The following is an 81,109-nucleotide window of genomic DNA, read 5'->3' on the forward strand; positions in this document are numbered from 1 at the left end:
AAAATGACTCCGGCAGCATACCGAAGTCATTTAATCGCTGTTTAATGTAGCAAATGGTCTTTTATTAAACTGTCTACTTTATAGGGTTCAGTTCACAGTTTAGAGAAATTGGGCTTTTCATTACTTCATTAAAGCTCTTGATTATGGAAGGGCCTATTAAATAGGAACTCTTGTTTAAAAGTTAAGGTTTGTAGTCCATTCCCAAACCTTTCACCATAAATCAAGAAAGAAATCATACATAGTTATTATTGTGTTGCAAACATATGAACCCAGTAAGGTTTGCCGTTCGCATCGACCGCATAACCTGCACCGATATTCCTGAATTCCGTATGCTTAATATTAGCATAGTGACCTGGTGATTTAATCCATGCATCAACAGCCCCTTTAGCTGTTTGTGAGCCCCAGTGAAGGTTTTCACCCTGGAGTGACCAGAAATAGCCGAAGTGCGTCAACATATCTCCTGGACTGCCGTATGTCGGCGAATTATGTTCGAAATACCCATTATCAACCACATCTTGAGCTTTAATTTGCGCAATACGAGATAACTCAGGATCATGGACGTATACGTATACGTATAAGCCAAGTCTTGCGCGCTCTTCGGTAACGAGTTTAATCGATTCTTCTGCAAAGATTGGAGCAACGTGGCCTATTAACAAGTTCACTTCTTTAACAAATGCCTTTTGTAGGCTCTCTGATGAGATGTTGATAATACAATCTGCCTAACAAGTATTTTCATCACTATATGCAGAGTCAAATCAACATTATGGAAATGAAGAAGGAGCTAATCTCATAAATTACGAGTGAACATTTTTCTTCTGACTACAAAAAAAATTATGCATACTAATTCAATGTATGCAATTCATATTTTAGATTGTTTATTACATCATGAGGGAAATCTAACTGTAGAAGAACATTTACTGACACTGTCGGTTATACGGGGCAAATTACGAGTTACCTTTATTTACAATAGATGAAGCAAATAAGTATCCAAAACTAGAAGTTATTTGATGTGGGCAAATAAATACAGAGGTCATCGAAGAAAAATATGAGGATGTTTTGCGAGTAGCCCATGGGGGAAATCAAATTATTATTCAAGATAAGTAACTTAGCAATAGCCTTACTTAAGAGAGGGTGAATAAAACAGATAATCTTGATTCTTAAAATCTAGAGATTTGGAGAACACCATTTTAACTTAGTGAAAATGAGCTCATTAGAATCTCAAAAATCACTGAAATTTTATTAACGTTGCAAATCCTAAGGTAGGACGCAAAAAGGGAAGTACAATTTATTTTTGTAAAAAAGTAAAGTAAGGAGAAAGAGAATGAAAATTATGAAAATAGAAGTTCTACACAAAAAAATATAAAGTGACATATTTTTCAGAAAACTTATCCACAATTTACACAAGGAAAATCCTAAGATAAAACTACGAACATCCGTACTTATGCACAAACTGTGGATAAGTTGTGGGTAAGTTGTGATTATTCTATATATTGTGGTGAGTTTTACACAATAAATGGGGCATTAAAGATTTTAGAACTGTGGACAATGTGGAAAAGTCTGTTGATATGTTGGTATTACTAGATTCGTAGTGTGTATAAAATTGTGGGCATTTTTTGTCGAAAAATAGCACTTGACCAATATATACGAAAGAATAGTGGAAGTAAAGGAAAAACCATGTGACAATGCACATGGTTTTAAGGAGTTTTATACAATAATATTTTCAAGTTCTTCGTTGAGTTCAAGCCATTCCATTTCTAGTAGCTCATGCTTTTCTTTTACGGCGTCTAATTCACCCTGTAATTTCGAAATTTTTTCATGATCTGTAAAAATCTCTGGATCGCAAAGTGCTTCTTCTAGACGAGCAATTTCTACATCCGCGGCTTGCATATTACCTTCTAATTCTTCAATAGAGCGACGTATCTGACGTTCGCGTTTTTTTGCCTCTTTGTCGATTTTAGAGGTAGATGTCTTATCGGATGTTGTTGTCTGTGTTTGTGGTTGAGCTGCAGCTTTCATTTGTGCAATCTCTAAAAGCTCCTGTTTTTTTTCAAGATAATAATCATAATCCCCTAAGTACTCAAATGAACCTTCACCAGATAGTTCAATGACTTTTGTTGCAATACGATTAATGAAGTAACGGTCATGTGAAACGAATAATAACGTACCAGGATAATCGATAAGTGCATTTTCTAGCACTTCTTTGCTGTCTAAGTCTAGATGGTTGGTCGGCTCATCAAGAATGAGAAAGTTTGCCTTTTGCATCATTAACTTCGCAAGTGCAAGGCGTGCTTTCTCACCACCAGATAAAGAATTCACCGTTTTATCAACATCTTCACCACTAAATAGGAAGCGGCCAAGAGTGGTACGAATATCTTTTTCATTCATTAATGGCCATTCATCCCATAACTCTTTTAAAATACTCTTATTGCTAGAAAGCTTTGCTTGTTCCTGATCGTAGTAACCGATTTGTACATTTGTACCATAGCGGATATCCCCAGCAAGTGCAGGTAAGTCTTTCACTATTGTTTTAAGGAGTGTTGATTTGCCGACACCATTTGGACCAACGAGCGCGATACGATCTTCACGAAATGTACGAAGTGTAATGCCAGTAGAAATTTGCTTGTCACCATAACCAACAGCTAGTCCATCGATAGATAGTACATCGTTGCCACTTTGACGATCAATTGAAAAACCAAAACTTGCTGACTTCTCATCACCATCAGGAGAGTCCATCCATTCTGTACGCTCGAGCATTTTACGACGGCTTTGCGCCATCTTTGTTGTTGAAGCACGTGCTATATTTTTTTGAATGAATTCCTCCAGTTTTACTTTTTCATCTTGCTGGCGTTCGAACATTTTTATATCACGTTCATAGTTTTTCGCTTTTTCATCTAAATAGGCACTATAGTTGCCAGTGTATTTTGTAACACGATGGCGAGATACCTCATAGACAATCGATACGACTTGATCTAAGAAGTAGCGGTCATGCGAAACAATTAAAATCGCGCCTTCATAGCTCTTTAAATAAGTTTCTAACCAAGATAAAGTTTCAATATCTAAGTGGTTAGTCGGCTCATCGAGTATGAGTAAATCTGGCTTACTTAATAGAAGCTTCGCTAACGCAAGGCGCGTTCGTTGCCCACCGGAAAGGGAGCTGATCGCTTTTTCATAGTCATTAGGGAAGAACTGCATTCCATGAAGGACCGAGCGTGTATCTGATTCATATTGATAACCACCGGCCTCTTTAAAATCATGCTGTAGTTGATCATATTCAGACATTACTTTCGCATACAGGTCTCCATCTTCGTAAACAGCTGGATCAGCCATTCGTTGTTCTAATGATCGTAGTAATTTTTCCTGCGCACGAAGAGGTTCGAAAATTGTCATCATTTCGTCCCAAATCGTTAATGTCGAATTTAGCCCAGCATGCTGTTCTAAATAACCAATTCGTACACCCTTTGGAATGATAATATCGCCAGAATCATATGACATTTGACCGGCGATAATTTTTAGTAAAGTGGACTTACCAGCACCGTTGCGTCCAACTAATGCCACGCGATCACGGTGTTGAACTTCTAATTTCACGCCACTTAAAATTTCATCTGCAATGAAGGATTTATATAGTTGATTGACTTGTAATACAATCATTCGTGACACCTCAATTCTTTATTAGTGTACTGGATGATAGATTTGCTTGCAATGTCAGTGCTTTACTTATTCCAAGCTGTCATGTAAGATTGAAACGATTTACCTTTAGCTAGCGGCGTATGTCACCAATTTTGTTATTCAGAGAAGTGACTGAAAAAACGCCAAGGCGAATTTGATGTTTTTTTGAGGAGGAGCAAGTTTGAAACAAGAAGTAAAAATTCCACAAGCCACAACAAAAAGACTTCCTCTTTACTATCGATTTATTCAAAACTTCGCACAAGAAGGCAAGGAACGTATTTCGTCGAAAGAATTGAGTGAAGCGATGAAAATTGATTCTGCAACAATTCGAAGAGATTTTTCTTACTTTGGTGCGCTTGGCAAAAAAGGTTACGGTTATGATGTCCAGCACTTACTGACATTTTTCAGTCAGACACTTGATCAGCATGAAACGACAAAAGTTGCATTAATCGGTGTCGGGAACTTAGGAAATGCTTTACTAAAATACAATTTTCAAAAAAACCACAATACACATATCGTTGTTGCATTTGATTCTAAAGCACCTAAAGAAGGTAAGATGATCAGCAATATTCCTGTGTATCATCCAGATTTACTAGAGGAAAAATATGCAGAATACGGCGCAGAGCTTGCTATTTTAACGGTGTCATCTCGTTCAGCACAAAAGACAGCAGATCGACTTGCGGCGATGAAGGCTAAGGGTATATTGAATTTTACGCCAGAGCGTATTACGGTCCCAGATTCGATGCAGCTATTAACAATTGATTTGTCGGTAGAATTGCAAGCGTTAATTTATTTGATTCGTAATCAAGAAAATTGAGTAAATTACATAGCGTGTTGGAAGTTTTGTCAAATAACCATGCTATATTTTTTGAAATTAACTGACAACTAGACGAAAAACATTCACATATAATTAGTTAGCCAAATGATAGAAATTAAGTTAAAATGATGGATATAAAGAGGAGGTGGCTGTAATGGGTATTGGTCCTATGAGCCTAATCATCATCGGAATTGTGGCGATTTTAATTTTTGGACCTAAGAAGTTACCAGAGCTAGGTAAAGCTATGGGTTCTACACTTCGCGAGTTTAAAAATGCTACTAAAGGTTTAGCTGACGATGATGATGATGATAAAAAGAAAGTCATCGATGTAAAAAACGATGATAAGTAATTGAAGGATGTCTCTATAACATGAATTCAAACAACCAAACTGTCATTGAACATATAGAAGAATTAAGGAAACGACTTTACTTCGTAGTCGTTTTCTTTGTTATTGCGATTGTAGGTGGGTTTTTCTTGGCAGAACCACTTATACACTTCTTACAAAGAAGCGATAGTGCACAAAGCTTAGAATTAAACGCATTCAAAGTCACAGATTCTATAAAAATCTATTTCCAAATGATTTTTTATATTGCTTTGTTACTGACGTCGCCTATTATTTTGTATCAGCTGTGGGCATTTGTAACGCCAGGGTTGTATGAAAAGGAACGTAAAGTGACGTTAAGCTATATCCCGTTTGCGTTTATATTATTTGTAACTGGGATTGTTTTTTCTTATGCAGTGCTATTTCCATACATAATAAACTTTATGATGGATTTAAATGTACGTCTTGCAATTGAGCCGACAATTGGCATTGATTATTATTTTTCTTTTTTATTCCAAATAACGTTACCTTTCGGATTTATATTCCAGTTACCGATTATTCTATTATTCTTTGCACGTTTAGGTATATTAAATCCTCAGATAATGGTGAAGTATAGAAAATATGCTTACTTTGGTCTTTTCGTGTTAGCAGCGATGATTACACCACCAGATTTAATGAGTCATTTAATCGTAACAGTGCCAATGTTCGTACTCTATGAATTTAGTGTTTGGATTGCGAAAATAGGCTACCGTAAATATCTAAAATCAGAAGAGATGCGTTTAAAAGAGGAACAAGTGGCGGAACAAGAACGTTTGGTGGAAGAAGCGCTTGAACAACAGCGCAAACAAATTGAAGAATTAAATAGTAAATAATCATGAAAACTCGTTGCATCTAATGTGCAACGATTTTTTTTATATTTTGTGGGGGTAAACTGTTGTTGGCTGAGTGAATGATCCGAAGAGAGAAGAAGTGACCTGTTTTTACGAGGGATAATCCACTGAGGCATAAAAAAACGGTATTGATATAGAACTATGTAAATTTCTATTAAAGCCACCCCGATAACGATACCCGGAGCGGCTTTAATGAAAAGTTATTGCATTTTTTGAGCTTCTTCTAGAAACTTTTGCAATGGTTCTGCATAGAATTGTACGAATGTCACAAAACCATTTAGCATAATGTGCGCGATGATGGACGCCCAGATTCGCTTCGTCTGATGATATAAAAAAGCGAAAATTAAACCACAAATTGTATATAGTAATATGTGTGTGAAATCAAAGTGAATTAACGCAAAGAAAATTGCACTCACAATGGCTGCAACCCAGAAATTTGTTGTCTGTACGAGTGAGCCGAAAATGACACGACGGAAAACAAACTCTTCTAGGATAGGACCAAATACAACGATGGCTAGAATGGCAATAGGTGCACCTTTAGCAATTGAAACGATATCGGCGGTATTTTGTGAACCACCTTCAATACCAAATACTGTCATTTCAATAGCTGCTCCAATCATTTGCCCAAAGAACACAAGGAAGAAGCCGACGACGCCCCATACGATCGTAACTGGTATAGAAGCTTTTTCACCAGGATAGACATCCCAGAATGCTTTGTCACGTGACGTTAAAACCAAACTTAGAATTAGCGCAATTGCAAAGCTAACAGCTATATACCACCCTGGTGTAATAAATACTGCCTGTTCGTGAGGAAGACCGGTCGTACTCATGACCACGCTGTGAAACGGCTTCAATAGATACTTGCCAGATAGCTGCATTACGATGTAAATAAGTAGAACGTATAGTGCTGTTTTTTTATACTTAATTGATTGATGAGAAATATTCACCTGCAAAATCCTTTCCTTACATAAGCTTATTTTCTATTGTAGAGGAATATGGAAAGAAAACAAATTTTTTTGAGGTTCTCACTTGCAAAAGAAGAAGTGATTTATTATCATAATAAGAGTATTAGCACTCGGTATGCTAGAGTGCTAATAAATTTAAAGAAATATTTAATTAATAGGAGGTTGTTTCACTTGTTAAGACCACTAGGAGATCGTATCGTAATCGAACTAATCGAGGTAGAAGAAAAATCTGCATTCGGTATTGTACTACCGGACTCTGCGAAAGAGAAGCCACAAGAAGGTAAAGTAGTAGCAGTTGGAACAGGTCGTATATTAGAAAACGGACAACGTGTAGAACTTGACGTAAAAGTTGACGACCGCATTATTTTCTCTAAATATTCAGGCACAGAAGTTAAATACGAAGGCAATGAATACTTAATTTTACGTGAAAGCGACGTTCTTGCGATTATTCAATAATATTTATATATTAATCAGGCTTAACGAATATTCCATTTCAGGAGGGTAATTCAATATGGCAAAAGATATTAAATTCTCAGAAGACGCTCGTGCATTAATGCTTCAAGGTGTCGATAAATTAGCAAATACAGTGAAAGTGACATTAGGGCCAAAAGGTCGTAACGTCGTTCTAGAAAAAAAATTCGGTTCTCCACTTATCACAAACGATGGTGTGACAATCGCAAAAGAAATCGAACTTGAAGATCCATATGAAAACATGGGTGCAAAATTAGTAGCAGAGGTTGCTTCTAAAACAAATGAAATCGCTGGTGACGGTACAACTACTGCAACAGTTCTTGCACAAGCAATTATCCGTGAAGGTCTTAAAAATGTAACAGCTGGCGCAAATCCTGTAGGAATCCGTAAAGGAATCGACAAAGCGGTTGCAGCTGCTCTTACAGAACTTAATGCCATTTCACGTCCTGTAAGCAACAAAGAGGAAATTGCACAAGTAGCGGCAATTTCAGCAGCTGATGAAGAAGTTGGTCAATTAATCGCTGAAGCTATGGAACGTGTTGGTAACGACGGTGTTATCACAATCGAAGAATCTAAAGGATTCACAACTGAGCTTGACGTAGTAGAAGGTATGCAATTCGACCGTGGCTACGCATCTCACTACATGGTAACAGATACAGATAAAATGGAAGCGGTACTTGAAAACCCGTACATTTTAATTACAGATAAAAAAATCACGAATATCCAGGAAGTACTTCCTTTACTTGAACAAGTTGTACAACAAGGTCGTCCACTATTAATAATCGCTGAAGATGTTGAAGGTGAAGCACTTGCTACGCTTGTAGTAAACAAACTCCGTGGTACTTTCAATGCTGTAGCAGTAAAAGCTCCTGGCTTCGGTGATCGCCGTAAAGCAATGCTTGAGGATATCGCAATTCTAACTGGTGGACAAGTAATTACAGAAGAATTAGGCTTAGATCTAAAATCTGCTGACATTACTTCACTAGGTCGTGCAGCGAAAGTGGTTGTTACAAAGGACAACACAACAATCGTTGAGGGTGTTGGCGGTGCTGATGCAATCGAAGGCCGTGTGGGTCAAATCCGTGCGCAACTTGCTGAAACAACATCTGAATTCGATAAAGAAAAATTACAAGAACGTCTTGCAAAACTTGCTGGCGGTGTAGCAGTCATCAAAGTTGGTGCTGCAACTGAAACAGAATTAAAAGAACGTAAACTACGTATTGAAGATGCTTTAAACTCAACACGTGCTGCAGTTGAAGAAGGTATCGTATCAGGTGGTGGTACTGCACTTCTAAACGTATACGGTGCAGTTTCTGCAGTTGCAGAAAAAGAAGAAGGCGATGTAGCAACAGGTCTAAAAATCGTTCTTCGTGCACTTGAAGAACCAGTTCGCCAAATCGCTAACAACGCAGGTCTTGAAGGTTCAATCATTGTAGACCGCCTAAAACGCGAAGAAATCGGCGTAGGCTTCAACGCAGCAACAGGCGAATGGGTAAACATGATTGAAGCAGGTGTAGTAGATCCAGCGAAAGTAACTCGCTCTGCTCTACAAAACGCAGCTTCTGTAGCAGCACTATTCTTAACAACTGAAGCGGTTGTAGCAGACATTCCAGAACCAGCAAGCGCAGGTATGGGTATGCCTGATATGGGTGGAATGGGCGGCATGATGTAGGCCAACAGGAAGTCGCAACATCCGAGTTCCGCTATTTCTGAACCCTTGATATGACTGGGTTTTATGTAAGATGAAAGTGAAATGCTAACATAAAGGGTTTTTAACGGAGGCTTCTCATAAGTTCACTGAACTTTTGGGAGGCTTCTTTTTTCATTTCTTTTCTTTTGTTATGTTGAGATAGATATTTTGGATGTTATAATCACCTGAATGGTTAAGTCTATCGAGAGTGTGAATGGATACTAACAAATAGTGCATCAATATTAATAATCGTCTTTAAAAGTGTGTGTATTTTCATATGCCGGATACGACGGGGAACACTGATAGGCGTGTATTTACTGCGATATCACGGCAGGTGGTCGGCTAGATTGTTAAATTCATGCATAATAAACTTGAAAAAACACAATCTAACATGATTCCATGAAGAAGTATCGTGTATGATGGTGCTTTTCATTTATCAAATTGCCCATTTGTAATAAGGGGTTAGGAAATCATTCGAATTTGCGCTAGCTGGCTTCGAGATTTATAACTAGCTTTATGTTAATTTCAGAATATTTCGTAAATGAAAATCTGGGTTTTTAATTGAGAATTTAAAGCTGTGACAAAAATAGTTACTTACTTTTAAAGGTATAAAAGTAGAATGTGAATATATAAAGAAGCACTATAATAGTTATTGTTATTAAGCAAGAAAGCTAGGTATTATGATAAATACGAGTGATAATATTGACAAAAAATAAAACTTATATAATAATCAATATGGAATTAGAATTATTATAGTTAGTAATTATAATTATTACTGAGGTTTAGGTTTTAAAAATATGACTTAAACTAACCATGTAAACAACACATCTAGGAGGAATTTTTTATGTCATTAATCGGAAAAGAAATTTTACCATTCAAAGCATCAGCTTACAATAGCGGTTCAGGAGAGTTCATCAACGTTTCTGAAGCGAACTTAAAAGGTCAGTGGAGCATCGTTTGCTTCTATCCAGCAGACTTCACATTCGTTTGCCCGACTGAGCTTGGCGATTTACAAGACCAATATGCAGCATTAAAACAACTAGGCGTTGAAGTATACTCAGTTTCAACAGATACTCATTTCACACATAAAGCATGGCACGATCATTCAGAAGCAATTAGCAAGCTTGAATACATTATGGTTGGAGACCCTTCTCAAACAATTTCACGCAATTTTGATGTATTGGATGAAGAGGCTGGTCTTGCACAACGTGGCACATTCATTATCGACCCAGATGGTGTTGTACAAGTAGCTGAAATTAACGCTGATGGTATCGGTCGCGATGCAAGCGTTCTTGTTGATAAAATTAAAGCAGCACAATATGTTCGCAACAACCCAGGAGAGGTTTGCCCTGCAAAATGGAAAGAAGGGGAAGCAACACTTAAACCAAGCCTTGATCTTGTTGGGAAAATATAAGGAGTAGATTTAATAATGCTTGATGCAAATATTAAAGCGCAATTAGCTCAATATCTTGAAATGATGGAGGGCGATGTGTTACTAAAAGTTAGTGTGGGAGAAGATAAAGTTTCGCATGAAATGATGGAACTGGTGAACGAATTAGCCACGATGTCTTCTCGCATTACAGTAGAAAAAGTGAATTTAGAAAGAACACCAAGCTTTAGTGTCAATCGAGTTGGTGAAGATACTGGTATCACTTTCGCTGGTATTCCACTGGGACACGAATTCACTTCACTTGTTCTTGCTATATTGCAAGTGAGCGGCAGAGCTCCTAAAGTGGACGAGAAAGTAATTGAGCAAGTGAAAAAAATTGAGGGCAAGTACCACTTTGAATCGTATATAAGTTTAAGCTGTCAAAACTGTCCAGAAGTTGTACAAGCATTAAACGTAATGAGTGTGCTTAACTCAGGTATTACGCATACAATGATTGACGGCGCTGCTTTTAAAGATGAGGTAGAACGTAAAAACATTTTGGCTGTGCCGACAGTATACATGAATGGAGAACCATTCTCTAGCGGCCGTAAGACACTTGAAGAAATTCTAGCTGAACTGGGAAGCGGTCCAGATGCATCGGAATTCGCAGAAAAAGAGCCGTTTGATGTACTAGTTGTCGGCGGCGGACCAGCGGGTGCAAGTGCGGCAATATATGCGGCACGTAAAGGTATTCGTACAGGTATTGTTGCTGAGCGTTTCGGTGGCCAGATTTTAGATACAACTTCGATCGAAAACTTTATTAGTGTAAAACGTACTGAAGGTCCTAAACTTGCTGCGAGTCTTGAGGAACACGTAAAAGAGTATGACGTCGATGTTATGAACATCCAACGTGCAAAACGTTTGGAAAAGAAAGACCTCATCGAAATTGAATTGGAGAACGGTGCTGTGTTAAAAAGCAAGTCTGTTATCCTTTCAACAGGGGCACGCTGGCGTAATATTGGCGTACCCGGTGAGGCTGAATTCAGAAACAAAGGGGTTGCTTACTGCCCACATTGTGACGGCCCATTATTTGCAGGTAAAGATGTTGCTGTCATTGGCGGTGGTAATTCCGGAGTTGAGGCGGCAATCGATCTTGCAGGAATTGTTAATCATGTAACCGTTCTTGAATATGGAGATCAGTTGAGAGCCGATTCCGTTCTACAAGAGCGTCTGTATAGCTTGCCGAATGTTACTGTACTGAAAAATGCCCAAACAAAGGAAATAACTGGTACAGATAGTGTAAATGGAATCACTTACATTGAGCGTGAAACAGGTGATGAAAAGCACGTTCAACTAGCTGGCGTATTTATTCAAATCGGTCTTGTACCGAATACGGATTGGCTAGGTGAAGCAGTTGAACGCAATAAAGCTGGTGAGATAGTTGTCGATAAACGTGGCGCAACGAATGTACCTGGCGTATTTGCTGCGGGGGACTGCACGGATAGTGCGTTTAAACAAATCATTATTTCAATGGGATCAGGTGCAAGTGCCGCTTTAGGTGCATTCGATTATTTAATTCGAAAGTAAGCTAAGGTTTGCTTGATAATGATTTACTACTTCTCTATTCTTTTCTAAAACTTGTGGTCACATTCCTGATCATTATTTTAGTATTGAGATAGTGTAAAAACTATTCGTTAATATCGTAATTCAATTCAAATATTACATGTGATCAATTTTTAATTTTAAAAGCAATCCAATCTGTTCTATACAGGTAGGATTGCTTTTTTTGTAAAAGGAGAAAAGTATCTCAGTTTATTGTTTTACAATATTGAAATTTAACCTCTGAATTTTATAGTCTGTAAAATTGACAAATTTATAAACGCCCATACTCTTTGCTTTCGCAGTATAGAATCTCAAGATCCCCCTGTAGTGTGTACTCTATATAGAGCACATATTTTGGTGATGCTCCTTAATTTTGGCCGTCTCGATTTGGGCAAAGCAGTTTTCACTTGACTTCACGCCAAGAAGGGATATAAAAAAAGAGATTCTCTAAGATACTTACAGAAATGAATGGCTATGAATAATTTAGGTTTATATTTTTGAACAGAAAAAAGCCTGCTATCAAAAGTCAGTAAAATGATTTTGATAGCAGGTTTTAATATTATGTTATTGTGGTAATGTAAAATCACCTTTGATAATTAGTTTTTTATTTTTTAAGAATATTGTAATGAAGTATGAAATGATTATAGGAATAATAATATAGCAAACTAACATTTCAAGAATAGTCATTATTTTATTATCACTATTTGTAAGTAAGTTTAATGGGGCCACAAGTGAACTTAATCCCATACCTGCAATTTCTTTTGTTGCTTCTAAATGGAACAGTAAAGTTGCGATTGGTCCAACTATTGCACTTGAGACAACTGTCGGTATGATTATAAATGGATTCTTCGTAATGTTTGGTAATTGTACTTTTGGCGTACAAATAGCCTGTGCCAAAAATCCACCTAAGTCATTTTCTTTTCTAGAAATAAACGCCATTCCTGCAAAGTGTGCTGCACATCCAGCGAGTGCTGCACCTGCCGCAATTCCATCTAAGTTTAGCGCCACTGCAAGTGCTACGGATGAAGCTGGGGAAAGTAATAATAGCCCCCAAACAATTGCGATCACAATTGATGTTACAAATGGATTCACACTAGCAGCATCCGTAATAAATCCTCCAACTGTAGTTAAGATAGGGCTCATTATTTTAAAAATCCCTATACCAAAGAATCCACTTAAGCTAATAGATAGAATAGGTACAGCCATCATATCTAATGGTGTTTTACCAGTAACTCTTTTACCGATAAACGTGGCCAAAGTCGCTGTAAGTAATGCACCAATTGGCTCTCCACCAATAATTGTAATACCGGTTTCTGTCATTTGAATAGAACCAGCGCCTATTGCTGAAGCAGCCATTGCTGAAAAAATCGTTAACCCATTAGCACCAAGCATAAATGCAATGCCGGCACCAATTGCTGGAGCCATCAGAACTTTACAGACAGTCCCTATTAATATTAACGATTGAAAATCTAGCATTTTACCAATGTTCTCGAGTAGTAATCCAATTCCTAGTGTTACAAAGATTGCTTGTGCAATACCAGTAGATGCTTTAAACACACGGGGCATAATATATTCTTTCATGATGTTCTCCTTAGAAGTGAATTAGTAACCAATTGTAGCCATGTATTTTCTTAAAACTTCGTTAGACTGATCAAATTTTACTTTTTCGTCATCAGTTAAATTAAGTTCAACAACTTCTTTTACTCCTTGACGTGTTAAGATAACCGGAACACCAGTCGCGATATTTTTATATCCATATTCGCCATCTAGAATTGATGAAACAGCTAGGATTTTGTGGTCATCGTTAAAAATTGAGTGAACGATTGAGGCTAAGGCACAACCAATTCCATAATATGTTGTGCCTTTTCTATGTAAAATTTCAAAGCCAGCCTTTCGAACTTGATCGATAATTTCATCTAAATCGATATTGCCTAATGTTTCTTTTTGTTCTTCTAATATTTGCATGAAAGGTTTTCCGCCAATTGTTAAGTGTGACCAAGCAGCAAACTGTGAGTCACCATGTTCACCAAGAGTGTAACCATGAATACTTCTTGGATCGACATCGATGTACTGAGATAAAATTGATTTAAGTCGAGATGAATCTAATGATGTACCGGTACCTAGCACTTGGTTACGAGGGAGACCAGATTCTTTCCAAACCTGATATGTAATAATGTCTACAGGATTAGAGGCTACTAAGAAAATTCCGTTAAATCCGCTTTTCATGACTTCTTGTACGACTGATTTAGCGATTTTTGCGCTTAATTCTAGCGTATCTAGACGTGTTTGACCTGGTTTTGGCGGACCGCCAGCAGTAATAATGACAATATCCATATCAGTACAATCTTCAAATGAACCTACAGCTACTTTCGTACGAGATGTTGTGAAATCTATACAGTGTTGCAAGTCCATTGCTTCTCCAACTGCTCGCTCATGATTAATGTCAATGAGTAATAGTTCATCACAAATATTTTGGTTAATTAATGAGTAACCTGCACTTGCACCTACTAAACCTGTACCTACGATTGCTACTTTTCTTGTTGAAAATTTCATTTGAAACATCTCCTAAATTTGTATTTATAATTTGTCTAAAAGGGACAAATTATATTTAAGAAATCAATTGGATTGAAATCATGAAATACATACTGTTCAAGATTTCAAACCCAGTATATTAACAGGTTTTAAAAATGTAAATGAATAAAATGATATTTTTTTGATATTACTAATCATTTTGAAATTTTTGTGCATGTAAACTGATAAATGAGAAATGTTTTTATTTTGCAAAAAACTGTTCTATAACAGTTATTCATAACCTATCGGCTGTTGTAATTACTTATTATTACAGTTAATTAATCGATAAAAAGAAGCCGCTTCACAGTTCAAATGAGCTGTGAAGCGGCTTCCTTTTATCGTGGTTATTCAATTAGCTGATTCCTGTTCAACGTTGTGAGTTGAACGACCGGATGCTCTACATTGTAACAAAGTGAAACAGGATGATTATGATCGATGTAGAATCGCTGTGTATAAATATCTTTACAATTACTCAACAATTGGATTGTATCAAGCGACTTTGGTGTTGTGTTTGGGAATAGTCCGGTTTTATAAATAGCTTCTTTCATTGTCCATAGTTCATAAAATAAAACTAATCGATCTTGTTTAGGTTTTAGGTTAACTAACTGTAACTCTGCTACAGATAAGGCATAGGCCATAACATCTTCGTCTACGTAATGAATTTTTTCTACGTCAACTCCCACATAACCTTTGTTGGTGAGTGCAGCGATAATCCAATCACCTGAATGAGAAAGATTAAAATCACCACTCCAATGCTCATCATTAACAAGGTAGGGACGACCAGTTTCATTCCGGTCAATTTGTATGTGGTTTACAAAAGTTAACTTTCGAATCACCCATCTAATTAGTACCTTTGCTAACAATGCTCTTTGTCGGTCTGACCAATGCTTATACCTTGAAATAATATATTGGTCTTCGAAGGGAAGTTTTAGCAAGAAAGCATCCGACTCCCATTTTAATAATCGTGGACCAATATTTAGAGCAAATAGATGTATGCCATTTTTTCTGGAGTCTATTTCTTCCATCATCTAGTTCCGACAAGCTTTGGTTCAGGGAAATACCCCGTTTGTATTCCGTACTTAATCATTGAGCGTATAAAGGATGAATCTGGCGCTGTACATACAACATCTGTCGTGGCTAGGAAATCTTGTGTTTTGTCACTATTAAAGATAAATGGTGAATCACTTGCTCCTTCACCTTCTAGTTGGGCAATTGCTAATGATAAATATTCATGTAATTCGTTTGGATGATCTCCATTCAGTAGCCAATCTTCATATTCAGTAGATGTCGTAATTTCCAATTCATAGCCAAGAACTTTCAGAACTTCAATGAAATCGAGATATGCTAGAGGAACAGGATTGCACAAGTGGAAAATGTGTCCGCTCGCTTTTGGCTGATGAGCTATTGCAACAAGTGCCTGACTAGCATAATTTATTGGTGTAAAATCTATATGCCAAATTGCTTTTGGTGTTTTTCCTAAATAAAGCATAGATTTAATCATACGATAAAAAGCATTTTCATCCATATTACGTTGGAATTTACCTGTTTCAGAATGACAAGTTAAATTGCCTACTCTGTAGATAGAGACTGGTACTTGGTCATTCACTGCACTTCTTACTAGATTTTCAGCGTCTAATTTACTTTGGTTATATACATTTTCAAGCGAAACATTATAGTCAAAATCGTTATGTTCCTTATAATACTCCCATTGACTTGCAGCAAGCTCTTCTGGAATTCCGATGGTTGAAACATGGTGGAAGTGAACTCCTGCTTTACGTTTCGCAATTTCAAGTAGGTACTTTGTACCTTCAACGTTGACATCATTGAAATGGGTAGCCTCTCCGAAATGTCGAACATCAGCACCACAATGTATAATGGCATCTATTTTTTCAGACAGAGTCCGTTCGTCTTCAGCTGATAAATTAAGTGCGGGCTTCCCTAAATCTCCTTGTATAACTGTTACACGATTTTCTATGTGGTGAACGAAAGCATCCCCAAAATAATATTGCATACTTTCTATTAGTTTTTCGATAAGCGGTGCCTGTGTATTTTGTCTAATTAGACAAAATATATGTACATTTGTTTTAACTAAAAGGTCATATAAAACATGACTTCCTAAATAGCCTGTCGCGCCAGTTAACAGAACAGTATTCATAGGTAAAGGATTTACAGTTTGTTTGACCGGAAGAGTGCTAGGTTCCATCAGCTCTTTAATAACAAAGTCATCCGATTTTTCAACTATATCGTCAGACCCAGCTTGGAAGTTTGAGATGTAGTGTTCTTGTTCTGCGATTGTTTGATGCTGGAAAAAATCCTGGATTTTCAAAAATGGTACATGTTTTTTAACTTGAACAAGTATTTCTAGAATTTTCAGTGAGTGGCCGCCAATATGAAAGAAATTATCATGGATTCCAACTCGCGTAACGCCAAGTGTATGCTCCCATGCTTGTGCTAACATTTGCTGTATTTCGTTTTCTGGTGCGTCGTAATGACTCGTTAGCGGTGTTGCTATATCAATCTTAGCTAATTGTTTTCGATCGATTTTCCCAGTAGGGGACAATGGCATTTTAGGTACCTCTATCAAGCGCTCAGGTAACATATATTCTGGTAAATTACTTGCCAAATACTCTCTGATATCAGTTTGTTCTATATTACTTCCATGAATGACTGTATAGAAAGCAAACAAGCTATTATTGCCATCTGACATTTTTTTTGCGAGAATTACTGCCTCTTGGATTTTCGAATGTGTACCTAAAATGGCTTCAATTTCTCCAAGTTCAATTCGAAAGCCTCTTACTTTTATTTGTGAATCCTTACGACCAACAAATTCAATTACACCACTTGGTAATAAGCGCACTAAATCTCCTGTACGATACATTAATTTTCCTGGTGTATCAGAAAATAAATGTGGTACAAATACTTCAACAGTTTTTTCAGGTTGATGTAAGTAACCATCAGCTAATCCTGTTCCAGCGATACATAATTCACCAGGTACATTGATTGGGCAAAGTTGATCGTCCTTGTCTACAACATACATTTCATAATTAGCGACTGGTTTTCCAATAGGGATACTTGAGTAGCTGTCTTTTACTTCTCCTTGCACTTTAAAATAAGAAGACATAACAGTACATTCTGTAGGCCCATATACATTAACAACTTCCGTATTTATCCCGAATTTATCTTGCCACTTTTGCAAGACAGCAGGCATCAGTGCTTCACCCCCTACTGAAAGGTATTTAAGAGTTGCAAAAGCACCTTGTTGGTTTGCAGGTAGGTGAGTGGCTAGCTGAGTAAAGAAAGCATTGGGTACAGTAGCAACTGTAATTTTTTCACGTTTGATCATATCAGCAAATGCCTCAATAGATACCCGTTCTATACTTGTTAACATATGTAATCTAGCACCGGAGAATAGTGCGGTGAATGTTTCTGTAACGGATGGATCAAAGCTGTAGGAGATAAACTGAGAAAAGACATCTTGTTCAGTGGAATTATAGATTCTTTGATTATCAGTAATTAGGTTTATTACTGAATTATGTCTAAGCATTACTCCTTTAGGTTTACCTGTGGAGCCAGATGTATAAATAATATAGGCTAAATTGTCAGGTTGGATAGGGATATCAATATTTTCTTTTGAATAGTTTTTTTCAATTTTGTCTAGTGTAAATACTTTACGGGAAAAAGAATCGTTATGTAATAAATCTGTAATTAATTGCTTATGTTCGTCTTTTGTTAATATGAATGGAGCACCTGTATCATTCAATAAATATTGGCAGCGCTCAGTTGGGTAACTTGGATCAATAGGGACATAAACGGCTCCGGCCTTTAAAACGCCGAGCAGACTAATTACGGTGTCCTTGCTACGGTTCATGACGATGGCTACGTAATCACCCTTTCGTAGACCATGTGCTATCAGCATATGTGCAATTTGATTTGATTGTTCGTTTAACTGTTGATATGTTAGCGTTCCTCCATCAAAAGATAATGCGATCCTTTTTGAAAACAATGTAGCTGCTTCATAAAATGCTTTAGGGATTGTTTGGTCTTTTGGATAAAAGGCGCTCGTTTGATTTAATGCTTGATATAATGACTTTTCTTCATCTGTTAACAATTCCGTACGATTTGCAGGCAGTAGCTGTTGTTTGGTACTTTGTTTTTTCGCGGCATACGTTGATAAATCGAAATCTTTAATTAATTTCACTTATTCCAACTCCTATTTTTTAAAAGTGTTCAATGGAAAGTACTTTCCATTGAACACTTTTTCGTTATGACTTTCCTACAAATGCATTAATAACATTTGATAATTCATTTGAAAGATTGGTTAATACTTGAGCCTCGTCAGAAACCTTATGTATAGCTTCTAACTGTGCAACTGAAGATTGTGCTACTGCCCTTGTATTATCCCTAGAGTTTTTGGAGAATTCTTCAGTTTCTTGGACGGATGTTGTTACTTCTTCCATTCCAGCAGCCATTTCTTCAATAGTTGCCGATAGTTCTTGTATTTGACCAGAAACCTGATGTATCGAAGTTAAAATTTTACTAAAGGACTTTTCTGAATCACTAATAATTAATAATCCATTATCTACTTCTTCTACCGCACGCACCATCACTTTCACGGATTCATTTGTATCATCCTGAATATGAGATATAAGGGTAGAAATTTCCCTTGCCGATGCCTCTGATTGTTCAGCCAGTTTACGTACTTCATCAGCAACGACAGCAAAACCATTTCCTGCTTCGCCTGCACGGGCTGCTTCAATGGCCGCATTTAATGCCAGTAAATTAGTTTGCGAAGCAATGCCCGTGATAATGCCGACGATTTCTTCAATCTTATCAGAATGTGAGCCTAGCATTTTTACAGAGGATGCTGATTGATTTACTGCTTTACTAATTGCATTCATTTGCATTACAGATCTGTTAGTAGAATCATTTCCTTTCTCTGCTTCTTCAGATGCGAGTAAAGAAGATTCTGCAATTTGGTTTGAGGTCATCGCAATACGCTGGATACCGATGCTCATTTCCTCGATAGTTACAGAACTTTCTCGTGTTTTCTGAACTTGTAAATCAGCACTGCCAGCAACTTCTTGCATAGATGCAGCAACGCTATTGTACGAATCTGTGGCCCCTTGCATGTTTGTTGATAGTGTATACGCTGAATTTGAAACATGTGTAGAGACATCTGTAGCACTTTTAATGACGGTTCTTAGAGCCTCAATCATTAAATTGAAATTTTTTGTAAGTAGGCCAATTTCATCGTTGGACTGAATAAGTAAAGGTTCGAGTTCTAAATTACCTTCCGCTACTTTTTTAGATTGTTTGGAAAGATGTTGAATAGGAGTTAGCTTCTTTTTTAATAGCGAATAAACAACGATCGAAGAGCCGATTAAGAAAAGAGCTGTAATCAATAATATCCATGAAGCTTCTGACATTGCTTTAGCGGTTACCATCGATACATCATAGTCTATAGCGTAAGCAGCTATGATTGATCCATCTTCATCAAGTATGGGAGTTAAACCTGTTTTATAGCTACCGAACTCATCACTATAAATATCCGTAGCAGTTGCCTGTTTCTTTTCAAATACTTCTTCAATTCTTGCAAGGAAGTCAGCGGAGATACCCATCTCATGCATGTCTTGATTGTATTCTGCGCCTAATTCTAAAACACTAGATGAAAGAACAGGAGCATTGATTTTTTCGTTATTCATGGTAATCAAAAATAGATTGGTAATAATTTCTGATTCGTCATTGATGGTATCCATTTCTTTTGTCAAACGTAGTACTTTCTGATTATCGGCACTAGGTTGTTGTAATATAGAATTCAATGTCTCTAAATCGATTGTTCGAGATAAAATTATACCTTTGTCATAGAGAGATTGGTTCATATCTTTTAAATTACTATTCTTTAAAATATAATAAGAAAACCCCATAGTTACGAGGCCAAACAACAGTAAAATGCTGACCATGATAACGGTCAGTTTTTTACTGACGGACATATTCTGCTTCTTACTTTTTTCCATCCCTTTTCTCTTCCTCCTATAAATGCATACAAAACATGAATCAAGTGAAGAATGGACAACTATGATGTGATTAGCGAATGTAGATAAAATAGTACAAAATATTGAAGCTAAGTCAGAATGATGTAAATAATTACAACAACACTCTTTTATTACTATAAAAGAGTTTTTTTGACTCGCGGATTTTTATTTGCAAACTATTCCATTCATTTCCTGACACTAAATAACTATACTTCCTTAATATATGATTCACAACCCAAAAACTAACTATTTATGATATTAATTTCCACTACTTGACAAAAAAAGTGGTATTTAAGTCGAGTCATTTTCCTTTGTCTATACATATTATTGTCAAAAAAATGTAATTTATTGTTGTGAAAGTAAAGTGAAGATTATTCATTGTTATGAAGAGCTTACTTAATTATGCGGATTATTTATTTGTAGAGACATGTTTCTTTCAATGCATTCATAAAATTAAAGGGTGCTGTTAATGATCATTTCAAGAGGAGGCAGTCACATTCAAATACACGTTGTACGGGCTGGGGAGTCCTTATGGGGAATTGCACATATGTATGGTACAACTGTCCAAATTATTGTAGACGCCAATCAGATACCAGAACCAAATCGTTTGGTCATTGGGCAAGCGTTGGTGATCCCAATCGTGGGGAATTTTTATTTTGTACAGCAAGGGGATAGCTTATGGTCAATAGGACAACGCTTTGGCATAAATTATTTAACACTTGCACAAGTAAATGGCATTAATGCTAATCAACCTTTGAGGGTTGGCTTACGCCTCTATATTCCACCGATGCAAAAGACGAAGGCAGAAATATTAGCGTACTTAGAGCCAAGAGGGACAATGGTCAGTGATATGTTGTTAGATCAGGCAAGGGAAGCGGGTCCGTACTTAACATATCTTGCATTATTTAGTTATCAGGCGAGACGAGATGGTTCTCTACAAGTACCGCCATCTCAAGGTGTTCCTGAAGTAGCAGGCGAGTTCGGGGCAGCACTCGCGATGGTGGTTACAAACCAAGAAAATTCTCAATTTAGCGAAGAGTTGGCAAGTGATATTTTTCAAAGTACAGCAGTACAAAATTTACTGTTAGACAACATCATTAAGGAAGCTAAGCGTATAGGTAGCTTCAAAGATATTCATTTTGATTTTGAGAATCTAGGAAGCGATCAACGGGTACCTTATAACAATTTTTTAAGAAGAGCTGTTGAAAAACTCCATGCAGCTGGTTTTACAGTATCGACAGCACTAGCCCCTAAAACGAGAGCAGATCAGCCAGGACCATGGTATGAGTCACATGATTACAAGGCACACGGAGAAATAGTAGATTTTGTTTTGTTAATGACCTATGAATGGGGTTATTCTGGAGGGCCCCCTATGGCGGTTTCACCAATTAGGGAAGTCGAAGCGGTCGTAAAATATGCATTGACCGAAATACCTTCCAATAAAATTTTATTAGGGCAGAATTTATATGGCTATGATTGGACGCTTCCATTCGTACAAGGTGGGCCATATGCAGTGGCACTAAGTCCACAAAGAGCGATTGAAATAGCAAAAAAATATAATGCATCCATTCAGTACGATGTGAGAGCCCAAGCACCGTTCTTTGAATATTATGATGAGCAGGGGAGAGCACATATTGTTTGGTTTGAAGATGCAAGGTCTATCCAAGCTAAATTCAATCTTGTAAAACAATATAAACTACGAGGTGTAGGTTACTGGAAGCTCGGATTACCATTCCCACAAAACTGGCTGTTAGTCGGTTCAAATTTCAATGTAGTGAAAAAATAAAGAGTGGGGGGTCATGATAATGACTTCCCCTTATTCTTTTGTAGATAGAGAAAGAGAATCTTCGAAGTGAAGAAAAAGAAGTTAAATATTAATAACTATTCACTAATTTAGGAGTTTACTATACAATAATGGTAAATAGTATTTTAGGAGGGATATTTTGGTTAAGTTTAAAAAGTTAGGTATTGTATTAACATCTACAGCATTTTCGATTGGGGTGCTTTCACCGGTTGCACAGGCTTCAGTGCCTGTAAATGAGGCATCAGAGAAAATTGAAATTCAAGTGGCAGCAACTGATACAAAAGTGTCCAAAAATGAATTGATTAAAAAATTCCGTACATTGTTTCCGACTGAGTTTAATTTTTTAACAGATAAGGATTTTCAGTTAGAAAGGAATCATTTTTATCGAGATGACGAGACGATTCGCCATGGGTTGAGCTTTGATAAAGTTGTTGATGGTAAAAATATTTATGGAAGTATTAGTTTTAAAGGAGATACATTAGAGTTAGAATCTTTCTACTATCAGCCTGCAAACAGTACCGACGCACTATTCCCGGCAAAATATTCAGAGGAAGAAGCACAAAAAATTGCTAATAACTTTTTGAAGAAATTGCCGAATTCTGCGAACTATCAATTACAAGAGGATAGCAATGGGTATGACTATTATATGAGTGGTCCTTTATCAAGACCAATTAGCTATTCATTTACTTATCTGCCAGTAAAAAATGGTGTGCCGATTAGTGATCACGGCATTTCGATTAGCGTGCTAGGTAATGGTGTCATTGAAAATGTGTATAGTAGCTCGTCTATAGCGAATAAGGCAACGTTTGATAGCCAAGAACAAAAGAAAAGTGAAACGGATATACTGAAGCAAATGCGTGATAATTTATCAGTTGAGTTGCGTTATAACATTGGTTATGATTTTGCAACGGACGAGCGTGAAGTAAAGCTTGTGTACGTGCCGATTCCAAGTTTTTATGGTGTACATGCCTTAACAGGCCAGTGGCAAACGGTAAATGGCTTTACAACACAAGCGCCAAAGGCACAAGCGCTTGAAAAGCTATCAGCTCAGCCACTTGCACCAAAAAGGAAAGGTATCACAGCTGAGGAGGCAGAAGCGTTAGGAAAATCCTTAATAAAGGTTGATTTAGACAAAGGGAAACTTACTTTTGATAGTGCCAATGAAAGAGAAAATGAAGCCGGTGAAACGGTTTATTCTTTACATTATATGTACTGGGTTGGTAGTAGTGGCTCAGGCATAACAATAGAACTTAATAAGAATACAGGTGAAATTACACAATTCTATAATTATAGTAATGATCTAATAGAAACTGAAGAGACAGCATCAGGAATTACACAAGAGGTAGCTCTATCAAAGGCTATGGATTACTTAAAAGAATGGGCTCCATCTTATTTACACCATTATGCAAAATCAGCTGACAGTTATTCATTTAATGAGTACAATAAATCTCATAATTTCACATTCCCGCGTGTCGTGAATGGCATTGCTGTTACAGGTGATGAAATTAATATAGATATCGGTACAGATGGATCACTTCAAGGATTAAATATTAATCATCAAGACATTCAAAACTGGCCATCTACAAATAAGGTCATTGCACCAGATGTAGCGAAGACATCGTTTAGTGAAGCATTAAAACCAAAGCTACAATATGTGAAACAAGATAGTGAAGACAAAGACAAGCAACACTATAATTTAGTGTATGCGCCAACGTATGACGGTGTATTAGATAATCAAATAGACGTAAAGACTGGTGAATTTATAAATAGTAGCAAGCCAGATTCGGATACGCCAAAAATTGCTCACCCAACAGCAGCAGATGAGCTTAACTATCTTCTGACTCAAAAAGTTTTAGAGGTAAAGGATCCAGCTAATTTTAACGCCGATAAAGCGGTATCGAAAGGCGAAGCGTTGAAAATTATGATGAAATCACTGACATATGTATACTCAGGTAGATATATGGGAGATGCGGAAGCACAGCAATCATTCTCGAATATCGATTCGAAGCACCCGCTATACGCTATAGTTGAACAGGCTGTACGTATGGGTGTAATAGAGCCATCAGATAACTTTAATGATGAAGGTCTGTTAACTCGTCAGGAGTTCGCAGAGTGGTCTATTCGTGCATTGAATCTTGAAAAAGCTGTGCAGAATAGTGATATTTACAAGTTGAATTTTGCAGATGCTAGTTCGATTCAACCCACTTATGCGGGGTATGTAGCTCTAGCGAATGGGTTGGGGCTACTAGATGCAAAAGACAATAAAATTAATGCAACTGGAAATGTCACGTATGCAGATTTAGCTGTTTCAGCAATTCGTTTAGCACACAAAGTTAACGAAAATAGCGGTAATCGCTATTACTGGTAATCACACATAATTGAAGAGGTGTTTTAGAATTTTTTCTGAGGCACCTCTTTTTTGTATGTTTTGACCTCACTATAGTGCAATTCATTATACTAGTGATTCTGATTTTGTAGATGGAAGAAAGGAACGTTAAAGCAAAGGGTATAAGTTAAATATTTATAACTATTCTCTAATTTGGATATTTACATTACAATAATGGTTAATTTTAATTTAGGAGGGATATTTTGGTTAAGTTCAAAAAGTTAGGTATTGCATTAACGTCTACGGCATTTTCGATTGGGATGCTTGCCCCAGTTGCACAGGCCTCAGTTTCTACCAATGAGCCAGTAGGGAAAATTGAAATTCAAGTGGCATCTACGGAGACGAAGGTAGCGAAAAGTGAACTTATTAAGAAACTGCGTACACTGTTCCCAGAGGAGTTTAACTTTTTAACAGATAATGATTTTCAGGTAGGCGGAACGCATTATTTCTTAAATGACGAGACAATTCGCCATGAACTAAGATTTGATAAAATTGTTGACGGTAAAAATATTTACGGCTATTTCACTTTCAAAGGTGAAAATTTAGAGCTAGAGTCTTTCCACTATCAACCTTCGGATAAGACAGGTGCACTTTTCCCAGCAAAATATTCAAAGGAAGAAGCGCAAAAAATTGCTCAAACCTATTTGAAGAAATTCTCAGGTGCAACGAACTATCAATTACAAGATGATGCTTTAGGATATGAATACTATATAAGTCGTCCGTTATCAGAACCAATTAGCTATTCATTTTCTTATATGCCAACACAGAATGGTGTGCCAATCAGCAGTCAAAGTGTCGGTATTAGTGTGTTAGGTAACGGTGTTGTTACAGGTATGTATCGTGAATTACCCGCAACCAATAAGGCAACATTTGATAGTTTAGAGCAAAAGAAAAGCGAGGCAGATATAGCGAAGCAAATACGTGATCACTTGGCAGTAGAATTGCAATACGCTATTAATTACGATTATGAGACGGACGAGCGTAAAGTAAAGCTTGTTTACGTGCCAATCTCTAATATTTATGGTGTTCATGCACTAACAGGTCAGTGGCAAACAGTAAACGGCTTCACAACGCAGGCACCAAGAACACAAACTCTGGAAAGGCTTGTAGCACAGCCGCTTGCACCAAAAAAGAAGGATTTAACAGTTGAGGAAGCCGAAACGTTAGTAAAATCTTTCTTGAAATTTGATTCGGACAAGGCTAAGTTAACGGTCGAAATGATTGAAGAAAGAGAAAATGATGCGGGCGAAACGATTTATTCCGTATATTATACGTATGATTACGGCAATAGGAGTTCTGGCTCAAGCATGGAAATTAATAAGGCGACAGGTGAAGTTATACAATTCTATGAATACGATAATGAGTCTCCAGATAAAAATGAGTCAGCGTCAGGGATTACAAGTGAGGTTGCTTTATCCAAAGCAATTGAGTATTTAAAGGAATGGGCTCCATCTTATATTCATGATTATGCAAAATCAAAGGATAGCTATTCGTTTGATGAGTATAGTAAATATCATACCTTCACATTCCCACGTGTTGTAAATGGTATTACGGTATCAGGTGATGACATTAATGTTGCTATTGGTGAGGATGGCTCTTTACGCATGTTAAATATTTACCGTCAGAATATCCAAGATTGGCCATCTGTGAGTAAGGGTATTACGCCAGAGGTAGCGAAGGAGCGGTTTAGTGAAGCATTAAAGCCGAAGTTACAATATGTAAAACAGGATAATAAAGACAAGGAACATTATGATTTAGTATATGGGGCAACCTATGATGGTGTCGCATTGAATCAGCTGGATGCAAAGACTGGTGAATGGCTGAATAGCATTAAGGAAGATGCGAATACACCGCTTATTACACATCCAACTGCAGCTGATGAGCTAAATTATTTACTGCACCAAAAAGTTTTAGAAGTAAAGGATCCAGCGACCTTTAATGCCGACAAAGCGATTACAAAGGGTGAAGCATTGAAAATCATCATGAAGTCAATGACATATGGTTATTACAGTCGCTATACGGTAGAAGATGATGGGAAGCAAACCTTCTCAGCTATTGATTCGAAACATCCACTGTACAGTACGGTTGAGCAGGCTGTAGGTATGGGCGTTTTAGAGTCAACAGACAACTTTAAAGTTGAAGATCCATTAACACGTCAAGAACTTGCAGAATGGTATATTCGTGCATTAGACTTGGAATCAGCTGCACAATACAGCGGTATTTATAAGTTAGATTTTGCGGATGTAAGTACAATTCAACCTGCATATGCGGGCTCTGTAGCTCTTGCAAATGCGATGGGTCTATTAGAGGCGCAAGACAATAAATTTAATGCTACTGGTAAAGTGACATATGCTGAGTTAGCGGTATCAACAATTCGTTTAGGGCATAAGATTTACGAAAAAGATGGCAACCGTTATTACTAGTATGAAAAATTAATAGAAGAGGTGTTTCAGAATTTTTTCTGAGACACCTCTCTTTTTATGAAAAGCTATAAATTAAAAGAGTTAAGAATAAATCATTCCAATTTGGGTAAATTGAATTAATATGTAATGTTTATGAATTTTAATAATCGAAATGTTATAATTTATGAATTTTTTATTATAATATAAGAAAATCGCTAAAGGATGTCGAGTTATGGATGTTGTTAAAATTAAAAAAGTAACTGTGCATAATTTAAAAAATGTACGAAACGGTGAGATAACATTATCGGCAGATTTTGATTCGTTTTTAAAATCGAATGTTGTTGGTTTATATGGACAAAATGGATCAGGGAAAACAACAATGGTGGATGCATTTAATTTACTGAAAACATTGATTTCTGGTTGGATTAGTCATGAAAAGCTACAATTACAAAAAAAACGTTTGATTACGGCTAAGGAAGAAACCGCTAGCTTAGATTTTGATTTTCTTGTACAAAATGAATTTGGGGAGTTTTATGTGAATTATTTTGTAGCTTTCCAAGAGGACGATGAGCGCATTTATACAACAATTGAAAAGTTAAGCTACCGAGAAAATGAGAAAGGGAAACGCTCGAAAACGCTTATCTATAAAGATGAAGATGTTGTGCAAATCCGGACGACTTCACTGAAAGAAATGAATGAGAAATTGCGTGTGAAGGTGATGGTTGTGCGAGCAATGGCACAAAAAGAGCATGTTTCATTCGCTTTCCATAAGGATCTTAAGCCTGTATTACAAGAAATGCTTAATGAGACAGAATGGCATCTGTTAAATAATATTGCAATAGATTTTAACAGAGATTTACATGTCATCACCAACCAAAGTATTGGCCTGTTGATGATGAAATATATCATGCCGTTTAGTGTACATTTGGATAAATCGAGAGGGTTTATTCCATATGATTTAGAGGGTACTTCTTTACTTCAGAAAGATCGTTTTGAAGTGTTGTGCAAAGTAATTGATCAAACGAATAAAGTACTTTCAACAATTATTCCAGAGTTGACGATTAAAATCCATTTTATTACAGAACAAATTTTAGATAACGGAGAACTAGGTGTTCGCTTCGAGTTTTTATCGAAGCGGGGCGAATATGAACTACCATTACGCACGGAATCTGAAGGAATCTTGAAGATTATTTCGGTACTGAGTGCATTGATTGCAGTTTACAATAATGCCAATGCCTGTGTTGTGATAGATGAGTTAGATTCGGGTGTGTTTGAGTATTTGTTAGGTGAATTATTAACAGTTATTGATGAAGCTGGCAAGGGACAGCTCATCTTCACCTCGCATAATTTACGTGTATTAGAGGTACTGCCGGTTAAAAATCTTTGGTTTACAACAGCTAATGAACACAATCGATATGTTCAGTTAAAGGGCATTAAAGAAGTAAATAATACGCGTGATGTTTATTTACGTGCTATTCAGCTAGGTGGTCAAGCAGAAGAAATTTATAAAGAAACGAAGACATTCCATATTAAGCGTGCTTTTAGAAAAGCGGGTGTTAACAATGACTAAAAAGGTAATTCTTGTTGTTGTTGAGGGCGAGACAGAGCAAATCGTTTTGAATGATTACTTAGATACGTTCTTTGCAGAGACGGAGGTCCGATTTGACGTACAACGCGGTGATATTTTAACGAAATGGGAAGGCACAAAAAGGACTACGAATGTCAAAAATGCTGTTGGACAAGTCATTAGTCGTTATTTAGAAAAAAATAAATTTTTACCAAAGGATTTACTAGCAATTGTGCATATAACGGATGCGGATGGCTGCTTTATCCCACATGAACATGTGAAAGTAAGTCCGGATGTAAAGGGTTCGATCTTTTATGACGAGACTGAAATTCTTGTTGGAACGACGAAGAAGAAAGAAGCGATTGAGGCGAGAAATACGCTGAAGGCGCAAAATATAAAAATACTTGCAACGAGCCAATCCTTTACTTTGAAAAAGAATCCTGTGCCGTATCAATTATTTTATTTTTCGACGAATTTAGAGCATGTATTGTGGGGAGAACGTAATGAGGACGCTATTGGAAAAGTCCATAAAGCGGATGAATTTATCGAAACTTTATCTTGTTCTATTGAAGAATACTTGCGCCCATTTTTACATGTAGATAAAGGTGGCTCTTATGAAGAAAAGATTGAGGAAAGCTGGGCACATATAATGCAGGATTGTAATTCACTACAGCGAAGTACAAATGTGCCATTGGTAGTTGAAATGGTAGAAAAGGTTCAGCAGGATGTCCAATAATGTATGAATGCTCTTTTTAAAGTTACCGATTAGTTCATAAAAAATTCGGGAATAATAAGTACTAACGAAAGGAGTGTAACTAATGAAAAAATTAAAAGTTCTATTAGCAGTACCTATAGTAGCTGGAGCACTTTATGGTTGTAATAAGGATGAGGTTAAGGATGTGCCAGAAAAAGCACCTGTGGAGACAAATACTAAAGAGGAAGCAAATAAACATACAAATGAATCCGCATTATTTAACTTTACAAACTTTTCATTAGACGTGGATTATTCTGAAACTGAATCTTACGATGTGGATTATGATAATGAAAGAAACGGCATGGAGGCAGAGTTAGAAGATAATCGAAAGAATGAAAAACTACATGGTGATGAGGCGTTTACGAAGCTAGAGCCATTATTTAAACAATTGACATTTGATTCGACTACTCCGAATGATGAAGTAATCGACCAAGTCATTTCTGTTTTCAATATTGCAGATGACTATCAATCCATAGAGGTTGAAGTGAAATTTACAGATGGAACGAAAAAGAAGTTCGAGCGAATTAAATAACTATAACAAGGCTTCTTTTGCAGGTGTAAAACTTGTAGGGGAAGCTTTTCTTTGTGTGAAAATATGTCACGAAATGCATATACATAAATGAAACCCGAAGCTCTATCGTAAGGCGGATGGATACTTCAGGTTTTCAATTATAAATACACTAGTTACCACAAAAAATGGAAATCTGCAAATCTATTATTTTTTATTGAAAAGCTTTGCATCTAATGAATAGTCTGATGCCCCCGAAAGTGCGAAGTATAATGCGATTGCGCCTAAAGCTAAATCAAATTCATAACCAGCTAAGCCGTCTGCGCCGATAAAGCCCACGCTAAGTTTCGCTGTGAAAATTGCAACGACCATCACGATAGTTAATAATGCACCAACAAGTCTTGTAGCAAATCCTAAAATAATTGCAATCCCGCCGATTAATTCAATTATCGCAACAAGATAGGCCATGAATCCTGGAATGCCAATGCTATCAAAATAACCTGCTATGTTGCTAATCCCACCTTGAAACTTTTGTAAACCGTGTGCCGCAAATATTAAGCCAAGCACGACACGTAAAATTGTTGAACCGATGTTTTGCATAGTTGTAAAAACTCCTTATGTTTTATTGATTACTTTTCGTAACTTAGTTTATTTTTAAAAACAACTTTTGTCAAGTAACTAATTTTTAGTTTTGTAGGCTATTTACGAAAAAATGCTATACTAAAATATAGGAAAAGAACATAATGGAGGCAGGCAAATTGGAGAAAAAAAAAATTTGTCCACGATTTGAAAAGGCACTGAAACTCCTGAATCATAGCTGGAACACGTTGCTTATTTATCAGTTATTAGTTGGACCACAACGATTTTCAACCATTAAAAATGAGTTAAATATTAGTAGCCGTGTGTTAGCAGAACGTTTAAAGGAATTAGAGGTTGAGCAAATTGTAAGACGTACAGTTTTCCCTACAACACCTGTGGTAATTGAATATGAGCTGACTAAAAAAGGACATGCACTTGCACCAGTCCTCAAGGAAATTGAACAATGGTCTGCTATGTGGGTGAAGATGGAAGAATAGCACCGTGGATATCCAAGCGAGGGGGCTTGGATATCCTTTTATATTTTTTTATGAAGCAAAAGTCTTGAAAGACTATTTTTTACGTGTTATTATTATCTCGAATTAAAGATATATATATTCGAGGTAAATTGAGGAGAGGTAATTGTATGAAGGAAAATAATCGTAATTTAAAAGCTTTTACGGTCATATTCCGCGCGAATCAAGCGATACAAGATGCAACGAAAAATGATTTAATGCAGTATGGTTTAAATCAAACTGAGTTTAGCGTTTTGGAGTATCTTTATCATAGAGGCGAACAGCCAATTCAAGTACTTGGGAAAAAGATTTTAATCGCTAGTAGTAGCATCACATATGTAGTTGATAAGTTAGAGGAAAAAGGATTTGTCTGTCGCCGTTCGTGCCCAAATGATCGCCGTGTTACTTACGCAGTATTGACTTCAGAAGGGCAACTGTTAATGAATAGAATTTTCCCAGCACATGAACAAAAAATTAACGAGATTTTTGAGGTTTTAACAGAACATGAAGTGGAAACAATGATGGAAGCACTAAAAAAAGTTGGCATCAACGCCACTAAAAAATAAAAAATTTTACACATATATCTCGAAATCGAGATAATTAGGAGGAAATAAATCATGAATCATTTAAAAGGTATTCACCATGTAACAGCAATTACTAGTAGCGCGGAAGAAAACTATAAATTTTTCACGTATGTATTAGGGATGCGTTTAGTGAAAAAGACAGTAAATCAAGATGATATTCAAACCTATCACCTATTCTTCGCAGATGACAAAGGTAGCGCTGGTACAGATATGACATTCTTTGATTTCCCGAACATCCCGAAAGGTGTACACGGTACAAATGAAATTTCAAAAACATCATTCCGTGTCCCAACTGATGAAGCTTTAACTTATTGGGTAAAACGTTTTGATCGTTTAGAAGTTAAACATACAGGCATCAAAGAACAATTCGGCAAAAAGACACTTTCATTTGTGGATTTTGATGACCAGCAATATCAACTTATTTCAGATGAAAAAAATGTAGGTGTTGCATCAGGTACACCTTGGCAGGATGGTCCTATTCCGCTTGAATATGCAATTACAGGGCTAGGCCCAGTATTTATTCGAATAGCAGATTTAAAATACTTTAAAACAGTTCTTGAAAAAGTAATGTTGTTTACTGAAATCACAGAAGAAGGTGATTTCCACTTATTCGAAGTAGCGGAAGGTGGGAACGGTGCACAAATCGTGGTAGAACATAAAGCAGACTTACCTGCTGCTCGTCAAGGCTTCGGTACAGTCCACCATGTCGCATTCCGTGTAGCAGATCGTGTTGTATTAGATGAATGGACAGAGCGTTTGGAAGGCTTTGGCTTCCATACATCGGGTTATGTAGACCGTCATTTCTTTGAATCATTATATGCACGAGTAGCGCCACAAATTTTATTTGAGTGGGCAACTGACGGTCCTGGCTTCATGGGTGACGAGCCATATGAGACTTTAGGTGAAAAATTATCATTACCACCATTCCTTGAAGCGAAACGTGACAAAATTGAGCAATTAGTACGTCCAATTGATACTGTAAGAAGTGCGATTTCGTTCGAAAAAGAATATGAGTAAACATTTAAAGTTGGGGGTAATATAAGTGGAATTTACGAAATTAATTGATAAGCGTCGCTCTGCAAGTAATTTCATCAAAGATGTCAAAATGACTGTAGATGATATTCGTCCAATTTTAGAAGATGTGAAGTTAACGCCTTCTGCATTTAATTTACAACATACTGAATACATCGTTGTGATGGATGAGGATATGAAGGAGAGGGTACGTGAGGCTGCTTATGGTCAATATAAAGTACATGCAGCATCAGCTGTTGTTTTAGTATTAGGTGATAAAGAAGCCTATAAACAAACAGAACGAATTAGTCAGGGTATGGTAGATTTAGGGATCATTACTGATTTCGAACTTCAAGGTCTTGTAGATGAAAATGCGAAGTTTTATGTGGGGCGTGGCGATGAATTTATGAAAGAGGATGCAATTCGTAATGCATCACTTTCAGGTATGATGTTTATGCTTGCTGCAAAAAATCGTGGCTGGGACACATGTCCGATGATTGGTTTTGATCAAGAAAAAATGCGTGCATTATTTAACGTGCCAGCCACACATGAAATTGCATTAATGATCACGATTGGTAAGGAAAAGGAAAGTAGCCGTCGTTTACGTGGCTATCGCAAGCCAGTCGAGGAATTTGTTACTTATTATTAAGAATATAAATCATACAACCAATACTTTTAATATTGGTGAATATCTGGAGGGAATATATATGAAAGTAGTAGCTATTGTAGGTAGTATCCGTAAAGAATCTTATAATATGCAATTAGCAAAATATATTCAAAAACGTTTTGCGGAGAAATTTGAACTTGAAATATTAAGCTTACGTGATTTACCGATGTATGATCAAGATATCGAAAATGATGCACCACAGGTTGTAATAGATTTCAAAGCAAAAGTAAAGGCAGCGAATGCGGTACTTTGGGTAACGCCAGAATATAACGGTACCGTACCAGGTGTTATGGTGAATGCGATTGACTGGTTATCTCGTGTAGATAAAGTCATGATTGGCAAACCATCATTTATTATGGGTGCGTCAATGGGTAACTTAGGTACTGTCAAAGCACAACTACATTTGCGTGATATTTTATTCTCGCCAGGCATTAACTCACCTGTACTAGGTGGAAATGAAGTCTATGTCGGCGCGGTACACACGAAATTTGATGCAGCTGGTAATTTAATTGATGAAGGCACAGAGAAATTCTTAGACCAAGTCATTGAAAACTTCTTAAACTGGATGCGCAACTACGTTTAAAATATTGTGGGATGATTTCTATAAGATTTAGAAATCATCCTTTTTTTATGTACATGAAGATAACGTTCTACTTCTGCATGAAATCTTCATATTTTAACGTTATAATTTTAGAAAACTCAATAAAATGGCGGTATTTAGATGCGGAAACTTTCATTGAAGCTTGGTATTATCTTTTTTGTTACATTATTTAGCATCGAGACGTTTATGATGTTCTTTTTACATGCCTCACTTGCTAATTCAAGGGTTGAAGAAGAGCTTATAAGCTTACAAGCAAGAGGAAATTCACATAGAACGATTTTAGAACGTAATTTTGATAAGGAAACACTTTCCCATGTAGTGTTAATGGAATCAGAAGCGAGTACTGATGTTGTTATTATCAATAATGAAGGAGATGTATTAGCAAGTTCTCAATCGCAGCTCAATATAGATGCTTATATTAAAAGTTTAAACACACCAGTTCCATACATGGGGCGAACGCTAGAAGGAAATTGGGAGGAAGAAGCGTTTATTGCAACGATTAGCCCAATTAATAAAGGGCAAACAACAATTGGGTATGTCCTAATGTTGCAAAATACAGATTCCATCCACATGTTAATGGAACGTTTGAATAGGCACTTTTTTATGGTTGGAATGATTTCGTGCTTGGTGACAATGTTCATCATTATCATTTTGTCTAGGAAGTTGGCTAAGCCACTCATTCAAATGAAGGTAGCCACACTGAAAATGAGTAAAGGCGATTTCACTGTAACCCTTGCTCCGAGTAGTAATGACGAACTTGGTGATTTGTCGAAAGCCATACAGCTATTAGCAGATGACTTGCAGCATGTGAAACAAGATAGAAAGGAATTTTTATCGAGTATTGCGCATGAATTAAGAACACCATTAACATTCATCAAAGGCTATACAGACATCCTGTATAAGCGTAATTTAACAGAAGCGGATAAAAAGAAATACTTAGGCATTATTATTGAGGAAACAAATCGACTTTCACGTTTAATTAAGGACTTATTCGACTTAGCTAAATTAGATGAAAACTCATTTGTTATAGAAAAAGAACGACTTGATATGAAAGAATTTTTTACAAACATCGAAGCAAAGCTAAGCCCTGCTTTTCAAGAGAAACAAATAAACCTCTCTATTCAATGTGAAGAACGTTTTACGTTAATGGCGGATTCATTAAGGCTTGATCAAGTTATTATCAATTTACTTGATAACGCATTAAAGTATTGTACTGCTGGAGATTCAGTTGTAGTGTCTGTCCGGTGCATTAATAAGGCAATTCAAATCACAATTGAAGACACAGGGAAAGGGATATCTAAGAAAGACCTGCCTTATATTTTTGACCGTTTGTATAGGGTAGATAAATCACGTTCTCGAGCATTAGGGGGTTCTGGGTTAGGACTTGCTATTGTGAAAGAACTTGTCCATGCACATGGCGGAGAAATAGCAGTACGTAGTGAAGAAAATAATGGAACTACTTTTGAATTAACGTTTAGAGGAGTCGAAAATGATGAGAACATTGTTACTAATCGATGATGAGCCGAGAATGTTAGATTTACTTTCTCTTTATTTAGAGCCAAGATTTCATTGCATCACACAGTCCTCTGTACTAGAAGCATTTTCGTATTTAGAGATACATCATGTAGATTTAGTGTTACTGGATATTATGATGCCGGAAATGGATGGGTGGCAAGCGTGTCAGGAAATAAAGAAACATTGGGATGTACCAGTAATTATGCTGACGGCTAAAGGGGAGCGCGCAGATATTGTGAAAGGCTTGAATCTTGGTGCCGATGATTATATTCAAAAACCATTCGATGAAGATGAAATGATTGCACGAATACATGCAGTGTTAAGGCGAACTAAGACAGGGGAATCTGTCATTACTTTTCAAGGGCTACGATTGATGAAAGAATCTTTTGAGGTACATTTTCAGCAGGAAGAAATTCCATTAACGCCAAAAGAGTTTGCTATGATGGTACTATTCCTTGAATATCAAAATAAAGTATTTTCTAGGGAACATCTGATCAGTGCGGTATGGAATTTTGATGTTTCAATCGAAGATCGAACTGTAGATTCACATGTGCGTAATTTGCGAGACAAATTACGTAAAGTCGGATTTCCAGTAGATGATTATTTGCAAACTGTATGGGGGATTGGCTATAAATGGTATAAATATTCAAATGCAAAATCCATAAAATAAAGAAAGGTGTACTCGGTAGCGTTAAAGAAAGCAAACGATTATTAACTTTAACGGACTATTTCCATAGAAGAAGTATTAGCGAATTGATTGATCGCGGTTGAACAGTATGTTGTGAAAAAAGTGTGCAAAAGAAATTGAATTATAAAAATAAAAAAGAACGTATATTTTCAATTAGCCATATACGTTCTTTCGATATTAATTTGGTAAACTCACCTTATTTAAATATCCTTCATTTCGCAGGGGAATCATTATTCATTTTCATTAATAATTCCATAGTATACTAAATCCTTATAGTTACCGTCTTTAATGGTATGCTCTTTTAGAGTCCCTTCTTTTTTCATACCAATCTTCTCCATAACTTTTCCTGAAGCAGGATTAGTTGAAAAATATCGTGCAAACACTTTGTGCAGTTTCTTTTCTTTAAAAGCAAACTGTAGGATTGACTGTGCTGCCTCAGTTGCATAGCCATTTCCCCAATATGGCTCACCAATCCAATAGGCTATTTCACCTTGGTTAGAATGTTTATTGTTCGATAATGCAATTGCTCCAAAAACTTCGCCGGTTTCCTTATCTGTTACTGCAAACTCATACGAACGATCTTCGATAAAATTTTCGTAATGGTGTTCTATCCACGATAATGCGTCATTTAAACTATACGGGTAAGGTAGGAACAGTGTATTTTTATAAATATTATAGTTATTGCAAAGTGTCGCAACCGTCGCTGCATCTGATGGTTGAAATAATCTAAGAACAAGCCGTTCTGTCTTAATTAATAATTTTTCACGAACATCTCCCATTTGCTCATCTCCCTTTATCTACAATATATAAATCCTACCTTTATTAAAAAAATAAGTGTTTAGAAATATTGTATAACAAACTGAAAATTCAAACTACTGAAAGGGTAATATAACTAATAAGGGGCATTCATAAAATTAAATCGGCTTGCGAAGAGGACCTATTTTTACCGTATAGAAAGCCAGTTATTTTGCTTAAAGAGAATTATTGGATATCTCCAAAAGATTTACCTAAAGCTTCTATATTATTTTGCAGTTGCTAGTTCACTCTCTGTGACCCATTTATGATTTTTAACCGCTTCACCATCAGTAGTAGATTCAAAATCAATCATGTAGACGGTCGTTTGTATTGCTTCATCAATAACAACTTTTGCATTTTCCATACCTTCCATATGAGATGCATCAGTTTTCACCTCTGTACCAGGCGGTAATGGTGTATCACCTGGATTGATTAATTCTTCGTGAATAACCCATTTATGCTTCTCAACGCGTTCAACACCAGTAGTAGGATCATAAGAGATCATGTATGCAGTTGTATCATAAGCACCGACGATTGTTGCCTCTGCACCTTTCATGCCCTCCATATGACCATCCGTAATGATAGCGGGACTTCCTACTGGGAACAGTGGACTTTCTGCATTTTTCAATCCGACAGGCACATCACCTGAACTAGAATGATTCATCGCTGAGTGGTCCAGTGTTGTATTTAGTTTTTCAATATTTTCTTTTTTTGTTTCAGATGGATCTTCTGAACATGCTGATAATGCCAAAGCTGCCACCATTGTTAGTAAACCTACATACCACTTACTTTGTAACTTCATATCATTTTCCTCCCAACTCTTTGTTTTAATCTAACAAAGAAATGTGCAGAAATTATGCATGAGGTCATTGGTGGGTAGGGTATATGCTAGCTAATTTCTTGAAAAGTAATGGGCTTATATCAGAAGGTTATTTTATTTAATCGGAATAATTTTTAATATTTTTTGCATACGATAAGCGAAAAATCCTGCAAATATAGCTAAAATGATATCTTTTGGTAATGGTGGCATCATCCAAAGCCATGCAAGTTTGTACGTAAATCCATCTGGTGCACTTGCCCATAACTTGTAAGCAAAGTACATCCAGTTTGTGCCCAATAAATAATTAATCGCTGTTGCGACAAGTGCAGCAATAACATAACTTTTCTTGGTACCACTGCGCTCTACGATAAGGCCGGCAACGTATGCGGCTAAAATGAAGGTCACGATGAAACCGAATGTAGGACTTAAAATATGTCCGAAGCCACCGCCAAAGCGAGCAAAAACTGGTGCACCAGCTAAACCGATGAGCATATAGATTGTACAAGCAAGTGCACCTTTGCGACTACCGAGAATAAGTCCAGCTAAAATAGCAAAAAAAGTTTGTAACGTAATTGGTACTCCACCTACAACCATGAAAGGTGCAAAAGATGTAATATTAGCACCAATCATCATCAATGTTGAAAATAACCCAATATAAGCAATATCGACTGTTTTTAATTTGTGATGCGAATGTTCAGCGACGGTTGACATAAATTCACTCCTATAACGTTAGTTGATAAGGTTATTTTAGGAAAAAACAATATTTGTGTCAACTTAATATTTTTTTTAGTTAACACAAATTGAAGATTGATATATTAAAGATATTTTTTAGGGTTATTTATAAAATATAATCGTGCCTTACTGGATATTTTATTCATTTTCTAAAATGTGAATAAACCGATAATTATTACACACTCTATTTCAGAGAGGATGTGTAATAATTATGGAAGAATCAAAATTTGCGCAGTTAAATCAGGAGCAAATTGAAAAAATTAATGACCTAGAACAAAAAATTGGCGTGACTTTACTTGCTTATGATCATCAAGTAATACAGCGAAATAATGAAAGTAGTACTAGGACAACTGATCTTTATGAAGATGTATAACGGCCTTGCAGAAATGCAAGGTGTTTTATTTTTGAAGGAAAAAGATAATAGTTGAAGTAGTAAGGTGGAGAGTTAAAGGAGCTGTTTTAAATGCTGAAACACTATTATGCAGATTTACATATTCATATTGGTCGTACATCAAGCGGGCGTGCTGTGAAAATTACTGGCAGTAAGACACTTACGCTATCAAATATTTTAGAAACGGCAAGTATTCGAAAAGGTCTTGATATTATTGGTATTATCGACTGTCATTCACCAGAAGTAATAGAGGACCTAGAACATATGATGATGGATGGAGAGCTTCATCAATTGGATGAAGGAGGTTTGCGTTTTCGAGAGACCACACTTATTTTAGGTTCAGAAATTGAAGTATACGATACAAACTGTCATGGACCAATTCATGTACTTGCTTATTTTTCAACATTGCTTCACATGAAAGAATTTTCAAACTGGATGTGTGAACATATGAAAAATATTCATCTGAGCTCGCAACGAATTTATTGCGACGGCCAATCATTGCAACAAAAAGTGCGAGAATTAGAGGGTTTATTTATTCCTGCACATGTTTTTACACCATTTAAAAGTTTGTATGGTAAAGGTGTCGTACAAAGTTTAACAGAAGTATTTGACCCTCATCTAATTGATGCAATTGAACTTGGATTAAGCTCTGACACAACGATGGTGAGTGGTATTAGGGAACTGCAGCCTTACTCATTCGTGACAAATTCGGATGCACACTCACTCGGAAAAATGGCACGAGAATATCAAAAATTACAATTAGGGGCTGCGAATTTTAACGAATTAAAAAAAGCGCTTCATGAACAAGAAGGGCGAATGATTTTATGTAATTATGGTTTAAATCCGTTACTTGGAAAGTATCATCAAACAGTATGTGCAAAATGCTGCGAACGAGTAGAGGATGGAGCAGTCCAATGCTTGGTTTGTGGTAGCAAGCAGATCATTAAAGGTGTTTCATTGCGCATTAAAGAACTATCGGAGACGATAGAGAATATGCGAGTGCGACCGCCTTATATTCATCAAGTACCTTTAGATTTTATTCCAGGATTAGGACCGAAGATGATGGACCGTTTATTACAAGACTTTGATACAGAGATGGCTATTTTGCATACTGTAACAGTGGAGCAACTAGAACAAGTGGTACCACATAAAATTGCGAAAATGATTGATTTAGCGAGAATCGGTCAATTAGCAATTGCTGTAGGTGGGGGTGGTATTTACGGTAAAGTTCAATATGAGTAGAAGAAGGGGAGTATTCTTGAAAATAGAGTACTGCCTTTTTTGTTTCTATTTAATGCAAGAAAAAGGGCTCTTCATAAAAAGGAGGAGTTGACATTATAACCAGCGTTTGTTGATGGGAGTGGTGCCGTCGCGCATCTTTGTGGATTAGCCAATAGCTTGAAACCCCGCAGGAGCGCATTGAAAACTCTAGACTAGGATTATTTTATGGTATTTTTTTGCTTATAAGAAAACACTTCTTCAGTGCCCTCAGCGTAAGCGACGAGGAGGCTCAAGGTTCGCCCACAGGAACGCACGCTGGCGTAACGGAAATCAACATTAGTTATGGTGATAATCTAAAAAAGTATGTACTTGAAAATTATAAATGCTATTTAACCCAATTTTAACCTTTATCTAGTAAACTGTTAATTATTAGATAGTTAGGAGGAATGGGCGAATGCAATTTTCAAAGAAATTCCGCTTTTTAGCGGCAAGTGTATTGGCATTACAATTAACAGTGCCAACATTAGCAGGTGCGGAAGAAAATAAAATAGATGAGGTTCCACCAAGTTGGGTACAACATGTAGATTATGTGGCATTGGGTGATTCATTGGCACATGGCATGAATGAAGTAGGTGCAATTGGTTTAGGTTATACCGATTTTATCGCACAATCGTTGCAAAAAGAAGGACTCATTACATCTTACAATAAGGGCTTTGCATACTCAGGCTATACAACAAAAAATGTATTGAATGATTTACAAGCAGATGTAGAGAAAGCAGTTACAGGTTTCGGTTATAAGAATGAACAAGCGAATCTTCGTGCATCCATTAAAGATGCGGAGTTCGTAACGCTAACAGTAGGTGCAAATGATTTATTGCCACTATTAGAAGAAGCAACAGCAACAGGTATTAATATGGAAACAATATTGAAAGCATCCACTGAGGCAATGGCTAATTATGCAAATATATTAACAGAGATTAAGAAACTAAATCCGCAAGTAGAAATTTATGTGATGGGGTACTATAACTCTTTCCCTTACTACGAAAATAAATTGCAATCGCAATTTAAAATGCTTTTGGGTGTGATGAATAATTCAATTAAGTTAACTGCAGAAAAAGCCGGCGCAATTTTTGTACCTACAGCCGATATTGTTGCAAAGAACGTTAAGGGGTATTTACCAAATCCGGAAAATATCCATTTAAGTGAAGCAGGTTATCAGGCTGTTGCAAATGAGGCGTTTTTGCCAATCATTAAAAAGAGTAAGCTGTGGGATATTTCATCAGCCATAAATGTAATACAGGAAGGATTGTCAACGGCACATGTAAAATGGACAGCAGCAACAGATGATGTTGGTGTTGTGAAGTATAAAGTTTATGTAAATGATCAATTGTTAGAAACAGTTGTGGCAGAAGAAACAGCAATTACACTTAAAGATTTAGCAGAAAATACAGCCTATACTGTCATTGTAAAAGCAGTAGATGCAGCAGGAAATGAAAGTGTGCAAAATCCATCTGCAACCTTTACAACAGGCGGTACACCGAAATTCACAGATACTGAAAATCATTGGGCACTACCATATATTCAAAAAGCAGCAACGACAGGTATTATGAAGGGTTATGCTGACGGTACATTCAAACCAGAGCTAGATGTCACACGTGTACAAGCAACGGCAATTTTAGTACGTAGTTTAGGATTAACAACAACAGAAACTGCACCTTTCACTGATATTAGTAACTATGATGCCAAAACACAGGCGGAAATTGCTGCAGCATATGCCGCAGGATTAGTAAAGGGCACTGAAGGGGAATTTAATCCAAGCCAGCCAGTTACACGTGCACAGCTTGCGCTTATGATTAATCGTGCGTATGAATTAAAGACACAACAAGCATATGTCGTAAAAGGTGAAGTGCCATTTACTGATATTGCTACTTATAATGAAGAAACAAAACGAGCAATTGCTATGTTATATGAGTTTGGGATCGTAGCAGGTAATGGCGGCAAATTTTCACCTGCTGATTCAACAAAGCGTAGTCACGCAGCAAAAATGCTTGTGAATTTTAGTGAGCTAGTGCCAAAATAGTAAAATGAAAAGGGTAGAGGTCCTCGAAATGGATCTCTACCCTTTGTGTTATTACGAAAAAAAGAGGCAGTCCAATAAATCGTAAATAGGATTTATCGGACTGCCGTGTTGTAAAACTTTATGATAATTTGGCAATAATGCCTTCTTCATCGTCTAATACAAGTTCAATACTTGTTGAAAATGGATCGCGGTGAAGTACGTCTTTTATCCATACGCGTAAAGTACCAATCATTCCAGCTGTATCTAATACCTCTGCTTGTCCATCGACTTCAACCTCTGCCCCAAATCCTGTTTCATCATCATACATAAGTTCAACAATGACATCTTCTGGACGAACATTTTTGTGATATGCGTGTGATAAGCAAATCGCGTTAATAATATCTTGTTCGTTTATTATTTGTTCCATTGTGTAGCTTCCTGCTCTTTACGTTTTTTATCTTTGAACATTTTAACGATTTTCACAACTAACATTACAATCGCTGCTACTGCAATTGCGTTAATAAGTAGACCAAGGATTGAACCAAGCATTCCCATGTTGCCAAATAGACCGCCGAATAGTAAACCAGCTAAACCACCAAGCATTAAACCTTTCATCAGACCACCTGAGAAGAAGCCGCCTTTTTTATCTGTATCTGCTTTTTTAGTAGAATTTGTGTTGCTTTTATTTGTTGTTGCATTGTTTTGATCTTTAGAATTATCCTGTGATTTTTGGATATTTGAGCTATTGTTATTATTACTGAAGCCTTTTTTACCAGACTTGTACGATTTTGCTTCCGCTGTAGGTGTTTCAGAGATTAAAAGTGTCGCTCCAACAGTGGCAAACATTAGTGTCGCTGCAAATAGAGCGGCAAGAATTTTTTTCATTACTTACATTCCTCCAAGAATTTTTTTGGTATTGTCATAAAATATTTCATGATAACAATACTACATGAAATCATATAGAAAATACAATAATCACTATATTAATTTTGGGTACTTCAAAAAAAATGAAATAGTAGTGTAGACTATAGAAAATACTTAGTCCAAAATAGATGAAGTTTGTAATTTGCTTTAGATAGTGGAGAGAGTTGGGTAATAGATAATTTACAGATTTTCAGTGTGTGGATAGACTGAGTTTGTAAAGCTAAAAAATAAGGTATAGATTATGAGATAGGTTCTTAGGCAGTTCTTGATGTATTCACTCATGACTTTAAGGGTTTAAGTTGGAAGTGTGTAAATTGTAGCAGATATTGTAAGAATGGCTGTTAAACAATTTTGCTTTCTTCCATATAATAGTGCAAGAGTGTTTTTTACATAGTTAAGGGGGGAAACGATGTATAAACAATTATTAGTCACAGAAAATAAAGAACGTATTACAGCATTACAGCAGCTAGTGCAAACGCAAAACTCATGGTTTGCTCAAAATATCATGTTGCTTACACTTCAAGAGGTGCAATTAACGATAATTCAAAAGATGATTTATCAGGTAATACAGGAATTATTAAAGAATAATCAGCAACGTCATTTACAAATTGTGCACCCTAAGCAGTCGCAATCAATACAAGAAAATGTCTTAACGCTTTTAGCAGAGTATGATGATTTGTTACGTGAGGCGATACCTCTTCAAATTTATGTGGGAATTTGGCAAATTAGTTCGTTGGAAAAATTAGCGCATACTGCTGAAGTTGTAGATGATGTACTTGATGTGTTGGAATGGTATTTTGCGCAGGACGACAAAGAACTAGAGGCTTTCGAAGAAGATGACCTAAATCATGAGGAAATGATTGATTTATATAAAGAAGCAGTTGAAGAGAATAATGCGGAGGCCCAGTATGAGCTGGGAAGTTACTATGGTACAGATGAGGATATTCCGTATCAGCCTAAAAAAACAATAAAGTGGCTTGAAATAGCGGCAGAACAGGGTTATGCGGAAGCGCAATATGAGCTGGGGAACTATTATTTTGAAGGTATTGGTGTGCCTGAAAGCTATGAATGCGCTTTTACGTTATATGAAGCAGCTGCAGTGCAAGGGCATCCGGATGCTGCAAATAATTTAGCAGACATGTACTTTAATGGTGAAGGTGTACCTGAAAATATGGAGCTTGCGACCCAGTGGTTTGATTTTTCAGCTAAGCATGGTGTGGCAGAAGCGATGTTTACGCTAGGAATAATGGCCGAGCAAGGATTGGGATGTGTTATAGATGAGAGCCAAGCGTTTTTGGCTTATAAAAAATCAGCAGAGTCTGGATATGTAGAGGCACAGTATTATCTTGGTGGTATTTATCTAGACGGTCGTTTAGGCCAGCAAAAGGACGTAAATCAAGCATTGTATTGGTATGAAAAGGCAGCGGCACAATACCATGTAGACGCTTTTTATGATTTAGGATTTATTTGGAGCACAGGTTCAGCTGGCATTCGTAATATTGAAAAGGGTATTCATTGGTTTAAAAAAGCAGCACTTCAAGGCGACCTAGAAGCGAAACTTCAACTAGGGCATATATATAATGAAGGAAAAAGTATTCCAAGGAATATTGAAGAAGCGAAAAAATGGTATCGTTTAGCTGCAGAAGCTGGTGTAGAGGAAGCTAAATCCAAGCTTAAAGAATTAGAAAAATAGTGATGTAATTAGGTAATAATTTGTAAGTGTACGATGCTGAATAGATATTATTCCAATATATAATTTATTTTTGTAGACTGGATACATTGTTCACGATGTTTATTGTAGTAATGTTCGGGCAATATAATAGCAACGAGTTTTGTAAAGGAGCTAGTTTTAAATGGACATATTAAAGTCAGCAGTAGAAGATGAACGAGAGATAAACTTACGTGTGTATCAAGAAGCTTTAATTGCGCAACGAGATGATCTTTCTTTGTTATGTAGTACTATTGAGTATCTAAAGAGCCACAAAAGTGTTCGATTGGATCACCAAGATACAAAGAAGTTCACAGAAAAAATGCGCACATTAAAATTACGTCAAAAAAATCGATATGAAATGCTCGATACAAAGATAAATGAAAATTTATTAGAGATTAAAAAAGGTAGCGTAGATAAACGTTTATTCGTAGAGTATGGTAAGGAAATCCGGAAATTAGAAAGTGGACTTCGTACGTTAATCATGTTTACATGTGATGTTATTGAAATGATGAAAATAGATTCAACGATTGAAGACAGAATCGATGATCGGATTTACTATTTTGATAAGCGTTCAATATCGTTGGAAAATGAAATGATCACCATGCAAGTTAAGGTAAAGTAACAACTTTTTACAAAAAACAAGGTATCCATTATTCGGATACCTTGTTTTTTTGATACTGATATTTTTCTATTAAATCTCATAACATTACCTTTGAATGAGTGGATTAATGAAAAATTGGTAAAAAACTCCTTATTTTTATTCGTTTTTACATAATGTGCTAAATTAATGTATAATCAATAATTGTAATTTCATTAAATAATGATTAAAAAGTGAAATTAATGTGAATTTATTAACAATATAATGCTTATTTCACTATGATTTTGATGTGGAACTTTGGGATAATGTAATCTGGAGTATAACGGAATTTTTTGATGAGCCAAATAATATATTTAAATAAACGGAAATGGAATGATGCTCAACTATTCCAAGTTTATATGTAAGTGAAAGAGGGAAAATGTGTGATTTTTCAGAAGAAAAAAAGGGTTGATGTTTTAGATTTACAACAATATGCTGTCAAGATGGATGTGTCTGGTCATCCATTAATACGAAAGCAAATTGAAATGTTAAATTTAACAGAGCAAGACCTACAATATTTAAAGGCGTTTAAGCCGTATGTAGAGGAAAATATTAAATACATTGTTGATCGATTTTATGACATGGTGGGAACTGAGCGTAGTTTGACTGATATTATTAATAAACATAGTTCCGTTGAAAAGCTGAAAATCACATTGAGTCGTCATATTATTGAGATGTTTAATGGTATCATTGATGAAGATTTTTTTAAGAGACGGATTGCTATTGCGAAGGTTCATGTTCACATTGGATTAAAAACCCAATGGTATATTTGTGCGTTCCAGGACTTATCAATTTCCTTTATTGATTTGGTTGAAAAAAACGTTGAGAACCCAATAGATCAATTTAATACTATTCGTGCAATCTCAAAAGCTTCAAATTTTGAACAACAGTTAGTATTAGAAGCATTTGAAAATACAATTGAGCATTTAAAGCTGAAGGTTGAGCGAGAAAAAGTAGAGGTAGAAAGAAAAATTGTAGCCTCTTCAGAAGGTCTTGCTGCTATCTCGCAAGAAACAAATGCTGCTTTTCATTTGTTAAATATACAATCAAATGAAATTATGCAGCTTGCTAAAAAATCGTTAAGTGTATCCACATTAGCTGAAAATCAGGCGTTAGAGGGCAGGGAACGTTTACGCAATCAATCTATGAACATGCATAATATTATTCATTCACTTGATGATATTACAGATAATATTGGACAACTTGCAGAAATGTCTAAAGAAATGGAAGATATTATGAGTGTTGTTACGAATATTGCAAACCAAACAAACTTATTGGCATTAAATGCAGCCATTGAAGCCGCGCGTGCTGGAGAAGCGGGAAAAGGCTTTAGTGTTGTTGCGGATGAAGTTCGAAAATTATCAGATCAAACAAAGCAATCTGTGACGTCAGTCGCTGAATTACTAAATAATACAAATGATCGGACGGACAAACTTGTTCTTTCGTTAGACAATATTCAACAGGAGGTTGCCTCTGGCGAAGAGAACATGGTGCAAACGGAAGGTCAATTCAATAAAATTTTAGATGCTATGACGGAAGCAAAATGTCAAAATGATTGCATGGAAAAAGATTTAAATGCAGTGACTAAAATAGTCAGTGAATTAGCTATTGCCTTCGACGAAGTGACACACTCGGCAGACAAATTAGCGAATGTTGCACAGGACTTAACAGAATAAAAAGAAGAAAATGCTTAGTAAGTGAAAGGGGAACTTACTGGGTATTTTTTATTTTCAGGATAAAGAAAGTACATGAATGTGTCTTAGCAGATAGAGGGGGCCAAAAAGAAAAATAGTGCAGTGTTTTTTTCATAAAGAAAACCCATTGTTCCGTGTAATATAAGAAAAATTTTTTCGAATAAATAGTTAGTTGATTGGAGTGGCCCCAGGAAGCTTTGTTCTGTAGCGAAAGAGACAGGCAATACCCCACAAGAGTGAAGAATGATCGACGAGGAGGCTCGACGCTCGCCCGTGGGAAGCAACTACCACCTTATTAGATGGAAATAAATGTTTAGTGTTTTGCTCGTTATGAGAATGTAATTATTTTTGTTTCTAATTTTGTAAAGGGTTTCACATAATATTTGGGTGAAAAGGTCTATAATTAAGAGGAGAAAAAAGAAAATAGGAGCGGGTAGAATGAAAACAGTAGCTGTACTCGGCGGAGGCATTACGGGTTTATGCACGATGCATTATTTACAACGACAAGTACTAGAAAAAGGTTTAGACGTTAAGCTTGTGTTGATAGAACAAAATACATATTTGGGTGGGAAACTGCACTCAGCATATGAACAGGGTTTTATTATGGAAACAGGTGCAGATTCCATTGTGGCACGTCATAAGGGTGTTATGGAGTTAGTAAAAGAGTTGAATTTTGAAGACTCACTTGTCTATAACGAGACAGGTACGTCCTATATTTACACAAATAATGAGTTACATGCCATTCCATTAGATTCAACTTTTGGTATCCCAATGAGTTTAGCTTCGTTGGAAGCTAGTACATTAGTGTCAGCGGCAGGAAAGCAGGAAGCACTAAAGGATTTTACACTGCCAAATGTAGGATTTACGAAAGAAAGTTCGATTGGTGAGTTTTTAACTTATTATTTTGGGGAAGAGCTTGTACAAAATCAAATTGCACCAGTACTTGCTGGGGTATATTCTGGAGATTTACATCAGTTATCGATTGCTTCAACGCTACCGTATTTAATCGATTATAAAAATGATTATGGCAGTATTATTAAAGGTTTTGAAATGCATCGCGAACAATTTGTCAAAGCGGCAAATAAAAAATTCATCTCTTTCAAAAATGGATTATCTTCACTAATAGATCGCCTAGAGGAAATGTTAACGGAAGTCGAAATATTAAAGGGTGTAGCGACAACCGGTGTTGTGAAAAATGACAATAACTATGCTATTTCTTTAGCGAATGGTGAAACAATCGAAGTGGATCATGTTGTCATGGCGATACCGAATGAAGCAGTACAACGTTTATTAAGAGATGAGCCTTTAAATGAGTATTTTAATCAATTTAACACAGCTTCAGCTATTACAATTTATTTAGGCTTTGATGTGCCAGATACTGTGTTGCCAGCGGATGGAACAGGTTTTATTGTGTCACATAATTCTGATTTGCAATGTAATGCTGCTACATGGACGAGTCGAAAGTGGAAACATACTTCTTCTGAAAGTAAATTACTCGTGCGACTCTTCTATAAGAGCATTAACCCTGCATATGAGCAGTTACGTGCCATGTCAGAGGAAGAACTTACAGCAGTAGCTTTGGAGGACGTACGAAAAAGCTTAGGAATTGAAAATAAGCCAGTGGTTGTTAATGTCGCGAAATGGATTAATGAAATGCCAAAATATGATTTAGCGCATCAAGAAGCATTAAAAGGTCTAACTGCTGAGTTAGAAGTAAGGTATCCAAACTTATCACTTGCTGGATGTTCGTATTTTGGTGTTGGTATTGGTGCATGTATTCAAAATGGCAAAAAAGTTGGAGAAATGATTGCTAAAAAGCTTGTATAAAGGTTTTTTCCATATAGTAGGGGAAACATGAAATTGATGTGTTTTAGATTAAAATTACTTTGTTAGGTGAAATAGTCTTGACGTCAACGTGCGTAAGCGATATGATTCTTTTAATTATTTAAAAAATTCATACAACATTCTTATCGAGAGAAGTCGAGGGACTGGCCCTATGACGCTTCAGCAACCAACTTAATGTCAGGTGCTAATTCCAGTAGACCTTTGTGGTCAGTAGATGAGAAGGAAAAACAATTACGACACGTTAAAGCCTTCTTTTTGTAAAGAAGGCTTTTTTCTTTATTCAGCGTTAGAACGCTGAATAAAGAAAAAGCCTCCGGCGGATGTCATAGATTTTAAAAGGAATGAATTGTGCATGCACAATTCAAAATCTAGACGAAAATCCGCTGGAGCGAATTTTATAGATGTGACAGAGGGGGCTAAGATTTATGGGATTGCTTGAAAAGTTAAAAACGCATGTGCTAACAGCTGATGGCGCAATTGGAACGTTGTTATATGGCTATGGTTTGGAGTACTGCCACGAGGAGATGAATGTGCAACGACCAGAGTTAATTGAAAAAATTCATCGTGAATATATTGCTGCAGGTGCTGATATTATTCAAACGAATACATACGGAGCAAATGCTATAAAACTAGCACGCTATGGTTTAGAATCACGCGTGCAACAGTTCAATGAAGCGGCAATAACAATAGCCAAGCGGGCAGTTGCAGATGGTGGACAATTTGTACTGGGCACGATTGGCGGGATTCGTGGAATCCGTAAAAGTGACGCAACATTGGAAGAAATTTTAGCAACAGTTGATGAACAAGCAAATGTGTTATTGGCAGGCAATCCAGATGGCCTTCTACTTGAAACTTATTATGATTTTGAAGAATTAGCAGCGACTTTAAAAATGCTGCGAGCAAAAACTCAGTTGCCGATTATTGCGCAAGTATCGATGCATGAGCCTGGTGTATTACAAAATGGTATGTCGTTAAATCAGGCATTACATGAGTTAGAAGCTTTGGGCGCAGATATTGTCGGCGTAAATTGCCGTTTAGGTCCGCATCATACGATTCAAGCGTTTGAGGGAGTGGAGTTGCCTAAAAATGCATTTATGTCTGCATATCCAAATGCCTCCCTGTTAGATGTGGAAGATGGTCGTGTCGTTTACGAATCTGAGGCAGATTATTTTGGGCGTGCAGCAGTTGCGCTACGTGATCAAGGTGTACGTTTAATTGGAGGGTGCTGTGGTACGACACCGAAACATATTGCCGCAGCTAAAAAGTATTTAGAAGAGTTAGCACCTGTACAAAACAAATCCGCGAAGCCAGAAAAGAAAGAGATTGTACGTGAGGCGGAACCTACGATATACGAGCCTCTGCATGAAAAAGTGAAACGTGAGCGCTCTGTTATAGTGGAGTTAGATACGCCTAGACACCTAGAAATAGATGGCTTTGTAGAGGGTGCGAAAAAATTATATGAAGCTGGCGCAGATGTAGTCATGATGGCCGATAATTCTTTAGCCTCACCGCGTATAAGTAATATAGCGATGGGTGCATTAGTGAAACAAATACATGGTGTGCGTCCATTGACGCACATTACATGCCGTGATCGTAATCTAATCGGCTTGCAGTCACATTTAATGGGCTTAGATGCATTAGGCATTCATGACATTTTAGCGGTTACTGGTGACCCGACAAAAGTGGGGGATTTCCCAGGTGCAACAAGTGTGTATGACGTGTCTTCAATGGAATTAATCCAACTGATTAAGCAGTTAAATGAGGGTGTATCATTCTCAGGGAAACCCCTGCGTAAAAAGGCAAACTTCTCTGTGGCAGCGGCGTTTAACCCGAATGTACGTGTTTTAGACCGTGCAGTGGCACGACTCGAAAAGAAAATTGAGCACGGTGCAGATTATTTCATCTCGCAACCTGTCTATACAAAAGAGAAGATTGTAGAAATATATGAGGCTACGAAACATTTAGAAACGCCAATTTATATAGGAATTATGCCTGTAACGAGTTATAAGAGTGCAGAATTTTTACATCATGAAGTACCAGGCATTAAATTATCAGAGGATGCGTTAGAGCGTATGAAAGCGTGTGGCGATGATAAGGACATGGCGACACAAGAGGGCATTGCAATTGCACGAGAACTTGTAGAAGTAGCGGCGGAATATTTCAATGGCATTTATTTAATCACACCGTTTTTACGTTATGATATGACGCTAGAATTAATGGACTATATAGAACAACTGGATGAACAGAAAAAAGGGGTAAGTACAAATGGCTAAGCACTTGATTGAAAAGCAACTAGAAAAACGAATTTTAATCCTTGATGGCGCGATGGGTACAATGCTTCAAAATGAAAATTTAACAGCAGAGGACTTTGGTGGGGAAGAGTTAGATGGTTGTAATGAAAACCTTGTACTGACAAGACCTGATGTCCTTGAAAAAGTACACCGTGAGTATTTAGAAGCGGGTGCAGATATTATTTGTACGAATACATTTGGGGGAACGCCTCTTGTATTAAATGAATACGACCTTGGAGACAAAGCAGATGCAATCAATACACGTGCCGTTGAAATAGCACGTAAAGTGGTCGATGAATTTTCAACATCTGATTGGCCGCGTTTTGTTGCGGGGGCTATGGGGCCAACGACTAAAACGTTATCTGTAACAGGTGGCATTACATTTGATGAGCTTGAAGAGAATTTCTACGTACAGGCAAAAGCTTTAATTGAAGCAGGTTCAGATTTAATACTTCTTGAAACGAGTCAGGATATGTTGAACGTAAAAGCTGGGACACTAGGTGTTTCACGCGCATTTAAAGAGACAGGTAAAGAACTACCAGTCATGATTTCAGGAACAATTGAGCCAATGGGTACGACGCTTGCTGGCCAATCGATAGATGCGTTTTATATTTCAATTGAGCATATTAAACCGTTATCAGTTGGCTTAAACTGTGCGACTGGCCCAGAATTTATGACTGACCATATACGTACATTATCAGAGCTTTCTACAGGCTATATTAGCTGTTATCCTAATGCTGGTTTACCAGATGAAGAGGGTTGCTATCATGAGTCACCAGAATCGCTATCACAGAAATTAAAAGGTTTTGCAGAAAAAGGTTGGTTAAATATTGTTGGTGGTTGTTGTGGTACAACACCAGCACATATTACGGCAATTCGTGAAGTATTAAAAGTCGAAAAACCACGACTATTACCAGAAGCAACACATGGTCACGTTGTATCTGGAATTGAATCATTAGTGTATGACGATTCAATGCGCCCATTATTTATCGGGGAACGTACGAATGTTATTGGTTCGCGTAAATTTAAAAACTTAATAATTGATGGCAAGTTTGAGGAAGCGGCAGAAATTGCACGTGCCCAAGTGAAAAATGGTGCACATGTTATTGATATATGTTTAGCCAACCCAGACCGTGATGAGCTAGAAGATATGCGCGGTTTCATGCAAGAAGTTGTGAAAAAAGTTAAGGTGCCATTAGTAATTGACTCAACTGATGAGAAAGTTATTGAAGAAGCATTAAAATTCTCGCAAGGTAAAGCAATTATTAACTCCATTAACTTAGAAGATGGTGAAGAGCGTTTTGATGCGGTAATGCCACTTGTGAAAAAATACGGTGCGTCTCTAGTTGTTGGAACAATTGACGAGCAAGGGATGGCTGTTGACCGTCATCGTAAGTTAGAAATTGCTGAACGTTCGTATAAATTATTAACGGAGAAATGGGGCTTAGCGCCTGAAGATATTATTTTTGACCCATTAATGTTCCCGGTAGGTACAGGTGATGAACAATATATCGGCTCAGCGCTTGAAACAATCGAAGGAATTCGTTTAATTAAAGAAAAACTACCACGCACGCTAACAGTCCTTGGTGTAAGTAATATTTCATTTGGCTTACCTCCTGTAGGTCGTGAAGTGTTAAATGCAGTGTATTTATATCACTGTACGCAAGCTGGTTTAGATTATGCGATTGTTAATACAGAGAAATTAGAGCGTTACGCTTCGATCCCTCAAGCGGAAATCGATTTAGCTAATGATTTATTATTCAATACGAATGATGAAACATTGGCAATGTTTACGGACTTTTATCGTGATAAAAAGAAAGAAAAAACTGAAGATGATATACCAAAAACTGTAGAAGGCCGCTTAGCGTACTATATTTTAGAAGGTACAAAGGAAGGGCTCATTGAAGATTTAGATGCGGCTCGTGAAATGTACGATGCACCACTGGATATTATTAATGGACCGTTAATGGAAGGTATGGCGGAAGTGGGTCGTCTGTTCAATGACAATCAGCTAATTGTAGCAGAAGTATTACAATCAGCTGGTGTTATGAAAGCGGCAGTTGCTCACCTAGAACAATTCATGGAAAAAGATGAAGAGAGCGCTGGTAAAGGGAAGATGGTATTGGCAACAGTTAAAGGTGATGTGCATGATATCGGCAAAAACTTAGTAGATATTATTCTAAGTAATAATGGCTATAAAGTAGTGGATTTAGGCATTAAAGTCACTCCAATCCAACTTATTGAAGCTATTCGAAAAGAAAAACCAGACTTCATTGGACTTTCAGGATTACTTGTAAAATCAGCACAACAGATGGTGATTACTGCACAGGATTTCAAGGAAGCGGGTATTGATGTACCGATTTTAGTAGGGGGCGCAGCGTTATCTCGCCGCTTTACAGAAACAAAAATAGCAAACGAATATGACGGTCCTGTTATTTATTCAAAAGATGCAATGCAAGGATTAGAACAAGCAAACCGTTTAATGGGTACAGAAACGCGTGAGGATTTCTTAGCTGAGATTACTGAATCACGACAGAAACGTTTAGAGGCAGATGAAAAACGTGCGGCTCGTCCAGTAAAAGAAGTGCTTGTTAAACCAGCACGTACTATAGGAGATGCATCTGTATTCTTGCCATCAGATTTACGCCGTCATGTGAAGAAAGATTACTCTGTATCACATTTATATCCGTATGTGAACATGCGTACATTGATTGGTCATCATTTAGGCTTAAAAGGACAAGTGCAACAATTACTTGATGCAGGAGACGCACGTGCGACAGAATTAAAAGAACTTGTGGATGATTATTTACAGAGTGACCTATTAAAACCATCAGGTATGTATCAATTCTTCCCTGCACAGGCAGACGGTGATGATGTAGTCGTATATGATCCAAATGATAGTAAAACCGAAATCGAACGTTTTACTTTCCCACGTCAGCAAGTTGAGCCATTTATGTGCTTAGCTGATTTCTTGAAAACGGTGGACAGCGGAGAAATGGATTATATTGCGCTAATGGTTGTGACGGCTGGACAAGGTGTGATGGCAACAGCACGTGATTTAAAAGAAGAAGGTAAATTCTTAGAAAGTCACGCCTTACAGTCAACAGCGCTAGAACTTGCGGAAGGGTTTGCTGAACGTATGCATCAGGAAATCCGCGATCAATGGGGCTTCCCAGATGCGACGGACTTCACGATGCGTGATCGTTTTGCTGCGAAATATCAAGGACAACGTTTCTCGTTTGGTTATCCGGCTTGTCCGAACCTAGAAGATCAAGAAAAATTATTCGGTCTGTTAAAGCCTGAAGATATTGGTGTTAATTTAACAGAAGGCTTCATGATGGAACCAGAGGCATCTGTTTCTGCAATTGTCTTTGCACATCCAAATGCACGATATTTCAACGTGTAATTTTGTAAAGAAGTTTATAATGGATAAGGTCCTACTGTTTACGGTAGGACCTGTTTTATCTTAATGATTAGGCGTAAAAATGGGATTGTCTATTATTGTTTCGGAATTTCAAGCGTAGACTAGCAATTTAGTATTTAACTTAGGAGTGTTGAAAAATGATACGAGCAATGGAAGAGAGAGATTTACCCGGAGTTTTAGAAATCTATAATGATATAATTTTGACGAACACAGCTGTGTATATGAATGAACCACAATCAATCCAAGAGAAAAGAGAATGGTTTGCAGAGCGAAACGTAGCAGGGTATCCGCTGTTTGTTTTTGAAGAGGATGGAGAAGTTGCTGGCTTTGCTACATACAATCAGTTCCGCCCGTATCCGGGTTATAAATATACAATGGAGCATTCGGTGTACGTGCATAAAAAGCATTATCAAAAAGGGATTGCGACTAAGCTAATGCATGAACTGATCCGTACCGCAGAGGAAAAAGGTGTGAAAACACTTGTAGCGGGCATTGATGGTGAAAATATTGGTAGTATCAAAGCACATGAGAAGCTAGGCTTTGAATATGCTGGAACCATAAAAAATGCAGGCTTTAAATTCGGTAAATGGTTGGATTTAGTATTTTATCAATTGCAGTTGACGGGGCCAAAAGAGAGATAATTAGAAGGGTATGACAAATGTCATATCCTTTTTATGATGTTTGCGTCTGTTATCGTTTATATGCTTGTTTTATGATGAGGTCATAAGAAAATATGAAACGAGGGAAAAGGGATGGCAACAGATAAAGAAAAAACAAAAAAATTGCGCCAAGATGTAGCGCCATTTGCGAAATCAGATACTGGTAGAAGCGTCTTCCAAATGATCAATACGATGGTGCCACTGTTTGCACTTTGGATTGCAGGATATTTGCTTGTAGATTATTCACCGTGGCTAACTGCAGGACTTAGCGTAATTTCAGCTGGGTTTGTCGTAAGAACATTTATTATTTTCCATGATTGTACACATGGTTCATTTTTCAAAAGTAAAAAGGCAAACGACTGGGTTGGCTTATTAACTGGGGTGTTAACATCGTTCCCGTACGAAAAATGGAAGCGTGAGCATACAATTCACCATGCAACTAGTTCGAACTTAGATAAGCGTGGAATTGGCGATATTGATATGATGACAGTTGAGGAATATTTAGCAGCATCAAAAGGACAACGCTTATGGTACCGTTTTTATCGTAATCCATTTGTAATGTTTGGTTTAGGACCACTTTTCATGGTCTTCATTTTAAATCGTTTTAATCGTAAAGATGCGAAGACAAAAGAACGTGTTAATACACAGTTAACGAATGGCATTCTTCTAGCAATTTGCGCAACTTTAATCTACTTCTTAGGTTGGCAAGCATTTTTATTGGTTCAAGGTGTGACATTATTTGTAGCGGGATCACTGGGTATCTGGTTATTCTACATTCAACATACGTACGAAGATTCATATTTTGAACATGATACAGAATGGGATTATGTGAAAGCTGCTGTTGAAGGTAGTTCTTACTATAAATTACCGAAAATATTGCAATGGGCAACAGGAAATATTGGTTTCCACCACGTGCATCATTTAGCACCACGTGTGCCGAACTACAATCTTGAAAAAGCACACAATGAAACGCCGCCACTTCACACGGCGACAACTATTACATTACGTACAAGTTTAGAATCATTACGTTATAAATTGTATGATGAAGAGCTTGGTAAGTTTGTTTCATTTAAAGATGTTAAAGAAACAATCAGACGTAAAGACAGTATCGCTGCTTAATAAAGAAATAGTACAGCCATCTCTTCTAGGGGGTGGCTGTTTTGCGTAAGGTGGAGATTGTTTATTGCGTGACAGTGGAAACGAGCACATTCCACTCTTCATTGATATAATAAGTGGAAAAGTAGGAAAGTTTGTGAGGCAACGATGAGAAAGTGGCATAGTATTATTCCGAATAGTCCAATGCTCAGTATATATTTATGGGTCATTTTTTGTTTTTTACCGTTTTTCTTTATTTTTAAGAAGTCTTCGTATATCGAAATTTCAATTGGAATCACGTTTTTAATGTTGTATTTCATATTTTACAGATTTTCTGTAAATGCTAAAAATGGACTAGTCTATATGTGGATCAGCTTTGAAATGGTTATTAATATTGCTTTGACTGTTTTATATGGCTATGTGTATTTATCGATTTTCACAGCATTTTTCATTGGTAATATTCGTAGACCAGTTGGATTTTACATTATGTACGGGCTACATATAGGATTTACAGTTTTATCAACAGTATTTGGGTTCTTTGTAGAATTGCAACTGTTTTTATCGCAGCTACCATTTGTCGTATTAACAATTTTAGCGGTTGTGTTATTACCACTAACAATTTATTCGAAAAATAAACGTGATAATTTAGAGGGTCAATTAGAAACAGCAAATGAACGAATTGCGGAATTAATTATTTTTGAAGAGCGTCAACGAATTGCGCGTGATTTACATGATACGCTTGGCCAAAAGTTATCAATGATTGGTTTGAAAAGTGACTTAGCGGCACGTTTGATAGAGCGAGATCCACAACAAGCGCTAACAGAAATTAAAGACATTCGCCAAACCGCGAGTATTGCTTTAAAAGAAGTACGTGAATTAGTAGCGGATATGCGTACTGCAAAGTTTGAAGATGAGATGATGCGTGTTTCTCAAATTTTAAAGGCTGCTGAGATGGAACTTCTCTTTGACGGAGATATTGATACGCTCCACGTGCCACCTCTTGTGGAAAATGTATTATCGATGTGCTTGAAAGAAGCTGTAACGAATGTTGTGAAGCATAGTGGTGCAACAAAGTGTGAAATTGCATTCCATCAAAACTTCAAAGAGGTATATTTAGTCGTGCGTGATAATGGGCAAGGAATTGCAAATAAGCATGCTTTAAAATCAGGAAATGGTTTGAATGGTATGCGTGAACGACTTGAGTTTATCAACGGGTCATTTAAAATTGAGGGTGGAGAAGGTACAACATTAACGATAACTATTCCAGTGACGATTACCCACCAAAAAGTAAGTGAGAAAATAGAAGATTTGCATAGAACGTAAGTATTATAAAAATGAAGTAAGGAAGTGAACGACATGATTCGAATAGTAATTGCTGAAGACCAAGGAATGCTTTTAGGAGCACTTCGTTCGTTGCTAAGTATGGAAGATGATATGGAAGTTGTCGGCTTAGCGAAAAATGGGGAAGAGGCATTGGCACTTGTAAGTGAGCACCAGCCTGATATTTGTATTATGGATATTGAGATGCCGATCAAAACAGGACTTGATGCAGCAGAGGAATTGCATGGATCGGATTGTAAAGTCATTATTTTAACGACGTTTGCGAGACCTGGCTATTTTGAACGTGCACGAAAAGCAAGTGTTCGTGGTTATTTATTAAAAGACAGCCCAATCGAAGAATTGGTTAGCGCAATTCGCACAATTATGGACGGCAAACGTATCTATGCACCAGAACTTGTGGATTTTGTCTACGAAGATGATAGCGAAAATCCGTTAACCGAGCGTGAAAGCCAAGTGCTAACACTTGTCGCTGAAGGTAAAACGACAAAAGAAATTGCAGCGGAATTATTTCTATCAGCTGGTACGGTACGCAATTACATTTCTACTATTTTGGAAAAGTTACATGTCGGCAATCGTATAGAGGCTATTGCGCGCTTCAAGGAAAAAGGATGGAATAAATAGAGCTAATTGGTATACTTTTAACTTTATGCGCTGTAAGCTAAGGGGAAAGGTTTTACCTATATTGAAGATAAAAGGGAGCGGGAAGTATGCAAATTATTTCTGGAAAAACAGCATTAATAACTGGTGCTGGTCGTGGTATTGGACGTGCAACTGCCATCGCATTTGCGAAAGAGGGCATTAACGTTGGTTTAGTAGGACGTACATTAGAAAACTTACAAAACGTTGCAGAAGAGTTAAAAGAGTTTGATGTAAAAGTAGCAATTGCTGCAGCTGATGTAGCAAATATGGAATCTATTACAGAAGCGGTTGAAAGCATTCGTGCTGAACTAGGTGCGATTGATATTCTAGTAAATAACGCTGGGATTTCAAAGTTCGGTAAGTTTTTAGATCTTTCACCGGAAGATTGGACAAATATTGTTGATGTTAACGTAAAAGGCGTCTATTACACAACACGTGCTGTTCTACCAGAAATGATTGAACGTCAAACTGGTGACATCATTAATATTTCATCGACTGCAGGTCAAAAAGGTGCACCTATTACAAGTGCATATAGTGCATCAAAAGCAGCGGTTATTGGAATGAGCGAATCATTAATGTTAGAGGTACGCAAACATAATATTCGTGTCGTAACATTAACGCCAAGTACGGTTGCAACAGATATGGCAGTAGAATTGCAATTAACTGATGGCAACCCAGAAAAAGTAATGCAAGCAGAGGATCTTGCAGACTTAATGGTTGCACAGTTAAAATTACATCCGCGCGTTGTTTTAAAACATGCGGGTCTTTGGTCAACAAATCCTTAATACTAGTTTAGTGTGTGGCGAGAGTAGTATCTCGCCGCATTTTTTATATATGAAAAGTTGTAGTTGAGTAATCTGGTGTGTCGAAAAAATCATCGGCTCGTCGCATCAAAAAATAAAAAAGCCTCACCACAAAAGTGGCAAGGCGATAATACATTATTTATTCTTTTTTGTTAAACGACCAAGAACGAATGCCCCTGCTGCTACAGCTAGGACGGTATTCGTTTTTTTCGTAAACACTTTTTTCGTTACAAGATTAATATTTTGAGGGCGTTCTGCTAGACGACGCATGAAATAGCCATACCAATCTTCGCCAAAAGGTACGTATACGCAGAAGTTATAGCCTTCTTTGGCAAGTGCCTTTTGCATATCTGTACGGAAGCCATAAAGCATTTGGAATTCGAATTTATCATTTGGGATATTATTGTCGGCAACAAAGCGTTTAACGTGTGCGATGACGTTGTGGTCATGCGTCGCGATTGACGTGAATTTGCCGTTTAACAAATGATATTCAATAAGATCGATAAAATTCAAGTCGATATCTAATTTATTTTGAAATGCTACTTCAACAGGTTCTTTATAAGCACCCTTTACAATACGTAGGCGCAGGTTTTGGAATTTTTCAATATCATCTTTTGCGCGGTAAAAGTATGATTGAATAACTGTACCGACATTTTCAAACGTTCTTGAAAGTTCTTCAACCATATCAAATGATGTTTGTAAACGACTATGGTCTTCCATATCGAAGTTTACGAAAATATCATAAGATGCTGCTTTTTCAACAATCTCATATAAATTGTCATAGCAAAAATCAACGTCGATATCTAAGCCAAGGTGTGAAGGTTTTAGTGAAATATGAGCGTTTAAGTGGTTTTCATGAATCGCTTCAATGACAGAGAGGATTTGTTCTTTTGCTTTTGTCGCCTCATCTTCGTTTGAAACAAATTCACCTAAATTATCGATTGTACAAGAAATATTATGCGCGTTTAATTCTTTAATGCTTGCAATGGTTTCTTCAATATTTGTTCCAGCTACTACACTTTGTGCACCTAATTTTGGGCCGTATTTTTTAGCAGTATTATTTAATAAGTTATTCTCAGATAATTGGATGAAAAAGTCACGTAACAACATAATCATTCTCCTCACTGCATTATTTTTATTCTGTGATTAGCTAAAACTCTATTCCTATGCAGGAAGTGTCGAGAGTCTTAGCAATTTTCTCTTTAGTATATCACATTTGGAAAAAGTGTAATGATTTACACCATATCAATTATTTGATTTGAGCATTTGCATTCGCTCGTTGAATAATGTTGGATAGCTTAAAAAGCCTATCAGTATACTTGATAATGTAGCGGTTGTTAATAGTGCAAAAATGATCAGAATCTGGAATTGCACTGCCTGAATTGGATCGGCACCCCCGATAATTTGACCACTCATCATCCCGGGTAATTGCACAAGACCAATCGTTTTTTGGCTTTCAATTGTTGGAATCATACTCGCTTTAATCGCACTTGTTAACTGGCGATGGATTGCCTGTTTTGACGTTCCACCGAGTGATAAAATAAGTTCAATTTCATTTTGATGACTTGTGATTTCAGCTGTAAAGCGATTTAAAAATAAAATTGACAATATCATTGAGTTTCCGATTAGCATCCCACTAATAGGAATAATGTATTGTGCAGTTGCTGGCACAATCCCTAGACCAAGCAATACACCTTGTGTCACGAATTCTACCACGATGAGCGTCAATGCAATTTTCCATGTGATGCCCTTAATGGCTTTCCCTTTTTTGCGAGCGTTTAATGTCGCTGCAAAAATCATCAGTGCAACCATCAATAAAATATAGATGATGCTTCCTGAATCGAAGACGAATTTTAAAATAAAGCCAACTGCTAGTAATTGAATGACAGAGCGTACTGTGGCGATAATCGTATCCTTTTCAAGCCCGAGCTTTAATGTTTTAGATAATGCTAAGGGAATCAATACGAAAATGAGTGTTAGTGAAAGGGTTGCGTATGTCATGCGTCTACCCCCTTTACAAATTCTTCGACACGGGGGTTTTTGGGCATGTTTAGTAGAGAACTTTCTCCTGTTTCGACGAGTGCGCCGTCCATCATTACCCAAGTGAAATGCCCGATTGTAAGTGCCTGCTGTAAATTATGTGTAATCCAAATTATTGTGACGTTGTATTTTTTATTTAATGTTAAAATAAGTGCTTCGATATCCAGTGCAGATTGGCGATCGAGCGCAGATGTAATTTCATCTAACAGTAATATAGATGATTTATTAATTAGGGTACGAGCTATCGATACTTTTTGTCGTTGGCCACCAGATAATTCATTTGCTGGTCGTTGCAAAAAACTTTTATCGAGCCCGACATCCTGTAAATATTGAATGGCTTCTTGTTGTGATAGTTTGTCTCCTTGTAAAGAACGAGGTAAGGAGAGGTTGTTAAAAACTGTGCCATCGATCATTGGCGCAGCTTGAAGAGCAATGCTGACATGTCTACGTAACGCGGTAGGTTCGTAAGAGGTGATTGGTTGATTATCTATGAAGATAGTGCCAGTTGTGGGTGATAGTAAACCATTGCACATTTTTAATAAGGTAGTTTTGCCAGCACCAGAAGGCCCGACAAGTGTCGTAATTTTCCCTTTTGGAATTGAACCGGTAATGTTTTTTAAAATCATTAATTCGTCTACGGAAAAATTGACTTGTTGGAAGTGAATAGCAGGTTCGTAGGTGATATTCATTTGTAAAACTCCTTTACTTTACAGGTTACAATAACTAAGAACACTGTAGCATGAAAAGTTAAAATGGTGTAGGGAACAAGTGATGAACAAAAAAGTTTGGCATAGAAAATTACTTTAGGATATGCTTATTTTCATTTTGCATGATTTTTTCGTGTTAAAGTGCATCTTGCGTTTTATACTACAAGTAAAGGGGATGATGTGATGGATATTTTATATTATGATACGCTTCGTAGTAAATTAGGGAATTTATTTGTAGTTGCTTCTGACAAGGGGATTGTTTATATCGGTACACCAGATGCACCTTTTGAAGAAGTTGAGATTTGGGCGAAAAAGCCGTTCAAAAACTATAAATTTGAAGAAAATAGCGAAAAAGTGGCAGGGTATATTGAGCAGTTAGAGGCTTATTTTGAAGGAGAGCTGAGAGAGTTTGATATGCAGATTCATGTGAAGGGTACTCCGTTCCAACTAGCTGTCTGGGATGCATTGAAAGAGTTGCCTTATGGCACAACGACTTCTTATTCAGGAATTGCAGAAAAAATTGGGAATCCGAAAGCAGTACGTGCAGTCGGTGCAGCAATTGGTGCTAATCCTATATTGGCGATTATCCCTTGTCACAGAGTAATTGGGAAAAATGGTAAAATGACTGGTTTTCGAAGTGGAATCCCGATGAAAGAATATTTGCTTCAATTAGAACAAATATAAAAAGAATGGTCTCAAAACAATGTTGAGACCATTCCTATTCCAATAATTTTTATGAAACGTGTTCTTCTTGAACGCTTTGAGGTTTACCGATATGTGTCAAACGTTGTGCAAATGATTCATTACGTAATGCTGAGCTTTTGAAAATTTCTTGATATTCATAAGCTGGCGTACCATGCTCCATTACGTCAAGACCAGCGATTTCTTCTTCTTTTGAAACGCGAAGTGGCACAAACAATTTAATAATGAATAGACCACCTGTGACAGTCACGCTCACCCAAGCAATCGTAGCTAATATACCAATTGCTTGAACGCCTAGTAAACTAATACCTCCACCGTAGAATAAACCTTGACCTGCAGTATCGAACAGTCCAACTGCAAGTGTACCCCAAATACCACAAATACCATGGACCGCGATAGCCCCTACAGGATCATCAACCTTTAACTTCCATTCAATGAAGCGTACACCTTCAACTAGTAACGGAGCTGCAATGATACCAATAAAAATTGCACCTATAATACTTACATTTGCTGCACCTGCCGTGATTCCTACTAGACCAGCCAATGCACCATTTAGTGTTAACGAGCCATCGATATGACCATAACGGAATTTTGTATAGAAAGCAGTTGCTACCACACCAGCTGCTGCAGCAAAGAATGTATTCGCGATAACACTAGGAACTGTTGCAGGATCTGCTGCTAAAGTTGAAGCGCCGTTGAAACCAAACCAACCTAACCAAAGGATGAATACTCCTAATGCACCAAGAGGAATGCTGTGACCTTTAATAACATTCACTTTGCCATCGCCGTATTTTCCAAGGCGAGGGCCAATCATAGCAGCGGCTACAAATGCTGCTACTGCACCAGTTAAGTGAACAACTGTTGAGCCTGCGAAGTCTACAAAACCAAGATCAGTTAACCATCCACTACCACTCCAAATCCAGTGACCGACAACTGGATAGACGAATAATGTCATTAAAACAACAACACCTATATAGGCCATAATGTTTGTGCGTTCAGCGACTGCACCAGATAGAATTGTAGCGCCTGTTGCTGCAAACATCGCTTGGAAGATGAAGAAGCCGATATCATCTACACCATTTAAAGCAAAACCACTTGTTCCAATAAAACCACCAGCAGTATTACCAAACATAATTGCATATCCACATAAGAAATAAACGATACCACCAAGTGAAATTGTAATGAAGTTTTTCATAATAATGTTGACTGCATTTTTAGAACGTGTGAAGCCTGCCTCCACCATTGCAAAGCCTGCGTGCATAAAGAATACTAAAATTGTCCCAAGCATAACCCACACTAAATTGACTGATAACATAACTTCTTCCATACTTATCGCCCCCCTCTATTCTACTGCAACCGATCCGACTTCTTTAGTGCGGATGCGAATCGCCTGCTCTACAGGATAAATAAAGATTTTACCGTCCCCAACTTTACCGGTTGCTGCATCACGTAATAAAACTTCCACAATGGCCTCTACTTTTTCGTCGTCTACAACCATTTCTAATTTTAGCTTTGGTAAAAATTCGATTTCATACGCGTTCCCACGGAATAAACCTGTACGTCCTAATTGACGACCGCATCCAGCGATTTCAGAAATACTTAAACCTGAAATACCTTCTTTTGCAAGTCCGTCGCGAACGAGACCGAAAACCTCTTGACGAATGATTGCCTCTATTTTTTTCATCAGCACCAGCTCCTTGCGTTAATTTAATTCACATATTAAAGCTACAAGGAGAAGAGGGCAATTGTTATTTTGAATAATATGTAAGAAGATGTAACATTCACTATTCCGAATCTCGTAGTAATTTCGTGTGAATGCTTTTGTAAAAGGAATGAAAGCGGTACTAAAATTTGTGTCTTAAATGTGAACTATTTTAAATTTTCTGAACATTTATGTGAGCTAATCTGACATCTAACTTTAAGAGGTGTTAAACGCAAGAAAATGGACAAATGGTGTATACTAGGACTAATTATGAAGCGGAAGAAGGAATATCTCATGAGATCAAATTATGCAGACGATAGCTTAGCGCTACACACGGATTTATATCAAATCAATATGGCTGAGTCCTATTGGGCGGATGGCGTACATAATAGAAAAGCTATTTTTGAATTGTATTTTAGAAAATTACCATTTGGGAATGGTTTTGCCATATTTGCGGGCTTGGAACGCATGCTAGAGTATTTGCGTAACTTCCGCTTTAGCGATTCGGATATTGCGTACTTACGAGAAGAAGTTGGGTACAAAGAGGACTTCATTGAATATTTGAAAAACGTACGATTTACAGGGAATATGTATTCAATGGTAGAAGGGGAGCTTGTTTTTGCGAATGAACCAATTGTCCGTATTGAAGGACCTTTAGTAGAAGCACAACTGATTGAAACGGCATTGCTCAATATCGTAAATTATCAAACGCTTATTGCTACAAAGGCCAGCCGTATTAAACAAGTAGTGAAAAATGAAACAGCGATGGAATTCGGAACGCGCCGTGCTCAAGAAATGGACGCAGCAATTTGGGGTACACGTGCAGCCTATATTGGTGGATTTGAATCGACAAGTAATGTGCGAGCGGGGAAATTGTTCAACATTCCAGTATCGGGCACGCATGCTCATGCATTAGTGCAAGCATATAAAAATGATTATGATGCGTTCCATGCATATGCAAAACGTCACCGTAATTGCGTGTTCTTAGTAGATACGTATAATACGTTAAAATCTGGGGTACCAACAGCTATTAAAGTGGCAAAGGAACTTGGTGATAAAATAAACTTTATTGGTATTCGTTTAGATAGTGGTGATATCGCCTTCCTTTCAAAAGAAGCCCGTCGAATGTTAGATGAAGCTGGCTTCCCTAACGCAAAAATTGTTGTTTCTAATGATTTAGACGAATACACAATTTTAAACTTAAAGGCTCAAGGTGCTCGCGTAGATATGTGGGGGATTGGGACAAAGCTTATTACGGCTTACGATCAGCCAGCTCTAGGCGCCGTTTATAAAATGGTAGCAATCGAAAATGAGGCTGGAGAACTACAAGATACCATTAAAATATCAGCGAATGCAGAAAAAGTTACAACTCCTGGTTTGAAAAATGTCTATCGTATTATTGATCTTGAAAATGGTAAGGCGGAAGGCGATTACATTACGATGCATGATGAAGATCCTCAGACGGAGGAGCGTATTAAAATGTTCCATCCAGTGCATACATTCGTGTCTAAATTCGTGACAAACTTTGAGGCGAAAAATTTACACGAGCAAGTCATTACAAATGGTGAAGTGACTTATCAAAACCCGCCACTGGAAGAAATGCGTGCTTATGCTACGAATAATTTAGAACTTTTATGGGATGAATATAAACGTGCGATGAATCCGGAAGAGTATCCAGTCGACTTAAGTCAAAAGTGTTGGGATAATAAAATGCGTAATATTCAAGAAGTGACTGAAATGATCAATAAAATTGCAAAAGAGTAAGGAGTGGCAAGTGACATGTCAGCATTACAACAACGAGTGATTCAAGAACTACGAGTATTACCTGAGATTAATGTTCAAGATGAAATCCGTAAATCCATTGATTTTATGAAAGAATATGCACGTAAATATAGCTTTGTAAAAGGTTTTGTTCTCGGTATATCTGGTGGTCAAGATTCAACGTTGACAGGGAAGTTAGCGCAGCTTGCGGTGGATGAATTAAATGCAGAAGCTGGAAAATCGAAATATTCGTTTTGGGCTGTTCGACTACCTTATGACGTCCAAGCAGATGAACAAGACTGTCAAGATTCGATAGACTACATTAATCCGACAAAAACATATACGGTTAATATTAAAGAGGCAGTCGATGCGAGTGTTCATGCCCTATCGGAAGCTGGTGTAGAACTTAGTGATTTTGCTAAAGGAAATGAAAAAGCACGTGAGCGGATGAAAGTGCAATATTCGATTGCTGCTATGAATGGTGGCGTTGTACTTGGCACAGACCATGCAGCTGAGGCTATCACAGGTTTCTATACGAAATTTGGAGATGGCGGTGCGGATTTAATGCCAATTTATCGTCTCAATAAACGTCAGGGAAAACAATTACTAAAAGAACTTGATTGCCCGCCACATTTGTATTTAAAAGTACCAACAGCGGACTTAGAGGAAAATCGTCCAGCATTACCAGATGAGGAAGCGCTTGGTGTAACATACGATCATATTGACGATTACTTAGAGGGTAAGGAAATTCCTGAGCAAGCGCGGAAAACTTTAGAAAATTATTATCTACGCTCGCAGCATAAACGTCATATGCCGATTACGATATTCGATGATTTCTGGAAATAAAATAGTTTGTGAAAGTCAGTAGGCTCTAGTAGCTTACTGACTTTTTTGCGTAAAAGAAGAAATTTTTATATAAATTTTTAATTCATTTGGTTCTGTTTGCTTAATTTTTAGCATATAATGTCGATATAAATACCTACAAGGGAAATAAAAAGTAAAGGAGGGTAACTGAAATGAGGACTTCTAGAGTAAGTGCAACGACAAGTAGTGTTTTTCGCAATGAGCAACAATACTTACATGCTGGTGATATTAGCCATAATTTTGGACAAAATCCTAAACAGCAATTTAAGAAAAATATGTTGAATAATAAAGGTGCAAAAGCAGCCAATTTGAAACCAAAAAAACAACAACGAATACTGGGTAACCTAACAGAAGTTTATTTTGATAGTGGCAATGACTTACAAATGAGAAGTGACATGATTGAAACGGCGGAAAAACTTAGTCGTATTAACAAACACAAGAAGCGTCTGAATAGTTACCGCTCTTCAATATAATGCATTAAGAAAGCTCTCAACGTTGAGATTAACAACGTTGAGAGCTTTTACTTTTACTTCAAGATGTTCAATATTTATTCATAATGATTTTTCTGATATTTCACATATATTTTCAACTTATTTCACAATTTGTCTGTAATGTAATATTTAGCAACAAACAAAAAGAATTGGAGGAAGAAATTTTGAAAAAAATATGGATACCTGCATTAGCAGCATTATTCTTACTAGCTGCTTGTGGGACAGACAAAGAACAAGTGAAGGAAGAGAAACTAGGTAAGGAAGAAAAAGTAAATGGATTAGAGGTGGACGCCGCTGATAAAGTTACTTCTTTGGTTGATGCACGTCTACAAGAACCTGGAGAAGATACAGTTTGTGAAATGTGCAATATGAAGGTATATATGAGGGACCATGAAATGGGTGTGTTCTCGGCGCAAGCAATTAAAGAGGATGGCACTAATGTTTTTTATGATGATATTGGCTGTTTAGTAAATGCAGAAGTAGCCAATGAGGAAACAAATGAAAAATATGTACGTGATTATAATACGAAAGACTGGGCAAAAGTTGAGGATGTAACGATTGTCAAAACTGAGCTGAAGTCACCGATGAACTGGGGCTATATTTATTTTGTAGAAAAAGCGGCGGCCGATAAGTATTTAGCTGAAAATCCAGCAGCATATGTAGAGGAATTACAAAAAATTAAAGATGAAGCATTAGAACGTCGTAAAAAGAAAATGCAAGAAAAGGCTAAACAAGGAGAAAATACCGAAATGAAGCCTATGCATATGGAACAAGGTAATCAAGAAGGAAGCGAACATAGTCATTAATACAGAAGGACTAGAGGGGTTTCCTCTAGTCTTTTCTCCGTGATGTGGGAGGTGATGTTACGATGAAAAAATTAGTGAGTATAGTGTGTTTTTGGTTGTTAATGATGGGTACGACCTACGCTAGCGAATTTGATGTGCAAGGGGAGATAGATGCTACAGAGGAGGGGGGTGTACTAATTATACCTCCTGGTCACTACAAGGGGAATTTTACGATTACTAAGAGCATCGTGATTAAAGGAGAGGAGGGTGTGAAGTTAGTAGCGCTAGGTAAGGAACCTGCACTAAGAATTGAGCAAGCTAATAACGTGGTGATAGAGAATTTGGCATTTACTGCAAAGGAAAAGGCAATTGTCGCGAGTGATGTAGAAGGGATGAAGTTAAGACAACTAACGATAGAAAATGTGCATACAGGCATTCACATTCAGAGGGCTAAGAACTTGAGTTTACAGCGACTATCGGTGACCGGGAATGATGAGCATTACTCAAAAAAAGGTAACGGAATTGCAATCTTCAAGAGCAAGGACGTAATAGTGGCGGATTCAAAGATTCGAAAGGTACAGGACGGCATTTACATCGAAGAGGTCGAACGTATCGCGGTGCACAATAATTCTGTAAACAACAGTCGTTACGGTACACATTTTATGTATACGAGTGATGCAGATGTTCAAAATAATGTGTATTTACATAATGTAACGGGGTTAATGATTATGATGACTGAGCATTTGCAGGCCTCGAAAAATAAGCTTGCGAATCATCAAAATTTAAATGGGTATGGCATGCTGCTATATGACGTGGAGCACATGAGTTTGCAAAATAATACTATCGTTAATAATCGAGTAGGAATAGCACTGCAGAAGAGTGAGATTATCCTGATTAAACATAATGATTTTCAAATGAATCAAACAGCAATTGAAGGTACAAAGCTAGATAGCGAAACACTAGTAACGGCTAATCAGTTTACAGGTAATATTCTAACTGCAAGGTCAGATAGGGATGGCTTTCGGCTAGAGAGTAATTATTATGATAACTATTTTGGGGTGGATGTAGAGGGGGATGGTATTGGTGATATACCGTATGTAGCATTTTCGAGCTTTGGACAATGGATGGTGCGCCAACCTGTTTATCAATATTTCATTGAATCACCGAGCGTGACACTTTTAACGACACTGGACACGCAAATTAATAAAACTGAACAGACAGTATTGGTGGATGACAAACCGCGAGTAACGATGCAACAAAACGTAGAAAAAGCGAGTGATATATATATTACACAATTACTAGTAGGGTTACTAGTATCGATAAGTGGTTTATGGCTATGGAGAAGAGGGATGAAGTGATGAAAAAATGGATGCTAATAATAGTGACTTGCTTTGCTTTGTTGGTGGGATGCAGTGAAAATGCATATGGGCCACGTGAGATTGTTAGTGAGACGGATGTTTGTGAAATTTGTAATATGAGTATTGTGCACAACGAATATGCAGGGCAAATAGCCCTGAAGAACGGTGATTATGAAATTTTTGATGATTTGGGTTGCTTAATAGAATATATCAATGCGAATGGTAAAGAAGAGATTGGTGCAGCGTATATAAAAGATACAAGAGAAAATGAGTGGATGAACGTTTTTGAGGCGACGTTTGTCTATAACAAGGATTATTGGACACCGATGAATTACGGTGTACTAGCATTTGATACAAAGGAAGCGGCAGATTCATGGATGGCAAAGGAAGGCAATGGGAAGGTATTAGCCTATGAAGATTTACTTGAATTTAACTGGGGGATTCACAAGTGATGTATTGGATGTTAATAAAGCTTGAATGGAAGCAAATGCTGAGAAGTCGCTGGATGCAAATTGTCGGACTACTCTTTACATTTGTCTTCACTGCAATTGTGGTCATTCAACAAATGGCGCTACCTGATGCAACCGGTTTTACACGTCAAACTGCTTCGTTTTTGAACGTGCTGTTATTTTTACTCCCACTATTTTTATTAACAATTGGAAGTATGAGTGTCGCAGGTGATATGGAGTCAGGTTGGTTCTCTTTATTGAAAACCTATCCGATGAAGCGTATGCAATATATTATAGGGAAATTTATTGCGTCTGTTTTTGCATTTTTATTGGTGGTGGTTGTGGCATTTGGTTTGGTTTTCTCTCTTGGGGGATTGTTGGGTGGAGTGCGACTACCGCTTATTTTTATTAACATGACATTATTAAATATTCTAATCTTTGCAGCGCTTGCTATATTCGTCGGAGCGCTTACGAAAACGAGGCTCTCTGCATTATCTGTATCGCTTGTATTATGGTCGTTTTTTTTATTGTTGTTTTCGTACGCAATAATGGCGATTGGGACTTTTGTTGCTGGGCACATTTTGCAAAAAATAATAATTGTCGCCATACATGTAAACCCTGTGGAATGGTTGCGTTTCGGTTATTTCATCTTTTCTGGACAAGCAGATGTACTTGGGCCCTCTTTTTATAATTTGACGCAATTTTATACCTCATCACTTGGAAATGTTGTTTATGGTTGTGGAACATTGCTATGGATATTTGTACCGTTATTGGGTACAAGTGTGTTGCTGAAAAAAGGAGGAAGGCACTAATGCTATTAGAAGCAAAAAAGCTTTCGAATATTTTCGATAATGGAAGAGGTCTTATTGAGGCAACTTTTTCTATACAAGAAGGGCGTATTTTGGCACTTGCTGGAGGCAACGGTGCGGGCAAGAGTACACTGATCCGATTGTTGACGGGGCAGGAAAAGCAGAAATCCGGAGAACTTATTTGGCAAGAACAACAGGAAGTTCGTTATATGCCCGATGATGTGAATTTTCCACCTATGTTAACAGCGACAGAGGTTTTACAGCTTCTGGCATCACTAAAAAAAATTGGTCGTAAAGAGCAAGAGGAGGTACTAAAGCGGGTTGGTTTATGGGATGTACGCAAGCAAAGAGTACAACAATTTTCAAAAGGGATGCGCCAACGCTTGAATTTAGCTCAAAGCCTACTTGGAAGCGGACGTTTGCTAATTTTAGATGAACCGACAAATGGACTTGATCCGTATTGGATAGCTGAACTGAAAAAGATAATGCTTGAAGAGAAGGGAAAAGGCTGTACGGTATTATTTTCTACACATTTATTAGCGTTTACTAAGGATTTAGTAGATGATGTATTGATATTACATGAAGGGAAAGTGCTTGCAACAGGAGACTTACATAAAGTATTAGAAGCGGAAAACGTAGCTACATTAGAAAAATTGTGGTTAAAAAAAACAAAATTGTAACTTTGTTGTGAGTAATGACGTTCTATATTATATAGGAAGGATTATCTGGAAATATATATCAGATAATCCTTCTTTTATTGTGTTACCTAACTGTTTTCGTTATGCTTAAAGTAAATTATCAAGCGATTCCAATAATTATAGTGCTTGGATGGGGAGGTTTTTGATTTATGAATACACAAATACAGGCTGTGTTAGAAAATATAGAAAAAGTAATGATTGGGAAAAGAGAAATGGCAGAGTTGAGCATAGTGGCGCTGCTAGCGAAAGGTCATGTGTTACTTGAAGATGTGCCAGGGGTCGGCAAGACGATGATGGTTCGTGCGCTCGCAAAATCGTTTGACGCACGATTTAAGCGTATCCAGTTTACGCCAGATTTACTGCCATCAGATGTAGTAGGGGTGTCGATTTATAATCCGAAAACGATGGAATTTGAGTTTCGTCCTGGGCCGATTATGGGCGATATCGTATTAGCTGATGAAATTAATCGTACATCACCGAAAACGCAGTCAGCCTTACTTGAGGGAATGGAAGAAGCGTCTGTTACAATCGATGGTAATACGTTGAAAATTGCGCAACCATTCTTTGTAATGGCGACGCAAAATCCGATTGAATATGAAGGAACATATCCTCTACCAGAAGCGCAACTAGATCGATTCTTATTGAAAATTAGAATGGGGTATCCTGCAAAAGAACAGGAAGTAGAGATACTACGCCGTGCAGAAAATGGTGCACCTATTGAAAAAATTCAAGCGGTATTATCGGTAGCGCAATTAATCGAGTTACAAGAACTTGTGTTAGGTGTCTATGTTGAGGATTCCGTTAAAAATTACATGGTAGAACTTGCTTCACAAACGAGGCAGGATAGCTATGTATACTTAGGTGTTAGTCCGCGTGCAACCATCGCGTTAATGAAAGCTTCACAGGCTTATGCATTTATAAAAGGGCGTAGTTATGTGACACCAGACGATGTACAATATCTAGCGCCGTTCGTCTTTAGTCATCGTTTGATGCTGAAGCCAGACGCACGATATGACGGCGTGACAGCGGAAGAAATTATTGAACGGATTATTGCTAAGGTACCGGTACCGACAAAAAGGTTTGCTGAACAATGATGAAATGGCGAGCCCTTTATGAAAAAAGTAAGCACTTTCTGTTAGTGAGCTTGCTTATGATTATTACGTTTTGTTTTGCTATGTTTCAAGGTAGCTTTGTGAGTTGGTTTGTCTTTTTTACTGTAAGTCCTTTTTTATTGTATTCATTGATTTTCTTACTTGTAAAAGAAGATGTTTATCGTGTAGAACGTAAAATTGAACCTTCTCGTGTGGAATGTGGGCAATCAGCAAAAGTAACAGTGAATGTGGAACGAAAAACGTATTTTCCATTTGTCTATATGACGGTAGAAGAATTAGTCAGTAGTGAGGAACTTGTCAAATCGAAGATGCAAGGGACGAGTACAGTCAAATTTGTTGGTTTTACAAAGAAGTTTGAGTGGAGCTATACACTAGAAAATTTACCCCGAGGGGAACATCGATTTTTAGGAATAGAAATGGTCTTTTGTGATTTTTTTGGTTGGGCCCAAAAACGCGTCTTTGTAGAAAAAGAGCAAATGGTTCTTGTTTATCCGCGGGTCAAGGAAATGAAATATGTTGCGCTACAAACGAAATTTGACGTTGGGACGATGATGTCTCCATATTCAGTTGTCAAGGATACGTCAATGGCAGTGGGGTTACGTGAGTATGTACCAGGCGATCGATTTTCTTGGATCCATTGGAAATCATTTGCGAAAACGCAAACTCTACAATCGAAAGAGTTTGAGGACCGTCAATCGCAAGAGTTATTGTTGATGTTAAATCCAGATGCTTCGCCATTGTTCGAAGAGAAAATTGAACTTGCGGCTTCCATGGTAACTGCAATTGTACGTGGTCGAGGTGATATATCCTTCGTTTCTACTGGTGATAAAACAAAGGTGTTTCCGCTAATTCAAAGTGACAAGCAACTTGATCAGGTGATGCATCATTTAGCAGCAATAAAGCCGCTAGAAAATGCGACTATCAATTTGCGCGGTCAGCAAAGTTTTAAACACATTGCGACGCTACTCTATGTGACGAGTGAACTATCAGAAGAGTTGTTACATACCCTTGCGAATGTAGTGAAAAGTTGTATTTGTTTTGTTGTGTCCGAGCAACCACCGATCTTGACAGATAACGCACAACGTTATAAGCAAGTTCAAGTCGTGTATGTGAATCCTAATGATTATTATCACTTATTCGCGGAGGTGATGAAGCCGTGAAAAAATCAGTTAAGGATTTTATTGAATTAACGATTGCATACATTATAATCTTCTTTATTTTACGTGAATGGCTTGTCCCGGTAATGGAACTTACTAATACAGGTTTACTGCATTTATTTTTGGTGTTCATTGGTTTGTCTTTAGCACTTAGTCTGTTTGAGGTGCATCCACTTCTGTCAGGCGTTGTAAAGATGGGGTATATTGTTTGGTTTGTGGTGTTTGCGTATAGTGGCAATCCTGTTTTTTCTCAGGAGACAATATCGTTTTTATTTGGTGAATTGAAGTGGAATATAACAGCAGTTTTCTCAGGGGAATTTGGAGAAGTTTCGAATACGTTTAGAACAGTATTGTTCTTAGCACTTATTTGGATGCTTGTATATTTAATCCATCACTGGATCACTGTGCGTATGAATATTTTTTATTTCTTCGTATTGACAGTATTTTTCATCGCAACGCTTGATACATTTAGTGAGTATGATGGCTCAGTTGCTATTGTGAAAGTTGTTGTATTAGGGCTAGTGATGACGGGTGCTCTTTTTGTCAAACGACTTTTGATGAAGAGCGATGCATCGCATGATTTACTCACTAAATGGCAAATGCTTGTGCCAATGGCAGTAATGGTCGTAATGGTGAGTGTCGTTGCGCTGTTTTTACCGAAAGTAGGACCAACCTGGGCAGATCCGGTACCGTTTATTAAAAGTGCGGCAGGTCTAGGTGAGTCAGGAGACGGTGGAAAAACGGTTGGTTATGGTGAAGACGATAGTCAGTTAGGTGGGCCGTTTAATGGTGATGATACGCTTGTTTTTACGGCTTCCTCACGTGATCGTCATTACTGGCGTATAGAAACGAAGGATACTTACACTTCAAAGGGATGGACTCAGTCCAATGCGAAAGCAAATGCAGAAAGTTATTTGGATAATGAAATGATTAAAACGACACTGCAAGTAGGTGAACTTGAAAAGGAAAGGCAAATTGACATAGACATTGCCGTTCCAATGCCGTTTTTAATACAAACATATGGGATGAAATCGGTTGAGTCGAATGAAGAAACTGTCTATTTTAAGTCTAATCAGACCGAAAAAATCCTGACAAAGCAGTACACTGGGGAAGAAAAGTTGTTATTAAATTATTCACTGACGTACAGTGAACCTGAATATAGTATGCAACAACTACACATGTCAGATTTATCGATGCTCGAAACATTTAATTCTTCGTATGATCGCTTTTTACAATTACCGAACATGTTACCGCAGCGAGTCCGAGATTTAGCGGTAGAGTTAACGAAAGAAAAAGAAACTGTCTATGAGCAAGTTAAAGCAATTGAAGGGTATTTTTCAAGAAGTGGTTTTATCTATGATAAAAAAGCAGCGGCAATTCCTGAGGATGGGCAAGACTTCGTCGATCAGTTTTTGTTTGATACAAAAATGGGCTATTGTGATCACTTCTCGACATCAATGGTTGTCATGTTACGATCGATGGGGATTCCTGCGCGTTGGGTAAAAGGTTTTGCGCCTGGTAATTTGGGTCCGCAGTCTGATGGGGTTCGCGAATATCGTGTGACAAATGATAATGCACATTCTTGGGTCGAGGCATACATACCAGGAACGGGTTGGATGGAGTTTGAACCGACAATTGGCTTTTCTGGTACAGCCAATATTGATTATGATATTGAGATAGATACTAATTCACAAGAAGAGACAGCGCAACCAGCAGAGCAACCAGAGCAACAAAAGAAAGAACAGGAAGCAAACAAAGGTGCTTCGGGGTCAGTGTTTAACTTTAAGGGGATTTGGACTTGGCTGAAAGAGCACACGTATGTATGGGTTGGGTTTATTTTGTTAGTGGTCGTTGTGCTCATCTCATTATTTGTACAGCGTAAAACATGGATACCAAAAATGCATGTTCGTTCGTATCGTAAAAAGGAAGCGGATTGGTCAACCTTTGATTCGTCTTACCACGTACTGACGAAACAACTTTCACGTATTGGTTTACGACGAAGAGATGGTGAAACTTTACGGGCATTTGCAGAAAGAGTAGATGAGGCTCTAGAGACAGAAGAAATGAAGAAGCTGACGTCAGTTTATGAACAACATATTTATAGTAAGCAACCACAAGATGTCGATTTCGATAAGCTAAAAGAAAGTTGGGAATATTTAATCTATCGCACAATCGGTTGATTTTAGAAGTCACAAAGAGTAAAATTAAAAAAATTAGACATGATAGGATTGCTTTCATATAAGTTCGGAAATAAGGTTCGAATGTTTCTACGAGGACACCTCAAATGCCCTCTCTATGAAGGTGAATGATTTTGAAAGGTGAGGAAGCTATTAGTGAATCATCTTACTTTGTCACACATTCACCTTTTTGAATCTGGAACTTATGGACGCGTAGGGAGTTTTTACTTTCATACGCGTTTTTCTGTGAAACTTAAATGTAGAATATCCTTTACAAATAGTAGAAGAGGTGGAAATATTGTCAGCTAGCCCTTTATTAAAAGAGCAAGAAAAAATCGTCGTTTTAGACTTCGGTAGCCAATTTAACCAATTAATTACTCGACGTATTCGTGAGTTTGGTGTTTTCAGTGAATTACACCCACACACAATTACGGCAGAAGAAATTAAAGACATGAACGCAGCTGGTATCATTTTCTCAGGTGGTCCAAACTCAGTTTATGATGAAAATGCGTTCCATGTAGACCCAGCTATTTTCGAATTAGGTTTACCAATCTTAGGTATTTGCTATGGTATGCAATTAATGGCACATACACAAGGTGGTAAAGTTGAAGGTGCTGAAACACGTGAATACGGTAAAGCAGAAGTAAAAGTTACAGTTGCAAACAAATTATTTGGTGACTTACCAACTGAACAAATCGTTTGGATGAGTCATGGCGACCACGTAACTGAAGTACCTGCAGGTTTTGAAGTTATCGCAACAAGTGCTGCATGTCCAATCGCTGCAATGGCGAATGTTGAACGTAAATTATATGCAGTTCAATTCCACCCAGAAGTACGTCACTCTGTATACGGAAATGACTTACTTCGTCAATTCGTGTTCAATATTTGTGGAGCTAAAGGCGACTGGTCTATGGCGAACTTTATCGAGATTGAAATCGCAAAAATCCGTGAAATAGTTGGCGACAAAAAAGTTTTATGTGCCCTTTCAGGCGGCGTAGACTCTTCAGTTGTTGCTGTACTAATCCACAAAGCTATCGGCGATCAACTGACTTGTATGTTCGTAGACCACAACTTAAACCGTAAAGGTGAAGTTGAGCAAGTTATGAAAACATTCACAGAAGATTTCGATATGAATCTTATTAAAATCGATGCACGTGAGCGTTTCATGGCTAAACTTGCGGGCGTTTCTGATCCAGAGAAAAAACGCAAAATTATCGGTAACGAATTCATTTATGTATTTGATGAAGAAGCTTCTAAATTAGAAGGTATGGACTTCCTAGCTCAAGGTACGCTATACACAGACATCATCGAATCTGGTACGGCAACTGCACAAACTATTAAATCTCACCATAACGTTGGTGGTCTTCCAGAAGATATGCAATTCCAATTAATTGAGCCACTTAAAACGTTATTCAAAGATGAAGTACGTGCACTTGGTTTAGAACTTGGTCTTGATGAAAAAATCGTTTGGCGTCAACCGTTCCCAGGTCCTGGTCTAGGTATCCGTGTACTTGGTGAAGTAACAGAAGAAAAACTTGAAATCGTTCGTGAGTCTGATTTCATCCTACGCGAAGAAATCGCAAAAGCTGGCCTTGACCGTGATATCTGGCAATACTTCACTGTGCTACCTGATATCCGTTCAGTTGGGGTAATGGGCGATGCACGTACGTATGACTATGCAATCGGTATCCGTGCTGTAACGTCAATCGATGGTATGACTTCTGACTGGGCACGTATCCCTTGGGATGTGCTAGAAAAAATCTCTGTTCGCTTAGTAAACGAAGTAAAACACGTTAACCGCGTACTGTATGATATTACATCTAAGCCACCTGCAACGATTGAGTGGGAATAGGACTGTCCAGTAATTTATACTAAATAGGTTATAAACGCAGTCATATCAATGTCTAACGTACAATTATTTATATTGCAAAAATTAAACTCTCTTTTAGTTATTTATAACAAATAACTAAAAGAGGTTTTTTGTTTTAGTTAAAATTTGCGACCTGATTGATGATTTTAAGAGGAATCAGCATATTTTAGGTCGTAAAGATAAGTATAATGAATACCATTTGACTATGAATTATTTTATTAAGTTTTTACTGATATATGCAAGGTTAGGCAGTACACTAATAAAGTAAAAAGGTTTACTTCAGTAAAATAAGGTATATTATATTTGTTGAATAGATTCTCTTTAAAGACAAGCAAAGTAGGTGAGCAAAGTGGGGAAATACCAATTGGATACCAAAGGTCAGATGGCTGTGGCGAAGTATCATGAAAAACACAAGCCTGCCAAATTTGATAAAAAGCAGCAACTTGAAAAAATACGTGCGGAGTATTTGAAAAAAAAGCAAAAACAAACAGATAAATAATGTGAATGAAAACATAGGAAGACTAAAGCCTCCCTATGTTCAGATTGTCGACAAACTAGTTTTCGAGCAGAAAATTAGTAAGGTCTGACGCTCTTTTATATTCTTAAAAGAATTTCTTAATCTAGAACACCTCAAGAAACACTGATATTAAAGGATTTTTAAAATTACAGTTTAATTGCTGGATATTTGATTCAAATCAAAAATAGTAGACAAAGTCGAAAAAATCGACTTTGTCTACAGTCTGAACATAGGAAGACTAAAGCCTCCCTATGTTTTTCTTATTCGAAGCTCTTTTTTCAATTGATGGTGGCTTCGTATACTGGACCTTTTTTAAACTCTAAATAGCGTAATTGCCAAAATTGATATACAACTTAAAAATAAATATGTGCCAAATTGTGAGTAAAGACCTGAAGGGACGCTTGTTATTAAATAAGTTGTATATCAATATCGATTGTTTTCAAAAAAACTGCCTTTTTGAGTGCTCGTAAAAAATAATTTTGTGTTTTTTTAGGGGAATAGCTATAAATTTGGTGTTAGCTAGCGCAGCGAAACAAAAATATAAGAATACGCTGCCTTCACTAGCAACTTTATTGAATCAAAAAGTGGAATTAAACAGTTTTTTTGCAGTGTATTTATCACTTTATCGGCATGTTTTTTAGAGTAAGAAAGTAAAAGTTTTCGTGATATCTTGTTATTCATGCAAGCATGCTATGAAATTATATAGCGCTTTTGTGGCTAAAAAAGATGGATAATGAACTTTTATTCAAGGAATCTAGTGGAAGGATGTATCATTTGTATATAGAGTTTTTGTTGAACGGCCCTTAAGAAGAGTGTTTTGAAATTCTTTAAAAAGCTATATTTGAAGTGGGTTTTGCTAAAAAATGAACATTAAGCCGGTATTTTACACGAACTTTCGTATTTTTTTCACTAATAATGTTCGGAAATAGGGTTGAAATCTGAAAACTGAAATGTTATATTACTCTTGTAAATTAAATAAGTCGTCGTATAATGTCGGGGATAAGGCCCGTAAGTTTCTACCAAGTTACCGTAAATAACTTGACTACGATTTAGTATTATTCAAATGAATTAATACTAAAAGACTTCACACTCTGAATGTGTTGAAGTATATCGTAGACATGCGACTAGTAGTCAGCGTGTCTTTTTTTGTTTTTCGATGTTGCAGACGACAACACGGAGGATTTATCAATGAAAAAGTATTTCATGTTCGACGAGCTTGGCACAAATTATCGCCGCGAAATTATTGGTGGTATTACAACGTTCTTAGCTATGGCATATATTTTAGCTGTAAACCCGATGATTTTAAGTAACGCGGGTATGGATAAGGGAGCCGTCTTTGTTGCAACTGCATTAGCTGCAGCGGTGGGTTCACTAATTATGGGTATTTTCGCTAAATTCCCGATTTCATTAGCACCGGGTATGGGCTTGAATGCGTTCTTCGCTTTTACTGTGGTCGGGGCATATGGTATCCCTTGGGAAACAGCTTTGACTGGCGTATTATTCTCAGGTCTTATTTTTATCTTACTTTCATTAACAGGTATTCGTGAAACGGTTATTAACGCAATACCAGCTCAACTTAAATATGCAGTATCAGCTGGTATTGGTTTATTTATTACTTTTGTAGGCTTACAAAATGCCAAAATCATCGTTAATGATGATGCAACACTAGTGACACTAGGTAGCTTTACTGGTGAAACATTGTTAGCTGTTTTTGGTATTATCCTTACTGTTATCTTATTACTTAAATTCCGTAGCATTGGTATTTTCGTAGGTATGGTTATTACAGCAATTGTCGGTATGATTACAGGTGTTATTGCACCACCTACTGCAATTGTTTCAGCAATTCCAAGTGTAGAAAGTACGTTTGGTGTTGCGCTTGATCCAATCATCAATGATGTAGGTTCGTTATTTAATGTCAAATTCTTAGTAGTTGTACTAACTTTCTTATTCGTAGACTTTTTCGATACAGCAGGTACATTAATGGCTGTTGCAACACAAGCAGGATTAGTAAAAGACGATAAATTACCACGTGCTAGCCGCGCGCTTATGGCTGATGCATTAGCAACAACAATTGGTTCATTATTTGGTACATCAACTACGACAGCATATGTAGAATCAACTTCAGGTGTAGCAGCAGGTGCTCGATCTGGTTTTGCAGCAGTCGTAACGGCCATATTATTCTTAGTAGCTTTATTCTTCTCACCATTACTTGCAGTGGTTACTTCGGCAGTAACAGCTCCGGCGCTTGTTATTGTAGGTGTTCTGATGGTTTCATCATTACGTCTAATCGAATGGGATAAATTCGAAATCGCTGTCCCAGCTTTCTTCACAGTTTTGATGATGCCACTTGGTTACTCAATTGCAACTGGTATCGCTATCGGTTTCGTATTCTATCCAATAACAATGTTATTAGCAGGACGTAAAAAAGAAATTCACCCAATGATGTACGGCTTATTCTTCGTATTCCTTGCATACTTTATATGGGTTCGGTAGTTTAAAACTTAAATCTCTACTCGATTTGAAAGCGAGTAGAGATTTTTTTGTTTTCGCTATGTTTTCGCTATTATATGGAAGGAACTCTGTTTATTATTCTCTGAATAGTTTTACTTCAATAAAACTATTGCAATGAGATAATGCAGATGATATATTTAAACACGTTGTTACGATAACAAGTGAACAACGAAATGAAATAAAACAAAGTGTTGACAACAAGTTAACGACATGTTAAAGTATAAAAAGTTACTTATAACAAGTGACTGATATGAACCTTGAAAACTGAACAAGCAAAACGTAATCAATAACGTTTTAAGTAACTAACAACTAAGTTAGTGAACGAAACATAAGTAATAAATAGAT

General features: G+C 37.2%; 67 protein-coding genes, 2 pseudogenes and 3 riboswitches. Of the genes and pseudogenes, 50 read left to right on the forward strand and 19 right to left on the reverse strand.

Going from position 1 to position 81,109, the window contains the following annotated elements; genetic code table 11:
* Positions 1 to 245: 245 nt before the first annotated feature.
* Positions 246 to 662, reverse strand: coding sequence for a CAP domain-containing protein (locus ACIQZG_RS15180; RefSeq protein ID WP_402756330.1), 417 nt, complete (start codon positions 660 to 662; stop codon positions 246 to 248).
* A 1,042-nt stretch (positions 663 to 1,704) separates the two neighbouring features.
* A complete protein-coding gene (locus ACIQZG_RS15185) occupies positions 1,705 to 3,648 on the reverse strand; it encodes an ABC transporter ATP-binding protein (RefSeq protein WP_402756331.1) in 1,944 nt (647 codons plus the stop codon).
* Positions 3,649 to 3,847: 199 nt separating this feature from the next.
* On the opposite strand from ACIQZG_RS15185, the gene ACIQZG_RS15190 reads away from it, so the two are divergent.
* The 3 genes from ACIQZG_RS15190 to tatC all read left to right on the forward strand — a co-directional run bounded on the left by ACIQZG_RS15190 (position 3,848) and on the right by tatC (position 5,677).
* Positions 3,848 to 4,483 carry a redox-sensing transcriptional repressor Rex gene (locus ACIQZG_RS15190; protein WP_053584796.1) on the forward strand — a complete coding sequence of 212 codons (636 nt, stop codon included), beginning with the start codon at positions 3,848 to 3,850 and terminating at the stop codon, positions 4,481 to 4,483.
* A 154-nt stretch (positions 4,484 to 4,637) separates the two neighbouring features.
* Positions 4,638 to 4,832, forward strand: a complete 195-nt coding sequence (locus ACIQZG_RS15195; RefSeq protein WP_402756332.1) for a twin-arginine translocase TatA/TatE family subunit — start codon at positions 4,638 to 4,640, stop codon at positions 4,830 to 4,832.
* Between the two features lie 20 nt (positions 4,833 to 4,852).
* The gene (tatC, locus tag ACIQZG_RS15200; protein ID WP_402756333.1) at positions 4,853 to 5,677 is read left to right on the forward strand and encodes a twin-arginine translocase subunit TatC; all 825 of its coding nucleotides are present in this window, start codon (positions 4,853 to 4,855) and stop codon (positions 5,675 to 5,677) included.
* A gap of 218 nt (positions 5,678 to 5,895) precedes the next feature.
* On the opposite strand, the gene ACIQZG_RS15205 is transcribed toward tatC, so the two are convergent.
* A complete protein-coding gene (locus tag ACIQZG_RS15205) occupies positions 5,896 to 6,642 on the reverse strand; it encodes a CPBP family intramembrane glutamic endopeptidase (RefSeq protein WP_402756334.1) in 747 nt (248 codons plus the stop codon).
* A gap of 189 nt (positions 6,643 to 6,831) precedes the next feature.
* Between ACIQZG_RS15205 and groES the strand changes: the two genes are divergently transcribed.
* From groES to ahpF, 4 genes are all read left to right on the forward strand, one after another.
* A complete protein-coding gene (gene groES, locus ACIQZG_RS15210; RefSeq protein ID WP_402756335.1) occupies positions 6,832 to 7,116 on the forward strand; it encodes a co-chaperone GroES in 285 nt (94 codons plus the stop codon).
* 55 nt (positions 7,117 to 7,171) lie between these two features.
* On the forward strand, positions 7,172 to 8,803 hold the full coding sequence (gene groL, locus ACIQZG_RS15215) for a chaperonin GroEL (RefSeq protein ID WP_402756336.1): 1,632 nt from the start codon (positions 7,172 to 7,174) through the stop codon (positions 8,801 to 8,803).
* 862 nt (positions 8,804 to 9,665) lie between these two features.
* Positions 9,666 to 10,235, forward strand: coding sequence for an alkyl hydroperoxide reductase subunit C (gene ahpC, locus ACIQZG_RS15220; RefSeq protein WP_402756337.1), 570 nt, complete (start codon positions 9,666 to 9,668; stop codon positions 10,233 to 10,235).
* A gap of 12 nt (positions 10,236 to 10,247) precedes the next feature.
* Positions 10,248 to 11,777, forward strand: a complete 1,530-nt coding sequence (ahpF, locus tag ACIQZG_RS15225) for an alkyl hydroperoxide reductase subunit F (RefSeq protein ID WP_402756391.1) — start codon at positions 10,248 to 10,250, stop codon at positions 11,775 to 11,777.
* 579 nt (positions 11,778 to 12,356) lie between these two features.
* Here ahpF and ACIQZG_RS15230 read toward each other — a convergent pair.
* From ACIQZG_RS15230 to ACIQZG_RS15250, 5 genes are all read right to left on the reverse strand, one after another.
* A complete protein-coding gene (locus ACIQZG_RS15230) occupies positions 12,357 to 13,373 on the reverse strand; it encodes a PTS sugar transporter subunit IIC (RefSeq protein ID WP_402756338.1) in 1,017 nt (338 codons plus the stop codon).
* Between the two features lie 21 nt (positions 13,374 to 13,394).
* A complete protein-coding gene (locus tag ACIQZG_RS15235) occupies positions 13,395 to 14,345 on the reverse strand; it encodes an L-lactate dehydrogenase (RefSeq protein WP_402756339.1) in 951 nt (316 codons plus the stop codon).
* A gap of 362 nt (positions 14,346 to 14,707) precedes the next feature.
* Positions 14,708 to 15,391 (reverse strand): 4'-phosphopantetheinyl transferase family protein, encoded by a 684-nt coding sequence (locus ACIQZG_RS15240; RefSeq protein ID WP_402756340.1) that lies wholly within the window; start codon positions 15,389 to 15,391, stop codon positions 14,708 to 14,710.
* Positions 15,388 to 18,561 carry an amino acid adenylation domain-containing protein gene (locus ACIQZG_RS15245; RefSeq protein ID WP_402756341.1) on the reverse strand — a complete coding sequence of 1,058 codons (3,174 nt, stop codon included), beginning with the start codon at positions 18,559 to 18,561 and terminating at the stop codon, positions 15,388 to 15,390. The genes ACIQZG_RS15240 and ACIQZG_RS15245 overlap by 4 nt, the downstream gene beginning before the upstream one ends.
* 64 nt (positions 18,562 to 18,625) lie before the next feature.
* A complete protein-coding gene (locus ACIQZG_RS15250; RefSeq protein ID WP_402756342.1) occupies positions 18,626 to 20,377 on the reverse strand; it encodes a methyl-accepting chemotaxis protein in 1,752 nt (583 codons plus the stop codon).
* Between the two features lie 631 nt (positions 20,378 to 21,008).
* Between ACIQZG_RS15250 and ACIQZG_RS15255 the strand changes: the two genes are divergently transcribed.
* The 6 genes from ACIQZG_RS15255 (at position 21,009) to ACIQZG_RS15280 (ending at position 29,840) form a co-directional block, all read left to right on the forward strand.
* Positions 21,009 to 22,181 (forward strand): glycosyl hydrolase family 18 protein, encoded by a 1,173-nt coding sequence (locus tag ACIQZG_RS15255; RefSeq protein ID WP_483869790.1) that lies wholly within the window; start codon positions 21,009 to 21,011, stop codon positions 22,179 to 22,181.
* 157 nt (positions 22,182 to 22,338) lie between these two features.
* On the forward strand, positions 22,339 to 24,567 hold the full coding sequence (locus tag ACIQZG_RS15260; RefSeq protein WP_402756344.1) for a YcdB/YcdC domain-containing protein: 2,229 nt from the start codon (positions 22,339 to 22,341) through the stop codon (positions 24,565 to 24,567).
* 221 nt (positions 24,568 to 24,788) lie between these two features.
* A complete protein-coding gene (locus ACIQZG_RS15265) occupies positions 24,789 to 27,008 on the forward strand; it encodes a YcdB/YcdC domain-containing protein (RefSeq protein WP_402756345.1) in 2,220 nt (739 codons plus the stop codon).
* 211 nt (positions 27,009 to 27,219) lie between these two features.
* Positions 27,220 to 28,557 (forward strand): AAA family ATPase, encoded by a 1,338-nt coding sequence (locus ACIQZG_RS15270; RefSeq protein ID WP_402756346.1) that lies wholly within the window; start codon positions 27,220 to 27,222, stop codon positions 28,555 to 28,557.
* The gene (locus ACIQZG_RS15275) at positions 28,550 to 29,290 is read left to right on the forward strand and encodes a hypothetical protein (protein WP_402756347.1); all 741 of its coding nucleotides are present in this window, start codon (positions 28,550 to 28,552) and stop codon (positions 29,288 to 29,290) included. The genes ACIQZG_RS15270 and ACIQZG_RS15275 overlap by 8 nt, the downstream gene beginning before the upstream one ends.
* 82 nt (positions 29,291 to 29,372) lie before the next feature.
* Entirely contained in the window at positions 29,373 to 29,840 is a 468-nt protein-coding gene (locus tag ACIQZG_RS15280; protein ID WP_402756348.1) for a YusW family protein, read from the forward strand.
* A 183-nt stretch (positions 29,841 to 30,023) separates the two neighbouring features.
* On the opposite strand, the gene ACIQZG_RS15285 is transcribed toward ACIQZG_RS15280, so the two are convergent.
* Positions 30,024 to 30,416, reverse strand: coding sequence for a DoxX family protein (locus ACIQZG_RS15285; protein ID WP_402756349.1), 393 nt, complete (start codon positions 30,414 to 30,416; stop codon positions 30,024 to 30,026).
* A gap of 158 nt (positions 30,417 to 30,574) precedes the next feature.
* On the opposite strand from ACIQZG_RS15285, the gene ACIQZG_RS15290 reads away from it, so the two are divergent.
* From ACIQZG_RS15290 to ACIQZG_RS15320, 7 genes are all read left to right on the forward strand, one after another.
* Positions 30,575 to 30,892, forward strand: a complete 318-nt coding sequence (locus ACIQZG_RS15290; RefSeq protein WP_402756350.1) for a winged helix-turn-helix transcriptional regulator — start codon at positions 30,575 to 30,577, stop codon at positions 30,890 to 30,892.
* A gap of 146 nt (positions 30,893 to 31,038) precedes the next feature.
* The gene (locus tag ACIQZG_RS15295; RefSeq protein ID WP_402756351.1) at positions 31,039 to 31,473 is read left to right on the forward strand and encodes a MarR family winged helix-turn-helix transcriptional regulator; all 435 of its coding nucleotides are present in this window, start codon (positions 31,039 to 31,041) and stop codon (positions 31,471 to 31,473) included.
* A 51-nt stretch (positions 31,474 to 31,524) separates the two neighbouring features.
* Entirely contained in the window at positions 31,525 to 32,508 is a 984-nt protein-coding gene (locus tag ACIQZG_RS15300; protein ID WP_402756352.1) for a ring-cleaving dioxygenase, read from the forward strand.
* 25 nt (positions 32,509 to 32,533) lie between these two features.
* Positions 32,534 to 33,151 carry a nitroreductase family protein gene (locus ACIQZG_RS15305; protein WP_402756353.1) on the forward strand — a complete coding sequence of 206 codons (618 nt, stop codon included), beginning with the start codon at positions 32,534 to 32,536 and terminating at the stop codon, positions 33,149 to 33,151.
* A gap of 58 nt (positions 33,152 to 33,209) precedes the next feature.
* Positions 33,210 to 33,752 (forward strand): NADPH-dependent FMN reductase, encoded by a 543-nt coding sequence (locus ACIQZG_RS15310; protein WP_402756354.1) that lies wholly within the window; start codon positions 33,210 to 33,212, stop codon positions 33,750 to 33,752.
* A gap of 138 nt (positions 33,753 to 33,890) precedes the next feature.
* Entirely contained in the window at positions 33,891 to 35,288 is a 1,398-nt protein-coding gene (locus ACIQZG_RS15315) for a HAMP domain-containing sensor histidine kinase (RefSeq protein WP_402756355.1), read from the forward strand.
* Positions 35,263 to 35,955, forward strand: a complete 693-nt coding sequence (locus tag ACIQZG_RS15320) for a response regulator transcription factor (RefSeq protein WP_402756356.1) — start codon at positions 35,263 to 35,265, stop codon at positions 35,953 to 35,955. The genes ACIQZG_RS15315 and ACIQZG_RS15320 overlap by 26 nt, the downstream gene beginning before the upstream one ends.
* A gap of 248 nt (positions 35,956 to 36,203) precedes the next feature.
* Here ACIQZG_RS15320 and ACIQZG_RS15325 read toward each other — a convergent pair whose 3' ends face one another.
* The 3 genes from ACIQZG_RS15325 to ACIQZG_RS15335 form a co-directional block, all read right to left on the reverse strand.
* A complete protein-coding gene (locus ACIQZG_RS15325) occupies positions 36,204 to 36,752 on the reverse strand; it encodes a GNAT family N-acetyltransferase (RefSeq protein ID WP_402756357.1) in 549 nt (182 codons plus the stop codon).
* A gap of 242 nt (positions 36,753 to 36,994) precedes the next feature.
* A complete protein-coding gene (locus tag ACIQZG_RS15330) occupies positions 36,995 to 37,570 on the reverse strand; it encodes a YdhK family protein (protein WP_402756358.1) in 576 nt (191 codons plus the stop codon).
* A gap of 132 nt (positions 37,571 to 37,702) precedes the next feature.
* A complete protein-coding gene (locus ACIQZG_RS15335; RefSeq protein WP_402756359.1) occupies positions 37,703 to 38,299 on the reverse strand; it encodes a biotin transporter BioY in 597 nt (198 codons plus the stop codon).
* 232 nt (positions 38,300 to 38,531) lie between these two features.
* Between ACIQZG_RS15335 and ACIQZG_RS15340 the strand changes: the two genes are divergently transcribed.
* The 3 genes from ACIQZG_RS15340 (at position 38,532) to ACIQZG_RS15350 (ending at position 42,012) form a co-directional block, all read left to right on the forward strand.
* On the forward strand, positions 38,532 to 38,693 hold the full coding sequence (locus tag ACIQZG_RS15340) for a hypothetical protein (protein ID WP_402756360.1): 162 nt from the start codon (positions 38,532 to 38,534) through the stop codon (positions 38,691 to 38,693).
* Positions 38,694 to 38,786: 93 nt separating this feature from the next.
* Positions 38,787 to 39,953 carry an endonuclease Q family protein gene (locus ACIQZG_RS15345; protein ID WP_402756392.1) on the forward strand — a complete coding sequence of 389 codons (1,167 nt, stop codon included), beginning with the start codon at positions 38,787 to 38,789 and terminating at the stop codon, positions 39,951 to 39,953.
* Between the two features lie 433 nt (positions 39,954 to 40,386).
* On the forward strand, positions 40,387 to 42,012 hold the full coding sequence (locus ACIQZG_RS15350; RefSeq protein ID WP_402756361.1) for an S-layer homology domain-containing protein: 1,626 nt from the start codon (positions 40,387 to 40,389) through the stop codon (positions 42,010 to 42,012).
* 118 nt (positions 42,013 to 42,130) lie between these two features.
* Here the strand turns inward: ACIQZG_RS15350 and ACIQZG_RS15355 are convergent, their stop codons facing one another.
* On the reverse strand, positions 42,131 to 42,418 hold the full coding sequence (locus tag ACIQZG_RS15355) for a DUF2653 family protein (protein WP_402756362.1): 288 nt from the start codon (positions 42,416 to 42,418) through the stop codon (positions 42,131 to 42,133).
* Entirely contained in the window at positions 42,406 to 42,876 is a 471-nt protein-coding gene (locus ACIQZG_RS15360; RefSeq protein WP_402756363.1) for a hypothetical protein, read from the reverse strand. The genes ACIQZG_RS15355 and ACIQZG_RS15360 overlap by 13 nt, the downstream gene beginning before the upstream one ends.
* A gap of 448 nt (positions 42,877 to 43,324) precedes the next feature.
* Here ACIQZG_RS15360 and ACIQZG_RS15365 point away from each other — a divergent pair, with 448 nt between their 5' ends.
* From ACIQZG_RS15365 to ACIQZG_RS15420, 12 genes and pseudogenes are all read left to right on the forward strand, one after another.
* Positions 43,325 to 44,608, forward strand: coding sequence for an SEL1-like repeat protein (locus ACIQZG_RS15365; protein WP_402756364.1), 1,284 nt, complete (start codon positions 43,325 to 43,327; stop codon positions 44,606 to 44,608).
* Positions 44,609 to 44,768: 160 nt separating this feature from the next.
* On the forward strand, positions 44,769 to 45,248 hold the full coding sequence (locus tag ACIQZG_RS15370; RefSeq protein WP_402756365.1) for a chemotaxis protein: 480 nt from the start codon (positions 44,769 to 44,771) through the stop codon (positions 45,246 to 45,248).
* 458 nt (positions 45,249 to 45,706) lie between these two features.
* A pseudogene (locus ACIQZG_RS15375) lies at positions 45,707 to 46,168 on the forward strand (protoglobin domain-containing protein); the annotation flags it as partial.
* Positions 46,169 to 46,417: 249 nt separating this feature from the next.
* A pseudogene (locus ACIQZG_RS15380) lies at positions 46,418 to 46,939 on the forward strand (methyl-accepting chemotaxis protein); the annotation flags it as partial.
* A 456-nt stretch (positions 46,940 to 47,395) separates the two neighbouring features.
* Entirely contained in the window at positions 47,396 to 48,784 is a 1,389-nt protein-coding gene (locus ACIQZG_RS15385) for a protoporphyrinogen oxidase (protein ID WP_402756366.1), read from the forward strand.
* A gap of 137 nt (positions 48,785 to 48,921) precedes the next feature.
* Positions 48,922 to 49,023, forward strand: a riboswitch (SAM riboswitch).
* A 204-nt stretch (positions 49,024 to 49,227) separates the two neighbouring features.
* Positions 49,228 to 51,075, forward strand: coding sequence for a bifunctional homocysteine S-methyltransferase/methylenetetrahydrofolate reductase (locus ACIQZG_RS15390; RefSeq protein ID WP_402756367.1), 1,848 nt, complete (start codon positions 49,228 to 49,230; stop codon positions 51,073 to 51,075).
* Positions 51,068 to 54,499: a methionine synthase gene (gene metH, locus ACIQZG_RS15395; RefSeq protein ID WP_402756368.1), complete on the forward strand. Its 3,432-nt coding sequence runs from the start codon at positions 51,068 to 51,070 to the stop codon at positions 54,497 to 54,499. The genes ACIQZG_RS15390 and metH overlap by 8 nt, the downstream gene beginning before the upstream one ends.
* 155 nt (positions 54,500 to 54,654) lie before the next feature.
* Positions 54,655 to 55,158, forward strand: coding sequence for a GNAT family N-acetyltransferase (locus ACIQZG_RS15400; RefSeq protein WP_402756369.1), 504 nt, complete (start codon positions 54,655 to 54,657; stop codon positions 55,156 to 55,158).
* Between the two features lie 111 nt (positions 55,159 to 55,269).
* Entirely contained in the window at positions 55,270 to 56,295 is a 1,026-nt protein-coding gene (desA, locus tag ACIQZG_RS15405) for a Delta(5) desaturase DesA (RefSeq protein WP_402756370.1), read from the forward strand.
* Positions 56,296 to 56,439: 144 nt separating this feature from the next.
* Positions 56,440 to 57,594, forward strand: coding sequence for a sensor histidine kinase (locus ACIQZG_RS15410; protein WP_483869789.1), 1,155 nt, complete (start codon positions 56,440 to 56,442; stop codon positions 57,592 to 57,594).
* Positions 57,595 to 57,627: 33 nt separating this feature from the next.
* Complete coding sequence (locus ACIQZG_RS15415; protein ID WP_402756371.1) at positions 57,628 to 58,233, forward strand: response regulator; 606 nt, start codon at positions 57,628 to 57,630, stop codon at positions 58,231 to 58,233.
* Between the two features lie 86 nt (positions 58,234 to 58,319).
* On the forward strand, positions 58,320 to 59,036 hold the full coding sequence (locus ACIQZG_RS15420; RefSeq protein WP_402756372.1) for a 3-ketoacyl-ACP reductase: 717 nt from the start codon (positions 58,320 to 58,322) through the stop codon (positions 59,034 to 59,036).
* A 153-nt stretch (positions 59,037 to 59,189) separates the two neighbouring features.
* Here the strand turns inward: ACIQZG_RS15420 and ACIQZG_RS15425 are convergent, their stop codons facing one another.
* The 3 genes from ACIQZG_RS15425 to ACIQZG_RS15435 all read right to left on the reverse strand — a co-directional run bounded on the left by ACIQZG_RS15425 (position 59,190) and on the right by ACIQZG_RS15435 (position 61,783).
* Complete coding sequence (locus ACIQZG_RS15425; RefSeq protein WP_402756373.1) at positions 59,190 to 60,164, reverse strand: proline dehydrogenase family protein; 975 nt, start codon at positions 60,162 to 60,164, stop codon at positions 59,190 to 59,192.
* 135 nt (positions 60,165 to 60,299) lie between these two features.
* Positions 60,300 to 61,055 carry an ABC transporter permease gene (locus ACIQZG_RS15430; protein ID WP_402756374.1) on the reverse strand — a complete coding sequence of 252 codons (756 nt, stop codon included), beginning with the start codon at positions 61,053 to 61,055 and terminating at the stop codon, positions 60,300 to 60,302.
* Positions 61,052 to 61,783 carry an ABC transporter ATP-binding protein gene (locus tag ACIQZG_RS15435; RefSeq protein WP_402756375.1) on the reverse strand — a complete coding sequence of 244 codons (732 nt, stop codon included), beginning with the start codon at positions 61,781 to 61,783 and terminating at the stop codon, positions 61,052 to 61,054. The genes ACIQZG_RS15430 and ACIQZG_RS15435 overlap by 4 nt, the downstream gene beginning before the upstream one ends.
* A 201-nt stretch (positions 61,784 to 61,984) precedes the next feature.
* Between ACIQZG_RS15435 and ACIQZG_RS15440 the strand changes: the two genes are divergently transcribed.
* A complete protein-coding gene (locus ACIQZG_RS15440) occupies positions 61,985 to 62,485 on the forward strand; it encodes a methylated-DNA--[protein]-cysteine S-methyltransferase (RefSeq protein WP_402756376.1) in 501 nt (166 codons plus the stop codon).
* A 49-nt stretch (positions 62,486 to 62,534) separates the two neighbouring features.
* Here ACIQZG_RS15440 and ACIQZG_RS15445 read toward each other — a convergent pair whose 3' ends face one another.
* Positions 62,535 to 63,830, reverse strand: coding sequence for an ammonium transporter (locus ACIQZG_RS15445; RefSeq protein ID WP_402756377.1), 1,296 nt, complete (start codon positions 63,828 to 63,830; stop codon positions 62,535 to 62,537).
* A gap of 15 nt (positions 63,831 to 63,845) precedes the next feature.
* Positions 63,846 to 64,187, reverse strand: coding sequence for a P-II family nitrogen regulator (locus ACIQZG_RS15450; RefSeq protein ID WP_402756378.1), 342 nt, complete (start codon positions 64,185 to 64,187; stop codon positions 63,846 to 63,848).
* Positions 64,188 to 64,499: 312 nt separating this feature from the next.
* Here ACIQZG_RS15450 and ACIQZG_RS15455 point away from each other — a divergent pair, with 312 nt between their 5' ends.
* The 14 genes from ACIQZG_RS15455 (at position 64,500) to ACIQZG_RS15520 (ending at position 80,746) form a co-directional block, all read left to right on the forward strand.
* Positions 64,500 to 65,969 (forward strand): nicotinate phosphoribosyltransferase, encoded by a 1,470-nt coding sequence (locus ACIQZG_RS15455; protein ID WP_402756379.1) that lies wholly within the window; start codon positions 64,500 to 64,502, stop codon positions 65,967 to 65,969.
* Positions 65,970 to 65,984: 15 nt separating this feature from the next.
* A complete protein-coding gene (nadE, locus tag ACIQZG_RS15460) occupies positions 65,985 to 66,812 on the forward strand; it encodes an ammonia-dependent NAD(+) synthetase (protein ID WP_402756380.1) in 828 nt (275 codons plus the stop codon).
* Positions 66,813 to 66,982: 170 nt separating this feature from the next.
* A complete protein-coding gene (locus tag ACIQZG_RS15465; RefSeq protein WP_402756381.1) occupies positions 66,983 to 67,303 on the forward strand; it encodes an NAD synthetase in 321 nt (106 codons plus the stop codon).
* A gap of 182 nt (positions 67,304 to 67,485) precedes the next feature.
* A complete protein-coding gene (locus ACIQZG_RS15470; RefSeq protein WP_402756382.1) occupies positions 67,486 to 68,127 on the forward strand; it encodes a nitrous oxide reductase accessory protein NosL in 642 nt (213 codons plus the stop codon).
* Between the two features lie 62 nt (positions 68,128 to 68,189).
* Entirely contained in the window at positions 68,190 to 69,464 is a 1,275-nt protein-coding gene (locus tag ACIQZG_RS15475) for a right-handed parallel beta-helix repeat-containing protein (RefSeq protein WP_402756383.1), read from the forward strand.
* The gene (locus ACIQZG_RS15480; RefSeq protein WP_402756384.1) at positions 69,464 to 69,916 is read left to right on the forward strand and encodes a nitrous oxide reductase accessory protein NosL; all 453 of its coding nucleotides are present in this window, start codon (positions 69,464 to 69,466) and stop codon (positions 69,914 to 69,916) included. The genes ACIQZG_RS15475 and ACIQZG_RS15480 overlap by 1 nt, the downstream gene beginning before the upstream one ends.
* Positions 69,916 to 70,725 (forward strand): ABC transporter permease, encoded by an 810-nt coding sequence (locus ACIQZG_RS15485; protein WP_402756394.1) that lies wholly within the window; start codon positions 69,916 to 69,918, stop codon positions 70,723 to 70,725. The genes ACIQZG_RS15480 and ACIQZG_RS15485 overlap by 1 nt, the downstream gene beginning before the upstream one ends.
* Positions 70,725 to 71,402 (forward strand): ABC transporter ATP-binding protein, encoded by a 678-nt coding sequence (locus ACIQZG_RS15490; RefSeq protein WP_402756385.1) that lies wholly within the window; start codon positions 70,725 to 70,727, stop codon positions 71,400 to 71,402. The genes ACIQZG_RS15485 and ACIQZG_RS15490 overlap by 1 nt, the downstream gene beginning before the upstream one ends.
* A 167-nt stretch (positions 71,403 to 71,569) precedes the next feature.
* Positions 71,570 to 72,514 (forward strand): AAA family ATPase, encoded by a 945-nt coding sequence (locus ACIQZG_RS15495; RefSeq protein ID WP_402756386.1) that lies wholly within the window; start codon positions 71,570 to 71,572, stop codon positions 72,512 to 72,514.
* A complete protein-coding gene (locus ACIQZG_RS15500) occupies positions 72,511 to 73,692 on the forward strand; it encodes a DUF58 domain-containing protein (RefSeq protein ID WP_402756387.1) in 1,182 nt (393 codons plus the stop codon). The genes ACIQZG_RS15495 and ACIQZG_RS15500 overlap by 4 nt, the downstream gene beginning before the upstream one ends.
* A complete protein-coding gene (locus ACIQZG_RS15505) occupies positions 73,689 to 75,869 on the forward strand; it encodes a DUF4129 domain-containing transglutaminase family protein (RefSeq protein ID WP_402756388.1) in 2,181 nt (726 codons plus the stop codon). The genes ACIQZG_RS15500 and ACIQZG_RS15505 overlap by 4 nt, the downstream gene beginning before the upstream one ends.
* A gap of 34 nt (positions 75,870 to 75,903) precedes the next feature.
* A riboswitch (purine riboswitch) is annotated at positions 75,904 to 76,005 on the forward strand.
* Between the two features lie 159 nt (positions 76,006 to 76,164).
* Positions 76,165 to 77,718, forward strand: a complete 1,554-nt coding sequence (guaA, locus tag ACIQZG_RS15510; RefSeq protein WP_402756389.1) for a glutamine-hydrolyzing GMP synthase — start codon at positions 76,165 to 76,167, stop codon at positions 77,716 to 77,718.
* 367 nt (positions 77,719 to 78,085) lie between these two features.
* Positions 78,086 to 78,235: a hypothetical protein gene (locus ACIQZG_RS15515; RefSeq protein WP_093268153.1), complete on the forward strand. Its 150-nt coding sequence runs from the start codon at positions 78,086 to 78,088 to the stop codon at positions 78,233 to 78,235.
* 981 nt (positions 78,236 to 79,216) lie between these two features.
* A riboswitch (purine riboswitch) is annotated at positions 79,217 to 79,318 on the forward strand.
* Positions 79,319 to 79,441: 123 nt separating this feature from the next.
* Positions 79,442 to 80,746 (forward strand): NCS2 family permease, encoded by a 1,305-nt coding sequence (locus ACIQZG_RS15520; protein ID WP_402756390.1) that lies wholly within the window; start codon positions 79,442 to 79,444, stop codon positions 80,744 to 80,746.
* The last annotated feature ends 363 nt before the right edge of the window (positions 80,747 to 81,109 follow it).

It is taken from the genome of Lysinibacillus sp. NPDC096418 (assembly GCF_044762775.1).
In the GTDB taxonomy this organism is placed as follows: domain Bacteria; phylum Bacillota; class Bacilli; order Bacillales_A; family Planococcaceae; genus Lysinibacillus.

Excerpts from the sequence above, each read along its gene's own strand:
- ACIQZG_RS15185 (WP_402756331.1), bottom strand. The coding sequence starts at position 3,648 with ATGATTGTATTACAAGTCAATCAACTATATAAATCCTTCATTGCAGAT.
- ACIQZG_RS15195 (WP_402756332.1), top strand. The coding sequence starts at position 4,638 with ATGGGTATTGGTCCTATGAGCCTAATCATCATCGGAATTGTGGCGATT.
- tatC (WP_402756333.1), top strand. The coding sequence starts at position 4,853 with ATGAATTCAAACAACCAAACTGTCATTGAACATATAGAAGAATTAAGG.
- groL (WP_402756336.1), top strand. The coding sequence starts at position 7,172 with ATGGCAAAAGATATTAAATTCTCAGAAGACGCTCGTGCATTAATGCTT.
- ahpC (WP_402756337.1), top strand. The coding sequence starts at position 9,666 with ATGTCATTAATCGGAAAAGAAATTTTACCATTCAAAGCATCAGCTTAC.
- ACIQZG_RS15230 (WP_402756338.1), bottom strand. The coding sequence starts at position 13,373 with ATGAAAGAATATATTATGCCCCGTGTGTTTAAAGCATCTACTGGTATT.
- ACIQZG_RS15235 (WP_402756339.1), bottom strand. The coding sequence starts at position 14,345 with ATGAAATTTTCAACAAGAAAAGTAGCAATCGTAGGTACAGGTTTAGTA.
- ACIQZG_RS15240 (WP_402756340.1), bottom strand. The coding sequence starts at position 15,391 with ATGATGGAAGAAATAGACTCCAGAAAAAATGGCATACATCTATTTGCT.
- ACIQZG_RS15250 (WP_402756342.1), bottom strand. The coding sequence starts at position 20,377 with ATGGAAAAAAGTAAGAAGCAGAATATGTCCGTCAGTAAAAAACTGACC.
- ACIQZG_RS15270 (WP_402756346.1), top strand. The coding sequence starts at position 27,220 with ATGGATGTTGTTAAAATTAAAAAAGTAACTGTGCATAATTTAAAAAAT.
- ACIQZG_RS15275 (WP_402756347.1), top strand. The coding sequence starts at position 28,550 with ATGACTAAAAAGGTAATTCTTGTTGTTGTTGAGGGCGAGACAGAGCAA.
- ACIQZG_RS15280 (WP_402756348.1), top strand. The coding sequence starts at position 29,373 with ATGAAAAAATTAAAAGTTCTATTAGCAGTACCTATAGTAGCTGGAGCA.
- ACIQZG_RS15285 (WP_402756349.1), bottom strand. The coding sequence starts at position 30,416 with ATGCAAAACATCGGTTCAACAATTTTACGTGTCGTGCTTGGCTTAATA.
- ACIQZG_RS15295 (WP_402756351.1), top strand. The coding sequence starts at position 31,039 with ATGAAGGAAAATAATCGTAATTTAAAAGCTTTTACGGTCATATTCCGC.
- ACIQZG_RS15300 (WP_402756352.1), top strand. The coding sequence starts at position 31,525 with ATGAATCATTTAAAAGGTATTCACCATGTAACAGCAATTACTAGTAGC.
- ACIQZG_RS15310 (WP_402756354.1), top strand. The coding sequence starts at position 33,210 with ATGAAAGTAGTAGCTATTGTAGGTAGTATCCGTAAAGAATCTTATAAT.
- ACIQZG_RS15315 (WP_402756355.1), top strand. The coding sequence starts at position 33,891 with ATGCGGAAACTTTCATTGAAGCTTGGTATTATCTTTTTTGTTACATTA.
- ACIQZG_RS15320 (WP_402756356.1), top strand. The coding sequence starts at position 35,263 with ATGAGAACATTGTTACTAATCGATGATGAGCCGAGAATGTTAGATTTA.
- ACIQZG_RS15325 (WP_402756357.1), bottom strand. The coding sequence starts at position 36,752 with ATGGGAGATGTTCGTGAAAAATTATTAATTAAGACAGAACGGCTTGTT.
- ACIQZG_RS15330 (WP_402756358.1), bottom strand. The coding sequence starts at position 37,570 with ATGAAGTTACAAAGTAAGTGGTATGTAGGTTTACTAACAATGGTGGCA.
- ACIQZG_RS15335 (WP_402756359.1), bottom strand. The coding sequence starts at position 38,299 with ATGTCAACCGTCGCTGAACATTCGCATCACAAATTAAAAACAGTCGAT.
- ACIQZG_RS15340 (WP_402756360.1), top strand. The coding sequence starts at position 38,532 with ATGGAAGAATCAAAATTTGCGCAGTTAAATCAGGAGCAAATTGAAAAA.
- ACIQZG_RS15350 (WP_402756361.1), top strand. The coding sequence starts at position 40,387 with ATGCAATTTTCAAAGAAATTCCGCTTTTTAGCGGCAAGTGTATTGGCA.
- ACIQZG_RS15355 (WP_402756362.1), bottom strand. The coding sequence starts at position 42,418 with ATGGAACAAATAATAAACGAACAAGATATTATTAACGCGATTTGCTTA.
- ACIQZG_RS15360 (WP_402756363.1), bottom strand. The coding sequence starts at position 42,876 with ATGAAAAAAATTCTTGCCGCTCTATTTGCAGCGACACTAATGTTTGCC.
- ACIQZG_RS15365 (WP_402756364.1), top strand. The coding sequence starts at position 43,325 with ATGTATAAACAATTATTAGTCACAGAAAATAAAGAACGTATTACAGCA.
- ACIQZG_RS15370 (WP_402756365.1), top strand. The coding sequence starts at position 44,769 with ATGGACATATTAAAGTCAGCAGTAGAAGATGAACGAGAGATAAACTTA.
- ACIQZG_RS15385 (WP_402756366.1), top strand. The coding sequence starts at position 47,396 with ATGAAAACAGTAGCTGTACTCGGCGGAGGCATTACGGGTTTATGCACG.
- ACIQZG_RS15390 (WP_402756367.1), top strand. The coding sequence starts at position 49,228 with ATGGGATTGCTTGAAAAGTTAAAAACGCATGTGCTAACAGCTGATGGC.
- metH (WP_402756368.1), top strand. The coding sequence starts at position 51,068 with ATGGCTAAGCACTTGATTGAAAAGCAACTAGAAAAACGAATTTTAATC.
- ACIQZG_RS15400 (WP_402756369.1), top strand. The coding sequence starts at position 54,655 with ATGATACGAGCAATGGAAGAGAGAGATTTACCCGGAGTTTTAGAAATC.
- desA (WP_402756370.1), top strand. The coding sequence starts at position 55,270 with ATGGCAACAGATAAAGAAAAAACAAAAAAATTGCGCCAAGATGTAGCG.
- ACIQZG_RS15410 (WP_483869789.1), top strand. The coding sequence starts at position 56,440 with ATGAGAAAGTGGCATAGTATTATTCCGAATAGTCCAATGCTCAGTATA.
- ACIQZG_RS15415 (WP_402756371.1), top strand. The coding sequence starts at position 57,628 with ATGATTCGAATAGTAATTGCTGAAGACCAAGGAATGCTTTTAGGAGCA.
- ACIQZG_RS15420 (WP_402756372.1), top strand. The coding sequence starts at position 58,320 with ATGCAAATTATTTCTGGAAAAACAGCATTAATAACTGGTGCTGGTCGT.
- ACIQZG_RS15425 (WP_402756373.1), bottom strand. The coding sequence starts at position 60,164 with ATGTTGTTACGTGACTTTTTCATCCAATTATCTGAGAATAACTTATTA.
- ACIQZG_RS15430 (WP_402756374.1), bottom strand. The coding sequence starts at position 61,055 with ATGACATACGCAACCCTTTCACTAACACTCATTTTCGTATTGATTCCC.
- ACIQZG_RS15435 (WP_402756375.1), bottom strand. The coding sequence starts at position 61,783 with ATGAATATCACCTACGAACCTGCTATTCACTTCCAACAAGTCAATTTT.
- ACIQZG_RS15440 (WP_402756376.1), top strand. The coding sequence starts at position 61,985 with ATGGATATTTTATATTATGATACGCTTCGTAGTAAATTAGGGAATTTA.
- ACIQZG_RS15445 (WP_402756377.1), bottom strand. The coding sequence starts at position 63,830 with ATGGAAGAAGTTATGTTATCAGTCAATTTAGTGTGGGTTATGCTTGGG.
- ACIQZG_RS15450 (WP_402756378.1), bottom strand. The coding sequence starts at position 64,187 with ATGAAAAAAATAGAGGCAATCATTCGTCAAGAGGTTTTCGGTCTCGTT.
- ACIQZG_RS15455 (WP_402756379.1), top strand. The coding sequence starts at position 64,500 with ATGAGATCAAATTATGCAGACGATAGCTTAGCGCTACACACGGATTTA.
- nadE (WP_402756380.1), top strand. The coding sequence starts at position 65,985 with ATGTCAGCATTACAACAACGAGTGATTCAAGAACTACGAGTATTACCT.
- ACIQZG_RS15465 (WP_402756381.1), top strand. The coding sequence starts at position 66,983 with ATGAGGACTTCTAGAGTAAGTGCAACGACAAGTAGTGTTTTTCGCAAT.
- ACIQZG_RS15475 (WP_402756383.1), top strand. The coding sequence starts at position 68,190 with ATGAAAAAATTAGTGAGTATAGTGTGTTTTTGGTTGTTAATGATGGGT.
- ACIQZG_RS15480 (WP_402756384.1), top strand. The coding sequence starts at position 69,464 with ATGAAAAAATGGATGCTAATAATAGTGACTTGCTTTGCTTTGTTGGTG.
- ACIQZG_RS15485 (WP_402756394.1), top strand. The coding sequence starts at position 69,916 with ATGTATTGGATGTTAATAAAGCTTGAATGGAAGCAAATGCTGAGAAGT.
- ACIQZG_RS15490 (WP_402756385.1), top strand. The coding sequence starts at position 70,725 with ATGCTATTAGAAGCAAAAAAGCTTTCGAATATTTTCGATAATGGAAGA.
- ACIQZG_RS15495 (WP_402756386.1), top strand. The coding sequence starts at position 71,570 with ATGAATACACAAATACAGGCTGTGTTAGAAAATATAGAAAAAGTAATG.
- ACIQZG_RS15500 (WP_402756387.1), top strand. The coding sequence starts at position 72,511 with ATGATGAAATGGCGAGCCCTTTATGAAAAAAGTAAGCACTTTCTGTTA.
- ACIQZG_RS15520 (WP_402756390.1), top strand. The coding sequence starts at position 79,442 with ATGAAAAAGTATTTCATGTTCGACGAGCTTGGCACAAATTATCGCCGC.